This window comes from Micromonospora sp. NPDC048835 (assembly GCF_040649995.1).
GTDB lineage: Bacteria > Actinomycetota > Actinomycetes > Mycobacteriales > Micromonosporaceae > Micromonospora.
Genome location: NZ_JBEZGM010000016.1, coordinates 69,443 through 166,664, shown reverse-complemented (window position 1 = coordinate 166,664; position 97,222 = coordinate 69,443). Strand labels below are relative to the sequence as shown.

The 97,222-nt window shown below is 71.2% G+C and carries 80 protein-coding genes and 3 pseudogenes; 36 read left to right on the top strand and 47 right to left on the bottom strand.

What is annotated here, in order from left to right:
• Positions 1–224: 224 nt before the first annotated feature.
• The 4 genes from AB0C15_RS20680 (at position 225) to AB0C15_RS20665 (ending at position 4,190) form a co-directional block, all read left to right on the top strand.
• On the top strand, positions 225–839 hold the full coding sequence (locus AB0C15_RS20680; RefSeq protein WP_357354218.1) for a dihydrofolate reductase family protein: 615 nt from the start codon (positions 225–227) through the stop codon (positions 837–839).
• A 71-nt stretch (positions 840–910) separates the two neighbouring features.
• A complete protein-coding gene (locus AB0C15_RS20675) occupies positions 911–1,585 on the top strand; it encodes a hypothetical protein (RefSeq protein WP_357354216.1) in 675 nt (224 codons plus the stop codon).
• A 124-nt stretch (positions 1,586–1,709) separates the two neighbouring features.
• Complete coding sequence (locus AB0C15_RS20670; protein WP_357354214.1) at positions 1,710–2,603, top strand: SGNH/GDSL hydrolase family protein; 894 nt, start codon at positions 1,710–1,712, stop codon at positions 2,601–2,603.
• A 120-nt stretch (positions 2,604–2,723) separates the two neighbouring features.
• A complete protein-coding gene (locus AB0C15_RS20665) occupies positions 2,724–4,190 on the top strand; it encodes a protein kinase (RefSeq protein ID WP_357354212.1) in 1,467 nt (488 codons plus the stop codon).
• A 63-nt stretch (positions 4,191–4,253) separates the two neighbouring features.
• Here the strand turns inward: AB0C15_RS20665 and AB0C15_RS20660 are convergent, their stop codons facing one another.
• From AB0C15_RS20660 to AB0C15_RS20650, 3 genes and pseudogenes are all read right to left on the bottom strand, one after another.
• On the bottom strand, positions 4,254–5,279 hold the full coding sequence (locus AB0C15_RS20660) for a glycoside hydrolase family 11 protein (protein WP_357354211.1): 1,026 nt from the start codon (positions 5,277–5,279) through the stop codon (positions 4,254–4,256).
• 379 nt (positions 5,280–5,658) lie between these two features.
• Positions 5,659–6,543, bottom strand: a pseudogene (locus AB0C15_RS20655) (sigma factor).
• Between the two features lie 8 nt (positions 6,544–6,551).
• Positions 6,552–6,935 (bottom strand): YciI family protein, encoded by a 384-nt coding sequence (locus AB0C15_RS20650; RefSeq protein ID WP_357354210.1) that lies wholly within the window; start codon positions 6,933–6,935, stop codon positions 6,552–6,554.
• A 127-nt stretch (positions 6,936–7,062) separates the two neighbouring features.
• Between AB0C15_RS20650 and AB0C15_RS20645 the strand changes: the two genes are divergently transcribed.
• The 7 genes from AB0C15_RS20645 to AB0C15_RS20615 all read left to right on the top strand — a co-directional run bounded on the left by AB0C15_RS20645 (position 7,063) and on the right by AB0C15_RS20615 (position 16,419).
• Positions 7,063–7,518, top strand: a complete 456-nt coding sequence (locus AB0C15_RS20645; protein ID WP_357354232.1) for a Fur family transcriptional regulator — start codon at positions 7,063–7,065, stop codon at positions 7,516–7,518.
• Positions 7,515–9,791, top strand: coding sequence for a catalase/peroxidase HPI (katG, locus tag AB0C15_RS20640; protein WP_357354208.1), 2,277 nt, complete (start codon positions 7,515–7,517; stop codon positions 9,789–9,791). The genes AB0C15_RS20645 and katG overlap by 4 nt, the downstream gene beginning before the upstream one ends.
• 238 nt (positions 9,792–10,029) lie before the next feature.
• Positions 10,030–11,316, top strand: coding sequence for a glycosyltransferase family 4 protein (locus AB0C15_RS20635; RefSeq protein WP_357354206.1), 1,287 nt, complete (start codon positions 10,030–10,032; stop codon positions 11,314–11,316).
• Positions 11,317–11,498: 182 nt separating this feature from the next.
• Positions 11,499–12,956 (top strand): O-antigen ligase family protein, encoded by a 1,458-nt coding sequence (locus tag AB0C15_RS20630; RefSeq protein ID WP_357354203.1) that lies wholly within the window; start codon positions 11,499–11,501, stop codon positions 12,954–12,956.
• A 25-nt stretch (positions 12,957–12,981) separates the two neighbouring features.
• The gene (locus tag AB0C15_RS20625) at positions 12,982–13,983 is read left to right on the top strand and encodes a Wzz/FepE/Etk N-terminal domain-containing protein (protein ID WP_357354202.1); all 1,002 of its coding nucleotides are present in this window, start codon (positions 12,982–12,984) and stop codon (positions 13,981–13,983) included.
• A 31-nt stretch (positions 13,984–14,014) separates the two neighbouring features.
• Positions 14,015–15,571 (top strand): oligosaccharide flippase family protein, encoded by a 1,557-nt coding sequence (locus AB0C15_RS20620; protein WP_357354199.1) that lies wholly within the window; start codon positions 14,015–14,017, stop codon positions 15,569–15,571.
• Positions 15,568–16,419 (top strand): sulfotransferase, encoded by an 852-nt coding sequence (locus AB0C15_RS20615; RefSeq protein ID WP_357354197.1) that lies wholly within the window; start codon positions 15,568–15,570, stop codon positions 16,417–16,419. The genes AB0C15_RS20620 and AB0C15_RS20615 overlap by 4 nt, the downstream gene beginning before the upstream one ends.
• Here AB0C15_RS20615 and AB0C15_RS20610 read toward each other — a convergent pair.
• From AB0C15_RS20610 to AB0C15_RS20600, 3 genes are read right to left on the bottom strand one after another with little or no spacing between them, the layout of a single operon-like run.
• The gene (locus AB0C15_RS20610) at positions 16,416–17,903 is read right to left on the bottom strand and encodes a hypothetical protein (protein ID WP_357354195.1); all 1,488 of its coding nucleotides are present in this window, start codon (positions 17,901–17,903) and stop codon (positions 16,416–16,418) included. The two genes, AB0C15_RS20615 and AB0C15_RS20610, sit on opposite strands and share 4 nt — an antisense overlap.
• Positions 17,900–18,679 carry a sulfotransferase gene (locus AB0C15_RS20605; RefSeq protein WP_357354193.1) on the bottom strand — a complete coding sequence of 260 codons (780 nt, stop codon included), beginning with the start codon at positions 18,677–18,679 and terminating at the stop codon, positions 17,900–17,902. Before AB0C15_RS20605 ends, AB0C15_RS20610 begins: the two co-directional genes overlap by 4 nt.
• Positions 18,672–19,628, bottom strand: a complete 957-nt coding sequence (locus AB0C15_RS20600; protein ID WP_357354191.1) for a hypothetical protein — start codon at positions 19,626–19,628, stop codon at positions 18,672–18,674. Before AB0C15_RS20600 ends, AB0C15_RS20605 begins: the two co-directional genes overlap by 8 nt.
• 260 nt (positions 19,629–19,888) lie before the next feature.
• On the opposite strand from AB0C15_RS20600, the gene AB0C15_RS20595 reads away from it, so the two are divergent.
• The 3 genes from AB0C15_RS20595 to AB0C15_RS20585 are packed head-to-tail and all read left to right on the top strand — an operon-like array spanning position 19,889 to position 23,093.
• Positions 19,889–21,163 carry a glycosyltransferase family 4 protein gene (locus AB0C15_RS20595; RefSeq protein WP_357354190.1) on the top strand — a complete coding sequence of 425 codons (1,275 nt, stop codon included), beginning with the start codon at positions 19,889–19,891 and terminating at the stop codon, positions 21,161–21,163.
• Positions 21,160–22,161: a sulfotransferase gene (locus AB0C15_RS20590; protein WP_357354188.1), complete on the top strand. Its 1,002-nt coding sequence runs from the start codon at positions 21,160–21,162 to the stop codon at positions 22,159–22,161. The genes AB0C15_RS20595 and AB0C15_RS20590 overlap by 4 nt, the downstream gene beginning before the upstream one ends.
• A 2-nt stretch (positions 22,162–22,163) precedes the next feature.
• Complete coding sequence (locus AB0C15_RS20585) at positions 22,164–23,093, top strand: sulfotransferase (RefSeq protein ID WP_357354186.1); 930 nt, start codon at positions 22,164–22,166, stop codon at positions 23,091–23,093.
• Here the strand turns inward: AB0C15_RS20585 and AB0C15_RS20580 are convergent.
• From AB0C15_RS20580 to AB0C15_RS20565, 4 genes are read right to left on the bottom strand one after another with little or no spacing between them, the layout of a single operon-like run.
• Positions 23,072–23,551 (bottom strand): hypothetical protein, encoded by a 480-nt coding sequence (locus AB0C15_RS20580; RefSeq protein WP_357354185.1) that lies wholly within the window; start codon positions 23,549–23,551, stop codon positions 23,072–23,074. The genes AB0C15_RS20585 and AB0C15_RS20580 overlap by 22 nt on opposite strands.
• Entirely contained in the window at positions 23,548–24,840 is a 1,293-nt protein-coding gene (locus AB0C15_RS20575; RefSeq protein WP_357354183.1) for a signal peptidase I, read from the bottom strand. Before AB0C15_RS20575 ends, AB0C15_RS20580 begins: the two co-directional genes overlap by 4 nt.
• Positions 24,841–24,851: 11 nt before the next feature.
• Positions 24,852–25,484: a SipW-dependent-type signal peptide-containing protein gene (locus AB0C15_RS20570; protein ID WP_357354181.1), complete on the bottom strand. Its 633-nt coding sequence runs from the start codon at positions 25,482–25,484 to the stop codon at positions 24,852–24,854.
• A 9-nt stretch (positions 25,485–25,493) separates the two neighbouring features.
• Positions 25,494–26,129, bottom strand: coding sequence for a SipW-dependent-type signal peptide-containing protein (locus tag AB0C15_RS20565; protein WP_357354179.1), 636 nt, complete (start codon positions 26,127–26,129; stop codon positions 25,494–25,496).
• A 215-nt stretch (positions 26,130–26,344) separates the two neighbouring features.
• Between AB0C15_RS20565 and AB0C15_RS20560 the strand changes: the two genes are divergently transcribed.
• From AB0C15_RS20560 to AB0C15_RS20545, 4 genes are all read left to right on the top strand, one after another.
• Positions 26,345–27,022, top strand: a complete 678-nt coding sequence (locus AB0C15_RS20560; RefSeq protein WP_357354177.1) for a hypothetical protein — start codon at positions 26,345–26,347, stop codon at positions 27,020–27,022.
• Positions 27,023–27,197: 175 nt separating this feature from the next.
• Positions 27,198–28,016, top strand: a complete 819-nt coding sequence (locus AB0C15_RS20555; RefSeq protein WP_357354175.1) for a basic amino acid ABC transporter substrate-binding protein — start codon at positions 27,198–27,200, stop codon at positions 28,014–28,016.
• A gap of 101 nt (positions 28,017–28,117) precedes the next feature.
• Positions 28,118–28,912, top strand: a complete 795-nt coding sequence (locus AB0C15_RS20550; protein WP_357354173.1) for an amino acid ABC transporter permease — start codon at positions 28,118–28,120, stop codon at positions 28,910–28,912.
• Between the two features lie 3 nt (positions 28,913–28,915).
• Entirely contained in the window at positions 28,916–29,734 is an 819-nt protein-coding gene (locus AB0C15_RS20545; RefSeq protein ID WP_357354171.1) for an amino acid ABC transporter ATP-binding protein, read from the top strand.
• Here the strand turns inward: AB0C15_RS20545 and AB0C15_RS20540 are convergent.
• Complete coding sequence (locus AB0C15_RS20540; RefSeq protein WP_357354170.1) at positions 29,731–30,174, bottom strand: DUF664 domain-containing protein; 444 nt, start codon at positions 30,172–30,174, stop codon at positions 29,731–29,733. The genes AB0C15_RS20545 and AB0C15_RS20540 overlap by 4 nt on opposite strands.
• Before the next feature lie 275 nt (positions 30,175–30,449).
• Here AB0C15_RS20540 and AB0C15_RS20535 point away from each other — a divergent pair, with 275 nt between their 5' ends.
• From AB0C15_RS20535 to AB0C15_RS20515, 5 genes are all read left to right on the top strand, one after another.
• Positions 30,450–31,454, top strand: a complete 1,005-nt coding sequence (locus AB0C15_RS20535) for a multicopper oxidase domain-containing protein (RefSeq protein ID WP_357354168.1) — start codon at positions 30,450–30,452, stop codon at positions 31,452–31,454.
• A gap of 22 nt (positions 31,455–31,476) precedes the next feature.
• Positions 31,477–35,412 (top strand): ThuA domain-containing protein, encoded by a 3,936-nt coding sequence (locus AB0C15_RS20530; RefSeq protein ID WP_357354166.1) that lies wholly within the window; start codon positions 31,477–31,479, stop codon positions 35,410–35,412.
• Between the two features lie 8 nt (positions 35,413–35,420).
• A complete protein-coding gene (locus AB0C15_RS20525; RefSeq protein ID WP_357354164.1) occupies positions 35,421–36,947 on the top strand; it encodes a plastocyanin/azurin family copper-binding protein in 1,527 nt (508 codons plus the stop codon).
• 32 nt (positions 36,948–36,979) lie between these two features.
• Positions 36,980–37,957: a hypothetical protein gene (locus AB0C15_RS20520; protein ID WP_357354162.1), complete on the top strand. Its 978-nt coding sequence runs from the start codon at positions 36,980–36,982 to the stop codon at positions 37,955–37,957.
• Positions 37,958–38,290: 333 nt separating this feature from the next.
• Positions 38,291–38,752 carry a hypothetical protein gene (locus tag AB0C15_RS20515; protein ID WP_357354160.1) on the top strand — a complete coding sequence of 154 codons (462 nt, stop codon included), beginning with the start codon at positions 38,291–38,293 and terminating at the stop codon, positions 38,750–38,752.
• Between the two features lie 371 nt (positions 38,753–39,123).
• Here the strand turns inward: AB0C15_RS20515 and AB0C15_RS20510 are convergent, their stop codons facing one another.
• Together AB0C15_RS20510 and AB0C15_RS20505 are read right to left on the bottom strand one after the other, a co-directional pair.
• Complete coding sequence (locus AB0C15_RS20510) at positions 39,124–39,702, bottom strand: HD domain-containing protein (RefSeq protein WP_357354159.1); 579 nt, start codon at positions 39,700–39,702, stop codon at positions 39,124–39,126.
• Positions 39,699–39,824: pseudogene (locus tag AB0C15_RS20505) on the bottom strand (transcriptional regulator); the annotation flags it as partial. The gene AB0C15_RS20510 and the pseudogene AB0C15_RS20505, both read right to left, overlap by 4 nt.
• Before the next feature lie 22 nt (positions 39,825–39,846).
• Here AB0C15_RS20505 and AB0C15_RS20500 point away from each other — a divergent pair.
• Positions 39,847–39,957 (top strand): annotated as a pseudogene (locus tag AB0C15_RS20500) (transposase); the annotation flags it as partial.
• A gap of 243 nt (positions 39,958–40,200) precedes the next feature.
• On the opposite strand, the gene AB0C15_RS20495 reads toward AB0C15_RS20500, so the two are convergent.
• Positions 40,201–40,926 carry a TetR family transcriptional regulator gene (locus tag AB0C15_RS20495; protein ID WP_357354230.1) on the bottom strand — a complete coding sequence of 242 codons (726 nt, stop codon included), beginning with the start codon at positions 40,924–40,926 and terminating at the stop codon, positions 40,201–40,203.
• Positions 40,927–41,138: 212 nt separating this feature from the next.
• On the opposite strand from AB0C15_RS20495, the gene AB0C15_RS20490 reads away from it, so the two are divergent.
• Both AB0C15_RS20490 and AB0C15_RS20485 read left to right on the top strand, forming a co-directional pair.
• Complete coding sequence (locus AB0C15_RS20490; RefSeq protein WP_357354157.1) at positions 41,139–42,569, top strand: MFS transporter; 1,431 nt, start codon at positions 41,139–41,141, stop codon at positions 42,567–42,569.
• A gap of 81 nt (positions 42,570–42,650) precedes the next feature.
• The gene (locus AB0C15_RS20485) at positions 42,651–43,808 is read left to right on the top strand and encodes a macrolide family glycosyltransferase (RefSeq protein ID WP_357354155.1); all 1,158 of its coding nucleotides are present in this window, start codon (positions 42,651–42,653) and stop codon (positions 43,806–43,808) included.
• Positions 43,809–43,977: 169 nt separating this feature from the next.
• Here AB0C15_RS20485 and AB0C15_RS20480 read toward each other — a convergent pair whose 3' ends face one another.
• From AB0C15_RS20480 to AB0C15_RS20470, 3 genes are all read right to left on the bottom strand, one after another.
• On the bottom strand, positions 43,978–45,114 hold the full coding sequence (locus AB0C15_RS20480) for a DUF1996 domain-containing protein (protein ID WP_357354153.1): 1,137 nt from the start codon (positions 45,112–45,114) through the stop codon (positions 43,978–43,980).
• A 466-nt stretch (positions 45,115–45,580) separates the two neighbouring features.
• Positions 45,581–46,351, bottom strand: a complete 771-nt coding sequence (locus AB0C15_RS20475) for a Crp/Fnr family transcriptional regulator (RefSeq protein ID WP_357354151.1) — start codon at positions 46,349–46,351, stop codon at positions 45,581–45,583.
• Positions 46,348–46,533 carry a hypothetical protein gene (locus AB0C15_RS20470; protein WP_356980844.1) on the bottom strand — a complete coding sequence of 62 codons (186 nt, stop codon included), beginning with the start codon at positions 46,531–46,533 and terminating at the stop codon, positions 46,348–46,350. Before AB0C15_RS20470 ends, AB0C15_RS20475 begins: the two co-directional genes overlap by 4 nt.
• Positions 46,534–47,126: 593 nt before the next feature.
• Between AB0C15_RS20470 and AB0C15_RS20465 the strand changes: the two genes are divergently transcribed.
• The 3 genes from AB0C15_RS20465 (at position 47,127) to AB0C15_RS20455 (ending at position 49,401) form a co-directional block, all read left to right on the top strand.
• The gene (locus AB0C15_RS20465) at positions 47,127–48,389 is read left to right on the top strand and encodes an Ig-like domain-containing protein (RefSeq protein WP_357354149.1); all 1,263 of its coding nucleotides are present in this window, start codon (positions 47,127–47,129) and stop codon (positions 48,387–48,389) included.
• Between the two features lie 63 nt (positions 48,390–48,452).
• Complete coding sequence (locus AB0C15_RS20460) at positions 48,453–48,908, top strand: hypothetical protein (protein WP_357354147.1); 456 nt, start codon at positions 48,453–48,455, stop codon at positions 48,906–48,908.
• Between the two features lie 109 nt (positions 48,909–49,017).
• A complete protein-coding gene (locus tag AB0C15_RS20455) occupies positions 49,018–49,401 on the top strand; it encodes a MerR family transcriptional regulator (protein WP_357354144.1) in 384 nt (127 codons plus the stop codon).
• 72 nt (positions 49,402–49,473) lie between these two features.
• Here the strand turns inward: AB0C15_RS20455 and AB0C15_RS20450 are convergent, their stop codons facing one another.
• A complete protein-coding gene (locus AB0C15_RS20450) occupies positions 49,474–50,583 on the bottom strand; it encodes an ROK family protein (protein WP_357354143.1) in 1,110 nt (369 codons plus the stop codon).
• Positions 50,584–50,625: 42 nt separating this feature from the next.
• Between AB0C15_RS20450 and AB0C15_RS20445 the strand changes: the two genes are divergently transcribed.
• Complete coding sequence (locus AB0C15_RS20445) at positions 50,626–51,852, top strand: MFS transporter (protein WP_357354141.1); 1,227 nt, start codon at positions 50,626–50,628, stop codon at positions 51,850–51,852.
• A gap of 28 nt (positions 51,853–51,880) precedes the next feature.
• Here AB0C15_RS20445 and AB0C15_RS20440 read toward each other — a convergent pair whose 3' ends face one another.
• Positions 51,881–53,209, bottom strand: a complete 1,329-nt coding sequence (locus tag AB0C15_RS20440; RefSeq protein ID WP_357354139.1) for an alpha/beta hydrolase — start codon at positions 53,207–53,209, stop codon at positions 51,881–51,883.
• 84 nt (positions 53,210–53,293) lie between these two features.
• Positions 53,294–54,673 carry a serine hydrolase domain-containing protein gene (locus AB0C15_RS20435; protein WP_357354137.1) on the bottom strand — a complete coding sequence of 460 codons (1,380 nt, stop codon included), beginning with the start codon at positions 54,671–54,673 and terminating at the stop codon, positions 53,294–53,296.
• Positions 54,674–54,908: 235 nt separating this feature from the next.
• Between AB0C15_RS20435 and AB0C15_RS20430 the strand changes: the two genes are divergently transcribed.
• Entirely contained in the window at positions 54,909–56,285 is a 1,377-nt protein-coding gene (locus AB0C15_RS20430; RefSeq protein WP_357354135.1) for an FAD-dependent monooxygenase, read from the top strand.
• A gap of 47 nt (positions 56,286–56,332) precedes the next feature.
• On the opposite strand, the gene AB0C15_RS20425 is transcribed toward AB0C15_RS20430, so the two are convergent.
• The 6 genes from AB0C15_RS20425 to AB0C15_RS20400 form a co-directional block, all read right to left on the bottom strand.
• Positions 56,333–56,809, bottom strand: coding sequence for a heme-degrading domain-containing protein (locus AB0C15_RS20425; protein WP_357354133.1), 477 nt, complete (start codon positions 56,807–56,809; stop codon positions 56,333–56,335).
• Positions 56,810–56,848: 39 nt separating this feature from the next.
• The gene (locus tag AB0C15_RS20420; protein WP_357354131.1) at positions 56,849–58,294 is read right to left on the bottom strand and encodes an SDR family NAD(P)-dependent oxidoreductase; all 1,446 of its coding nucleotides are present in this window, start codon (positions 58,292–58,294) and stop codon (positions 56,849–56,851) included.
• A gap of 104 nt (positions 58,295–58,398) precedes the next feature.
• Positions 58,399–59,304, bottom strand: a complete 906-nt coding sequence (locus AB0C15_RS20415; RefSeq protein ID WP_357354129.1) for a siderophore-interacting protein — start codon at positions 59,302–59,304, stop codon at positions 58,399–58,401.
• A gap of 27 nt (positions 59,305–59,331) precedes the next feature.
• Positions 59,332–61,431 (bottom strand): iron ABC transporter permease, encoded by a 2,100-nt coding sequence (locus AB0C15_RS20410; RefSeq protein ID WP_357354228.1) that lies wholly within the window; start codon positions 61,429–61,431, stop codon positions 59,332–59,334.
• A gap of 5 nt (positions 61,432–61,436) precedes the next feature.
• Entirely contained in the window at positions 61,437–62,423 is a 987-nt protein-coding gene (locus tag AB0C15_RS20405) for an iron-siderophore ABC transporter substrate-binding protein (RefSeq protein WP_357354127.1), read from the bottom strand.
• Positions 62,424–62,456: 33 nt separating this feature from the next.
• Positions 62,457–63,290, bottom strand: coding sequence for an ABC transporter ATP-binding protein (locus tag AB0C15_RS20400; protein WP_357354125.1), 834 nt, complete (start codon positions 63,288–63,290; stop codon positions 62,457–62,459).
• Between the two features lie 113 nt (positions 63,291–63,403).
• On the opposite strand from AB0C15_RS20400, the gene AB0C15_RS20395 reads away from it, so the two are divergent.
• A complete protein-coding gene (locus AB0C15_RS20395; RefSeq protein ID WP_357354123.1) occupies positions 63,404–66,580 on the top strand; it encodes a BTAD domain-containing putative transcriptional regulator in 3,177 nt (1,058 codons plus the stop codon).
• 41 nt (positions 66,581–66,621) lie between these two features.
• On the opposite strand, the gene AB0C15_RS20390 is transcribed toward AB0C15_RS20395, so the two are convergent.
• The 4 genes from AB0C15_RS20390 to AB0C15_RS20375 all read right to left on the bottom strand — a co-directional run bounded on the left by AB0C15_RS20390 (position 66,622) and on the right by AB0C15_RS20375 (position 71,007).
• Positions 66,622–67,422, bottom strand: coding sequence for a trypsin-like serine protease (locus tag AB0C15_RS20390; protein ID WP_357354121.1), 801 nt, complete (start codon positions 67,420–67,422; stop codon positions 66,622–66,624).
• A 140-nt stretch (positions 67,423–67,562) separates the two neighbouring features.
• Positions 67,563–69,086: a hypothetical protein gene (locus tag AB0C15_RS20385; RefSeq protein ID WP_357354119.1), complete on the bottom strand. Its 1,524-nt coding sequence runs from the start codon at positions 69,084–69,086 to the stop codon at positions 67,563–67,565.
• A gap of 116 nt (positions 69,087–69,202) precedes the next feature.
• Positions 69,203–70,030: an ABC transporter permease gene (locus AB0C15_RS20380; RefSeq protein ID WP_357354117.1), complete on the bottom strand. Its 828-nt coding sequence runs from the start codon at positions 70,028–70,030 to the stop codon at positions 69,203–69,205.
• Positions 70,027–71,007 (bottom strand): ATP-binding cassette domain-containing protein, encoded by a 981-nt coding sequence (locus tag AB0C15_RS20375; protein WP_357354115.1) that lies wholly within the window; start codon positions 71,005–71,007, stop codon positions 70,027–70,029. Before AB0C15_RS20375 ends, AB0C15_RS20380 begins: the two co-directional genes overlap by 4 nt.
• A 269-nt stretch (positions 71,008–71,276) precedes the next feature.
• On the opposite strand from AB0C15_RS20375, the gene AB0C15_RS20370 reads away from it, so the two are divergent.
• The gene (locus AB0C15_RS20370; RefSeq protein WP_357354113.1) at positions 71,277–71,888 is read left to right on the top strand and encodes a dihydrofolate reductase family protein; all 612 of its coding nucleotides are present in this window, start codon (positions 71,277–71,279) and stop codon (positions 71,886–71,888) included.
• 547 nt (positions 71,889–72,435) lie between these two features.
• Here AB0C15_RS20370 and AB0C15_RS20365 read toward each other — a convergent pair.
• The 11 genes from AB0C15_RS20365 to AB0C15_RS20315 form a co-directional block, all read right to left on the bottom strand.
• Positions 72,436–73,239, bottom strand: a complete 804-nt coding sequence (locus AB0C15_RS20365; protein WP_357354111.1) for a class I SAM-dependent methyltransferase — start codon at positions 73,237–73,239, stop codon at positions 72,436–72,438.
• Between the two features lie 6 nt (positions 73,240–73,245).
• Positions 73,246–74,067, bottom strand: a complete 822-nt coding sequence (locus AB0C15_RS20360; protein ID WP_357354109.1) for an ABC transporter ATP-binding protein — start codon at positions 74,065–74,067, stop codon at positions 73,246–73,248.
• Positions 74,067–74,810 carry an ABC transporter ATP-binding protein gene (locus tag AB0C15_RS20355; protein WP_357354107.1) on the bottom strand — a complete coding sequence of 248 codons (744 nt, stop codon included), beginning with the start codon at positions 74,808–74,810 and terminating at the stop codon, positions 74,067–74,069. Before AB0C15_RS20355 ends, AB0C15_RS20360 begins: the two co-directional genes overlap by 1 nt.
• Positions 74,807–75,817, bottom strand: coding sequence for a branched-chain amino acid ABC transporter permease (locus AB0C15_RS20350; RefSeq protein ID WP_357354105.1), 1,011 nt, complete (start codon positions 75,815–75,817; stop codon positions 74,807–74,809). The genes AB0C15_RS20355 and AB0C15_RS20350 overlap by 4 nt, the downstream gene beginning before the upstream one ends.
• The gene (locus AB0C15_RS20345; protein ID WP_357354103.1) at positions 75,814–76,710 is read right to left on the bottom strand and encodes a branched-chain amino acid ABC transporter permease; all 897 of its coding nucleotides are present in this window, start codon (positions 76,708–76,710) and stop codon (positions 75,814–75,816) included. The genes AB0C15_RS20350 and AB0C15_RS20345 overlap by 4 nt, the downstream gene beginning before the upstream one ends.
• Entirely contained in the window at positions 76,707–77,900 is a 1,194-nt protein-coding gene (locus AB0C15_RS20340) for an ABC transporter substrate-binding protein (protein ID WP_357354101.1), read from the bottom strand. The genes AB0C15_RS20345 and AB0C15_RS20340 overlap by 4 nt, the downstream gene beginning before the upstream one ends.
• 54 nt (positions 77,901–77,954) lie before the next feature.
• Complete coding sequence (locus tag AB0C15_RS20335) at positions 77,955–78,359, bottom strand: roadblock/LC7 domain-containing protein (RefSeq protein WP_030490280.1); 405 nt, start codon at positions 78,357–78,359, stop codon at positions 77,955–77,957.
• Positions 78,360–78,375: 16 nt separating this feature from the next.
• On the bottom strand, positions 78,376–80,775 hold the full coding sequence (locus tag AB0C15_RS20330; RefSeq protein ID WP_357354099.1) for a nitrate- and nitrite sensing domain-containing protein: 2,400 nt from the start codon (positions 80,773–80,775) through the stop codon (positions 78,376–78,378).
• Positions 80,776–81,028: 253 nt separating this feature from the next.
• Positions 81,029–81,511, bottom strand: coding sequence for a helix-turn-helix transcriptional regulator (locus AB0C15_RS20325; RefSeq protein ID WP_357354097.1), 483 nt, complete (start codon positions 81,509–81,511; stop codon positions 81,029–81,031).
• A 262-nt stretch (positions 81,512–81,773) separates the two neighbouring features.
• Positions 81,774–83,066, bottom strand: coding sequence for a cytochrome P450 (locus AB0C15_RS20320; protein ID WP_357354095.1), 1,293 nt, complete (start codon positions 83,064–83,066; stop codon positions 81,774–81,776).
• A 513-nt stretch (positions 83,067–83,579) separates the two neighbouring features.
• A complete protein-coding gene (locus tag AB0C15_RS20315; protein ID WP_357354093.1) occupies positions 83,580–85,934 on the bottom strand; it encodes an AbfB domain-containing protein in 2,355 nt (784 codons plus the stop codon).
• Positions 85,935–86,191: 257 nt separating this feature from the next.
• Here AB0C15_RS20315 and AB0C15_RS20310 point away from each other — a divergent pair, with 257 nt between their 5' ends.
• From AB0C15_RS20310 to pdxY, 3 genes are all read left to right on the top strand, one after another.
• Positions 86,192–87,208: a LacI family DNA-binding transcriptional regulator gene (locus AB0C15_RS20310; protein ID WP_357354091.1), complete on the top strand. Its 1,017-nt coding sequence runs from the start codon at positions 86,192–86,194 to the stop codon at positions 87,206–87,208.
• Between the two features lie 151 nt (positions 87,209–87,359).
• Positions 87,360–88,154 carry a serine protease gene (locus AB0C15_RS20305; RefSeq protein WP_357354089.1) on the top strand — a complete coding sequence of 265 codons (795 nt, stop codon included), beginning with the start codon at positions 87,360–87,362 and terminating at the stop codon, positions 88,152–88,154.
• Between the two features lie 173 nt (positions 88,155–88,327).
• The gene (pdxY, locus tag AB0C15_RS20300; RefSeq protein WP_357354086.1) at positions 88,328–89,179 is read left to right on the top strand and encodes a pyridoxal kinase PdxY; all 852 of its coding nucleotides are present in this window, start codon (positions 88,328–88,330) and stop codon (positions 89,177–89,179) included.
• 31 nt (positions 89,180–89,210) lie between these two features.
• Here pdxY and AB0C15_RS20295 read toward each other — a convergent pair whose 3' ends face one another.
• From AB0C15_RS20295 to AB0C15_RS20270, 6 genes are all read right to left on the bottom strand, one after another.
• Positions 89,211–89,543 carry a putative quinol monooxygenase gene (locus AB0C15_RS20295; protein ID WP_357354085.1) on the bottom strand — a complete coding sequence of 111 codons (333 nt, stop codon included), beginning with the start codon at positions 89,541–89,543 and terminating at the stop codon, positions 89,211–89,213.
• A gap of 9 nt (positions 89,544–89,552) precedes the next feature.
• Positions 89,553–92,801: a DUF87 domain-containing protein gene (locus tag AB0C15_RS20290; protein WP_357354083.1), complete on the bottom strand. Its 3,249-nt coding sequence runs from the start codon at positions 92,799–92,801 to the stop codon at positions 89,553–89,555.
• A complete protein-coding gene (locus AB0C15_RS20285) occupies positions 92,798–93,520 on the bottom strand; it encodes a hypothetical protein (RefSeq protein ID WP_357354081.1) in 723 nt (240 codons plus the stop codon). Before AB0C15_RS20285 ends, AB0C15_RS20290 begins: the two co-directional genes overlap by 4 nt.
• A complete protein-coding gene (locus AB0C15_RS20280; RefSeq protein ID WP_357354079.1) occupies positions 93,517–94,617 on the bottom strand; it encodes a DUF559 domain-containing protein in 1,101 nt (366 codons plus the stop codon). Before AB0C15_RS20280 ends, AB0C15_RS20285 begins: the two co-directional genes overlap by 4 nt.
• A 70-nt stretch (positions 94,618–94,687) precedes the next feature.
• Complete coding sequence (locus AB0C15_RS20275; RefSeq protein WP_357354077.1) at positions 94,688–96,106, bottom strand: PQQ-binding-like beta-propeller repeat protein; 1,419 nt, start codon at positions 96,104–96,106, stop codon at positions 94,688–94,690.
• Between the two features lie 61 nt (positions 96,107–96,167).
• Complete coding sequence (locus tag AB0C15_RS20270; protein WP_357354075.1) at positions 96,168–97,127, bottom strand: acetamidase/formamidase family protein; 960 nt, start codon at positions 97,125–97,127, stop codon at positions 96,168–96,170.
• Positions 97,128–97,222 lie beyond the last annotated feature (95 nt).

Here is a 97,222-nt window from a genome sequence, read left to right as displayed (position 1 = left end):
TCCAGCCGGCCGCCGCCCGACCGGGCGGCCCTGCGGCCCCCGCCACTGCTGACCGGGGGGGGGCGTGGGGGCTCCCCCCGCCCCCGCCCGCACACCATGTCCGAGACCTCGGCGACAGAGACGAGGCGCGACATGCGGCGTCGGGGCGGGTCTGTGACGGGTGATTTTGGGATGATGCGCCGGTCGATCCACCGACATCTTCCGAACTCGAAGGGGCCTCCGCGATGGCAAAGGTCATCTCCACGTTGTTCATCTCGGCCGACGGTGTGGCCGAGATCGACCCGGACTGGCACTTCCCGTACTTCGACGAGAACATGGGCCGGGCCGTCACCGAGGACTACGACGCCGCCGACGTGCTGCTCATCGGCCGCGAGACGTATGACAGCTTCGCCGGGGCCTGGCCCGACCGCGAGGCCGCCGGTGGCGAGGACGCCCCGTTCGCCAAGCAGCTCGGCGACGTACGCAAGGTCGTCGTCTCGCGCCAGCCGCTGGAGTTCTCCTGGCGCAACTCGGAGCTGGTCGACGGGGATCTCCTCGACGCCGTCGCCGCGCTCAAGGCCGATGCCGGCGTCCGGGGAATCCTCATCCCCGGGTCGATCTCCGTGGTGCAGCAACTGCTCGCCGCGGGCCTGGTCGACGAGCTGCGCCTGCTGGTGCACCCGGTGGCCGCGCGCAAGGGCCGCAAGCTGTTCGACGAGGGCGACGCGGCGTACCACCTGCGCCTGTTGGCCTCCGAGGCGTTCCCGACGGGCGTCCTCCGCGTGATCTACGCGCCGGGCACGGCGCCGAAGCCGGTCGGCTACGACGACGTCAAGGACCAGGTGCCGGCCGGAAACTAGGCTCGGCTGGCCCGCCACGTCGATCTGTGGTCGCAACGACGGTCGTCGTACGCCCATGTGAAGATCTCGTCGTGACCGAGTGGACGTACAACGATCGCCCCGCGGGTGCCAGGTTCCTCACCGATCGCATCCCCGAGCCGGGCCGCACCGCGATCGACGACGAGCTGTGGGCCTGGGTGGTGCGCGGTGAGGCCGACGCGGACGAGTTCGTCGACTTCTTCGACGACCCCGAGGAGCGCCGTGGCGCCAGTGACGACGAGCTCAGGGCGGCGTACGAGGCGGCGTTGGCGGTTCGGCGGGGGCAGCAGCGCGAGTGGGGTGCGGTGAGCGGCAACCTCACCCGCGCCTTCGTCGAGCTCAACGAGTTGGGGGTGTTGGCCCGGGAAAACTTCAGCTGCTGTGGCACCTGCGCCAGTGCCGAGATCGACGACGAGCGGGACGACTCCCGGCACTGGCACGGGTTCCTCTGGTACCACCAGCAGGACACCGAGTCGCTGCTCGCGAGCGAGGACGGCGAGGTCTACCTCGGTTACGGCGTCTACCCCCCGGCCGACTTCGACGAGGACGCCTACGCGGGCCTGTCCGAGGCCGAGCAGCAGGCCAGCTACCAGGCCGACCTGGAGCGACTGCTGGACGAGGTCGCGTTTCCGGTGCTGCGCAAGCACGGCATGCGGGTGGAGTGGAACCGCAAGCAGTCCCGGCGGATCCGGGTGACCGGCGCCCAGTGGTATGCGTCGCTTGATTGACCACCACCAATCAATCCCACACTCCGGGCCGGCATTTAGTGAGGCTCATCGATATTGACGTGCGGCGTCGGCGGCGACAGGATCTCGGGCACCACCACCCCTGTGATCCCTCCTGGGAGGCGCCATGACCCGTCCCCGCCTGCCCCTCCTGCGGGCAGCCACCCGGTTGGCCGCACTCACCCTCGCGACCGCCGGCGTGCTCTTCACCGTCGCCACACCAGCCAGCGCCGCCGTGCCCACCGGCCGCTACGTCGCGCTCGGTGACTCGTACACCGCAGGTCCGCTGATTCCCAGCCAGGTCGACCTCAACTGCCTGCGGTCAAGCCGCAACTACCCGTCGCTGGTGGCCGCGTCCGCCGGCTCGTCGTCGTTCGCCGACGTGAGCTGCTCCGGTGCCACCACCGACGACATCCTCTACGGCGGCAGCGGCCAGCTGGGCGTGACGCTGCCACCACAGCTCAGCGCGGTCACGTCGAACACGGCGTTGGTGACGGTGCAGATCGGCGGCAACGACATCGGCTTCTCCGGCATCATCGGCGACTGCGCGGAGGCGAGCGTCAGCAGTCCGCTCGGATCGCCCTGCAAGAACCGGTACACCGCCGGAGGTGTCGACCAGTTGCAGGCGCGGATCGTCGCCGCCACGCCGAAGATCACCGCCGTGCTGCAGGCGGTCCGGCAGGCCGCGCCGGGCGCGCGGGTCGTGGTGCTCGGATACCCGGCGATCCTGCCGGACACCGGCTACGGCTGCTGGCCCGTCGTCCCGATCGCCTACCAGGACGTGCCCTACCTGCGTGGCATCGAGAAGTCGCTCAACGCGATGCTGGCCAGCGTCGCGAGCGCCAACGGCGCCACCTACGCCGACGTCTACACCCCGTCGATCGGCCGCGACGCGTGCAAGAGCAGCGGCACCCGGTGGATCGAGGGGCTGGTGCCGCAGAACTCGGCGGCGCCCTTCCACCCCAACGCCCGAGGTGAGCAGGGCATGGCCACCGCCCTGCTGGCCAGACTCGCCAGCTGACTCAGGCCCGCGATCGGTCGCGCTGGCTCCGTCGCAAGCGGCGGGGCCAGCCGACCGGGCTGGCGGCTCAGCCGATCTAGCGGTGCTTGAGATCGAGTCGTCCGGGGTACCGACCCTGTCATGCCGGTTGTGGGGGAAGTCGTCGGAGACCGTTACCGTCTGGTCGAGAGCATCGCCAGCGGTGGGATGGGTGACGTCTGGCGAGCGGTCGACGAAACCCTGGACCGCTGCGTCGCGATCAAGATGTTGCGACCTCGGTTGGTCGACGATCCCGGCTTCGGCGAGCGGTTCCGTCGCGAGGCCCGGGCGATGGCGGCCCTGCGTCACCCGGGTGTCGCGCAGGTCTACGACTACGGTGAGGTGTCCAGGCCCGACGCGTCGGTGCTCGCGTACATCGTCATGGAGTGTGCGCAGGGGCAGCCCTTGTCGGAGCGGATCGCCGAGGTGGGCCGGCTGGGTGTGGCCGAGACGATGTCCATCGCCGCGCAGACCGCCCGTGCGCTCCAGGCCGCCCACGACGCCGGCGTCGTGCACCGGGACGTCAAGCCCGGCAACCTGATCATCGAGCCGGACGGGCACGTCGTACTCGTCGACTTCGGCGTCGCGGTGACCCAGGAGGCGGCGAGTCTGACCGGCACGAACCAGGTCGTCGGCACCGCCCTCTACATGGCTCCCGAACAGGTCACCAGGAGCGAGATCACCCCGGCAATCGACATCTACGCGCTGGGAGCGGTCGTCTACCACTGCCTTGCCGGCCGACCCCCGCACCAGGGCGAGACCGCGGTGGCGGTGGCGCTGCGGCATCTCGAGGAGGAGCCGCCGCCGCTGCCCGCGGACGTTCCGGAGGCGGTCCAGCGGTTGGTCGCCACCGCGATGGCCAAGGAGCCCACCCGCCGCTTCCCGACGGCGGCGAGCATGGCCACCGCGGCCGAACTGCTCGCGGACCCGTCCGACCGGATGACGCGGACGGTGGTCGGAGCGCCGGTGGTCGGAGCGGCGGTGGTTGAAGCGCCGGTCGGGGCGGCGGTCGAGCAGACGGAGGTCCGGCGGACGGTTGGCGGCGGCGCGGCGAGGCGTGCGGGTGGCCCGGTGCCGAAGGTGCTCGCGGTGGTTCTCGGATCGATGGCCGCCGCGGCTGCCGTGCTGGTCTTCGCCGACCCCACCGGGATGATGAAGGGCCCGAACGGGCAACCGTCGTCGCCGCCCGCGGTGTCGCCGACGGGCCCCTCGCAACGCGAGCCCGGCCCCGGCGTCGGCGGCGGCGGAGAGCCGGGTACCCGCGGGTCCGCCGGCCTGCCCGTCCGCGCGCCCGGCTCCCCGACCCCGACAGCCGGTGTGTCGGCGGGGCCGGTCGGCCAGCCGACGCCGACCGGCGAGAGCACCGGGGGTGCGTCCGAGCCGACCTCGTCCGACAGCCCTCCGACGGAGCCGACGGCAGCACCGACGGGTGGGTCGACGCCGGCACCGACCGGGACGGCCTCGGAGGAGCCCGAGGAGGAGCCGGAGGACGGGCCGACGGCGGGGCCGACGAAGAAGCCGTCCTCCGGAGCGCCGGCGGCGCAGGAGACGGCGGCACCGCGGACGTAGCGTCACACCGCGCCACTGGCGTGGCGGCCGGGGCCGCCACGCCAGAGCGAAGTGGGATCGGTGCTAGCTGCTGCTGCAGCTGATCGTCGGCCAGGTCCAGTTGCCGTTGGCCATGACCGTGATCCCGAAGTTGTTGCCGTTGCCGTTCGGTCGCGCGGTGACGGTGCCGCTGCTGCCGCTGACCGAGGCGTTCCAACTGTTCTGGATGCTCTGGCCGCCGTTGAGGCCGAGGCTGACCACCCAGTTGTTGGTGCCGCTGACCGCTACGTTGAGGTTGAACCGGTCACCCCACTGCTGGCCGGCGGAGATCGTCGCGTTGCAGTTGCCGGTCCCCGGGTTGCCGGTGGTGGGCCCGGAGGTCGGGTTGCTGCCGCCGCTGCCCTCGCGGACGGTGATGTCGGAGCTTCCCTGGCTCTGGTAGCCCTCGGTGGCCATGACCTGGTAGCTGTGGTTGCTGCCGAGGTTCAGGCCGGCACGCGCCCAGGCGTCGAAGTGGTTGGCGGTGGTGATGGTGCCACTCGAACGCTTCTGCTGGCGGACGCTCCAGAACTGGTAGAACGTCTGGTTGCCGTCGATCGACGGGGCGTTGACCCGCTGGCTGCGGAGGATGTCGTAGGTGCCGCCGTCGGTGGTGACCGTGCCCATCCGGGTGGCGCCGTTGCTCGGGTTGTAGCTGCCGAAGTTCTCCACCACGTAGTACTCGATCAGTGGGTTGCGCGTCCACCCGTACAGGGCCAGGTAGGTGTTGTTGTTGCCCGGGTTGTAGCTGCCCGAGTAGGTGACCGTGCGACGGTTGCCGGTGGCCCAACCCTTGCCGCCGACCCAGTTGTTGGTGCTCCTGTCCCAACTGCTGGTGTAGCGACCGTCGGCGCGCAGCGTCATGCTGGCGTTGCCGCTGTCCTTCCAGAACGAGAAGTAGTACCCGTTGTGCGTGCCGGTGAGGTTCGACGTGAGGGTCCGGTCGGCCTCGGCGTACGCGTTGGTGGCCGTCATCGTGCCCGCGACGGCCACGACGGCGGCGCATGCGGCGCCGAGGAGCAACCGCATGCGGCCGCGCCCTCTGCGCGTGGTGTGGCTGGTGTCGGTCATGGAACTGTGCCTCCTCGTGACGGCTGGCGGGGGCCAGCGGCGCGGTACGCCTCGGCAGGCTGCCGGTGGTCGACTCGGCCAGGGCGTCGTACCGCTCGGTGGTGGTGGGCCGGTCGTGCTGCACGGCGACCGGAGAAGTGGGTCGTGGTGGCTGGTGCTGACGACAATCGAATACCGTCGATGGCGACCGTATTAACCTGGTCGTCCACTTGTCAACAATTTTCGGAAACAGGGTGGCAACACTGCTGATGCCGCTACTCAGCATCCATCCAGGTCAGTAGTCGATCAGGCTTCCCTGGCTGCACCGCAGGATCTCGACATCGGATCTCGGTCCGAGTGGCGGTCACCGAAACTTCCGGAGACTTTCCGGACCGCGCGGTCAGCGACGCCCGAGGGCGTTGAGTCGGGCGGCCTGGCGGGTCAGGTGGTCACGTTCGGCGAGGTTGGGGGCCTGCCGGGCCGCCTCGGCGTAGAGCCGGGCCGCCGTGGCCAGCTCGCCGGCGCGCTCGTGCAGGTACGCCGCCGCCGCCGCGTACCGGGGCAGCGCCTCGTCCACGGCAGCGAGCGCCGTCAGACCGGCGCGGGGGCCATCGGCCGCGCCGATCGCCACGGCGCGGTTGAGCCGAACGACGGGGTTCCCGGTCAGCCGGGCGAGTTCGTCGTACCACTCCACGATCTGCACCCAGTCGGTCTCGGCGGCGGTCGGCGCGTCCGCGTGCAGTGCCGCGATGGCGGCCTGGGCCTGGAACTCGCCCAGTTGGTCGCGGGCGAGGGCCCCCTGCAGGATCGCGACGCCCTCGGCGATCGACCCGGTGTTCCAGCGGCTGCGGTCCTGCTCGGCGAGGGGCACCAGTACCCCTCGTCGAAGACGAGGTAGAGGACGCGCAGCACGGTGGCGACGTCACCCGGTCGGTCGAAGCGCAGCCCGGAGACGGAGCGTTTCGCCCGGCTGATGCGCTGCGCCACGGTCGCCTCGGGCACCAGATAGGCGTGCGCGATCTGACGGGTGGTCAGCCCACCGACGGCGCGCAGCGTGAGCGCGACCGCCGAGGACGGCGTCAGCGCGGGCGGTGTCGAGGAACCGTCGCCACGCCACGGTGGTCAGCCAGCCCTTCGGGTCCCGTGGCGGGTCGGCCGGCCAGACGCGGACCGCCTCGACCAGGGCGTCCTGCTCGGCATCCTCGGCCGCCGCGAAGTCGATTCCGCGGCGGACGAGGACTCCGAGGACGCTCGGCGTGAGGCTTCGCAGCAGCGTCTCGTCCATCGACGTCGTCACTCCGTGATGGTCGGCGGCTCGCTCAGGAACGGACGCAGCTCCAGCCACTCGTGGATGGGCTTCCCGCCCGCACCGGGTGCGGCCGACAGCTCCCCGGCCAGCTCGACGGCCCGGTCGTAGCTGTCGACGTCGATCACCATCCAGCCCGCGATGAGGTCCTTGGTCTCGGCGAAGGGACCGTCGGTGACCGGTGGGCGGCCCTCGCCGTCGTACCGGACGAACGTCTCCTCCGGGGCGAGCGCCTGACCGTCGACGAACTCGCCGGTCTCCTCGAGTCGGGCCGCGACGTCGCGCATGTACTGCACGTGGGCCGAGATCTCCGCCGGCGTCCACTGGTCCATCGGCACGTCGTTCACCACGGGGACGGAGCCGGTTGGCACTTCTCGACATGGCTGTCCGGTTTTTTTCCTCCGGCAGGTTAACCTCGGGTGAATCGTCCCCTGTTGGGGTACCTCGGGCGGCGCGAAATTTGATTCGTTCCAAAATAGTGAGCTAGTGTTCGTACCCGTGATGTCCGACTTCGAGGCGCAGCTGCGGGCGGTCTCGTTGCGCGTGACCCGGCCCCGGTTGGCGGTGCTCGCGGCGTTGCGCGACCACCCGCACATCGGCACCGACGCGGTGATCAGGCTGGTCCGCTCGGATCATCCCACGGTCTCCCACCAGGCGGTGTACGACGTGCTGCGCGTCCTCACCGATGCCGGTCTGGTGCGGCGCATCCAGCCCGCCGGGGCGACCGCCCGCTACGAGTCCCGGGTCGCCGACAACCACCACCACGTCGTGTGTCGCTCCTGCGGCACCATCGCCGACGTCGACTGCGCCGTCGGCCACGTCCCCTGTCTCACCGCCTCGGGCGACCACGGTTTCGTGGTCGACGAGGCGGAGGTCGTCTACTGGGGCACCTGCCCCGACTGCGCGGCCGACCGCACGCCCCAGAGATCCGCAAGCTCGGAAGGAAGCACATGAGCGACACCCAGGAGAACGGCCCCACCAGTGCGCAGGGCGTGGACCAGAAGGCAGCGGCCGGCTGCCCGGTCGCGCACGACTCGGTGACCGCGCACGGCAGCGAGAGCGAGAACCCGGCGATCGACTCGCCGACCCCGAAGACCGGCGGCCGTCCGCGTACCAACCGGGACTGGTGGCCCAACCAGCTCGACCTCTCGGTGCTGCACGCCCACTCGTCCAAGGGCAACCCGCTGGGCGAGGACTTCAGCTACGCCAAGGAGTTCGCGAAGCTCGACGTCGAGGCCCTCAAGCGCGACATCGTCGAGGTCCTCACCACCTCGCAGGACTGGTGGCCGGCGGACTTCGGCCACTACGGCGGCCTGATGATCCGGATGAGCTGGCACGCCGCCGGCACGTACCGCATCGAGGACGGCCGCGGCGGCGCCGGCGACGGTGGGCAGCGGTTCGCGCCGCTGAACAGCTGGCCGGACAACGCCAACCTGGACAAGGCCCGTCGCCTGCTCTGGCCGGTCAAGCAGAAGTACGGCCAGCAGATCTCCTGGGCCGACCTGCTCGTGCTCGCCGGCAACGTGGCCCTGGAGTCGATGGGCTTCAAGACCTTCGGCTTCGGCTTCGGTCGCGAGGACGTCTGGGAGCCCGAGGAGATCTTCTGGGGTCCGGAGGACACCTGGCTGGGCGACGAGCGCTACGCCTCCGAGAAGGAGATGGCGGCCGGCGTCGGCTCGACCGAGATGGGGCTCATCTACGTCAACCCGGAGGGCCCGCGTGGTAACGCCGACCCGGCCGCGGCGGCGCACTTCATCCGCGAGACCTTCGGCCGGATGGCGATGAACGACGAGGAGACCGTCGCCCTCATCGCCGGTGGTCACACCTTCGGCAAGACCCACGGTGCCGGCGTCGCCGACAACCACGTGGGCGCGGAGCCCGAGGGCGCCCCGCTGGAGGCGCAGGGCCTGGGCTGGCTGAGCACCCACGGCAGCGGTAAGGGCGCCGACACGATCACCAGCGGTCTCGAGGTGACGTGGACCGACGTGCCGACGCAGTGGAGCAACCGCTTCTTCGAGATTCTCTTCGGTTACGAGTGGGAGCTCACCACCAGCCCCGGTGGCGCGAAGCAGTGGGTCGCCAAGGACGCCGAGGCGATCATCCCGGACGCCTTCGACCCGGCGAAGAAGCACCGTCCGACGATGCTCACGACCGACCTGTCGCTGCGGGTCGACCCGGCGTACGAGAAGATCTCCCGCCGCTTCCTGGAGAACCCCGACCAGTTCGCCCTGGCGTTCGCCAAGGCCTGGTACAAGCTGCTGCACCGCGACATGGGCCCGATCGAGCGCTTCCTCGGCCCGTGGGTGGCCGAGCCGCAGCTGTGGCAGGACCCGGTGCCGGCCGTCGACCACGAGCTGGTGGGTGACGCCGACGTCGCCGCCCTCAAGGCGAAGGTGCTGGAGTCCGGCCTCACCGTCGACCAGTTGGTCTCCACCGCCTGGGCCTCGGCCGCGAGCTTCCGGCACACCGACAAGCGCGGCGGCGCCAACGGTGCGCGCATCCGCCTGGAGCCGCAGCGCAGCTGGGAGGTCAACCAGCCCGAGCAGCTGGCCACCGTCCTGACCGCCCTCGAGGGGATCCAGCAGGAGTTCAACGCCGCCGGGGGCGCGAAGATCTCCCTCGCCGACCTGATCGTGCTCGCCGGTTCGGCCGCCGTGGAGAAGGCGGCGCGGGATGCCGGCGTCGAGGTGACCGTGCCGTTCCGGCCGGGCCGCACCGACGCGACCCAGGAACAGACCGACACCGAGTCGTTCCGGGTCATGGAGCCGCGTGCCGACGGTTTCCGCAACTACCTGCGCGTCGGCGAGAAGACCCAGCCGGAGGTGCTGCTCGTCGACCGCGCCTACATGCTCAACCTGACCGCGCCCGAGATGACCGTCCTCATCGGCGGCCTGCGCTCCCTCGGTGCCAACGTCGGAGGCAGCAAGCACGGTGTCCTGACCGACCGGCCGGGTGTGCTCACCAACGACTTCTTCGCGAACCTGCTCTCCCCGGGCACCCGGTGGAGCGCGTCGAAGTCCGACGAGCACGTGTACGAGATCCGCGACCTGGCCACCGATGAGGTGAAGTGGACCGCCACCGCGGTCGACCTCATCTTCGGGTCGAACTCGCAGCTGCGCGCCCTCGCGGAGGTCTACGCCAGCCACGACGCCCGTGCCAAGTTCGTGGCCGACTTCGTGGCCGCGTGGACCAAGGTCATGCAGCTCGACCGGTTCGATCTCGCCTGACGGTAACTGAACGACGAGCCCCGGCCGATCCGCACGCGATCGACCGGGGCTCGTCGCGCTGTGTGCGGCGTTCGACGCGGTACCGACGTCGTCTGGTCACCCCGGTGCCATTCCCTTCGAGGCGAATCCCATGGATGATTTTTCTGTCTCAATGATCGGCTGTAGACGGGCTCATCCATGGCAAGGTGTTGACCTGGCCGGGCGGCGGGCGCGGGCCTAGTCACGCAGGGGAGTCAATGTGGCCCATCCCGACCTGCAGGCCGAGGACGTGGACCAGCACGCGGCAAGCCCTGCGATTCCCCGGCAGCGGGTGGCCCCCACCCGCCCGTCCGGAGCGGGCGTCGCCGACACCGCCTGGCGTCCGCTGCGGATCGCGATGATCGGCCAGAAGGGCATCCCGGCGACCTACGGCGGGATCGAACGGCACGTGGAGGAGATGGCCAGCCGCCTCGCCGGCTACGGCCACGAGGTCACCGTGTACTGCCGCCGCAGCTACGGCGAGACACCCACCGACGGCTACCGGGGCGTACGGCTACGCCAGACCCAGACGATCGCGAGCAAACACCTCGACGCCATCGTGCACGCGGCGACCTCCACAGTGGCGGCGATGGGCGCCAGGCCCGACATCGTGCACTACCACGGGCTCGGGCCGGCCCTGGTCGCTCCGCTTCCGCGCGCTCTGTCCCGGGCGCGCGTGGTGCTGACCGTGCACGGGCTGGACAACCAGCGGGGCAAGTGGGGCCTTGCCGCGCGGGCGGTGCTGGGCAGCGCCCACTGGCTCAGCGGGTACGTCCCGCACCAGCGGGTGGCGGTCTCGCAGGGGCTCGCGGCCCACTACGGCACCCGGTTCGGCAGCCCGACGACCTACATCCCGAACGGGGTGAACCCGCCCCGGGCGGTGCGCACCCGCCAGATTCGGGAGCGGTTCGGGCTGACCCCCGGCGGCTACCTGCTGCTTGTCGGTCGGCTGGTGCCGGAGAAAGCGGCCGACCTGCTGATCCGCGCGTTCCGCCGGACCCGGACCCCGATGCGCCTGGCGATCGTCGGCGGATCGTCGTTCACCGACGACTTCGTGGAGCGGCTGCGCCGCGAGGCCGGCACCGACGACCGGATCGTCTTCACCGGGTTCGCGTACGGTGACCTGCTCGCCGAGCTGTACTCCAGCGCCGCCGGCTTCGTTCAGCCGTCCCGGTTGGAGGGACTGCCGTTGACGTTGCTGGAGGCCGCCGCGTACGGGCTGCCGGTGGTCGCGAGCGACATCGCGCCGCACGTCGAGGTGCTGAGGTCCGACGCGGCCGGAGGGCGGTTGTTCCGCGACGGCGACGAGGACGACCTGGTCCGGGTGCTGACATCGCTGCTTGCCGACCTGCCTCGGGAACGCTCCGGTGCCGTCGCGCTGGGCGAGCGGGTCACCGGCAAATACAGCTGGGACGCCGCCGCTCGCGAGTTGGAACGGCTCTATCTCCACCTGGCGCCGGAGCCGGGCCGGCGGGCCCGGGCACGACCCGTGGCGGACGTCGACTGACCGGGCGGCGCAATCGCCGGGGGAGCGTCGGATCGGCCCCGCGGAGGAGAAAGCAGTCGGCGCAACGGCCCCTTCTGCCGTCCGGGCGACCGGGCTAGATTGAACCGTTCTTGTGCCGGGAGGACATCGGCTGGCCGCGCCCGGCAGCGGCCGGGCAGCGCCGATTCAGTTCAGTGGGATCAGTGGAACAGGACACGCAGCAGATCACCCCGCGTACGACCGGGCGGCTCGACCCGACCCGCCTGCTCACCGGCGGCGCGGCGGTGGCCGCCGCCGTCATCGCGGTGCTCGCGGGTGTCTCGATGGCGGCCGGTGACCGTAGGGGCATGGTGCTGCCGCTCGCGGCGGTGGCCGGGATCGCGGTGGCCGTCCTCGCGCTCACCCGGTTCGCCGGGTACGTGCTGCTGATGCTCGCGGTGCGCTCCTGCGTCGACCTGTTCAAGGTGACCGGCCCGAGCGCCGGCCAGGCCGACTCCGCCGGAGCGGCCCGTGCGGCGGACCCCTCCACGCTGCTCGCGGTGCTGTTCCTCCTCGCCGCCGGGCTCTGGCTGGCCGCCCAGCTCAGCCGGCACGGGCGGCTGCGCGGCTCCCCGCTCGGCTGGGCCATGCTGCTCGTCGGCGCCAGCAGCGTGGTCAGCGCCCTCGGTGCCAGCCGACCGGCGAACAGCCTGCTGGAGGCGTTGCGGATCCTCACCGTGGTGGTGATGTTCGTGGTGCTTGAGCAGCTCATGCCGGACACCGCGGCGATCCGTCGGGTACTGCTCGCCTGCTACGCCTCGCTGGTGCTGGCGCTCGGCTACACAGTCGTCCTGTCGCTGCTCGGCAACCCGCCGGCCGAGGTGAAGGGCGACTTCACCCGAATCAGCGGCACGTTCAGCCAGTCGACCACCTTCGGTCGCTACCTGATGTTCATGGTGATCTTCGGGTTCGCGGTCTACCGGTTCCTGGGCCGTCGACTGCGGGCGTCGCTCGGGGTGCTGCTCGCGCTCTCGCTGCTGTTCCTGCTCCTCACCAACACCCGAAGCGCCCTGCTCGGCGCGGCGATCGGCCTGGTGGTGGTCGCGGCGCTGCATCGCAGCAAGCGGATGCTCGTCACCCTCTGCGTGGTGGCGGTCGCCGGGGTGGCCCTGGTGCCCGCCGTCGGCGAACGCTTCGCCCAACTCGGGACGTCACGCGCGGTCGGCGGAGACCCGACCGGAAACACCCTGGCCTGGCGGATCGGCTACTGGACCGAGATCGTCACGCTCGCCGACCGCAACCCGGTGACCGGCATCGGGCCGAACATGACCCAGCGCGAGACCGACGAGGCGAAGAAGCCGCACAACGACTTCCTGCGGGCGTACGTGGAGACCGGGCTGCTCGGTCTCGGGGCGTACCTGCTGATGCTTGTCGCGGTGCTGCACACCGCGCGGCGCGCGCTGCGCCGGGCGCCCCCGGGCAGCTTCGAACGTGGCGTCGCGGTCGGGTTCGCCGGCTGCGCCGCCGCGTTCGTGGCGGTCAGTGCCGCCTCAAACGTCATTTCCAACGTGGTCACCCTCTGGTACTTCGTCGCGTTCGCCGCGGCGGCCAGCGCGATCGCCCGCCAGCCGGCTCCGAACCCGGTCGGCGAGCAGCCACGACGCACGTCCATCCCGGTTTGACTGAACGACAGCATTGGGGAAAAAGGTGGAGATCGTCGACTACCTGCGGGTCGCCCGGCGGCGGCTCTGGGTACTCGTGGGGGTGCCGGTGCTCGCCACCGGGGCCGCGGCGGCCATCGTCCTGTTCGCGCCTCAGCAGTTCGGCGGGACCGCGTACGTGGCGGCGCCGGCGCTGGTGGGTGGCACGGCCGGAACGCAGTACACCGGCACGCAGGCGGCGAACCAGTTCGTCGCGGCGTTCGGCGCGGCGGTCACCTCGCCCCGGGTCCTCGCCGACGTGGCCGCCGACACCGGGGTGTCGCCCGAGCGGCTGCGCGACGGGCTGGCCATCACCCAGGTCGGTGCGAGCAGCCAACTCGAGGTGACGTACACCGCCGGTGACCGGGCGACCGTCGCGCCGGTGCTGACCGCCACCACCACCCGGGCGTTGGCCTTCCTGTTCTCCTCCCAGGTCGGCATCGCCACCGGCGAGGTCGAGGTGGCCAACGCCGACGTCACCACGACGACCAGGGCGATCGGTGAGTGGGAGAAGACGAACAAGGTCTCCCAGCCGGACCGGATCTACCAGGCCACCCTCGGCGAGCTGACCAGCCTGCGCCAACAGCAGCTCTCCATGCAGGCGGTCGGCAACGGCCGTGGCGTCGACGCGGCGACCGCCGCCATCACCTCCGCCCAGAAGAAGCTCGACGAGCTGGGGCCGAAGCTCCCCGACTACCAGGCCCTGCTGGCCCAGCGGGACGCGGCGACGAACGCCCTGTCCCAGGCGCGGGAGGGGTTGCAGGCGGCACGGGCGCAGGCACAGGCCGCCGACCCGAAGCAGGTGACGAGCATCGGCGAGGCGCACGAGGTCAGCCGGATGACCGAACTGGTGCGTACCGCCCTGCCGGTGGGTGGCGCGGGCCTGCTGCTCGGCGTGCTGCTGGTGGGCGTACTCGAACTGCTCTCCCGGGGTCGTGCCACCGCCCGCCCGGCGCCGGCGGCGGCATCCCCGGCCCCGGCGGAGACCGTGGGCGCGGCACGGTCGTGACCGGCGGGGGACGGGCCGCCGGGTGCGCGAGGTGACCGGACGCGCGCCGGCCGCGCCGGAGGCCGGCGACAAGCAGGTACGCGGCATGGCCCGCGGCGGTGTGCTGAACCTGGCCAGTGCCGTGCTCAGCCAGGTGGCGCTCTTCCTGGTCATGCTGTTGCTGGCCCGGGCCTTGGGGGTGCCCGAGCTGGGCCGGTACGCCCAGGTCTACGCCGTGCTGTCGCTGCTGGGGCTGCTCTCCCTCTCCGGCTTCCGGGCCGGGCTGACCCGGTTCGTGGCGGTGCACCTCGCCGACGACGAGCCGGCCGCCCTCCGGGGCGCGATCCGGCTCGGGCTCGGCATCTCGGCCGGAGCGTCCACAGTGATCGCCGTCGGCCTGGCGGCCGGTGCGCCGTGGCTCGCCGACGCCCTGCACGACCCGCAGCTCACCACCGGGCTGCGGTTGGTGGCGTTGTGCCTGCCCGCCGCCACCGTCTGCGAGGCCGCGCTCGCGGCCACCCGGGGTTGGCGTACCCAACGGGCCTACGCGCTGATCGGCCAGGTCTACGAGCCGGCCGCCCGGCTGGTGCTCACCGCCCTGGCCCTCGCTCTCGGGGCGGGCCTCACCGGCGCGTTCTGGGCGCTGGTGGCGGCGAGTTGGAGCGCCGCCGCGTTCGCCCTCGTGGCGCTCGCCCGGATGGTGCGCCGGGTACCCGCCACCCGACCCGTGTACCGGCCGGGCGAGCTGTTCCGGTTCTCCACCGTCAGTTGGGTCTCCTCGCTGTCGTCCACCGGGCTGATCTGGGTGGACGCGTTGCTGCTCGGCTTCTTCGACTACGGACCCGACGCGATCGGCGTCTACCACGTGGCGACCCGGCTGGTGACGATCGCGGTGTTCGTGCTGGCACCTGTCAACGCCTCGTTCGGCCCGCACCTGGCGCACCTCTACCACCAGGGCCGACTGGACGAGGTGCGCCGGATCTACCGGGTCGCCACCGGTTGGGTGCTGCGGCTGTCGCTGCCGGCCTTCGTGGCGTTGCTGGTCTTCCCGGAGCAGCTGCTGCGCCTCGTCGGCGGGCCGGGTCTGGTCGGCGGCGCGGCGGTGACGGTCGTGCTGGCCCTCGGCCAGCTCGTCAACGCCGCGACCGGGCCGTGCGGAACGCTGCTGAACATGTCCGGCCGGGTCTCGGTCAACATGGCGGACAACCTCGCGGCCCTGGTGCTCAACGTCCTGCTCAACCTCTGGCTCATCCCGGCGTACGGCATCCTCGGCGCGGCGGTGGCCTGGGCGGTGTCGTTGGCGGCGGTGAACGTCGCCCGGGTCTGGCAGGTGCGCGCGCAGGTGCACACCGTCCCGGTGACGGTGGGCATGGTCAAGGGTCTTCTCGCCGCGCTCGTCGCGCTTGGCGTCGGGTTCGGTGTGCGGTGGCTGGTCGAGGGCTGGACCGCGCAGCTCGCGGTCGGCCTGGCCGCGATCGTGGTGGCGTACCTCGCCACGGTGCTCGCCCTCGGGCTCAGCCGGGAGGACGTCATGGTGCTGCGATCGGTGACCGGCCGGGGTGGCCGCCGCCCCGATGCCCCCCGCCCCGCCGCCGGGGTCGGCGCGTGACCGGCGGCGCGCGGCGTCAGGTCACCGACCGGCTGCGTCGGGGGGTCCGCGCGGCGCGGGCCTGGGCACGGGCGGCCCGACCGGGGGCGCCGGGGCCGCTGCCCGACTTCCTGGTGATCGGTGGGCAGCGCTGCGGCACCACGTCGCTGTACCACCACCTCGCGGCGCATCCCCGGGTACGGGTGGCCAGCGGCAAGGAGTTGCAGTACTTCAGCGTCCACCACGCCCGGGGGGTGCGCTGGTACCGGGGGCACTTTCCCCGGCTCGCACCCGGTGAGCGGACGTTCGAGGCGAGCCCCTACTACCTGTTCCACCCGAGCGTGCCGGCCCGGGTCGCGGCGACCCTGCCGCAGGCCCGTTTCGTCGTCCTGCTGCGCGACCCGGTGCAGCGGGCCTACTCGCACTACCTGCACACCCGCTCGTACGGCGTCGAGCCGCTCTCCTTCGCCGACGCGTTGGACGCCGAGGAGGAGCGGCTGGCCCGGGCGGCGCGGCGCGGCCCGGACAGCCCGGCCGCGCACCGGGCGTTGCGCAACCACTCGTACGCGGCCCGGGGTCGCTACGCCGAGCAGCTGGACCGGTGGTTCGCGCACGTCCCCCGGGAGCGGATCCACGTCGCCCGCACCGAGGACCTGCACACCGACCCGGCCGGCACGTACGGCGACATCGTGCGCTTCCTCGGCCTGCCGGCCTTCACCCCGGAGGCGTTCACCCGGCACACCCGCCGGGTCGACCCGGGTGTCTCCGAGCTGACCCCGGCCCTGCGGGAGCGCCTGAGCGAGCAGTTCGCGCCGCACAACGCGCGCCTGGCCGCCCTGTTGGGCTGGCCCGAAACCTGGCCCGACTAGCGGACGGTGGCGAGGATCCGCTCCACCGGCTGGTCCGCGCGGAGCAGCACGGGGACGTCGGTCACCGTCGTGCCGGCACCGGCCGCAGCCAGCGGAGAGCCCACCGCGCCGGAGCGTCCGCCGGGTGTCGCCGGCACGGTCACCGGCGTGTTCGCCGCCGACCAGAGCACAAGCGTGCTCGACCCGCCCCGGACGAACGCGACCCCGGCCAGCCGGTCGGCCACCGAGGCCGGCAGCGGCGTGACGGTGGCGCCCCGGGCCGCGTCGGCGAGGGCGGCAAGCATCCGGCCGGCCTCCCGCTCGGTGCCGTCCGGGTCGAGCAGGCCGTAGCGGACCTCGCTACCGGCCGCGTTGTTCGGGTTGTACGCCAACGGCAACCAACTGACCTCGCCGACCCCGCCGGCGGCGAGCAGGGTGACCGTCTTGACCATCTCCGCTGCCCGGCTGGCCGGGTCACCGTCGCCGTCGCGCCAGAACTGCCCGACCTCCCACGCCTGGATCGGCGTACCCGTCGGTGTGGTGGCACGCAGGTAGTCGAGCAGCGGGGCCACCCCGCTGAAGTGCTCGTAGAAGTGCACCTGCCGGACGTCCAGGGTGCGATCGGCAAGCAGCGACTCGGTCACCGTCAGGAAGCGCAGGCTACGGCTGTTGGTCGCGGTGCCGAGCGCCCTGCGCAGCTGCGCCTCCCCGGTCACCGCCGGGATCTGCTGCCCCCGGGTGCCGACCCGACGCGTGAAGTACGCCTGGTAGGCGGCGACGGCCTCGGGCACCCGACCGGCGCGGACCAGCCGGTCGGCGACCCCCATGCCGTACGCGACGCTGCTGATGCCGGAGTCGACCACCCGCGCCTTCGGGTCGGTCGCGCGGATCGTCTCGGCGGCGGCCCGGACCAGCCGCGCGTACTCCTCGGGGCTGCCCGCCCAGTAGCTCGGTGCGTTGACCTCGTTCTCGATGGCGTACTCCCGCACCCCGTACGGGCCGTAGCGCTGCACCACCGCGCGGACGAAGCGCTGGTACGCGCCGAGGTCGCCGGGCATCGCCGACTCGGTCTTGTTCGCCGTGCCCCGGGTGTAGCGCGCGGTGCCACCGGTCGCCCAGCACACACCGGTGCGGATCTTCAGGTGCAGGGTGATGCCCAGGTCCCGGCTGCGGGCGGCAATCTCGTCCAGCCCGGCCCAGTCCGTCTGCCCCGGGGTCCGTTCGATCTCGCACCAGGAGATCTCCTCGTACGTCGCGGACCCCGAGAGCCGGCGCAGGTACGGCGCGAACTGCTGGTACCGCGACCAGTCCCAGTGTGCGCCGAACGGATTGCCCACCCCGTCGACGGTGCCTGTCGCTGCGGGTGTGCCTGTCGCTCCGGGTGTTGCCGTCGCGGAGGGGGTGGCGGCCGGCGGCGGGTCGTCGTCGCGGCCGGTGCAGCCGACGGTGAGCAGGAGCGTGGCGACGACGACGGCGACCGCGCGGAGCCGCAGCGGGCCGGTCACCGGTAGCCCAGGGCGCGCAGGGTCCGACCGGAGAAGACCCAGAACAGCAGGCGCAGGAACGGGTCGAGTTCGCGTCGGTGGCTGCCCACCCGGGAGCCGTAGATCGGCGCGGTGTCGCCCACCGCCGCTCGTCGCCGCTCGGCCTCGGTGGTGTACTTCTGCGCCACGTCGTGCTGCTTGCTGTCGTAGTCGAGGATGCCGTCCTCCCAGGGCTCGCCGAGGAACTCGAAGAGGGCCCGCATCGTCTTCTCCGGTTCGCTGACCGCCTGCTCGTACCGCAGCTCGTAGTAGCGGTCCGCCGGCAGGGTGGCGCCGACGGCCCGTGCGGTGCGGATGTAGCGCGGCCACTTCACCACGCACTTCACCGCCGACCAGTAGCCGAACCGTTTGCGGTGCGAGACGACCACGTCGCGTCCGTCCCGGATGAGGTGCACGATCTGGGCGTCCGGGAACACCTCGGTGACGAAGTCGAGCGACATCGCGTACAGCGGGGTCTTGTCGGCCCACCGGGTCTTGCCGCGCGCGGCGGCGTAGTCGGCGTGCACGCCGCCGAAGAAGTCCCGGATCCGGCGCAGCCAGTCCTCGCGAGGGAAGCCGAAGCGGGCCAGTCGCTCCCAGTCCCGGCCGACGATCCGCCGCAGGTCCGGCAGGAACCGGGTCTCCGGGCCGCAGCTGATCCGGGAGTGCGAGTCCAGGACGAGGCGCACCATCGTGGTGCCGGACCGCTGGCAGCCGACCAGGAAGATCGGCGCGGTGCGGGTTCCGGTCTCAGTCACTGTCGACCGCCTTCGTCGTCTCGGGTCGGGCGCCGGCCGCGGCGCGGTCCAGTCGGTCGGCCAGCTCGTCGCAGCGAGCCCGGACCCGCCCGTCGATCGGGAGCCGACGGTCGCCCGCGTGCGACGCGCGTGGGGCGATGTGCGCGTGCAGCCGGGGGTGGTACGGGAAGTCGAGGAAGGCGCAGAGCCGTCGGACCTGTGCCGCCGGCTCCGCGACCAGGCTGTCGTAGTGGCAGAGCAGCACGTCGGGCCGCTGGTCCAGGCCGAGCCGGAAGACGAGCGAGTTGCGCACGTGCCAGAACAGCGCCGCACCGCTGTACGGATCCAACCGTTGCGGGTCGTGGGCCCGGACCAGCTCGACGGTGTCGGCGTCGAGGCGCTGCCCCTGCCACCGTCGGCCGATCGTGCCGTCGGCGATCGCCCGCAGCGCCCGCAGGTTGGCGTCGCCGAACTTGGCGACCTCGGAACGGGCCCGGTCGTCGACGTCGCGCCAGACCCACAGGGCGCGCCCTGGTGTCAGCCCCGGCAGGGCCAGCAACTCGTCCACGCGGTGGCTCTCGCAGAGCGGCTTGACCAGGACGTACGCGTGCCGGCTGCGCCGCAGAGTGGCGGTCAGCACCGGGTCCGGGCGGAGCTGGAAACGGTGGAAGAGGGTGCTGTCGTTCTCGTTGCGCACCTCGACCTCTCCGGCGGCGTCCAGGCCCCGGACCAGCATGTTCGTGCCGGAGCGTTGCAGGCCGACCAGATAGACCGGCATCGCCGAGCCGGGCGTCCGGCCGGCCCGTCGTCGCCACCGTCGCTTGGCGAGGGCCGTGCCGATGCGGTCGACCGGGTTGAGACGGTCCTCCTCGATCAGCCGACCGATGCCCTCGGTGCGCGCCCAGCGCAGATGCCGCCGGATCCGCCGCGCGGTGTACGCGAGCGCGGAGACCTCGTCGTCGGCTGCCACGGTCCTCCTCGTCGGGCACCGGCCCGGCCCCGCGCCAGAGCGGGTACGACCGGCGGCAGCCAGGCTATCGGGAGATCACCACGGGAGGCCAGGCTGCGGACCGCACGGGCAGACGAAGATCACCCGTTCAGCCACACCTGCCAAACGTGAACTGGACTCGCCGACCCGCCCTGCATACCGTGGGCCCTGGCCGGGGCGGGCAGACCTCGGTCATCACCTCCGGGCCCGGTTCGCCCGATCGACGTGAGCAGGCCGAGTCGATGCGCGTGCTGCATGTGAACAAGTTCCTCTACCGCCGTGGCGGCGCGGAGGGGTATCTGCTCGACCTCGCCGACCTGCAACGGGCTGCGGGCGACACGGTCGCCTACTTCGGCATGAGCCACCCCGACAACGAATCGCCGCTGCCGTACGCCGCGCTGTTCCCGTCCGAAGTGGAGCTGGAGCCGGCGCCGAGCGGCGTACGGCCCCGCGCGGTGGCCGTCGGCCGGATGCTCTGGTCGCCGACGAGTCGCCGCGGGCTCGCCCAGGCGATCGACGACTTCCGACCGGACGTGCTGCACCTGCACAACATCTACCACCAGCTCTCCCCGTCGGTGCTCGCCGCGGCCCGCGCCGCCGGCGTGCCGTGTGTGCTGACCATGCACGACTACAAGCTCGCCTGCCCGAGCTACCAACTGCTGGACCGAGGCCGCCCCTGCCAGGCGTGCGTCACCGGCGGTCCGCTGCGGGCGGCCCGCCGCCGCTGCAAGGACGGGTCGCTGTCGCGCAGCGGACTGCTCGCCGTCGAGTCCTGGTTGCACCGGCGGTTCGACGCGTACGACCCGGTGCAGCTCTTCGTCAGCCCTAGCGGGTTCCTGGCCGACGTGATGCGCCGCGCCGGCGTCTACCCGGACCGGTTGCGGGTGGTCAACCACTTCGTCGACCTGACCGGCGTCGCGGCGAAACAGACGCCCGGCGGTGGTGTCGTCTACGCCGGCCGGCTGGCGCCGGAGAAGGGCGTCGACGTGCTGATCGAGGCGGCCACCGCGCTGCCGGACGGGGTCGACGTGGACATCGCCGGAGACGGCCCGGCCCGCCCGGCGCTGGAGGCGCTCGCCGCGCGGCAGGCGCCCGGCCGGGTCCGGTTCCACGGCCGTCTCGACAAGCCACGCCTGCACGAGCTGATCCGTTCGGCGGCGGTGGTCGCCGTACCGTCGCGGTGGCACGAGAACCAGCCGATGGCGGTGCTGGAGGCATTCGCCTGCGGTGTGCCGGTGGTCGCCACCGACCTCGGCGGGCTGCCCGAACTCGTCGAGCCGGAGGTCGATGGCCGCATCGTCGTCGCCGATCGGCCCACCGCCCTCGCCGACGCGCTCACCGACATCGTGGCCGACCCCGAGCGGGCGTACCGGATGGGTCGGGCCGGCCGGGCGAAGATCGCCGCCCAGTTCGCTCCGGACCGGCACCTTAACCGGATCCGTGGGCTGTACGCGGAGGCCGCCGGGGCGCTGCCGTCGCGGCGGCGGGCCGCCGCCGGTGGGGGAGCGGCCCGGTGAGCCAGGTGCGGGTGCTCTACCTCGCCGGCAGCGGTCGCAGTGGCAGCACACTGGTGACCACGGTCCTGGGACAGTTGCCGGGCTTCTTCGCCGCCGGCGAGCTGCGCTACCTGTGGCGGCGCGGCATCCTGGAGGACCGGCCGTGCGGCTGTGGTTCCCCGTTGGCCGACTGCCCGCTCTGGGCCCGGGTGCGCGCCGACCTGACCGACGCCGACCCGGCCGGGATCGCCGCCCGGTTGGCCCAGCGGCTGCGGTTACGCGGGCTGCCCGCGCTGCTGCGCCGCAGGCGTCGGGGGCAGCCGCCGGTCGCGGGTCACCCCGACGACAGGCACCTTGCCCGGCTGTACGCCTCGATCGCCGAACACGCCCTGGCCGGCGGGTCGGACGGTGTCATCGTCGACTCCTCCAAGCTGCCGCCCTACGGTGCCCTGCTCGGCAGCCTGCCCGGCATCGACCTGTACGTCCTGCACGTGGTGCGCGACCCGCGTGCGACCGCTTACTCCTGGCGTCGCCGACGTCCCCTGGACGGGCGTGCCGGCGATGAGCTGATGAGCCGCCCACCGGTCGGCAAGGCCGCGTTGCTCTGGCTGGTCTGGAACACCGCGACCGTACGACTGTGGGGCGGCCGCCGGGCACCGGGCCGCTACCTGCGGGTGCGGTACGAGGACTTCGTGGCCGACCCGGCCGGCACCACCGCTCGCATCGCCGGTTTCGTCGGCGCCAGCCCGGACGAGCTTCCGTTCCCGACACCGAGCACGGTGCGGCTCACCCCGACCCACTCGGTGGCCGGCAATCCCTCGCGGCACCGCACCGGACTCGTCGACGTGGTCGCCGACACCGAGTGGCTGACCGGGCTCCCCACCCGCGCGTACGCCGTGGTGACCGGGCTGACCGCCGTGGCCCTGAACCGGTTCGGCTACCCGCTGCGCCGCCCGGCGGCCCGCCTCGGCGCGGACCCGGTCGTCACCCCGTCACCCGCCACCCGGCAGGAAGGCTGAACATGCTCTCACTGGTGGTGGGCACCGGTCGCTGCGGCTCGACCCTGGTCCAGGAGCTGCTCTCCCGGCACCCGGCGGTCGGCTTCGTCTCCGGCCTGGACGACAAACTCGCCCGGCTCAACCCCAAGGGCCGGTTCAACGGGGTGCTCTACCGGCGCTCGGCGCCCCGGCCGGCGGGGATGACCTCGCTGCGACACAGTCGACGGTTGCTGGAGCGGGGTCGACTCCGGGTGGCGCCGTCGGAGGCGTACCGCCTGCTGGACCGGCAGGTACTCGCCGGCTTCTCCCGCCCGTGCCGGGACCTGCTGGCCGAGGACCTGACCCCGTTCGTGGCCCGCCGGCTGCGGGCCTTCTTCGACGAGCGGATCGCCAGGCAGGGCTGTCAGCAGTTGGTGCAGCACGTCACCGGCTGGCCGCGAACCGGGCTACTGCACGCCGCGTACCCGGAGCTGCGGGTGGTCAACGTGGTGCGCGACGGCCGGGCGGTGGCCAACTCGTGGCTCCAGATGGGCTGGTGGGACGGCTGGCGCGGGCCGGACAACTGGATCTACGGCCCGCTCCCGTCCGACCTGCGGGAGGAGTGGTTGGACTCGGGCCGGTCCTTCCCGGTGCTCGCCGCGCTGGGTTGGAAGATGCTGATGGACGCCTTCGCGCAGGCCCGGCTGCGGCATCCGGCCGACATGTGGTTGGACGTGCGCTACGAGGATCTCGTCGAGCAGCCGCGCGAGCAGGTCGGCCGGATGCTCGACTTCCTCGGCCTGGGCTGGTCGTCCGCCTTCGCGAAGGGCTTCTCCCGGTACGACTTCACGGTGGGCCGGGCGGAGGCGTACCGGGACGAACTCAGCCCGGCGCAGCTCGCCGCGATCGAGCGGGTGCTGGAGAAGCCCCTCGCCGAGTGGGGTTACCCGGTCTACGGCACGCTGCACGAATAGATCAGCGCGGTCAGCATGCCGACCGTGCCGGTGACAGCCGTCGACGTCCAGCCGCCGGGGCCGTTCGCCACCAGGCGGAAGGTGCCGGTGCCGATGCTCAGCAACGCCCCGGGGACGGTGACCGAGGTGGCGCTGGCGCCGAGGCTTCCGCCGCCGGTGAAGGCCCCCGACAGCGACCACGTGAACCCGGTGCGGGTCAGGCCGCCGACCGGCAGGGTCCAGGTGAAGGTCGGCGGGGTGGCCAGGCCCGCCGTGCACTGCAGGTTCGTCGGTGGGTTGACCGTGCCGGCCTGCAGGGAGCCGGTCGCGTACTCGGTGTCCGTCCACGCCGCAAGTGTCGACTGTGGTGGTGCGAGCACGACGGTGCAGGCGAGCAGCAGGGCGACGGCGCCCGCCAGCCAGCGCCGCCGACCACGGCGGGTCGGCGTGGCGACCGCCGGTACCCACCGACGGCTCACCGCTGCTCCACCTTCGACCGATGTCGACGGGTGGCGAGGATGAGCAGCAGGCCGGCGAGGAGCACACCGGCACCGGCGAGCACCGGTGTCCACAGGTTGGTTCCGGTACGCGGGAGCGGCCCGACCGTGCCACCCGCCGTTGCCCGGTCGCCGAAACCGGTCGCCGTGAGGATCAGATCCGCCGATCCGGAGGCGGTGGACCGGGCGAGCAGGCTCGCGGTGACGAGAACCCAGCGCTGCTGGTCGGCGCGCATCGAGCTGATCGTGATCGGGTGTGCGGCAAGTCTGGTGGCGGGGCCGTCGGCGAGGACCTGCTCGCCCTGGCCCGTGGGGCAGGCACCCCGCACCCACCGCAGGGCACAGACGGCCACCATGACCTGGAGTCCGGCCGGATCGACGGCGAGGGGGCCCAGCGCCGACAGCGCGATGGTCACCGCCCCGGGCTGCTTCGTGTGGGCCGACACGCCGACCTGCCAGGGCACCGGCTCGTTCGGTGCGAGGTTCGTCATGCGGTCCTGGTCGCCGATCGAGACCAGGGTGAGGTACCGGCTGCGGATGACCTCCTCGGTCGGGTCCGCGCGTGCCTGGCCGGGGGTGGCCAGCACGGCGGCCGTGACGCCCGGCAGGACCGCCACCAGGACGAACATGCGCCGCAGAGTCGAGTCGTCGCGCGCTGTCGCGCCGCTGGCGTGGGTGCCGACGCCGGGGTCCGTTCCAGCCCGGCCGGGCGGCGGCGAGCCCGGTCCCCGGCGCTGCCACGTCCTGCGCCGCCGGGACTGCGGTTCGGTGGTACGTGGCCAGAACGCCCAGGTGACGATCGCGGCGGTCCCGACGGTGATCGCACTCATCGCGTACACGTTCGAGACGGTGCGTACCGCGTAGCCGAGCCTGGGCACCGACCACTCGACGAGCCGCACCTTGTCGACCGCGTACGGCGCGGCGTCGTTGGACTGGTTGGCGTCCCCGCGCAGGGTGAGCAGGCGAGCGGGCCCGCCACCGTTGGCGATGTCGACGACCCGGTGGGTGATCGGTGGCAACGGCGTGCGGTCGACGGTGACGACGTCGCCCACCGCCACCTCGGACGCGGGAACCTCACGCACCACGGCCAGTGAGCCGGCGGGGATGGTCGGGCTCATCGAGCCGGTCTTGAACAGGATGAGGGAGATGTCGAAGAAGAACGCCAGCGGGACGAGGACGACACACACCGTCCCGCCGACGGCGAGCACCGTCAGCGCCAGGTCGCCGACCCGGGCGAGGGCACCGTGCCGTCGACGCACGCGTCCCACCATGTGTAGATCCTTTACGTAGACGTGGCAGTGAATTCCCAGGTGACGGTGCCGGTCGTGCCCTGGTACGCGTTACTGGCGCCGGACTGCACCCGCACCTCGAAGCAGAACCGCAGCTGGGGTGTCGCGCCGCCCGGAACCGTGATGGTGGACGAGACCGGCGAGCCGGGCACCGAGGTGATGGCCGAGTAGCTGGGCCCGACGATCCACGTGGGCGTACCGGTGAACGCGGCGGCGGCACACGTGGTGCTGCTGGTGGCCGTCCGTACCGCCCGGTACTCGAGCGCGGGCAGCAGCGCACCGGAGTTGTTCGTGGAACCCGTCAGCGCCACCGCTCCGCCGACGTTCGTCGTCGCGGTCGTCCGGATGTCCAGGAAGGCGTAGAAGGACACCGAGGGGGACATCGCCGTCGCGTTGAACGCCAACGACGCGGCGTTGACCGCCGGAGTGTGGCTGGCCCAACTGCTGGAGGCGGTCTGCGACTCGGTGCCGAAGACACTGGCGCCGAACGACCCGGTGCCGTACTCGCTGTCGGTCCACGCGGCGAGCGTGGACGTCGTTCCCAGGCCGAGAACGAGTGCGCCGGCGAGTACGGCACGGGTCCGGCGCAGCCGTGGCGTTCCGGCCGGTGTCCGACGGTTGACCACGGCCGCCGCCTATACGGACTCGGCCAGGAGTTGCCAGGTTTCCGTGACCGTCGTGCCCTGCACCAGGGTGGCTCCCGCCGTGACGACGAAGCACAGGTTCACCGGAGCGCCAGGCGTCGTGGGCGGCGTGCCCTGCGTCAGGTTGAACGGCACCGCCCCGGTCACCGAGTTGAGCGCCGTGCCCTGTGCCACGATCCAGGTCGGGGTGGTGGGTGTCGCGCTGCAGTCGGCGAAGGCCGGAACGGTGGCGATGCCGTAGGTGAGGCCGACGAAGCCGGGCGGAGCGGGGGTCGCCGACGCCACCGTGACTGTCGCGTCGTAGGTCGTGGCAGCGGTCAGCCGAACGGCGAAGGGGGCCGCGACCACGTCGCCGGGGCTGATGTCGTCGAAGCCGGTGCTGAAGACCAACGCCGCGGCCGTACCGGCGGTGGGGTGCTCCGCGTAGGTGGTGCCGTTCGTGCTGCCCTCCATGCTGAAGGTGCCCGCGGTGAACGTGCCCGTGGCGTACTCCGAGTCGTTCCAGGCCGCGAGGGTGATCGTCGCGCCGAGGCCGAGGGCGAGCCCACCGGCCATAATGGCTCTGATCTTGCGCCGGCGTCCTCGACCGCTCGATTCGTCCGGTGTCATCCCTGTCGGTTCACTCAACTTGTCCTCCTCGGTGCGACGCTTGTGGCTGTCCTGGGTTGGTGACGGAGGGGCAAGGGACACCCTAGGTACCGAATACGGACAAAAGATCTGAAACAGTTCAAGTAACTATAAAGGGTGCAGTTGACGAGTTGGGTCCGCGGCTCGGCGCTATCGACGGGCGTCGTCACGGGCGGCTAATCTTTGGCCCCACACCATCGATGTGAGGAGATGCGATGGCGCGCCGCACCGGCCGACCCTCTTACCTGTTGGACAAGGCCGGCGGGCGTCCTGGCCGCACAGCGCGGTTCGCGGCAGTCGCGGGTGTGATCGCGCTGGCCACCGCGTTGCTGGGCGGGCTGATCGGCTATCAGGTGGGCCGTCCGGACGCCACCGAGGCGACAATCGCGGACATCAAGGAGGCCGAGGCGAAGCGGGACGCCCAGCAGATCGTGGAGCTGACCGAGACGGCCCGCCGTGTGCGCGACCAGGTCGCCCCGGTCCTGGCCGCCATCAAGACGGAGGCGACCGGCTCAGGTGCGCCGGACGCGGCGAAGGCACGCCAGTGGCAGGACGTGATGCGTCAGGCGGCCGAGCCGTTCGCCGAGCCGCCGTCGGGGACCACCGCGACAAACGTGGCGCGCGGAGGTCTACGCGGAGCGGTACAGCAGGCGTCGCTCGCCGTCGACGCCTACGCGCTGGCCGTCAGCGTCCCGCCCGCGCAGCGTGCGGCCCTGCTGGACGTCACCGCCCGGCAGGCGGCCGAGGCCGCGACGATCTGGTCGGTGGCGGCGACCCAGCTCGACCAGGTCAGCGTCGATGCTGGCCACGGCCACCAACACGTGTTCCTGGACACAGACCCCCACGAGGGGGCCCTCACGCCGGACGGGGCGGCCGAGGGCACCGGCGGCTGAGACCCTTTGCGGCATCTGTGTCGGGTTTGCCGGCTGGGGTGGCGTGCCGGGCCGGGCCGGCGGTCGCCGCGCGATCTGGGGGCGAAGCGCCGGATCGGGTACGGTCGCTTATCGCAAAGTCTATGAACCAGATTGGCTTTCTGTGCAATGGAAGCCGAATCGGAGGGGCACAGCCGTGAGGTTCCCAAGCGCCGTCCGCCAGGCCGGTCTCGTCGTGGCAGTCACCGCCCTCGCCCTGACCGCGGGTTGCGCGAAGAAGGACGACAGTGAGGTCCAGGCGAGCGGCGTCAAGCTGGTCTCGGCGGGCAAGCTGACCGTCTGCACCCACCTGCCGTACCCGCCGTTCCAGTCCAAGGACGCCAGCGGCACGGTGACCGGCTTCGACGTCGAGATCATGGATCTGGTCGCCAAGGAGCTGGGCGTCGAGCAGACGATCATCGACACCCCGTTCGAGGGGATCAAGTCCGGCCAGGACCTCAACACCGGCAAGTGCGACGCGGCCGCCGCCGGCATGACCATCACCGAGGAGCGGAAGAAGGTCATCGACTTCTCCGACCCGTACTTCGACGCCACCCAGGCGATGCTGGTGAAGACCGGCAAGACGTACAAGTCGCTCGACGACCTCAAGGGCCTGAAGCTCGGCGTCCAGGCGGCCACCACGGGTCGCGACTACGCCAAGAAGTTCGAGGCGGAGAAGGGCCTGAAGCTCGTCGAGTTCGAGGACCTCGCCGCCCTGCAGCAGGCCGTCGCCAACGGCCAGGTCGAGGCCGCCATCAACGACCTGCCGGTCTGGACCGAGTACCTGAAGAAGAACCCGGGCGGGTTCGAGGTGGCCGCCGAGTTCGACACCGGCGAGCAGTACGGCTTCCCGGTGAAGAAGGACGCCAACCCGGAGCTGCTCAAGAAGATCAACGAGGTGCTGGCCAAGGCCAGGCAGGACGGCACGTACAACACGATCTACGAGAAGTGGATCGGTAAGCGGCCGAGCGCCTGAGCCGCGGAGCGGCCGAGCGCCTGAGCACCACGTAGTACCGGAGGGCGTGCGTCCCGCGCGCCCTCCGTGTCGGTAACCCTCCGGGAAGGCAACGAGCGAACGTGAAGCTGCGACGCCGCCAGCGGGAGCGGCTGTCCCTCGGGCTCCAGTACCTGGTCTTCATCGCCATCATCGTCACGGTGCTCGTCGCCGCGGACTGGGACAGGTTGGCCGACGCGTTCTTCCGCGTCGACATCATCAAGTCGATGTTCCCGACCATCATCACGGTCGCGCTGCGCAACACCATCCTCTACACGCTCGGCGCGTTCGCCTTCGGCCTCGTGTTCGGCACCATCCTGGCGCTGATGCGGCTGTCCCGGGTGGCGCCGTACCGCTGGGTGGCGACGGCGTACATCGAGCTGTTCCGGGGGCTGCCCGCGCTGCTGGTGCTCTTCCTCGTCGGGTACGGCATCCCGATCGCCTTTCCGGAGCGTGAGATTCCGGGCGGGGTGTTCGGTTCGATCGCGATCGGCCTCGGGTTGACCGCCGCGGCGTACATGGCGGAGACCATCCGGGCCGGCATCCAGGCTGTGCCGAAGGGGCAGATGGAGGCGGCGCGGACCCTCGGCATGTCGCACTTCACCGCCATGCGCACGATCGTCGTCCCGCAGGCGTTCCGGATCGTGATCCCGCCGCTGACGAACGAGCTCATCCTGCTCACCAAGGACTCGTCGCTCGCCTACGTGCTGGGTGTGACGGCGCAGACGATCGAGATCACCAAGTTCGGTCGGGACATGCTCAACGACCGGGTGAACGCGACCCCGCTGCTGGTGGCCGGCCTCGCCTACCTGATCATCACCCTGCCGCTGTCGCAGGTGGTACGACGCCTCGAACTCCGCTACGCCAAGGCCCGGTGACCCATGACGACCACCCCGTCCCGCCCCGCCGTGGAGATCCGCGACCTGCACAAGTCCTTCGGGCCGCTCAAGGTGCTCAAGGGCATCGACTTCGAGGTCGGCCAGGGCGAGGTGGTCTGCGTGATCGGGCCGTCCGGCTCCGGCAAGTCGACCCTGCTGCGCTGCGTCGACCTGCTGGAGCAGCCGACGGCCGGCACGATCTGGGTGAACGGGGTCGAGATGACCGACCCGGACGTCGAGATCGATGCGGTTCGTCGCGGCATCGGCATGGTGTTCCAGTCGTTCAACCTGTTTCCGCACCTGACCGTCCTGAACAACCTCACCATCGCCCAGCGGCGGGTGCTCCGCCGGGGTCGGGCCGAGGCCGAGCGGATCGCGCGGGCCAACCTGGAGCGCGTCGGGCTGACCGACAAGGCCGACGCCTTCCCGGCGCAGCTCTCCGGCGGGCAGCAGCAGCGGGCGGCGATCGCCCGGTCGCTGTCGATGGAGCCGAAGCTGATGCTCTTCGACGAGCCGACCTCCGCGCTCGACCCGGAACTCGTCGGCGACGTGCTCACCGTCATGCGCAAGCTGGCCGAGGACGGCATGACGATGATGGTGGTGACCCACGAGATGGCGTTCGCCCGCGACGTCGCCGACCGGGTGGTCTTCATGGATGATGGCGTGGTGGTCGAGCAGGGGCCGCCGCAGGAGGTGCTGGGCGCGCCGAAGCACGAACGGACCCGCGCGTTCCTCTCCCGGGTCCTCGACCCGACCCACGTCGCGCAGCTCGGTCAGCCCGACCAGTCACCGACCCTGCCCGGCACGCCCGACCAGACCTAGTTGCTGCGTCCGCTGGCATCGATGGCGGCCTGCTCCACCCGCTGGCGGTAGTCCCGCCACCATGATTCGTCGGCGGGGGGCAGATTGTCGTTCCTGTGCAGCAGCCCGGCCGTGCCGTCGATGAGTTCGCGCACGATGTCAGCGTGGCCGGCGTGCCGCTGTGTCTCCGCGATGACGTGGACCACGACGTGGTGCAACGTGACCTCGGCATCGCCCCACCACGGCACGCGGCCCACCTCATCCAGCGCAAGAGCTGCGATGGTGGTGTCGGCGTGGGCGATCGCGCGACGGTACAGTGCGACGATCTCCTCGCGGGTCTCATCCGCGGTCGCCCACATGTCGGCATTGGCCTCTGCTCCCTCGCCGACGTACGGCAGCTCCTGCTCGAACGGGCATCCGGGTGGGATGTCGCGCCGCCCCGGACTATCCGCAGAGCGCATGACCGGCAGGACACGCCCTGGCCGAACCGGGGTCCGGCCGAGCATGTCAGCATCATGTCAATCGACGAACGTCGCAATGTCAAGGTAATCTTTTTGCAATCAGACCTGTACTTTCGTCGATGGATTACATAAGTTGCTGTCATCCATCGAAAGTTCTGAGTCTTCCGAGCGAAGCCCGCGACGAGCCTCACCCTCAGTCGTGCCACCGCCCCCGTGCTCGGCGGTCGATGCACCCTGTCCTCGTCGCGTCTTCGCCCGGTCGGGAACGGAGACCCATGGACGATCACGCTGGTGGCCCTCACCGCCACCTGTCCCGTAGGTCGCTCATCGCCACCGGCGCGCTCGCCGCCGGGGCGTTGGGCGCGTCCGCCCCAACGATCGGCACCGCGTTCGGAGGCAGCCCGGCCCGGGCCGCCGCCGGCGTCACCAAGAAGATCACCATCTACGCCGAACAGTTGCCCGGCAACCTGTTCGGCTACGGCCTGGCACCCGGTCAGGCCACCGTCCCGGGCCCGGTCCTGGAGATGTACGAGGGCGACACGCTGGAGATCACGCTCGTCAACACCACCAACCAGCGGCTGTCCATCCACCCGCACGGGGTGGACTACAGCACCGAATCGGACGGCAGCCCGTTCAACGCCTCGTTCAACAACCCCGGTGAGACGCGGACGTACGTCTGGCGCTCGCACGAGATGGTGGCCGCGGCAGGCCGGCGGTACATGCCGGGCAGCGCCGGCTACTGGCATTACCACGACCACGCGCTCGGCACCGACCACGGCACCGGCGGTGTCGCGAAGGGACTCTACGGTGCGCTGATCGTGCGGCGGCGGGGCGACATCCTGCCGTCAAAGCAGTTCACGGCCGTGTTCCACGACATGATGATCAACAACCGGATGGCCCCGGCCACGCCGATGTTCGAGGCGAACCTGGGCGAGCGTGTCGAGTGGATCGCCATCGGCCACGGCAACCTGTTCCACACCTTTCACCTGCACGCCCACCGCTGGGCGGACAACCGCACCGGAATGTTGGAGGGGCCGAGCGACCCGAGCCTGGTGGTCGACAACAAGGACCTCAATCCCGGCAGCTCCTTCGGTTTCCAGGTGCTGGCCGGGGAGGGCGTCGGACCCGGCGCGTGGATGTACCACTGCCACGTGCAGTCGCACTCCGACGGCGGCATGGCCGGGATCTTCCTGGTGCGCAACGCCGACGGGAGCATGCCGCCGGGCGCCGAGGAGGCGATCCACCGGTTCCAGGGCCACACCCACACGCACGGAAGCTGACCGAACCGAGAGTGGGACGGGCATGACCAGAAACGTAGGACGAACCCTCGCCGCGCTGGCGGCCTTCGCGACGCTGATCCCAGCGACAACGGCGGCCGCGGCCGCACCACGAACGGCCGCCCCACAGGCGGCGCAGCAGCAGAAGACCGCTGTCCTGGTGTTCCACGGCCCGGTGGCCGAACAACAGGACCCGGTTTCTCGCGCGGTGGACACCATCAAACAGCTTGCTGCCGGTCATGACATCGATGTCACGGCCACCACGGACCCGGGTGCGTTCACCGCGGCCGGGCTGTCCGCGTACCGCAGCGTGGTCTTTCTCTCCGCGACGGGCGCCGCGCTCAACCGCGACCAGGAGTCGGCGCTGCAGAGCTACGTCAAGGCCGGCGGTGGCTTCGTCGGCATCGCCGACGCGGCCCGCGCCCAGGTCGACTCCGCCTGGTTCACCGGGCTGATCGGCACCCGCCCGGCCGGCGCCATCCCGGTGGCCGAGCCGGTGGCCCGGGTGACCGCGAGCGGCGAGAACCCGCCGAACGAGACCAAGGAGAAGCTGACCGACGGCGACGCCAACACGAAGTGGCTGGTCCGCACCCCGACCGGCTGGGTGGCGTACGAGTTGGCCGCCGCCAAGCGGGTCACCGGGTACGCGCTCACGTCGGCAAACGACTCCTCCGGCCGCGACCCGAAGGACTGGACCCTGCAGGGCTCCACCGACGGTCAGAGCTGGACCGACCTGGACCGCCGCACCGGGCAGACCTTCCCGGACCGCTTCCAGACCCGCCGGTTCGACATCGCCGCGCCGCAGGAGTTCACCCGCTACCGGCTCAACGTCACCGCGAACAGCGGTGAGCCGCTGGTCCAGCTCGCCGACCTGCGGCTCTTCACCGGCAGCACCACCGCGCCGGAGCCGCCCGCGGTGAACCGCGCGGTGGTGAACATCCTGGACCGCAAGCACCCGGCCACCGCGTCGCTGCCGCTGACCCTCACCCGCTCGGACCGCTGGGACAACTGGGACCCGAACCCGATCGGCGCCGTGCACACCCTCGCTCAGGTCGAGGAACGGCACTACAACGCGGGCGCGGCCGCCAACGGCGCCTTCCACCCGGTGTCCTGGTGCCGGGACTACGACGGCGGCCGGTCGTTCTACACCGGCATGGGCCACACCGAGGGCAGCTACGGCGAGGAGGCGTTCCGCGCTCACCTCGCCGGGGCCCTCAACTGGACCACCGGTCGGGTCCGCGGCGACTGCCAGGCCACCATCGCCGCGAACTACAAGGTGGAGCGACTCACCGCCGCGAACCAGACCGGGCAGCTGGACCAGATCGGCGAGCCGCACGGGCTCACCATCGCCCCCGACGGCACGGTCTTCTACGTCGGCAAAGCGGCCTGCCCGAGCGGCCCGGTCGCCGACTGGACCAACCCGAAGGTCGGCCTGGGCTGCGGCACCATCCACTCCTGGGACCCACGGACCAAGCAGGTCAAGCTGCTCACCACCCTGGAGGTGATGGGCAACCGGGGCAGCGGCTCCGAGCTGGTCAAGAACGAGGAGGGGCTGCTCGGCATCGTGCCGGACCCGGCGTTCGCCGAGAACGGCTGGCTCTACGTCTACTGGATGCCGCACGACTCGGTCGATCGGGAGAAGCGGGTCGGGCAGCGCACCGTCTCCCGGTTCACCTACGACCGGCAGGCGCAGACCGTCGACCAGGCCACCCGTAAGGACCTGTTGCAGTTCCCCGTGCAGATCCACAGTTGCTGCCACGCCGGCGGCGGCATGGCGTTCGACGCGAAGGGCAACCTCTACGTCGGCTCCGGCGACAACAACTCGTCCGAGGGATCGCAGGGTTACTCCGGCAACAACTGGACGCAGGAGTACCAGGGGATCTCGTTCCAGGACGCGCGACGGACGTCCGGCAACACCAACGACCTCGCTGGCAAGATCATCCGAATCCACCCGGAGGCGGACGGCACGTACACCATCCCGGAGGGCAACCTGTTCCCGCCGGGCACCGAGAAGACCCGACCGGAGATCTACGTGATGGGCGTGCGCAACATCGCCCGCCTGCAGGTCGACCCGGTGCACCAGTGGCTGACCGCCGGCTGGGTCGGCCCGGACGCCGCCTCGCCGAGCCCCACCCTCGGCCCGGCGAAGTACGAGACGGCCACCATCATCACCTCGGCCGGCAACCAGGGCTGGCCGTACTGCATGGGCAACCGGCAGCCGTACCGGGACCGCAGCACCACCGACGCGACGGTGCTGACCGGCTGGTACGACTGCGACAACCTGAAGAACACCTCGCCGCGCAACACCGGTCTGGTGGACATCCCCGCGGCCCGGGACAACATGATCTGGTACTCGCCGGACGGCGGCGGCCCGGTGTTCCCGAAGCGCACCGACGGCAGCGGGCTGCCCACCTACGTGGCCGCCGACGCCACCTACACCCAGCCGTACCTGCGCGGCGGCGGTCAGGCCATCATGTCCGGCCCGACGTACCACCGCAGCCTCGTCGACACCGCAAGCGGCGTCGCCTGGCCGGAGCACTGGGACGGCAAGTGGTTCATCGGCGACCAGTCGAACGCGGCCAACCGGGTCGCGGTCACCGTCGACCCGGCCGGCGTGCCGCAGGCCGCCCCACCGGTGTACGCCGAGTCGCTGCGGGCCATCATCCCGGGCGGCAACGGCGACACCCGGTTGCAGAGCTGGATGGACGCCAAGTTCGGCCCGGACGGCGCGCTCTACCTGCTCGACTACGGCGGCGGGTTCTTCAGCCTGCACCCCAACCAGAAGCTGATCCGGATCACCTACACCGGCGGCGCGCCCACCCCGGCGCCGGCGGCGACCTCGGTCGCCGTACAGAACAAGCCGTTGACCATCGCCTTCGACGGTGCCCGCTCCGGGGGCGTCAGCCACCGGTGGGAGTTCGGCGACGGTGCCACGTCGACCGAGGCGAACCCCCGGCACACGTACGCCGCCGTCGGCACCTACACCGCGAAGCTGACCGTCACGTACGCCGACGGTGAGAAGGCGACGGTGCAGAGCACTGTCACGGTAGGCTGCGCGGTGCCGGACGACCGGGCGAACGTGTGGCTCGGCGACACCGACACCGGCGTGCCCAGTCGGACGGTCGGGCAGGGCTGCACGGCCAACGACCTGATCGACGACGAGAGCACCTGGGCCGACCACGACGGTTTCGTCCGGCACGTCAAGACGGTGACCCAGGCGTTGCAGGACGACGACCTGCTCACCGCCCGCGAGTCGGGCACCCTGACCCGGCTGGCCGCCGCGTCCGAGATCGGCCGCACCGGGCACACCGGGTACGAGCCGCTCTTCGACGGCACCGCCGAGTCGCTGCGCGGGTGGCAACAGGCACCGACCGGGTCGTTCGCGATCCAGCCGGACGGCTCGCTGCGGCCAAGCGGTGGCCTGGGCATGCTCTGGCACACCAAGGAACTCGGCGACTTCTCGCTGCGGCTCCAGTTCAAGGACATCGCCCCGGGTACCGGCCGGGCCAACACCGGCGTCTTCATCCGCTTCCCGGACCTGCGCACCCCCTTGGAGCAGCGCCCACCGGGCAGTTGCGGCACTGTCGGCTCGGCCCGGACCTCGACCGCGTGGATGGCCATCTACTGCGGACACGAGATCCAGATCTACGACGGTGACACCGGTGAGCCGCAGAAGACCGGCTCGGTCTACAACTTCGACCCGGTGCCGCTCGCCCAGGCTGGCGTGACACCGAAGAACGAGTGGAACGACTACGAGATCCGCGTCGTCGGGCAGCACTACACGATGATCCGCAACGGCGTGGTGATCAACGAGTTCGACAACACGCCCGGCAAGCAGTCGTCGCGCGCCGGCGACCCACCGACCGACCTGCGGCAGTTCCTGCGCGGCTTCGTCGGTCTGCAGAACCACGGTGACAACGACCTGGCCGAGTTCCGCAACGTCCGCGTACGGGAACTCTAGGAGTGACGATGACCCGACGAATAACGGCAGTGCTGGCGGCGCTCCTGCTCACGGTGACCCCGTGGGTGGCGACGTCCGCCTCCGCCGCCCCCCGAGCCGCGGCACAGGTGCTGACCTGGACCGCCGACGGCGACATCACCCGCTACAAGTCCGCACCCGCCCAGGCGGTGGCCGGCGAGACCACGATCATCTGGGAGAACAGCGAGGCCACCGGCAACACCATCGGGATGCCGCACACGTTGACCTTCGACACCAGCACCGAGGGCTACAACCACGACGTCACAGTCAACATCCTGGCCAGTCCGTTCGACGCCAACAACGGCCGCCACCAGGCGACGGTGACCCTCACCCCGGGCCGGTACCGCTACTTCTGCTCGATCCCCGGCCACAGCCAGATGGTCGGCGAACTGGTCGTCACCGAGGGCGGTGGGGGTGGCGACACCACACCGCCGACGGTGGCCGGCGCGGTCTCCGGTGACCGGGACCCGGACGGCAACTACCTCGGTGCGGCCACGGTGACCGTGACGGCCACCGACGCCGACTCCGGTGTCGAGACCGTCGAATACCAGGTCGACGACACCAGCTTCACCCCGTACACCGAGCCGGTGCGGGTGACCGCCGTCGGCGACCACTCGGTGCAGTTCCGGGCCACCGACACGGCAGGCAACACCAGTGCGGTCGGCTCGGTGTCGTTCCGCATCGTCGAGCCGGGGGAGGAGGACACCACCGCGCCGGTGGTCACGGCCGCGCTGACCGGCGACCGCGACGGCGACGGCAACTACGTGGGTACGGCCACCGCGACGCTGACCGCCACCGACAGCGGCTCCGGCGTCGCCACCATCGAGTACGCCCTCGACGGCGCCGCCTTCACCGCGTACGTGGACCCGATCGTGGTGACCGGGGCCGGGATGCACATGCTGCACTACCGGGCCACCGACGTCGCCGGCAACACCTCGGCCGAGCAGATGTCTCACTTCACCATCGTGTCGCCGCCGGCCGAGGACACCACAGCGCCCACCGTCACGGCCACCGTCGCCGGTGACCGCGACGACGGCGGCGCGTACGTCGGCGGGGCGACGGTCACCGTCACCGCGACCGATGCCGAGTCGGGCGTGGCAAGGATCGAGTACGCGCTCGACTCCGGCGGTTGGACGGCGTACACCGCCGCGGTCGCCGTCCGGACGCCCGGCGCGCACACCCTGCGCTACCGGGCGACCGACACCGCCGGGAACACCTCCACCGAGCAGTCGACCACATTCACCGTCGTGGTCGACGGCACCGACCGCTGCCCCGAGTCGGACACCCGGGCCACCGTGATCGTCGGCGGTGCCGACACCGGTGTGGCGAACGTCGACACCGGCGACGGCTGCACCATCAACGATCTGATCGCCGAAAACGCCGACTACCCCGGTCACGCGGAGTTCGTCAGGCACGTCGAAGCGGTCACCGCCGCGCTCGTGACCGGCGGCACGCTCGACCGGCGGCAGCAGGGCGCCATCGTCCGGGCCGCGGCCCGATCGGACGTCGGCGCATGAGCCCTCGAACCTCACCGACAGGGAGTACAACGATGCCCGGACGTACCGTCGCCAAGCTGGCCACCGTGAGCGCCGTCATCGCGGCCTCGGTGCTGGCCGTGGCACCCTCCGCCCACGCCGACCTGGTCACCCACTGCATCGGCACCGGCGGTGCGGTGACCGTGCCCAACGACCTGCTGGTGCCCGCCGGCGAGTCCTGTGCGCTGACCGGCACCACGATCACCGGCAACGTCACCGTCGCGGCCGGCGGGAACCTGGTGGTGCGCGGTGGCCGGGTCAGCGGCGAGGTCCGCGTCGCCGCCGACGGGTACCTCGACGCGACCGAGACCACTGTCGACGGCCAGGTGGTGCTCGCCGCCGGGGGGTACGGCATCTTCCTGAAGGACGCCCGCACCGGCACCGTGACCGTACGGCCGAAGGGGTCCGCGACCATCGACAGCTTCCTGTTCGCCGAGGGGTCGACGGTCACCGGGAACGTCAGCGTCGGCGCCGGTGAGGTCCGTCTCGACGGCGGCACCCAGGTGCAGCGCAACCTGAGCAGCACCGGCACCTACTACACCGACCTGCACGACTCGTTCGTCGACGGCACGCTGTCGGTGCTCAACAGTGCCACCGGCAGCGTGGTGTGCGGCAGCGCGGTGCAGGGTCGGGCCACCTTCGCCGGCAACGTGGGCGGGGTGCAGCTCGGCCCGAACGGCGCTCTCGACAGCTGCGCCTCCGGCGGTTACTGGGGTGCGGACGTGAGCGTCACCAGCACCACCGGCGGCGTCACCGTCGACGACAACATCATCAACGGCTCGTTGACGGTGACGTCCAACGACCCGGCCGCCCAGGTGGCCACCAACAACCGGATCCGTGGCGGAGTGACCGGTGACCAGGCGGCGGCGACCACCAACCGGTCGGCGCAGGTGGCCGGCGCGGACCGTGCGGAGGCTGGCGACGAGCGGGCCGAGCTTCGGCGTTCGTCGGCGGTGCAGGAGGCCACCGAGGCGGGCACGGCGAAGCTCTAACTGATCGACACAACGGCGGCCGGTCACCCGCAAGGTGACCGGCCGCCGCCGTCGTACGAATATCCGACCCGTCGCGGCGGCGTCTGCGCGCCGCGGGCGAGTAAGTGCCTCCTGTCGTCGGTGAATACCCGCCACGCGGCTCGTGAGCTGACGATCCGGCGCTGCACGCTGTCGACGCCTTGATGGCGGTACCCCGAGGCTTGGACGGCGACTCCATCGAGACGGGGTGATGCCATGGCGCTCGGGAATGGCCGCCATACAATCGCGGTGAGGCGGAGCGCCAGGCCGAGACTCCGGCAGCGTTGTGGGGAAGAGGTCAGGATGTTCGGCAGGATGTTTGACGCGATGATCGGCAGGATCATCGGTTCGACGAACAACCACAGCGATCTGATGGACCAGCTCAGGCCCGACCTGAGTCGGGAATCGCTCGGCGTCGGGCCCGACTTCCCCGGGATCGCCCCGAACCCGCTGATGAGCAGTGACGCGCGGGCTCGCAATGCGGAACTGCGTACGGGGGCGCTTGCGCTCGGCGTTCTCGTCGACTGGCGGGAGGTGAACAGCAACCCTCGCGTGGCCCTGATGTTCGACGTGGAGACCGCCGACGGCATCTCGTTCCGCGGTATCGCGGACGAAGGCCTCACGATCACCGAGCTCACCCGACTCGCCCCAGGGCAGACGATGCCCGTGCGCTACCGGCCGGCCGTCATGGACCACTACGTCGCCCTTGCCCGGGACGCGGACCCCGCCCAGGTGCAGCAACTCTCTGACGAGATCGCGCGCCGCAAGCGCACCTGATCCGAAGCCATTGAGCGTTCTTCGACTGACGTGTGCTGTGGGGACGGGTTCGGATGCCCGCGACAGCGGGTTGAGGTGAGGCTCCCGGTCCGACAGCGATCAACCAAGGAAGATGCCCCCACCGGGAGCCACGTCACTGTGGCGATGGCGCCGTTCGCCACGAGCACGAATCCGCGCGTGTGCCCGGTCGACCGGGTCGACTGCTGTCTTACCTGGCTCCTCGCCCTCATCGATCTCCGGGCCTGCCGCACCCCCTCCGAACTGCGAAATCAGCTTGAAAAGGCTCAGTTGTCGAGTGTCGGCGGCCGTTCGGTCCGGATGGCGTTCGTCTGCCGAGCGTCTTCCACAGTGGAACGCCAAGTGTTGAACGCTTAATGCTGCGGCGGGGGTGTGAGCCAGGCGAGGAGTTGCCCGGTAAGAGCGGCGTCGGCAAGACGGTGGGCGCTGGCGGTCTTTAGAGCGGCTCGTGAGCTGTCGATCCAGCGCTGGACGTTGTCGATGCCCTGATGGCGGTACTCGACGGCTTGGACCAGGCATTCCAGTTTGTCGGCGTCGCGGGCGACGACAGCTTCCAGTGTCTCCCCGGCTTCGTATTCGGCGACGGCGGCGGTGATGACGTCGGCGACGGCTGGGGGACAGGCGGCGACCTGGTCGGCGGTGACCGCGGTGTTGGGTACGGCGGTGAGGTAGCGCTTGGCGTTGTGAGGAATGTCGGTGATCCGGGTTTCCTGGGTGTCGTGCAGGGTGCAGAGCATCGACACTCGGGCCGGGTCGGCGCCCTCCATGGCGGCGAGCATCATCCCGATGAGCGCCGTTCGGAAGGAGTGTTCGGCGATGGACTCGGGTTGTTTGACGCCGGCAAACCACCAGCCGGTCCGGGCGGCGCGTTTGAGGACGCCAGCTTCGAAGATGAAGTTCATCGCTCCGGCGGCTTCCTGGTCGTCGGTCATCTGCCCGTCCCTGTGCCGGTGGGTCCGTCCGCCCGCAGGCGGTAGACGATAGAGGTTAGTTCCTGCCGCGACTGTGCGGAGATCCGGTCACTGTCCAGCAGCGGGACGCTGCGGTCGAGGAGCGCGCCCTAGTACGGCACCGGCCTGCCGGCGAAGTGGGTCACCGCGGACGAGGCATACGGGCAGAACTCGAAGTTCCGGACCTGGTTGCAGCAGCAGGGCATCGGCTACGTCGTCGCCGTGCCCCGCAACGAGCGGATCCCCACCACGACCGGGAACCCCCGCCCGGACGTCTTTGCCGCGAACGCGCCGGCCCTGGCGCGGAAGCGGCGCAGTTGCGGTGACGGCGCCAATGGGCCGCGGCTCTACGACTGGGCCGTGGCCTCCCTGCCCGGCACCGTCGACGGATATGGCCACTGGCTGTTGATTCGGCGCAGCATCACGGATCCCACGGATCTGGCCTACGACCCGTCCACGATCTCGTTGTCCAGCCGAACCTCAGCCACCTCGCCGATCGCATCCGCCGCCACCGCAACTTGGCTGTGCCCGTGGCACGCTGGGTGGAACTGCTGCCGGCAGAGCACTGATCACCTGGGCGAGTTGTTCGGCGTAGTGTTCGACCAGCTCGGGTGAGACTGTGTCGGTGCCGAACAGGCCGCGGGCCAGGTGTGGATAGACCGCGAGCGCGTTGCCAGCGCTTAGGCCGATGAGGATCAGCGCGGCCGGGTCGAAGCGGTCGTCGATCTCACCGGCGCGCTGCCGCTCGCGGAGCGCTTGCACCTCTTGCTGGAGTTGGGCGTTGCGTTCCTGTGCCCCCTCATCATTCTCGTCGGTGTCGTAGAGGCCATCCCAGGCGAGCAGGCGCCCGCCGAATCGAGGGTCGACGCTGGCTCGCACGCCGCGCTTGATTTGCTCCGCGAAGTCCAGATCGTCGGGGATGGTCTCGGCCTCGTAGGCCCGCCAGCGGCGGCCGATCTCCTGGTACAGGCCCCGCTTGCTGTTGAAGTAGTAGGAGATGAGCTGCTGGTTCACACCGGCGCGTTCGGCGATGTCGGTCACGCGGGCACGGTCGAAGCCCTTGGCGGAGAACACCTCTACCGCGGCGTCAAGGATGCGGGCCTTGGTGCGCTCAGCGTCGCGCTGCCGCTCGTGTGGGGCCGGCGATCGCCTGGTCCGCTGCGGCCCGGCCGGCTCCCGGTCTTGGGCGGTATGTCGTGTTGTCACGGTCTGATTATGCCATCCGCCCACGCGCATTAATCAATCGACGAATTGACTATACCATGTCGTGGTATGATACTGACATTCGGGCGTATGATCCGCTGACGCACCCTCCGTGCCGATGGCTTCGGCGCCTCCGCCCGCGAGCCGGGCGATGTGTGCAAAGGAGTGTCATGTCTCGTTTAGGCGACCGAAGCGCCGGGCCCACGGGTGCGGCCGTGGGCCCGGCGGCATATCCGAAGCGGTGGGCCGCCGCCATCGTCATGATGATCGCGGCGCTGTTGGATCTGATCGACGCCTCGATCGTGAACACCGCCCTACCGTCCATCGGCCGTGAACTGCGCGCCTCATCGGCGGAGCTGGAGTGGACGGTGTCCGCGTACATGCTCGGGTTCGCCGCGACGCTGATCATCGCGGGACATCTGGGCGACCGGTTCGGCCGCAAGAGGCTGTTTCTGACCGGCGTGGCCTGCTTCGCCCTGGCGTCCGCGGGCAGCGCCATCGCCTACGACCCGGGCCAGCTCATCGCCGCCCGTGCAGTCCAGGGAGTGGCCGCCGCAGCCCTGCTGCCGCAGGTGCTCGGTTCACTGCGCGCCATGTTCAACGGCTCGGAGCGCGGCAAGGCCTTCGCCCTGTTCGGGGTCGCAGCGGGCGTCGCGAACGCCGCGGGTGTGCTGCTCGGGGGAGTGCTCACGGACTGGGACCTGTTCGGCTGGGGCTGGCGCACCCTCTTCGCCGTGAACATTCCCATCGCCGCAGGAGCATTGCTGCTGGGCGCGAAGTGGATCCCCGCCTCACAGGGACGGGCCGGCGGACGCATCAATGTGGCCGGCAACCTGATCCTCGCGCTATGCCCGGTGGCGATCGTGCTGCCGCTTGTGGAGGGCCGCTCGAACGGCTGGCCGCCATGGGGCTGGATCTGCCTGGGCGGCGGTATCCTGGCCCTTGCCGCCTTGGTGGGCTACGAGTCCTGGCGCCGGATCGAAGGTCCACTGCTGCCCGCCGCGCTCTTCAAGCGGCCAGCTTTCGGCTCGGGTCTGCTGATCCAGCTGATGTTCGGTGCCGGCATGTCCGGCTTCTTCCTGATCTTCACCATCTGGCTGCAGGCCGGCCAAGGCTACACACCCAGCCAGGCTGGCGTGCTGATGGTCGCCATGAGCGCCGGTTCCTTGATCTCCGCTCCCGTCGTCGTCACCTTGGCCGCCATGATCGGCCGCAACGTCCTGGTCATCGGGAACCTGCTGATGGCTGGCGGACTGTTCTGGGTCGAGCGCGCCCTCAACGACGCCATCCCCCGGCACGCCGGCGCCTGGCCGCTGGTGCCCGGCCTGCTCGTCGCCGGCATCGGCCTCAGCTTCGTGGTCGTACCGCTGGTCAACATCGTCCTCACCGCGGTACCCGAGCATCTCGCAGGGGGCGCCTCCGGCATCTTCTCCACCGCTCAGCAGTTCGGCGGCGCCCTGGGCGTTGCCATCATCGGCAATCTCTTCTTCGCCCACGCGAGCCAAAGCCTGACCGGCGCCATCACACACGCGACCCCCTGGGCGATCGGCACTTTCCTCATTTGCGCGGTGCTCTGCCTGGGCCTGCCCGGCAAGAACCCCACCCGCCGCCTCGCCGACAGCCCAAGCGCCCTCGACGCCGTCTGACGCCCGCCCGGATACCGATTCCGCCCGAAATAGGCACTCCGCAGCGGGCGGTTCGGCACCTACTGTGTAAGGAGATCCGTCATGGCCCACATCGCCTTCATGAGCCTCCCCGAGGCCGGTCACCTCAACCCTCTCCTGCCGATCGCGCGGGAACTGGTCGAGCGGGGTCACCGCATCACCTTTCCCGCCGACGACTCAATGGTCGAACGCATCCGACCGACCGGGGCCGAGACCATCTCCTATGAGCCCCGCCCCACCGAGACCATCGTGATCGACGGCATGGACGCCGCCGCACGCGCCACCCTCGCCCTGCTCCAGCAACTAGAGCACGTTCTGCCGCAGATCGAGACGCGATACGCCGACGACCGGCCCGATCTGATTGTCAACGACTGGCTTGCATGGGCCGGCCCGATGCTCGCCGCCAAGTGGCATCTCCCCAGAATCCAGTCCTGGTCCGCCCACGCCGCCAGCGAGGGCTACGACTTCGGGACTTTCATCGTCGGCATGTTCGCCGCCAGCCCCGTCAAAGCCGAGTTCGACACCCTGCTCGACGCCGTCCTCAGCCGGCACGGCATCCCCCCACTCCAGCTGCACGATTTCTACAAACCCGCCGAGTTCAACCTCGTCTACCAGCCCAAGTCCTTCCACGTGCACAACGAAACCTTCGACAATGACCGCTACGCATTCGTCGGCCCCACCCGGATGCCCGCCGCACAGGACTGGACGCCCCCGCGACGTCCGATGGTCCTAGTCTCGCTAGGCACGATCATCAGCCGCCGGGACTTCTTCCACGCCTGCATCCAAGCGTTCACCGACGAGCCGTACCACGTCGTGATGTCCGTAGGCCGCAGCATCAACCCCACCGACCTCGGCCCACTGCCCGCAAACATCGAGGCCCACCAACACATTCCACAACCTGCCGTACTCGCACACGCCGACGCCTTCGTCACCCACACCGGCATGAACTCCACGATGGAAGCTCTGGCAGCGGCCGTGCCGATGGTCGCCATCCCCCACACCCCCGAGGAGCAAACCACCGCCGAACGCGTCGCCGCCCTCGGCCTCGGAACGGTCCTCACTCCCGCCGACGCCACCGCCGAACGTCTGCGCGAAGCCGTCCGCGGCCTGCTCGACGAGCCAACTACCCGGCAGCGACTGCGCGCCATGCAGAACGACCTGCGCACGGCGGGCGGCGCCCTGCACGCCGCCGACACCATCGAGGCCCGCCTACCCCGGTGAGGCAGCCGGTCGCGAGTCGAACTCGATTCGCCTACTGCCGTTTGCAGTACTAGGCGAGGTCCCCGGTCTTCAATTCCGCCCGGTGGCAGAGCCGTCCACCGGAGACCTCGCTACGTTTCGATCACTAACCCGCGACGATCCGCTGGCCAGCTCACATCGACCGACCGCTCTAGAAGTTACCGGCCGAGTTGCACTTCACGCCCTGGTCGAGGCAGTTGCGCACCCGTGCGGCGAGCGCCTCGTCCTTCCACGCGTTGAAGAAGTCCGCGTGCATCGAGAACGACGTGCCGGACGCGAGGGTGATGCCGTCCGTGTTCGCGCTCAACGGGTAGGAGATCACGAAGGACACCGATGGCACGGGCACCGGGTGGCTCTTCGGGCACGCCCCGGTGTGGTCCCCGTTGGCCATGTGCGCCTTGTGGTCGGGGCTGTCCAGGTGCTTGCCGTCCCAGCAGTCCGGGAAGGTGATCTGCCGGACGATGTGCGCGGTCTTGGCGCAGACCGGGAACGTCTTGTCGGCGCTGCGGCCGATCTCTCCACCGATGCCGGCGCACCAGAAGTGGTTGCCCTGCTTGTCCGGGGTGTCGACCTGGTTCTTGGCGTTGCCGGTGATCATTCGCAGGCCGAACGGGAAGGGTTGGGTCCTACTCGGATCCTTCAGGCGGGAACCGTAGTAGACGGTCACCTCCTTCGGGTCCACCACCTTGCCGTTCTGGTACATCGTCGGCACCCAGTAGGCGGACTGGTCGTCAGGCGAGTTGCAGGTGGTGGCCTTCGACGCCCGCAGGGACTCGGCGGTCGAGTTGGCGTCGGTCGACCTGTTGCCCCAGAACGTGTGGTTGTGCGAGCCGCCCACCAGTTTCGGTAGCACGATCGGGTCGTCGCTGTTGTGGTGGCTGGTCGTACAGCCGACGTTGAACTCGGGCACCTTGACCGGGTTTCCGGTCACCAGCTTGGGCTTGCGCGCGAAGAACGCCTTCGTCGCGGCGGCCTGCGCGGCGGCGTCGATGGTGATCCAGCCACCGGAGGCGGTGGGCGGTGCGGCGCTGGTAGCCGGGGTGGACGGCTTGTTCGGCGCGGACGGGGTGGCCGAGGTACCCGGGGCGCTCGGCGTGGCGGACGGGTCGCCCGGGGTCGTGGCCGTCGGAGCGTCCGGGCCGGACGAGCCGATGCCGGTGTCGCTGGACGGGCCGGAGGCGCCCGGTGTTGCCGGTGCCTCCTTGCAGCCGCCGGCGAGCGCCACGCTCACCAGCAGCAGGGCGGTGACGGAACGGCGGTGTCGAGGGGTGGAGCGGAGATTTATCAACGGGGGCACACCTTTCTTCCGAGAGGGAAGAATACGAGCGGACCCCCTGCCCGCTTCCAGTCGGCACGATTAAGTCTCCCTTAAATAGCGCAGCGCGATTGCCTCGTTAGCTCTGCGGAGCCGCTGCGATGTCGGCTCGATCTCAATTTCTTGATTCTTCTCCAAAAACCGTAATCGACGGCTGCGCCGGCACTCCGCATCTCGGCGTGCTCTGCCGCATCCGGTCAGCAGCGGTCGCGGGCCATCCTGAGGAAGGCCGCCCCAACACGATTTTCGTCGAACGTTCGGTGAGCGGCTCTAGGTCGATGCCGGGGCTCGGGTCGGTGGGCGGATCGGCTCGTCGCCTTCCCAGCCCTTCTGTGGTTCAGCGAACGGGGCGGGCCAAGACCGGTTGCTCTGATGCTGCGCCAATCGAGTCAGCCTCTTCCCGCCGGACGTGCCAGCTACTACCGAGACTTCGACGACCTCATTTTTTCTTGGCCGTCAAATCGGAGTCACTCGCGATCAAGGTCAGGAGGTCATGGTCGAGGATGATCACGGAATTTCGCCCGGTATTGACCACGTGAAGTTTTCGAAGCTGTCGAAGGGCGCGTGCGACAGTTTCCCGGGATGCGGCGGTGATGCCAGCGATGTCATTCTGGTTGATGCCATCTAATCGGCTTGTACGATCTGGTTGTCGGAAGCCGAATCTGCGGTCGATGTCTATAAGTGTTTGGGCAACTCGAGCAGCTGCGGAATATGTGCCGTTGGCAAGGCCGACGGTGCGGCTGGCATCGAGACGCGTGAGCGTGTAGCGATGAAGCTCGCGCCCAATGGCAGGCTGCTGATCGATGAGTCGTCGCAGGTCAGCGTGAGGTAGTACTTGAAGGACCGTGTCGCCATCGGTTGTGGCGGTCACTTGGCGCTTACTCTCGAGGAACATCTCGCCGTAGCCCGCAATGTCTCCTGGTCCGCAAAGGTCAACAAGCATCTCGTGTCCGTTGGGTGCTGCAAGCGTCAGCCGCAGTCGTCCTCCACGCACAAGAAACGCGGGCCCGGAGACCTCGCCCTGAAAAAAGAGCCGATGTCCCGAGCGGTACGTCCTCGGGCCCAACGATAGTTGGTCAAGATTGCGCACTTGCTCGGGTGAAAGACGGCTGAGGAATGCCATCGGTGGGCTGAGCTCGGTCAGGTCGAAGCCGCGGCCAGCCACAGTGGCGAGCGTGGGCGCAGAGGTGCTGCGCCCGTCGACGGTCACTGGCCCGCCAAGGCGGTCAGAACCGGCGGGAGGGTCGCAAAGAGCGCGCCCAAGGCTAGAAGCACGGCAACGATGATCCTGCTGCTCCGGCCGCTGAGCTGCGACACGACGTAGCCCGCGAGCACCATAAATGCAATCGCAACAACAACCCCACCCAAGATCAAGCTTGGATCTGTCTTCATGACGTCTCCTTGAACGTCTCACATCGCCGAGTCCGGGACGCGTCCTAGGTGGAGATCCTGAAGGCCCTGGTAGGGGAGCCGACCTGCCACAAGGGACGAAACCTGGTTCCGGGAGCATAGGCCCTCAAGGCGCGGAGCGGTAGACCCAGAACTCGATTCGGATCGACCATCCGGAGAACAAATTTAACAATTATTGCGAGGACGCGAGTGTCTGCGGTGCGAGTTTCGATTCCGTGAGGAGTCCGCTTGTGTGTCAGATGACGCAGAGCCTGGACGGGGGATGGCTGCATACTCTTCACCTAGCTGACGTCCCTGTCTCTCGCCGAGTCCGGGCGCAAGCTGTGGCAGGGCTGGTGGGGGTGGTAGCCCACTGGCCCTGCCTTCGTCATAAGTGGCGACCACACCCACTGGCCTTTGCGCAGGAGGCGACAGTGGCTTGGAAGGCCCATCGAGGCGATGTGCCGCCTTCCGGTCGGCGACGGGTGTCAGTCAGCGGCAGCACCTTTGTTGGGTAGTTTGCGGAAACGGCGCGGGGTGCAGACGACGCGGAGAGAATTGCCGCCACGGAGCACACGGGAGCCGGGGGGCGTTCGATGGGTTTACGAAGGCGGATGGTGCTCGTCGCGGTGGCCGTCGCGGCGACACCGCTGGCCCTCGGTGGATGCACCACCGAGCGGAAGGCCGCCGTACGTTCGGCCGAGCAGGTGGTGCCGTCGCCTGAACTCACCGTCACACCCGCCGATCTCTCCCGCAACGTGCCGCTCAGCGCCGAGGTGGTTCCGCTCGTCTCGGGCGGAAGGATCACCGCCGTCCGCATCGTCGACGAGGCGGGCACGGTGGTCAGGGCGGAGCCACGCGAGGACGGCTCCGCCTGGGTGCCGAGCGCCCCGTTGCGCCCGCAGCACACGTACACCGCGTCGGTGACCGCCAGCGGCGACTCCGGGCGGACCACCACCCGCACCACCAGCTTCACCACCGCGGCGTCGTCGACGAAGCCGCAGGTGAGCAGCACCTTGTACGTCGCCGACAAGCAGACGTACGGCACGGCCATGCCGGTGACCATCGATTTCGATCCGCCCATCGCCAGGGCGGCCCGCGCCGCCGTGCAACGTCGGTTGTTCGTCACGACCAGCCCACCCCAGCCGGGTGCCTGGTCCTGGGTCGACGACGGCAGTCAGGTCTACTACCGGGCCCCCGACTTCTGGCGGCCGGGCACGACGATCAGTGTCCGGGCCGGACTGGAGGGTCTGCCGATCGGCAAGGACCTCGTCGGTGACGCCGACCGCACCGCGACGTTCCGGATCGGACGGCAGGTGGCGATCGAGGTCGACAACGCCACCAAGCAGATGCGGGTGTTGCGCGACGGCAAACTGATTCGGAAGATCCCGGTCAGCCTCGGCAAGCGCAGCACGCCCACGTCCAGCGGCAAGATGGTGATCATGGAGAAGTACCAGTACACCACGTTCGACACGCGCGGCGAGCCGAACGGCGGCTACGTGGTGAACGTCGAGGACGCGCAGCGGCTCACCTGGGGCGGCGAGTTCATCCACGGCGCACCCTGGTCGGTGTCGGATCAGGGACACCGCAACGTTTCGCACGGCTGCACGAACATCTCGCCGGCCAACGCCGACTGGCTGATGGGCGTCACCCAGGTCGGTGACCTGGTCACCGTCACCGGCACCGAGGTCCGGCTCCAGTCGGGCAACGGCTGGACGGCCTGGAACACCAGTTGGGGCCAGTTCATCAGGGGCAGCGCGCTGCCCGTACCCGCGAATCTGCGACCGGCCCCGGCGTCGGCGCCGCCCGCCCGTGCGGTCGCCGGTGGCGTGCCGACGCCGGGGTCGTCCGCCTCCTGAGTGTGAACCACCAGCCGCCCAGCGGGCTCTCGCCGCTGGCGAGGCAGACCTACCCTCTGGGCCATGACGTACGAGCCGATAATGGTTCCCGGCCCGAGGCCCCCCAACCGGACGCTTCGTACGGTCCTGATCGTCGTCGGCGCCCTACTGGCGCTGTGCTGCGTCGTTGGCACCTGCGTCGGCCTCTGGCTCTACCGCTCGGTCAAGGACACCGTCGAACCGGTCCGGGTGGCCGCGACGGCTTACCTCGACGACGTGCAGGCTGGCAACTACGCGGGCGCGTACGGGCGGCTGTGCGACCGGGTGCGCGACACCATGCCGCAGGAGGACTTCGTGCGGATCCAGAGCGCGCAGTTGAAGATCAGCAGTTACGAGATCACCGGCGTGAACGTCAACAACCACAACGGGCGGGTCACCGGGACCGTCCAGGTCGAGGCGGTCCAGGCGGCCACCGGCGCGAGGTTCACCCAGGGGATGGCGCTGGTCAAGGAGAACGACGACTGGCGCGTCTGCCAGTGAGACAGCACACCGTCGCCGCGCAGAGGTCGGCGTGCGAGCTACGGTGGAACCTGACGTTCGCGTGAGGAATAGGCCATGTGGCTGACGTCACCGGCCTGGGGGAGGGTCGATGCGGATCGGGGCACTCGCGACGAAGACCGGGGTGTCGGTACGAGCCCTGCGCTACTACGAGGAGCAGGGCCTCCTGACTGCCGCACGGAGCAGCGGGGGTCAGCGCCACTACCTCGACGACGCGACCGACCGGGTGTATCTGATCCAGATGCTGTACGCCGCCGGCCTGTCCAGCAAGAGCATCCTGGACCTGCTGCCCTGTGTCGACGCGAAGGTCAACACACCGCAGTCGCGTGCCCTGCTGCGCGCCGAACGCGACCGCATCGATCGGCAGATCGCCCAGCTCCGGCAGGCGCGCAAGCGGCTCGACGAGGTCATCGCGCACAGCGAGAGCCCGGCCAGCGGCTGCACCCGGGCGGACGCCGACGCACTCGTGGCGTAGGGGCGCGCCGCCATCGGACCGCTCGGCGATCGGTGGCTGCTCAGCAGGGCGGCGCTCGGCGTGTCGAGCTGCTCAGCCGCCAACGATCACGGAATGGCCCAGCTCCGGGATGCCGTAGTGCTGGTCGAGGACCTGCATGGCGGCGCCTGCGGCGATCACGTCCGCGCCGAGACTGGACAGGACAACCTTCGTGGTCAGCCAGTGCGCGCGTCGGGCGTCCGCCTGGACGGCCTCGGTGACCGCCGCGAGATAGGTCTGCGGGTGCCCGAGCAGGTCCGCGCCCGCCAGCACCACGTGGGCGAGGTCGAGGGTCTGCAGCAGGTTGACGACGCCCACGGCCAGCACCCGGGCGGCGTGGGCGATGTCCCCGGCCTCGGCGGCGTGCTGGTGCACGATCTCCAGGCATCCGTGGCGGCCACAGACGCAGCGGGGCCCGGTCAGGTCGACGACCGTGTGGCCGAACTCGCCCGCGTTGGTGTGCGCCCCCCGGTGGGCCGCGCCGCCAAGCCAGAAGCCCCCGCCGATGCCGGACTCGACCATGATCAGAGCGGCGTCGCCGAACGTCGCGCCGTGCCGCCAGGCCTCCGCCGTGATCCCCGCGGTGACGTCCTTGTCCAGGTGGACGGGGAGGCCCAGGTGTTTCTCGGCGATCTCGCGCAGCGGTACGTCGTGCCAGTGCCGCAGGCCGTGGGCGTCCCGGACCAGGCCGTTGGCGTGGTCGAGGGGGCCGATCATGCCGATGCCCAGCCCGGTGAGCCGACCTCGTAGGTCGCCGGTGCCGGCCATCGTGTCGAGGCCGGCGCTCAGGGCGTCGAGGAGGTGCTCCGGGGTGAAGTCGCGGGGCAGGGGACTGACGGCGGAGTGGTGCACGGTGCCGGCCAGGTCGACCAGGACCAGCCGCAGGGTACGCCGGGCCACGTGGGCGCCGATCGCGAAGCGGCTGTCCGGGACGAGTTCGTAGACGACCGCTGGCTTGCCGATGCCCGGACGTCGGACGCCGGCGGGGCGGATCAGGCCGTCGGCGCTCAGCCGAGCGATGACCTTGGAGACCGCCTGCGGTGTCAGGCCGGTGGCCTCGACCACTGTCGCGCGCTCGAACGTGCGAGCGGTACGCCCCACCGCCATGACCAGAGCTTGGTTGTAGCCGCGCAGGAAGCTGACGTCGGCAGTGACGCGAGTCATCTCACCACCCTATTACGCAACGCTGTTGCTAAAGTTTTTTCGGTGATCGAGTTGAGTAGAGGTCGACGGCTGGCCGCGCTGGCCGCCCTGGCACTTGGTGGCGTCGCGGTCGGCCTGACCGAGTTCGTGGCGATGGGGCTGCTGCCCGACATCGCCCGTAACCTGCTCCCACACGAGTACGCGCGGTCGTCGTCGGACGCGGTCGCCCGCGCCGGCTGGATGATCACCGCGTACGCGCTCGGCGTGGTCGTCGGCGCGCCGTTGATCGCCGCGTTGAGCGCGCGCCTGCCCCGCAAGAAGCTCGTTCTCGGGCTGCTCGTGCTCTTCGCCGTCGGCACTGTCGCATCCGCGGCCGCCCCCACCTTCGACCTGGTGCTGGTGGCCCGGTTCGTGGCGGCGTTGCCGCACGGCGCGTACTTCGGTGCGGCAGGTCTGCTCGCGGCGACCCTGATGGGCCCGGGCAACGAGGCGCGAGGTTTCGCCACCGTGCTCGGCGGCCTGACGGTGAGCAACCTGGTCGGCGTACCACTCATCACCCGGCTCGGGCAGTCGGCCGACTGGCGGGTCGCGTACCTGGTCATCGCGGGCTTCTTCCTGCTCACCCTGCTGGCGGTGCTGGCGGTCGTGCCGGAGGTCGCCGCGGCGGTCGACGGCTCGCCGGCCGCCGAGTTGCGGGCGCTGCGGACCTCGCAGGTCTGGCTGGTCGCGGCGACCGGCGCCATCGGGTTTGCCGGGTTCTTCGCGGTGAACACCTACATCGCCCCGGTCACCACCGACGTCACCGGCCTGACCGCCGCGACGGTGCCGTGGGCGTTGGTCGCGGTGGGCCTCGGGATGACCGTCGGCAACGCCCTGGGCGGCTGGTTGGCCGACCGCGACCTACAGCGCAGCACGGTCATCGGCTTCGTGGCGATGATCGTGAGTATCGCCGTGTTCAGCCTGGTGGCGTCGACGCGTGTCGGCCTGTTCGTGGGCGCGTTCCTGGTCGGTGCGACAAGCCTCTACCTCGGCCCGGTCCTGCAGGCGCGGCTGATCACCGTCGCCCCGGGTGCGCAGCTGATGGGCGCGGCGCTCAACCAGTCGGCCATGAACATCGCGAACAGCCTGGGCGCGGCCCTGGGCAGCGTCGCCATCGCCGCCGGACTCGGCTACCTCGCGCCGGCCCGGGTGGGCGTCGTGCTGGCCGTCGTCGGGTTGATCCTGGGGCTGGTCAGCTTCGCCGTCGGACGCCGCTCACGCGAGCCGGTCCCGGTCTCCGTCTCGGCCTGACAGCGGCCGGGCCGCGTCCGGCACGCGGTCAGAAGTCGTCCACGCTCACCGTCACCCGGTCGGTGCTCGACCGCCAGTTGGGCACGTTGATCACCTCATGGCCGCCGCCGCGCTGGCCCACGGTGATCCGTACCAGGCCGAGACGTGCCGGTGTGGCCGGGATGAAGACGTCCATGCCGGTGATGAAGGTCTGGCTGAAGAACTCCGGCAACGGGGCGGTCAGGTCCGTGACACCATCGCTGCCGTCGTCGAAGGCGAAGATGCCGATCGTCCTCTTGGCGCGCGGCGTGTTCGCCGCGTTCAGGACATCCCGGCCGTTGATCCAGAGGTGGTCGTCGGCGTCGCCCTGGTCGCCCCACCACTCCTTCTGGCGTTGGATCGTCAGCGCCGTGTGCCGGTCGCTGGTGTCGACGAGAGCGCTGAGACCCTCGCCCGGCACGCTTGTCGCCAGGCGTACGAACGAGTCCGAGCGCAGGAACGGCTGGAAGTAGAAGTGGTGCGTGGCGGCGCCGGGGCGCGAGATGGCGAACTCGTAGCGGGCCGTGGCGAGCACCGGAAGTGGACCGAACGAGCCGTCGCCGTCGAGTGACAGCCGGTGCGCGGGCCGGTGCGACAGTCGGCCGCCGGTCAGCGGACTCACCGGGTAGACCTCGAGCGTCGCACCGGTGACGCCGACGTTGCTCGGGAAGAGCACGGCGCGACCGGAGACCCGGGCGGTGCCGAAGAGTTGGGGCACGATCCGCGTCGTGCCCGGCGCACGGCCCTGGAAGAACCGGAAGATCTCGCCGAACGACTCCACCGACGACACGGTCTGGGTGTGCGACTGGTCCGGCAGGTGCACGTTCGTCGCGCCGACGATGGTGCGGGCCGGGTCACCCTCGCCCCAGACGGCGAGCGTGGGCACCCCACCCGGCAGTGTGGTCGCGGTGCGCCCGTCCAGGTTCACGTAGTGGGCGACCCGGGCGGCGCGCTCCGGTGAGCTGGTGAGATAGGCCTGCGTGACGAAGGTGCCCAGCGAGTGCGCGACGAGGTCGACCCGGTCCGCGCCGGTGGCCGCCAGCAGGCGGGAGATCCGTGCGTCGAGCCCCGCGTGCACCTGGGGCAGGATCGCCGCGGTGTTCGGGGAGTCGTACTCGTGCGCTTCGACGATGTCGATCGGGTACCCGTTGCTGGTCAGCCGCCTGGCCTGGGACTCGAACTGGGCCGCCGACCCGGCGCTGCCGTGCACGAAGATCACTGGTCGGTACGTCGGTGTGGCGGCGGCCTCGGCGGCGCGGGACGCGGTGACGGCGGACAGGCCTGCGGCGAGAGCGACTCCGGTCACCACCGAGAGCAACCTGCGGCGGGATGTGTGCATCGGGCCTCCACCTGAGGGACGAAGTATGTGCACTGTCAGCGCAGGTATCGTGTCAGGATGCGGCGCGATGGTCCACCCCTGCGGTCAGGTGACCGCCGCCGCGAGCAGGTCGCCGACGGCGGCCCGGACGGGGTCGGGGTTCGACCAGCTCCAGTTGGGGTGCGCTCGGTTGGTGAGCAGCGCCAGAACGAGTTTGCGGTCCGGTGCGACCAGGAGCGAGGGGCCGGCGAACCCGGTGTGGCCGAAGGTCCGCGCCGAGGCGAGCTTGCCCATGAACCAGCTCTGGTTGAGCACGACGCCGAGGCCGTGTGCCGAGGTCCGGTTGGGCCGCTCGGGGTCGATGGCGGGCTTGCCGGCGTTGTGGTTGCTGAGCATCCGACGCACGGTTGCCGCGGCGAGGATGCGCTTGCCCTGGTAGGTGCCCTCGTTCAGGAGCAGCTGACCGATGACCGCGAGATCCTTCGCCGAGGCGAAGATGCCGGCGTGACCGGCGATGCCGCCGAGGTGGTTGGCGACGTCGTCGTGGACGACGCCACGCAGCAGACCCCGGGACGAGCGGGCGTCGGTGGCGACCAGGCGGGCCGCCTTGGAGCTGGTGGACATCCAACTGCTGGCGTTGAAGCCGGTGTCGGGCAGGCCGAGCGGGCTGGTGAGGTTGGTCCGCAGGGCCTGGTCGAGCCGTTGGCCGGTGACCTTCTCGACGATCTTGCCGGCGACCATGAGCCCGACGCTGGAGTAGCGGAACGTGTCTCCGGGCACGGCGCCGGAGACCAGCGGCGTGGTGAGTACGGCGTTCCAGCGGGCCGCGTTGTCGGGCAGTCCGGTCACCTTGGCGCCGACCGGCAGACCGCTGGTGTGGGTGAGCAGCATCTCGACGGTGACCCGCTCCTTGCCCGTGCCGGTGAAGGCGGGCAGGTAGTCGCGCACCGCGGCGCCGAGGTCGACCTGTCCCTTGTCGACCTGCTGCAACAGCAGGATCGCCGTGTACACCTTGGTGACCGAGGCGAGGTCGAAGATCGAGTCGGGGCGCATCGCGACCCGCTGGCTCGCCGCGAGCAGCTTCGGGCCCGCCCCGTACCGCAGCGCCTCGCCGACCGTGGTGTGCACCGTCATCTCCCCGTCCACCAGCACGAGAGCGACGGCGCCGGGGAAACCCTTGTGCTGGACGGTCTGCGGTGTGGCGGGCAGGTGTCGTCGCAGCAGCGCGGTCACGTCCCGCGCGTAGCTGGCCTGACCTGCCGGTGGGGCGCCGCCGCTCGGGGGGACCGGCGCGCCCGGCGCGGCGGACGGCGACCTGATGGTGCCCGCCGGACCGAAGCCGGTTCGGCTCCCGGCGACGTCCGTGCCGGCCACCGCGTCACCGGCCGTACCGGGGTTCGACGCGTTCCTGTCACCGCAGCCGGCGAGGGCGGAGGTCGCGGCGGCCAGGCCGACCCCGAGCAGAGTACGACGCGCAACGGGCATGCCGGAGATGGTGACAGCCGGGCCGTGGGCGCGCCACCTGACCCGTCCGAACGCCGACCCGGCCCGCCCCATTGGTCAACGGGTGGTCATCTGCCGGACACTGTCGGTCGACGTTCAGGCAGTTGTGCGACGATCGGCGGCATCACGTCGAAGGGCCGTCCGCCGGTCCGTCGACGCGCCCTCCTGGACAGTCACCGGGAAGGGCACACACCTCGTTACCCTCTTGGAGAGCACGATGTCCCTCTCCCCGTCCCGGGTCTTCGCAGAGCTGAACGCGGCTCGACCCCCGGACCGGCCGTCCCCGACGATGGGCACGGCCGTCGTGGTCGGCGGCAGTGTCGCCGGTCTGCTGGCCGCCCGGGTGCTGTCCGACCACGCCGAGACCGTCGTCATCATCGACCGGGACGACCCGCAGGTGACCGGCGCGCGGCCCGGCGTACCCCAGGGGACACAGTTGCACGCGCTGCTGCCCGGCGGCCTCTTCCAGTTGGAGCGGCTGTTTCCCGGCTTCCGCGCGGAGGCGCTGGCGCGCGGAGCGGTCGAGGCGCCGCCCGAAGCCCGGCGCAACTACCTCGACGGACGTCTGAAGGTCGTCGTCCCCGACGACGCGGACAGCCTGGCGGGCAGCCGACCGCTGCTGGAGACGCTGATCCGCCAGCAGGTGCTCCGACTGCCGAACGTCAAGACGATCACCGCGCGCGCGACCGGCCTCGTGTTCGACGGCAGCGCGGTCACCGGGGTCCGCTGCGATGTCGGCGGGGTGCCCGGTGTCGAGCGCGCCGACCTCGTGGTGGACGCGATGGGGCGGTCCAGCAAACTGTCGGACTGGCTGGAGCAGGCCGACTGGGACCGGCCGGCCATCCGGCGGATGGCAGTGCACCTCAACTACGCGACCGCCCTGTTCCGCCGTCCGGCCCTCGACCCGCCCTCGACGGTCGTGCTGGCGCTGAACACCCCGAAGGCGGCGGTGGACGTGGCCGGGGCCGCGTTCTTCGCCATCGAGGACGGTCGGTGGATGGCCATGATGGCCGGTTACGGCAACGACCGCCCGGGGCGCACCGCCCCGGACTTCGTCCGCCGGCTGCGGGAACAGTTCCCACCGGAGTTCGGCGAGGTTGCCGACCAGGAGATGCTCGGCGACGTCCAGACCTACCACCACGCCGACAGCCGGCGGCGGGACTTCCACGAGCTGAAGCGCTTCCCGGCCGGGCTGATCAGCGTCGGAGACGCCGTCGCGTCGTTCAACCCGGTGTACGGGCAGGGCATGACGTCGGCGGCCCTGCACGCGGCCTGCCTGACGACGTACCTCCGGTCCGGACCGGACCTGCGGGCGCCCGCGCGCCACTTCCTCGCGCTACAGAAGGTCGTGGTCGACGCGGCCTGGTCGATCTCGACCTCGGCGGACCTGGCGTTGCCCCACGTCGACGGACCCTACCCACGCGGCTACCGGCTCTCCCGCTGGGCCAGCGGGCAGATCATCGCCGCGACCGTCACGGACGTACCGACCGCGCGGCGGTTCAACGACGTCGTCTCCATGCGCGAGCACCCGCGCTCGTTGACCCGGCCCGGCGTGCTCCTGGGGGCGCTGCGCGCCAACCGGCGCGCGCACTGAGCGGGTGGCCCGGCGGCCTCGACACGAGGCCGCCGGGCAGCCCCGCCCTAGCGGGGGAGCTTGCGAAGGATGTCGACCACGAAACGGTGGTCGTCCAGCTGCGGCAGCCCGGAGACACCGACCCAGCCCACCACGCCGGTGCCGCGCACCCGCAGCGGCACCGCACCTCCGGCCGCCGCGTACCGCGAGGCCGGCAGGCCGAACCGCTCGGCGAGCGTCACCTGCTTGTCCTGGCACAGCCGGGCCATGTAGAGCGAGGAGTGCTCGAAGCGCATCACCACCCGCCCCTTGCGGCGCAGCCACGCGTCGTTGTCCGCGGTCGACCCCGGCAGGCCACAGTGGAACAGCTGCCGCCCCGCCCGCCACACGCCCACCGACACCGGCAGCCGCTGCTCGGTCGCGGCGGTGACGGCGAGCATTCCCAGCTCGTACGCGTCGGTCTCGGACAGACCAGCGAGCTCCAGCTCGGTCTCCTCGCGCAGCAGCTCGTCAAGCGTCGGCCACGACTCACGCTCAGCTGACATGTCTCTTCTCCTCATCGGGCAGGGGCGATCACCGGGTGATCACCAGGCGCAGGGCGCGTAGTCCTTCAGGAAACAGCCGTACAGGTCCTCGCCCTGCTCACCGCGGACGATCGGGTCGTACACCCGGGCCGCGCCGTCGACCAGATCCAGCGGGGCGTGGAAACCCTCGTCGGCCAGCCGCATCTTCGTCGGATGCGGGCGCTCGTCGGTGATCCAGCCGGTGTCCACGCTCGTCATCAGGATGCCGTCGGTGAGCATCTCCTCGGCGCTGGTGCGGGTCAGCATGTTCAGCGCCGCCTTGGCCATGTTGGTGTGCGGGTGCCCCGGCCCCTTGTAGCCGCGGCCGAACTGGCCCTCCATCGCCGACACGTTCACCACGTACTTGCGCCGGGCCGACGCGGCGGCCATCACCGGGCGCAGCCGGCTGACCAGCACGAACGGTGCGGTGACGTTGCACAGTTGCACTTCGAGCAGCTCGACCGGGTCCACCTCCTGCACCCGCTGGACCCAACTGTTGACCGAGTCGAGGTCGGGTACGAGACCCCCGGCGTCGATGGCCGTGGACGCCGCGATCCGCTCCGGCGACGCCGAGCCGCTGGTCAGTGCCAGCGCGGTGAGCGCGTGCGGGGTGAGCCCGGCGGTGAGGCTGCCCGCCGGGGCGCCCTGCCCGGCTGGCTTGGCGAACGTGATCAGCTCCGGCAGTGGGCCGTCCGGAAGTGCCGCGGCCTCGGCGGCGACGAGTTGCGCGTACGCCCCGGGGGACCGGCGGACGGTCTGCGCCGCGTTGTTGATCAGGATGTCCAGGGGGCCCTGGCTGGCGACGTCGTCGGCGAGGGCGATCACCTGGGCGGGGTCACGCAGGTCGATCCCGACGATGCGCAGCCGGTGCAGCCAGTCCGCGCTGTCCGGCATCGCGGCGAAGCGGCGGACCGCGTCGTGCGGGAACCGGGTCGTCACCGTCGTGTGTGCGCCGTCACGCAGCAGCCGCAGCGCGATGTACATCCCGATCTTGGCCCGGCCGCCGGTGAGCAGCGCACGCCGGCCGGTCAGGTCGGTACGGGCGTCGCGGCGCTCCCGGTTCAGCGCGGCACAGGACGGGCAGAGCTGGTGGTAGAACGCGTCCACCTGGCGGTAGCGCTGCTTGCACACGTAGCAGCCGCGCGGGTTGTGCAGGAAGCCGGCCGTCTCGCCCGCAACCGTCGACGCGAGCGGGATGCCCTGCGTCTCGTCGTCGATCCGTCCCGGAGCGCCGGTGGCGGTAGCCTCCGTCACCGCCCGGTCGGCGGCGAGGACGGCGTCCCGCCGCTCCTCGCGTCGCCGCTGCTTGATCACCTTGTAGAGCCGGGCGGTGGCGCGCTGTACCCGCACCACGTCGGGGTGGTCGGGTGGCAGCGCCTCCAGGGCCTCGAAGACGCTGAGGCAAGCCTCCAGCCGGTCTCGGTCAATGCCGTCCTGACCGTTTTCGGTAATGCTGTCCACCGTCATGCGTCGTTGTCTCGTCCCGTATTCCGGGTCGGCTCGCGCCGGCCCGCCCCAAGTCCGACCCGAAACTGTACGCACCACGCGGCCCTCGCCGCACCTCGCCGCAGTCAGGCGGCGTCGGCCTGGCCGAGACGCCAGTAACCCATGAACGCCACCGCCCGCCGGTCCAGCCCCCGCTCGGCGACCAGGTGCCGGCGCAGGGTACGGATGACACCGGCCTCCCCGGCCAGCCACGCGTACAGCGGAACCGAGGCCACCACGTCCGGCACCTCCCACAGGATCTCGGTGTCCACGTCCACGTCCGGTACGGGCTGGGCGGCCCTCGACACGCCGGGAGCCAGCAGTTCCGCCGCAGCGGCGGCGACGGCCGGCACCAGCCGGCTGCCGTGCCCGTCGAGCCCCCGGGGCAGCCACCGGACCTCGACGCCGGGGGGCGTCACGAGCGGCAACACGTCGTCGGCGTCGGGCACCTCCAGCAGGACCACACCCCGGGCGTCGAGCGGGAGTCGTTCGCAGATGCCGGCGATCGCCGGCACCGCCGTCTCGTCCCCGGCCAACAGCAGGGTGTCGGCCGTCGACGCTCGGAACTCGATCCCGCCGTGGTTGCCGTCGTAGCCGGCGTCCGGCCCGACGAGGGCGATCTCGTCGCCGACGCTCGCGCGCCGGGCCCACCGGGTCGCCGGGCCGCTGTCGCCGTGCAGCACGAGGTCGATGTCGACCTCGGCGAGGTGCGGTCGGACCGCCCGCACGGTGTAGGTACGGATCGGGTTGCGCAGGTGGTCCGGTAGGGCCCGCCAGGCCGCGTACCAGTCCGCGCCGCCGGCGAGGTGCACCCCGCGCTCGCCGGGCAGCGGCAGCACCACCTTGATCCGCTGGTCGTAACCGTTGTCGGCGAAGCGGTCGAGGTCGACGCCGGTGAAGGTGACCCGGGTGAACGACGGGCTGAGTCGGCGTACCGCCGCGACGGTGACGTCGAACACGCGCCACGGGGCGATGGGCAGGGTCTGGGTCATGGTGCCTCTCTCGGCTCGGGTCGGCGGCTAGCGGGAGTTGGTCGTCACGGCGCGGGAGCGCCACAGCAGCCAGACGAAGTACGGTGTGCCGATCATGGCGGTGACCAGGCCGGCGGGGACCTGGGCCGGGGCGATGATCGTCCGGCCGAGGGTGTCGGCGATGCTGACCAACGCCGCGCCGAGCAGGGCGGCCACCGGAAGTACCCGGGAGTGCCGTCCGCCCACGAGAGCCCGCGCGGCGTGCGGGGCGACCAGGCCGACGAAGCCGATGACGCCGACGGCCGAGACAGCGGTGGAGGTGAGCAGCGCCGCCGCGCCGAGCGCGATCAGCCGGGTGCGTTCCAGGCGGACGCCCAGCACCCGGGGCGTGTCGTCGTCGAGCGCCAGCAGGTCGAGTTCCCGGCGGGCGGCGACCACTGCCGGGGTGAGCACCAGCAGGGCGATCAGTACCGGCAGCACCTGGGTCGGCGTCCGCCCGTAGGTGGAGCCGGAGAGCCAGGTCAACGCCTTCCCGGTGTTCCACGGGTCGAACGCGACGACCAGGAAGGTGATCACTGCCATGCCGCCCTGCCAGGCGCCGAAGCCGATCAGGACCAGTCGGTCGGAGCTCAGCCCGCCGCGCCAGGCCAGGCCGTAGACCAGGGCGAACGCCAGCATCGCGCCGAGCCCGGCGACGCCGGAGACGGCCCACACCCCGGCCAACGGCACGAAGGTGAGAAGCGAGACGGCCCCGAGCCCGGCACCGGCGGTGATGCCGAGGATGCCGGGTTCGGCAAGCGGGTTGCGGCAGACCGCCTGCACGGTGGTGCCGGCGACCGCGAGCGCCGCGCCGGCCAGGACCGCCGCGGCGACGCGCGGCCACCGCTGGTCCAGCACGAAGGTGTACGCGGGCCCGGTGCTGCCGTTGATCCAGTTGACGACGTCCCCGAGCAGCACCCACGTGTCGCCGAGGAGCATGCCGACCGCCACAGCGGAGATGGTCACGACGGCGGTGATGGCGACGACGCCACGGTGGAAGACGGCGGAGCGGACGGCCGCGTGCCCGCCGGGCGGGCGGCGGGTGGGGCCCGCGTCGCGGTGACGGCGGGCCAGCCAGATGAGGATCGCCGCGCCGAACAGGGTGGTGACCACGCCGGTGGGAATGTCGACCCCGGCCTGCCCGCCCATCACGGCACGGAGCAGCACGTCGGAGCCGAGCACGATGATGACCCCGGCGATGCCGGACAACGGCAGCAGGACGCGGTGCCGGTGCACCCCCGGCACCACGGGGGCGAGCAGCCGGACGATCACCGGGGCGCACAGGCCGACGAAGCCGACCGGGCCGGTGAGGGTGACCGCCGCGGCGGAGAGCAGCACGGCCAGCACCATGACGGTCAGTCGGGTGCGCCGCACGTCGAGGCCGAGCACGGTGGCGGTGTCGTCGCCGAGGGCGAGGATGTCGAGGCGGTGTCCGAGCAGCACGAGCACGAGGGCTGCGCCGACGATCACCGGGGCGAGTTGGGTCAGCGCGGTCAGGTCGCTCTGCACCAGCGAGCCGTTGCCCCAGGCGAACAGACCGATGGTGGCCTGCTCGAACAGGAGCAGCAGCAGGGTGGTCACCGACCCGAGCGCCAGCGCGGTCGCCGAGCCGGCGAGGATCAGCCGGGTGGTGCCGGCCTGCCCACCGGAGGACATCGCCATCACCAGGCCGGCGGCGGCCAGCCCTCCACAGAAGGCGAGGCCGCCGGCGGGCAGCGCCGGCAACGAGATGCCGAACGCGGCGACGGTGACGATCGCCAGGTGGGCGCCCGCGTTGACCGCGAGGGTGTCGGGGGAGGCCAGCGGGTTGCGGGCGATCGACTGCAACGCGGCCCCGGCGAACCCGAGTGCCACGCCGATGGCCAGCCCGGCGAGCAGTCGGGGAAGCCGGGAGGCGATCAGGACGCGGGCCGCCTCGTCGTCGCCGCCGGTCGCGAGCCGCAGCAGGTCGAGGGCCCCGACGTTCGAGGTGCCCTGGGTGAGGTGCACCGCGCCGACCAGAAGCAGCAGCAGGATCGCCGCGACGAAGACCCCGACGACGCGGGGTACGGCCCGGCGCCCGTCCGGAGCCGGCCGGGTGGCCGGCTCCGGGCGTGCGGGTGCGTTCAGCACGCTCACACCGCGTACGTCTTGACGAGTTCGTCGATGTACTGCTTGCCGGAGAGCGGCCCACCGAAGGTCCAGATGCCGTTGGGCATCTTGTGCAGGTTGCCCTTCTGCACGAAGGGCAGCGACTTCCAGATGGCGTTGCTGGCGAGCCCGTCGGCGAACACGTCGTCGCCGTCGGAGGCGTTGTAGAAGAGGTGCACGTTCGGGTCCTTGAGCACGGTCATGCCCTCGACGTCGGTCTGGCCGAGGCCCCACACCTCATCGGTCTTGCCGGTCCAGGCGTTGGTGAGGCCGAGTTGGATGCCGATCTGGGAGACGAGCGCGCCCTTGCCGAACATCCGGATGCTGACGGTGCTGCCCTCCTTCCAGCCGTCGGCGATGGCGAACGGCCGGCCGGCGGCGCCCGCGTCGGCGATCTTCTTCCTGCCGTCGGCGATGGCCGTGTCGAAGTCGGCGAGCAGCTTCTCCGCCTCGGTGGTCTTGCCGACCGCCTTCGCGATCATGGTCAGGTCAGCGCGCATCCGGCCGAGGTTGTCGGTGGCGTCACTGGCCTTGGCGACCACGACGGGGACGAACTTCTCCAGCTGGCTGACGATGGTGCCGCCCCGGTCGTCCTCCATCACGACGAGGTCGGGCTGGAGGGCGACGATCGAGTCGATGCTGGGCTCGCCGCGAGCGCCCACGTCCTTGACGCTCGGGTCGAGCTTCGCCGAGGTGACCCAGGTGCCGTACCCCTTCGGGTCGGCCACACCGACGGGCATGACGCCCAGGCTGACAAGCATCTCGACCTCGCCCCACTCGAGCCCGACGACCTTGGTCGCCGGGGTCTTGAGGGTGATCTCCTTGCCCCGGCTGTCGGTGATGGTGACCGGTCCGCCGGCCGCCGAGGAGGCGGAGGTCTCGGGGGTGGCGGCCTTCTCGGTGGTGCCGCAGGCGCCGAGTGTCAGGGCGGCCACGACGGCGATGAGGGCGGTGAATCGGGTACGGGTCATGACGGTCTTTCTCTGCTGTGGGTGAGGAGTGGTTCAGACCAGGGCGCGGATCGTGTGCCGCCCGACGGGGCGGGTGGTGACCAGTCCGCTGATCGGATCGGTGGTCACCTCGATGCGGATCCCGTAGGTCTCGGTGAGGGCGTTCTCGGTGAACACCTCGGCCGGCGTGCCGGTGGCGCGGACCCGGCCCCGGTGCAGCAGGACGACCTCGTCCGCCACGGCCGCGGCCTGGTTGAGGTCGTGCAGGACGACGCCGACGGCGACGCCGTGATCGTCGGCGAGGTCACGGACCAGATCGAGGATCTCCACCTGGTAGCGCAGGTCGAGGAACGTGGTGGGCTCGTCGAGCAGCAGCACCGGGGTGTCCTGGGCCAGGCAGGTGGCCAGCCACACCCGCTGCAACTCGCCGCCGGAGAGTTCGTCGACCGGACGCTCGGCCATGGTGGCGACGCCGGTGACGTCCATGGCGCGGGCGATGGCGGCGGGACCCTCCGGATCCTCGGTGCGCCAGCGACCCCGGTAAGGGTGGCGGCCGTAGCCGACGACGTCGCGGACGGTGACCCCGCTGGGCACGGGCCGGCTCTGGGCGAGCAGGGTGACCCGCCGGGCGAACTCCCGGGCCGCGAGGCTTGCCGCCGGGACGCCGTCGGCGAGGTGCACCACGCCGGACCCGATCGGGTGCAGCCGGGCCAGGGCCCGCAGCAGAGTGGACTTGCCGCTGCCGTTGGGCCCGACGAGTGCGGTCACGGCCCCGGCGCGAAGGTCGATCACGGCATCATGCACCACCGGTACACCGTGATAGCCCAGACGGAGGTCGACGCCGGACAGGCTGCGGCCCCCGTTGGCCGACGCCAACTCGTTCTGCATGAGGTTAGGCTAACCTAACCAGGTGTCGCCGTGTCAAGCCGGTCGCGAGGCCGTGACCGGCCTCGTCGACCGGCGGTCGTCGGGTCCGTGCGCGCGTGGGGGATGCTGGGTCCGTGCACATCGCGACCCTCGGCCCACTCGCCGTCGACGGCCGGCCCGTTCGGGGCGAGCGGCTTGCGGCGGTGCTCCGCGCGCTCGTGCAGGCGCGCGGGCGGGCGGTCTCGGTGGGTGTGCTCGTGGACGTCGTGTGGGGCGGCGCGCCACCCGACGGAGCGACAGGCGCGGTCCAGGCGCTGGTGTCCCGGATCCGTCGCCTCGGCCTGCCCGTGCTCGCGGTGCCGGGCGGATACCGGCTGCCCGCCGAGGAGATCACCGTCGACGCGGTCCAGGCACGCACGCTCGTCGACCAGGCGCGCACCATGCTCCGGTGCGGCGACGTCGGTGCCGCCCGCGGCGCGGCCGACCAGGCGCGCGCGTTGTTCCCCGAGGTCCCGGATCTCGACACCATCGAGGACACCCGCCTGTTCGCGGATGTCGCCGCCCTGCGCGCGCAGGCGGCGCTCGCCGGCGCGGGCCCTTTCGACGAGGTCGACCTGGGCCGACTCGCCGCGCGTACGCCGCCGGACGAGCCGTCCGCCGCCCTGCTCGTCCGGGTCCTCGCCGCGCAGGGACGGGAGGCCGAAGCGCTGGAGGTGGTCGAGCGGCTGCGCGCCGACCTGGCCGACCGGTACGGCACGGATCCGTCGCCGGTGATCACGACCGTGCACCTGGCGCTGCTGCGGGGTGAACTGACCGCCCCGCCCGACGTGACGCGACTCCGGCCACCGGTGCGGATCACCCTGCCCGCCGCCTGGCGTCGCCCGCTGACCGCCCTCGTCGGTCGGGCCGGGGATGTCGAGGCGGTCACCGGAGCGTTCGCCGAGACGCCCGTCGTGACGATCGTGGCGACCGGCGGTGCGGGCAAGACCCGGCTCGCCGCCGAGGTGGCGCGGCGCACGGCGGCGGCCGGGCAGTCGGTACGCGTGATCGAACTCGCCGGCCTGCGCGCACCCGACGAGGTGCTGCCCACTGTGCTCGCAGCCCTCGGAGGTGCGGACACCTCGTCGACGGGTGGCAACCTCGGCCTGGAACGGCGGGTGCTCAGCCCCGAGGAACGCCTGCGCGCGGTGGCACCCGACCTCGACGGTCTGCTGGTGCTGGACAACTGTGAGCACGTCCTCGACGCGGTGGCCGCCGTCGTGGCGGACCTGGTCGCGGTGGCGTCCCCGGAGGTCGCGGTGCTCGCCACGAGCCGGGCCCCGCTGGGTCTGGCCGGCGAGCTGGTGCACCGGCTGACGGCGCTGCCCGACACCGACGCGCTCGCCGTCCTCGAGTCCCGGGCCCGGGCCGGCGGCGCGGTGCCCACCTGGGACACCGCGCGGGCACTGGCCCTCTGCCACCGGCTCGACAACCTGCCCCTGGCCCTCGAGTTGGCCGCCGCGCGACTGCGACACATGCCGATCGACGACGTGCTCGCCGGGCTCACCGACCGGTTCGCGTTGCTCGACGACGCCCTGCGCGGCCTGCCGGAGCGGCACGCGAGCCTGTGGGCGCTCGTCGACTGGAGCAGGGAACTGCTCGACGAGGACGACCGTGACCTGCTGCAACGGGTCGCGGTCGTTCCTGCGCCCTTCACCGCTGACCTCGCCGCCGCCGTCGCGCAGACCCCGGACGTCCGTCACGGCCTGGCGACACTCGTCGAGCAGTCCCTGCTGACCATGGTCGAGGGGGACGGCCCGCCGCGGTACCGGATGCTGGAAACGGTCCGCGAGTACGGCGAAGCCCGACTCGACGCGGTAGGTGCCCGAGGGGCGGCCATGGCCGGGCTGGTCGGCTGGGCCCGGGAGCAGGCCGTCGCGCTCGCCGGCCGTTTCGTCGGCCCCGGCCAGGTCGAGGCGCTGCACCGCTGCGCCGCCGAGCAGGACAACCTGCTCGCCGCCCTGCGCTGGGCGCTCGCCGAGGACGACGAGCCGGCCACCGTGGACGTCGCGACGGCGCTGTTCCACCTCTGGACGGTGCGGGGCCTGCACCTGGAGGTTCTCGGGTGGGCGCGCGGGATCTTCGGTGTCGACGATCCGGTCCGGCGACGCCGCTCGGCGATCCTGCACGGTGGTGTCGGGCGGCCACTACCCGACGCCGACCGGCTCGCCTGGCTGTGCCTGTTGACCGGGGTGAACTCCGGCATCAGCGGGGAACTCCGGCTTGCCGTGCTCGCCCGGCGGGCACTTCGGACGCTGCTCGCCGAGCGGCCCGACGAGGTGTCGTCCCGGTTGACCGCGCTCGCGTCGGCGCTGCCCGAGTTCGACGCCTCCGACGCGGATCGCAGCATGAAGGCCGCCAACGAGTTGGTCGCGCACCCGCACCCGCACGTGCAGGCACTCGGCCTGTTCGCCCGCGCCGCGGCCCGCGAGAACGGCGGCATGCCCGAGGCGTCGGTCGTCGACGCCGAGCAGGCGTACCACCGTTTCGAGGTGGCCGGTGACCACTGGGGCATGGCGATGGCGGCGGGTGCCGTCGGGCAGTTCCTCGATCCCAGCGGCGACACCGGGTCGGCCGAGTGGCTGGCGCGCAGCGTCCGCCACATGGAGATGATCGGGGCCACCCAGGACGCCCGGTCGATCCGGGTACGGCTGGACGTGCAGCTCGCCCGGACCGGTGACGGGGAGGCCGAACGACGGCTCGCGGAGACGGCTGCCCCGGGTGACGGAGAGGCGGTGGACGCCGCGGTCGCCTGCCTCGGGTTGGCCCACCTGGCCTGGCAGCGGCACCAGTACGACGAGGCCCGCGGGTACGGCGCCCGGGTGATCCGGGTCCTGAGCGGCTGGACGAGCCCGCAGCCGCAGCCGCAGGCCATGCTGCGCGTCGCGGTGGCCGTCCTGAGACTCAGGGTGGCGCAGGCGCGGCCGGTGCCGGGGGAGAACCCCGACGCGTACGCGGTTGCCCTGTTGACGCTCGCCCGCGACGACGCGCTCTCCTCGAAGGACCTGCCGATCATCGGGGCGTGGGCGCAGGGCGGTGCCGAACTCGCGGCGTACCGCGGTGACGACGAGACCGCGCGGGAACTGTTCGCGCTCGGGAGCCGGGTCGGCACCCACGTCGGGATGTTCTTCCCACCCGGCGACGCCGAACGACTCGACGCCGCCCTCGGTGACGAGGAGCGGCGCGAGTCGTTGCTTGTCGCGTGGCGCGGGCGGCCGGTCGCCGCAGCCGCCGGCCGGATCCGCGAGCTGATGGACGACCTGCTGCTCTAAGGGCTTCGGCCGCAGCCCGGCCAGTTCTTATGAAACAGGCATCAGAGGCGCTCAGCTCTGACCGGCGTGAGGTTGACCGGAATCGCCGGCCCGCTGCGCTCGCTCACGACCCGAGGCTGGGCGGCTGACGTCGAGGTCGTGGCGCTACTCGCGGCGAACACCGGCAGCCAGGCCCCGAACCGGGACAGGACGTTCTCGATGGGGTTGAAACACATCCTCCCGTTCCTCGAGGCGACCACGATCCCGATCGCCATGACCCCGTTGGCGTCCTGCCGCCAGACCGGCCCACCGCTGTCGCCACCGGCCGCCGGCACGGTGGAGCACAGGAGATAGTCGCGCATACCGTCGTCGTAGGTCAGCACCTGCCAGCTCGTCACGGCGCCTTCGGTCCACCCGGTGGTCCGACCCATCTTGCCGATGACGAAGCCCTGGGAGAGGGCGCTGTTGCGGTAGTAGCCGGTGACCCGCCCGTTGCCTGGCGACCGGCCCGTCAACGGGTCGACAACGATCTGCTGGGCGTCGTTCCCCGAGTCGAGCTGGACCAACGCTCCGTCGAAGCTGTTGTCGCCGTAGTAGTCGCCGACGTTGTCGTTCCTGATCGCGTATCCGAAGCGGGCGTCGGTGCCGTAGACGATGCGCTGAGCCGCTGGCGGTAGACCGGCGATGCCGAAACAGTGCCCAGCGGTGGCGATGAACATGCCGGACTCGCCCCGGACGGCGTAACCGCCGGTGCAGTAGCTGTTGAGGTTGTTCTTCTTTCCGAGGAACATCGGGTGCCCCGGCTTGAACATGTAACCGGCCGCGACCGCCGGTGACGCCGTCGAGGCCAGCAGCAGTGCCATGACCGCAATGGACGAGGTGATGAGTCGACGTAACACGTGGACCTCCAGAGGGTGGAACGAAGTGGTGACCGATGTCGGGTTGGCGCGTCCTCCGTCCTGTGCACGGGAGCCGTGGAGAGTTCCGGACGTCCAGCTGTCCCTCAGGACCAACGGGTGCCGCCCGCTCGGGACGTGAGTCGCGGCGTCGGTGCCGCCGTCAGCGCCGCCTCGATCGCGCCGATGAGGATCTGCTCCGCTCCGTCGGGAGATGTCGCGGTCGGTTTCCCTCTGAGGTGCCCCAACCAGCCGTAGACCGTCATCGAGCCGCCGGCGATGCCCGGGAAGTCGCTGTCGATCCCGCCGGCGTACGTCGAAGATCGCCGCGGCAGTTCGTCACTGGGCAGGTACGCGGGTACCTCGTTCGCGTAGCCGGCGAACAGCAGCCGGCTCGACGTGCCGTGTCGGGCCCGGAAGTAGACGGCGTATCCGGAGACGATCTCGCCGCCGGCCAACAGCAGTTGGAGATCCGGGTTCCCGCTGAACCGCCAGGACTGCACGGGCACCGGGATCGACGTCGCGAACGTGCCGGCCTCGATCTGCGAGATCATCTGTCGCGCGTGCCGCCGGTGGTAACCCGGCAGGCCCGTGTTCGCCGCCCGAGCGGTGTAACAGGCGCTCACCCGCCGGAGATTGTCAGCGGTCGGCGTCACGTCCAGCGGCAGGCTCACTTCCCGGTAGTGGGTCGTCGTCGGACCAGCGACCGGCCGACCCGGCCGCAGCGCGGCTGTCGTGACGGCCTGCGCGAGTTCGGTGCCCCGCAGCTCCCGCTGGGCCCAGCCCCGCCCGCCGACGGGGTCCTGGTCACCGGCCGGCCCGAGGAGGAACTGGGCGAACGCCCCGGTCGCCTGCTCGATCCGGGCGGCCGCGTCCCCCGGGTAGTCCGGGTCGAACATGGTCTGGGACCCGGCTGTGACCGGGTGGCACCCGTAGCTGAACAGCACGGCCCGGGGTTCGCCACCCGGCGTACGAGCCGTCAGGACAGGCACGTCCGCTTCGACGTACGGCAGCCCTTCCCGGTTGTAGGAGAAGTGCTGGCTGACGACCTGGTAGTCGAGGGTGCACGCGGTGCGCGGGCCGGCGAGGGTGGCACCGACCAGGTGCGCGATCCGCGCGGCCAACTGGTCGCTGTAGGCGCGCACCTCGGCCTGCTGGGCCGAGGTCATCGCGTAGGCGATGAACGGGTCCAGTTTGTCGGTGAGCACGGGGCCGTTGTGCGTGTGGGTGGCCGTGAGCGCGAAGTTCTCCGACGCCACGCCGAGGCTGAGCACCTGGCTGCGGATCGCCCGGTGCAGGCCACGAGCGAAGCCGAGGACGTCGGCGGTGACGATGACATGGGGCACGCCCGCGGACCAGAGGATCGTGCACCGCGCGAACAGCGCGGCGGCGGTCCCGGTCGACCTGCGCGGCACGTCCACCCCGTAACCGGCCAGGAAGGCGCCTGCCGTCGGGGTGATGTCGACCCTCCCGACGGACAGCTCGGTGCCGGCCGTCGCCCCGCGCGCGGAGCTGCCGACGAGGCTCTGGCCCGCGAGCGATGCGGCGACGACCGCGCCACCGGTGAGCAGGCTTCGACGTGCCACGGTCGGTCGGCGGTCACTCGGTGTGTGGCCCTCGACCGACTGCACCCGTAACTCCCCCATGGTGGGGAAATCATGTCGTACACAATTAAGTTGGTCAATAGCTGCGGACCGACGCTCGGCCACGGCGCCGGCCCCTTCGGGTGCCGACGCCGTGACCGGGGTCAGATCTTCTTGCGGTACGCGCGCAGCGCCAGCGGCATGAACAGCACCACGAAACCGGCGCACCAGGCGAGTGTCCACCACACGTGCGAGCCCAGCGGGGTGCCGAGGAACAGGCCGCGTACCGACGCCACCAGGTGGGTCATCGGGTTGACGTCCACGAACGCCCGCATCCAGCCGGGCAGGGTGTCGGCGCCGACGAACACGTTCGACGCGAAGCTCAGCGGCATGATCAGCGCGAACATGACGCCCTGCACGGCACCCGCGGTGCGCACCTTCATCGACACCAGCACCGGTAGCCAGCTCAGGCAGAGCGCGAACAGCACCGCGAGCAGACACCCGGCGATCGCCCGGAACAGGTCGGTCTCGATCCGGAAACCCATCACGTAGCCGATGGCGAGGGTCGACACGGTGACGATGACGTACCGCACGACGTCGCCGAGGACCGCGCCGACAAGTGGCGCGGAGCGGGGGATCGGCAGGGATCGGAACCTGTCGAAGATGCCCTTGGAGATGTCGGTGTTGAGGTTGACACCGATCGCGATGGCACCTGTCGCGATCGTCTGCGCCAGGATCCCGGGCAGCAGGAACTGCAGGTAGTCGTGGGTCGACCCGGCGACCGCGCCGCCGAAGACGTACACGAAGATGACGAGGAACAGCACCGGCTGCAACGTGACGTCGATGAGCGCCTCGGGCGTACGCCAGGTCTTGATGAGGCTGCGTCTGGCGAGCGCCAACGAGTGCCGGACCAGCCGGAACGGTCGTGGGTGCGCGGTGATCGTCGACAGCGCCTTGTTCCGGGTGGGTGGTGCGTCGGTAAGTGTGCTCATGCCGCGACCTCCGTGGGGCGGGTGGTGTCGTCAACGGATGCCGTCCGCCCGGTGAGGGTGAAGAACACCTCGTCGAGGCTCGGCAGGTGCAGGGAGAGTTCGGTGACCGCGATGCCGGCCGCGGCGAGGCGCGCGACGCTCTCGGTCAGCGCGGTGTCGTCGCTGACCGGCACCGCGAGGACGCCCTTGCGGATCTCGTCGGCCTGCGCGCCGGAGCCGACCTGGGTCAGGATCTCCGCGGTCCGGGGCAGGTGCGCCGGGTCGGACGGCCGGACCTCCAGGGTCTGCCCGCCGACCACCCGCTTGAGCCCGTCGGGCGTGTCGTGCGCGATCACCCGTCCGTGGTCGATCACCGTGATCGCGTCGGCGAGCGCGTCGGCCTCCTCCAGATACTGCGTGGTGAGCAGCACCGTCGAGCCGTTGCCGACAAGCGAACGGACCACGTCCCACATGTCCTCGCGCTTGGCCGGGTCGAGCCCGGTCGTCGGTTCGTCCAGGAAGATCACGTCGGGCGAGCCGACGAGGCTGGCGGCCAGGTCGAGCCGTCGCCGCATGCCGCCGGAGTAGGTCTTGGCGGGCCGGTTCGCGGCGTCGGTCAGGTCGAACCAGTCGAGCAGCTCGGCGGCCCGTCGCCGCGCGCCGGCGCGCCCCAGCTCCAGCAGGGTGCCGAACAGCTCCAGGTTCTGCCGCCCGGTCAGGTCCTCGTCGACCGAGGCGTACTGGCCGGTCAGCCCGATGCTCTGCCGAACGCGCTCGGCGTCCCGCACCACGTCGAAACCGCCGATCCGGGCGGTTCCACCGTCCGGGGTCAGCAGGGTGGAGAGGATGCGTACGGCGGTGGTCTTGCCCGCGCCGTTGGGGCCGAGGACCCCGAGCACGGTCCCACGAGGTACGGCGAGGTCCACGCCCTGCAGCGCCCTCGTCTTCCCAAACGTCTTCACGAGGCCCTCGGCCTCGATCACCAGGTCGGCTGTCATGCGTCAAGTCTGCGCGGCCCGGCTGACACCGCACTGACACGTCACCGACACCGGCTGACACGACCGCCGCGCCCACCCGAGCGGCGCACGCGAGGGCGGGGCCGGTCCACTGGATGAGCAGGAAACTGGACCTTACCGCCGGACCGGTGCGGACTTACTGTTCCCGCACGGCGTGTGCGGCGGCGCAGACCCGCCCGCGCGGCGTGTGCGGCGGCGCAGACCCGCCCGCGCGGCACCACCACCCCGGAGTGCACGACGAGGAGGACCCGATGGGCCGCACGGTGTTGAGCATGAGCGTGTCGGTGGACGGCTTCGCCGCCGGACCGGACGTGAGCGCCGAACAACCGATGGGCAGAGACGGCGAGCGGCTGCACGAGTGGCTGTTCCGCAGTGACGGGGACCGCGCCGTCGCGGCCGACGGGGTCACCCCGGTCGGAGTCGACGCCGCGCAGGTACGGGAGCGACATGCGACGACAGGTGCCGTGGTGCTCGGCAGACGGACCTTCGACGTCGGCGTGGACCTGTGGCAGGACACTCCGTTCCCGGTGCCGTGCTTCGTGGTGACGCACGAGCCACGCGACCCGATGACGATGAAGAGCGACGTCTTCACGTTCGTCGACGACGGTCTCCAGAGCGCACTGCGCCAAGCGCGACACGCGGCGGGCGACCGGGACGTCCTCATCATGGGCGGCCCCACCCTGGGAGGACAGTTCGTCAGGGCCGGGCTGGTCGACGAGATCCACATCCAACTCGTGCCGGTGCTCCTTGGTGCGGGGACGCGCCTCTTCGACCACCTCGGCACCGACCACGTCGACCTCGAACGAACCGCGGTGATCGAATCACCACACGTCACGCACCTGCGGTTCAACGTCCGGAAGTGACCACGTGACGGTGGTCGACCCGCGCAGCGGTGAAACAAAGGCGCTCGTGGAAGCGCGCGCACCGCTGACACGGGCGCCCGGGTGATCCGCGCGACCACGTCGACGAAGCCCGCGCCCGGCACGCCCCTGCGCACCGCCGCTGTCTGCCACACCACCTCGTGGATCATGGAGTTGTGGTGGGTGACAAAGGCGCTGAATGGCGCTAACTCCGGCACCACAACTCCATGATCCACGAAGTCGGCCGGTCCGCATGCCGCGATCTTGCACTTTCTGTCCCGACATAGCGGCCATTCCACGCGTATCGCCAGCCGAAAGTGCAAGATCGGCGGGGCGGGGCGGGGCGGGGTGGCGCGGGTGGGGTGGCGCGGGTGGGGTGGGGTGGGTGGGGGATCGGGGGGCTGGGCGTGGGTCGGCCGGGCTCCCCGTGGGGGAGCCCGGCCGGTGCGGTCGGTGCCTCCGTAGAGCTGTCCGGAGCGCAGCGGGGGGGAGGGCTGCGGCGGGAGAGGTACGGGCGACGCGACCGCGCTCCGCGCGGTGGTCCACCTGCTCAGCTCGGAAGGCGGCCCCGCGTGGAGACGAAGTGGTACGACATGACAGCGAACCGCGGGTCGTTGAGCAGTCGCCGGAAGGCGGTCAGTTGGTGTGGTGACAGCCCCGCGGCCAGCAGGTCCGGTTCCAACTGGCGGGAGTTGGTCTCGTAGAGCGACGTTCCGGTCGACCCGCCGGCCCAACTCTGCGAGTGGGTGATGGTGTCCAGGTCGGTCAGACCGGCGAGGGCCATCTCGGTGTGCACGTCCTGCGCCCAGCCCAGGTCGGCGCCGTGGTCCTCCAGGACGCCCATCATGGCGTCCATGACCCGCGCGAAGAGCTTCGCGGCGTCGTCGGTGGGTGCGGTCAGCACCCGTTGCGGCGCGGTGCAGTCGAACTCCTCGACCACCAACCACCCGCCGGGCGCGAGCGCACCGGTGAGCGTACGCAGGACGCGTCGCCGATCGGGAAGGTGCAGCAACACCAGCCGGGCGTGGATCAGGTCGAACGCGTCCCCGGGCGGCGCTTCGGTGCGGACGTCGTGGCGGCGTACGTGCAGGTTGCGCTCGGCCACGAGGTGTGTGGGGTCGATGTCGGTGGCCACCACGTGACCGTCGTCGCCGACCGCTCGGGCGATCCGCCGGGCCATCGAGCCGCCACCGGCCCCGACCTCCCAGCAGGTGGCGCCCGGTTCCAGCACCGGGCGGGCCAGGCGACGCGTGGTGATCGGGTCCAGGAAGGACTCCAGCGCGTGCATCTGGGGAACGGCGTCCGGTGCGCCGTTGTCGAACGTGTACGTGTCGTCGCTGGTAGCGGTTGTCATCGGTGTCTACCTCTCCGAGAAGGGTCGGGTGACTCGAGAAGGGTCGGATGGCGTGGGGGTGTCGGCCCAGAGCCGAGGGGTCGACCGGTTGGCCGGCGGCGGTGGCGCGACGGCGGCGACGCTCACCATCGCCGCCAGCGGGGCCGGGTCACGGCGGGCCTCAGCGGTCGGCCGGTCGTAGACCACCCGGCCGTACTCCAGCACCGCCACCCGGTCCGCGACCTCGATCGCGTGTTGGAGTTGCTGCTCCACGAGCAGCACCGTCAGGCCGTCGGCGGCGAGGCCGTTGACCAGTTCGCGGACCCGCGCCGCGAGATCGGGCGAGAGGCCCTCACAGGGTTCGTCGAGCAGCAGCACCCGGGGTTGGCCGAGCAGCGCGCGGGCTATCGCCAGCATCTGCTGCTCGCCGCCGGAGAGTTCGCAACCACGGTGCCGCAACCGCACCGCCAACCTTGGCAGCAGGTCGAGCGTCCGGGCGACCGTCCAGCCCTCGCCGCCGCCGGAGGCGGGAGCCCGCCACGGTGCGGCCGCCAGGTGCAGGTGTTCGGCCACGGTCAACCGGGAGAAGACCCGTCGGCCCTGCGGGACCAGGCCGACCCCGGACTGGGCGATGCGGTGCGGCTGTCGGCCGGCGACGTGCACGCCGCCGATCTCGACGCGACCGCTCGACGCTCGGACCAGCCCGGCGATGGTGTGCACGAGCGTGCTCTTGCCCGCCCCGTTGCGGCCCACCACGGCCTGGATGCTGCCCGGGCGTACCCGCAGACTGACCTCGTGCAGGACGGTTCCTCCGGCGTAACCGGCGCAGAGACGATCCACAGTGAGCATCAGGCCACCCCGTCGGCGTAGGCCTGCCGCACCAGCGGCGAGGTCCGAATCTCGTCCGGCGTACCGGCTGCCAGGGTCCGACCGTCGCGTAGCACCGTGACCATGTCGGAGAGGGCGTACACCAGGTCCAGGCGGTGTTCGACGAGCAGCACGGCGACCGCCCTGGGTAGTGCGTGGAGCACCTCGACGAGCCGGCCCACCTCGACGGCGGAGAGCCCGGCCGCCGGTTCGTCGAGGAGGAGCAGTCGGGGGCGACCGGCCAGGGCCATCGCGATCTCCAGCTGCCGCCGCTGGCCGTGCGCGAGGTGCCCGGCGGGCACCGCCGCGACGGCGGTGAGCCCCATCTGTTCCAGCAGCGGACCCGCCAGGTCCTGCCCGGTACGTCGACGTTCGCCCGGCCACCACCGCCGACGGGGAATCACCCGAGGCAGTGCGGCCACCACGACGTTCTCCGTCGCGGTGAGCGTCGGAAAGACCGCCGGGCGCTGGTGGATGCGGTTGATGCCCCGCCGCGCCCGGGCCGCCGGCCCGAGCCGACCGACGTCGCGCCCGACGAACCGCACGGTGCCGCGCTGCGCTGTCGTGGCGCCGCCGAGCACGTTGAGCAGGGTCGTCTTGCCGGCCCCGTTCGGGCCGATCAACGCGTGCCGCTGGCCGTCGTGGATGCACAGGTCCACGCCGTCGAGCGCGGCGAGCGAGCCGTACCGCACGCTGATCCCCTGGGCGTCGAGCAGGCCGGTCATCGGCGCAACTCCGGGACGCCCGCCTGTTCGGCAACGACGGGCTGGTGTGCTGGGGCCTCCGGCGGACGCCGCCGCCCCCGGGCCCGGGTCACGCCGGTGGGCAGCAGGTAGACCGTCGCCACGAACAGCGCGCCGAGCACCAACGGCGCATGGCCGGGCAGCACCCCGAACAGCCAGTCCCGGGCGGCGATGACCAACGCCGCACCCACCAGGGCGCCGCCCACCGAGGCGGTGCCACCGATGACCACACCCAGCAACAGCAGGGCGGACGTGTCGAAGCCGAAGTCGGCGGGGGAGATGTACTGCTGGGCGACGACCAGCAGCGACCCGGCGGCACCGGCTATCGCCCCGGCGGCGATGTGCGCGCCGGACACGTGTAGCGCCACCCGGTGACCGCTGGCCCGCAGCCGCGTCTCGTCGTCGCGGCCGGCACGCAGCACCAGCCCGGCCCGGGTCCGCAGCAGCACGAGCACCGCGCCGACCAGGGTGGCCCCGACGACCAGGGCGTACAGGTAGCGGGCCTGGTCACTGGCCAGCGCCGGGAGCCCCCAGAACGGGCGGACCGCGGGAATGCCGGCCAGCCCGTCCGTGCCCCCGGTCACCGACCGCCACCGCCCCAGCACGGTGACGACGAGTTCGCCGATGGCCAGGGTGATCATCAGGACGATCACCCCTCGGGCGTGCACGACGAGCGGCACGGTGAGCGCGGCCAGCAGCGCCCCGGCGGCCGCCGCGACGAGGACCTGCACGACACCGACGTCGGAGATCCGGCTGCCGACCACCGCGCAGGCGTAGGCGCCTGCCGCGTACGGTGCGGTCTGCCCCAGGGTGGGCATGCCGGCGACGCCGGTGAGCAGGGCCACACTCACCCCGACCAGGGCCAGCGCCAGCGTCCGGGCGAGGATCGCCGTGGTGTAGTCGTCGACCACCCACGGCGCCACGACCAGGCCGGCCAGGACGAGCGCCGCGACGCCGCCCCGCGCCCACCGGATCACCTCGCCGGTCATGTCGTCCGCCATCTGCCGGCCAGGCCGCGTGCCCGCACGGCGAGCACGGCCGCCATCGCGGCGAACAGCAGGAACGGCGCGGCCGACGGCAGCAGCGCCACGCCAAGCGTCTGGATCTCACCGATCGCGAGCGCGGCCAGCAGGGTGCCCGCCATGGAACCGAGGCCACCGAGGACGACGACCACCAGGGAGAGCAGCAGCACGGTGTCGGCGGTGTCCGTGCCGGGGCCGATGATGGGTGCGCCGAGGACCCCGGCCGCGCCGGCCAGCGCGCCGGCCGCGGCGAGCACCCCGGCCCGGATCCGCGCCGGGCTCACGCCCAGGCAGGCGACCATCTCCGGGTCGTCGACGGCCGCCCGGACCAGCATCCCTGCCCTGGTGCGTCGCACCACCAGGTAGAGTGCGGCGGCGAGCACCGCGGCGACGACGATGAACACCAGACGGTACGCGGCGTAGCGGTGGCCGGCGACCACCACCGACCCCTCCAGGGCGGCGGGCACCTGCACCTGCGGGTCGTCCGGCCCGAATCCGGCGACGAGCAGGCTACCGCCGGCCAGCGCCACACCGAAGGTCAGCAGCGCCTGCCTCAGGTGGTTACCGGCGGGGACCGGGGTGAGCAGGCCGGCCAGGAGCACCCCCGCCGCCGCGGCGGCAAACACACCGACCGCCAGCGCCACGGCCAGGCTCACCCAACCGCCGTCGAGCAGTGCGGCGGCGGTGTACCCGCCGATCGCGTAGAGCAGGCCGTGCGCCAGGTTGAGGATGTTGGCGACGCCGAAACAGAAGACCAGACCCGACGCGGCGACGAACACCAGCAGCCCGTAGGCGACTCCGTCCAACGCCGGGATCAGGTACGGGTCGATCCGGTTCGTGCCGGCCGCCACCGCTATCACCGGCCGACGGTCGCGAGGTCACCCACGACGGTGTTGGACAGTGCACGGCCGTCCTGGCGGACCTGCCGCAGGTACCACTTCTGCACCGGGGAGTGCGTGGTGGTGGAGAACTGCCAGGTGCCGCGCGGGCTGGCGATCTGGCCGAGTTGACTGATCGCGGTGTTGATGGCCTCAGGGGTCGGGTCGCTCCCGGCGGCGCCGATCGCCCGGTCCAGGACCGCCGCCGCGTCGTACGAGGCGAGCGCGTACGTCGTCGGCGAGCCGTCGTGCTTGGCCTTCCACGCGGCCACGAAGGCGCGGTTCTCCGCGTTGTCGAGGTCGGGCGAGTAGTTGAGCACCGAGTAGATGTCCCGGGCCGCCTCGCCCTGCGCGTTGAGCACACCGCCCTCGGTGAGGAACCCGGCCGCGTACAGCGGGACGTCCTTGATCTCGGACTGCGCGTACTGCTTGACGAAGTCGACGGCGGCGCTACCGGCGTAGAAGGTGTAGACGGCAGCCGCGCCCGAGGCCTTGATGCGGGCGAAGTACGGAAGGAAGTTGGTGGTGGTCGGGAACGGCGTGAAGGTCGTCTTGCCGTCGGCGTTCGCGAGTTTCCCGCCGATCTTGCCGAACGTGTCGGTGAAGCCGCGCAGCTCGTCCCAACCGCCCTGGTAGTCCGGGCCGATCGCGTACACGGAGCCCTGCACGTTGTCGCGGACGTGCTGGGCGATCGCCGCACCGGGCTCGTCGGAGAGGTACGACGTGTGCCAGACCCGGGAGACGTCCTTGAGCTCCGGTCGGCCGTTGGAGCCGACAAGTGGCACCTTCGTCTCGGCGAGCAGGGGGGTGACCCCGGCGACCGAGCCGCCACCGACGATGCCGGTGAGCGCGGACACCCGGTCCTGCTTGAGCAGCTTGGTCGCCGCCGGCACGGCGGTCTGGGCACCGTTGCCCTCGTCGGCGACGACGAGGTCGACCTTCCGACCGCCGAGCTTGCCGTCGTGGGTTTCCAGGTAGAGCTGGAAGCCGTCCCGGATCTCCGTACCGACCGCCTGGTACGTCCCGGACAGCGACGCGAGCAGGCCGATCTTTATCGTGCCGCCGGCGCTCGGGCCGGCGGCGTCGTCACCGCAGGCCGTGCCGGTGATCAGCACGGTGGCGAGCAGCGCGGCGGTGAGGGCACGGCTGCGCCACGGCTTGGTGAGAGGCATGACTGACTCCAGAGGAAAGGGGAAGAGGTTTCCGGCGTGGGGGCGCCGGGGTGGTCAGCGACTGCGGGCGAGCGCCGCCCGCGCAGCGGGGGTCAGCGCGTCCCCGATGCGGTTGGCCAGCTCGGTCATTTCGTAGGACACCTTGCCCACGTCGCACTCGGGGGCGGCGAGCACCAGCAGCGAGGCGCCGTCGTTGAAGGCCATCGAGAACATGAATCCGCCCTCGAGCTGCGTGACGTTGGAGATCACCGCGCCGGCGTCGAAGAAGGCCGCCGCCCCCCGCAGCAGGCTGACCAGCCCGCTACCCGTGGCGGCCAACTGGTCGGCCCGGTCCGGTGGCAGGTCGCGGGTGGCGGCCACCATCAGGCCGTCGCTGGAGATGGCGATCGCGTGGCTGACCTCGGTCGCGCGCGCGGCGAAGTTGTCCAGCAGCCAGCCGAGATCCTGTTGGTCAGTCACGTGCTCTCCTGTCGCGTCATTTGTTGCCGAGGTTGATCGGGGTGCGCCGTCGGTTCGCCACGCCCCGCGCGTACGCGGCCATTGCCGTCGCCACCTGCGTCGGATCGCGGTACTCGGACCGCTGCTGCTGCTGCGGCACTGTCACACCGCCGGGCACGAGGTGCCGTTGCGGCTGCCGTTTGGGCAGGCCGGAGTCGGTGGTCGTGGCGACCTCGGGGGTGTGCGCCTGGGCGGCCGTCCGCCAGGCGTCGTCGGCGGGGCTGGACCACTGCTGGCCGTTCTGGCCGTTCTGGCCGTCGACGACGTCGCTCTGGAACCAGTGGTTGACCTGTTCGAAGATGAGAAGCTCCTCGGTGGGCGCGTCACCTCGGTCCGGAGGTGGGGGAGTCGGTCGGAAGACCGGCGCCGCCGGCAGCGTCCGTTCGGCCGGAGGGCGTCCGGCGGTGGGCTCGGGGCGCGGCTGGTACGGCGGCGGCGGGGTGGCCGTGCGCGCCGCGCGTCGCGACAGCCGGCCGGGTGCGAGCAGGTACTCCTCCGGCGGCAGCGACCGGATGATCGCCGCCGGCAGTGTCGCCTCGGCGAGGATGCCGCGGCGGGGGCCGCGTCGCAGTTGCACGGTCACGCCCAGTCGCGCTGCGAGCTGACCCACGACGACCAACCCCATCGCCCGTACGGCTGCCACGTCGATGGCCGGCGGGCGGGCCAGCAACTCGTTGAGCTGCTGCATCCGCTGCGGGGACAACCCCACACCCTCGTCGCTGATCTGGACGATGACGCGGTCACCCAGGCTCCGGCCGCTCACCCAGGTCTCACTGCCCGGCGGCGAGTACGTCGTGGCGTTGTCCATGAGCTCGGCGAGGAGGTGCACGACCTCGTCGACGGTCTTGGCGGCCACCGCGACGTCGCCGTCGATCATGCCGAGCCGGACCCGTGCGTAGTGCTCGATCTGGGACAGCGCCGCCTGGAGCACCTGCTGCAGGGGGATGTCGCGCTGGCGTACGCGGCCCACGCCGACGCCGCCGAGCACCAGCAGGCTGGCGTTGATCCGGCCCATCCGGGTCGCCAGGTTGTCGAGTGTGTACAGCTGGTCGAGCCGGTCGGGGTCGGTCTCGTCCCGCTCGACCAGGTCGACCTGGGCCAGCACCGCGTCGACCAGACGCTGTTCGCGGCGGCTCAGGTGGATGAAGATGTCAGCGGTGTTGGCGCGCATGACGGCCTGTTCGGCGGCGGTCCGCACGGCGGCCTGGTGCACGGCGCTGAATGCCTGACCCAGCTCGCCGATCTCGTCGTCGCTTGACGGTTCGAGCGCGGCACTCGACTGTTCGTGGGCCAGTTTCTGCGGGTCGACGGTGGCGCTGCCGGGCTGTTGGAGTTGGGCCACCACGGCGGGGAGCTGTTCGAAGGCCACGGCGTTGGCCGCGTCCCGGAGGCGGCGCAGCCGCCGGGTGATCTGCCGTGCGACGGCCCAGGTGACCAGCGCGGTCAGCACCAGGGCCAGCAGGACGCCTGCCGCCTCGGCCACGGCCCGGCGGCGCTGGTCGGCGTGCGCGGCCCGAACGTCGTCGCGGACCGCGTCGTCGACCCGGGCGCGCAGGTCGGCCAGCCGGGCGGCGCGTGTCTGGGTGGTGGACACCCACGCGTCGGTGTCGAGTTGCAGTTGCGACCCCGGCTGGGCCCGGGACACCTCGTCCTGCATCCGTTGCAGGGCGAGAGCCTCCTTGCCGGTGCCGGCCTGCTCCCACCAGAGGCTCCACTCCGTCGGGGCCAGGGCCAGGAACGACAGGCTCGACTCGGTGTAGCTGGTGCGGGCCGCGGTGATGTCCTGCTGCGTGGCCGGCGTCAGCTCGCCGCCGGCGACGGCGCGCAGCACGGCCACCTGCTGCTGACCGATGGCCTCGGCGGTCTTCGACAGCGCCGCGGAGGCCCGGATCCCGTCGGCGAGTGCGGCGTCCACGACGCCGTGCGAGACGTTTTCCCGGAAGGTGATGAGGTCGGCGATCGCGATGCGGTAGCTGAAGGTCATCGCCGACACCGACGCGTGCGTGGCGGTGCGTACCTGCGTGCGCAGCGGCGCGAGGCCGTCCAGAGCCGCGTCGATGCGCCGCAGGAGAGCCGGGTTGCCGTCGTTGTCGGCGGGCAGCCGGTCGCGCTGCGCGCGGTAGCGGACGACGGCCTCGTCGGTGGCGGCCATCTCCGTGCCGAAGGCGTCCTGCTGCTCGGGTCGGGCGTAGGTGAGCAGGTCGGCGGCGGCGATGCGTTCGCGTTGCAGCCGGTACGCCAGGTCGCCGGCCTCGGCGCCGACCTGCGCCAGGATCTGCAGGTCGCTGGCGCGGACCGTCCGGCGTGCGCTCTCGGTCAGTGCGAGACCGGCGAAGCCGATCACGGCGACCAGCGGGGCCGCGACGATGAGGCGCATCCGGCCGGCAATCTTCCAAGCGCGTCGGCGCGTCGGGTAGGGTCTGGCCGCGTGGGACCGGGTGCTCGACGCCAAGATTGACTCCCACGACTCGTCGATGACGGTCTATCCGCACCTTGCCGAATGCAAGTCCCATTCGGCCGGAAGCCGCGCTCGTAGACCAGACCTGGCCGTGGTACAAACTGCCCGTACCAGCATCTGTACCCAACGTCAGCGGCCGGTGACGCCGTGGGGTCGTGCCGGACCCGACGGGTCAGCGCTGGTGGTCGACCGGTCCGGCCGACGGGTGCCGCCGCTCCGGATCGTCCGGCTCGGCTGGGCCGTTGAGCACCTGGCCGATCAGCTCACGCAGCTCGTCGATCGCGTCCACCACGGCGCCCGGGTCTCGCGCGTCCCGCCGCCCACGCTGACGCGGCACCTGCCGATCCAGTCGAGCCGGTTCCGGAGCGCGGGGGCCCCGTCGGCCGTCGGCCGCCGCCTGCTCCGCCGCGACCTGCGGCCAGAGCGCGGCGAGCCGGCCGCCGGTGCCGAGCACATCGTCGCAGCGCAGCGCGAACTCGTGACTGCCGAACCGGCGGCCCGACTCGACCGCGGCGACCGTCTCCCGGCTGAACCGCACCAGATCCGCAAGCGCTCGCTGGGTCAGACCCCGTTGGACGCGACAGTTGCGCAACTCCCATCGGAACCGCTGACTGGCCGCAGAGTGCGCCGAGCTCGACGAGGACGTGTGCTCCATGCGCTCACCTTCGTGGAACGGACATTCAGCAGCGGACGCCAGATTGAGATTGGCCGATGAGACAAACATTCACAGAGGGCAATTCTTAACCCAGGACGCGTTGGGTGTGAAGACGTCTGCCGGCATGGATCGTCGGGCAAAGCGCGAAAGGTGCGGGCCAGAGGTGTTGCGGCAGCGAGCGGCACCGGGTGCAGCGGGGCTCTGCCGCTCCACCCGACGCCGGACCCGTCCGCAGGTCAGCACCGTCGGCGCGTACCCGGCATCAGGCGGCGTGTGCTTCGACCGTCGCTCCCACCCGGGTCGCCGGCAGGTCGGCCGACTCCTGGGTGTCGATTATCGCGAGCAGTGTGTGGTGCGCACGAAACGCGACATTGGGTTTGTACGAGCGATGTTGTTCCGGTGACAGCCGTAGGCCGGGAATGGTGTCGGCGAGCCGGCTGAGCGCGATTCCGGCCTCCAGTCGCGCCAGTCCCGCACCGATGCAGAAATGTGGACCGTGGCCGAACGACAGGTGGTTGCCCGCGTCGGACCGGTGGGGGTCGAACCGGTCCGGGTCGTGGAAGGCCGCCGCGTCCCGGTTCGCCGCTCCGATCAACAGCAGGCAGCGCGCCCCGGCGGGGATCGTCACCGCTCCCAGGGTCACGTCCCGGGTGGTCACCCGGAGCCAGCCGTCGATGGCCGGTGCGAACCGCAGCGTCTCACCCACGAAGGCCGGGACGAGCCCGGCGTCCGCGGTGATCGCCGACCAGCGCTGGGGATTGGAGAGGGCCTGGTCGAGGGCGTGCGCCAGCAACCCGGCGGTGGTCTCGTGGCCCGCCACCAGCAGGTTGAAGGCCAGGCTCGCCACCTCGGGCACCGTCAGCACGGTGTCGTCGTCGTCCCGGTAGTCGAGGGCGCGACTGATGAAGTCGTCGCCCCGGTGTCCGCTGTCCACCCGTTGGCGGACCAGGTCTTCACAGTAGTGCCAGAACTCGAGCAGACCCTGCGCCAGGCGTACCTGCTCGGCCGGGTCCGGCTGCCCCCAGATGAGGGCGATCTGGCCGTCGGCCCAACTCCTGATCCGCCCGATGTCGGCGTCGGGCACACCGAGGATGTCCAGGACCACCAGCAGGGGCAGTTCGGTCGCGAACTCCGGGATCAGGTCGACCTGCTCGCCCTGTCGGGCGGCAAGACGGGACACCAGCTGGTCGACCCGGCGTCTGACGATCGCGCCGTACTCGGCCTCGACCCGCTCGGCGGTGTTGGCGAAGGTCGCCCGTAGGGCCCGACGGGTGCGCGGGTGCGCCGGTGGGTCGGCGGCGACAGTCGTGGGTGGCGCGTCGATCTGCATGAGCACGTTCAGCGCCGGCGGGCACACCTCGTAGACCGGGGCGAGGGTGAGCGCGTTGGCGAATGTCGCGGCGTCGGCCAGGGCCCGCCGGACGTGCCCGTGCCTGCTGATCAACCACAGGTCCAGATCCTCGGCGTAGTGCACCCCGTCAGCATCGTCGAGAATGCGTCGCCACCTGCTTGCCGGGTCGGTGAGATAGACCCCGGTGAACGGATTGAACCGCATGGAAAGCCTCCTGATGCACGCGGCGCGAAACCGGCAGCGCCCCCATTTGGCGATCCACTTCAGCCGGGCCGATAATGCGCGCAGCTGCCTCTGGCTCTTTACGGTGCGCTGGCCGGTCGCACAAGTCAAGATTGGTTCTCGTCTATTTATTGGTCGGCATAATTGCGGGTTGCAACAGACGAGTGAGCCCGGCCAGATGCAAGTTGCGGCTCGGTCCTTGCCGTGGCGTCGATCCAGTCCGACGGTGGAATCGACTCGCCGCTTCGCCTCATGACCGGGGAAACGACCCCCGGGACGACGAGTGACGCCGCAGTCCGCTCACCGACGGCGGCGCAAGGACCCCGCGCTGACGGGAGCGGCCAGCCCCGGCGAGCCTGAGCCGGAACCCCCGCGCCGCCCGTCCAGGCATTGCGGGGGTTCCGGCTCAGGGCAGCCTTTGCTCTGCACCCGCGGGTGCGACGCCGGAACCCCCGCGCCTCACCGTGTCGGGACGGCCGGTTCAGCGCACAGTGGTCAGGGCGCCCACGGGGCGGCGATGGTCCAGGTGCTGTCGGCGGTCCACGACGTCGGCGCGTTGTACGCGTCGCCGCCGGCGCCGTTGCTGAGCCAGACCTCCGCGTTGTAGTGCCGCAGATACCGGCCGCGGAAGTTGTACGACTCCAGCGAGACGCCGGTGCCCGTCAACCCGGTACGGGCGCACCAGGTGGCGTCGGCGCGCAGCAGCGCGGAGCCGTCGTCGGGCGAGTTGCGGACCCGGGAGTTCTGGTGGCGCAGGTACTGCCCGGGGAAGTTGACCGACTCGAACGAGTAGCAACCGGTTCCGGCCAGCCCGGGCCGGACGGTGTACGTGGCGTCGGCCTTGAGCAGGCTGGAACTCGCGGCGTCGACCACCTCGGTGTAGGCCAGGCTGTCCTGGTGGCGGAGGTAGCGGTTGGTGTAGCCGGGCGTGGTCACCCGCAGCGACCGGCGGGTGTTGGTCGGCAGGGTGACCGGCGCCGAACTGCCGATGGCCTTCGAGGCGTTTACCAGGGCGGTGTTCGCGGCGCGGACCCGCGACTGGTCCATCTTGACCACCTGCCGGTCGTAGGTGAGGAAGCCGTTCAGTTCCCCCTCCAGGTCGGTGATCTCGGTGTAGATCGAGGCGCTGAGCCCCTTGCCGATCATCAGGTTCTGGGTGCCCTGCACCAGCCCCACGTACCTGTCGGTGAGGGCGCTCGAACTGGACTGCCACTCGTACGCGAAGAAGCTGCCGCTCGGGCTGTACTCGTGGCCCGGCGTGTGCAGGCCCAGACCGCCGAACTCACCGAGCACCGCGATCCGGCTGCTCGACGGCACGGGCGAGTCGGGTCCGAGGTAGACGTGCCAGTCGTCGATGTCGCCGTTGCCGGGGTCGCCGAGGGACTGGCAGCAGTTGTGGCCGCTGTGCGGGTTGACCAGGCGGGTCGGGTCCTGGTTCTTGATGTTCTGCGCGACCCGCCGGGTGTCGGCGAGGGACCGCTCGCCCCAGCCCTCGTTGTAGGGCGTGTACGCGATCACCGCCGGTGAGCTGCGATGCTCGTCGACGATCTCGCGCGCCTCCGCCTCGAACTGCGCCTGCTGGGCGTCGGTGGGGTCGACGTTCTGCGCGGTCAGCGACGGGATGTCCTGCCAGACGAGCAGGCCGAGCCGGTCGGCGTGGTAGAACCAGCGCTGCGGCTCGACCTTGATGTGTTTGCGCACCATGTTGAAGCCCAGGTCCTTGTGCTTCTGCAGGTCGAAGGCGAGGGCGGCGTCGGTCGGCGCGGTGTAGAGCCCGTCCGGCCAGAAGCCCTGGTCGAGGGTGCCGACCTGGAACACGAACTGGCCGTTGAGCTTGGGGCGGAGCACACCGTTGACCAGGCCGGTGGTGATCTCCCGCATGCCGAAGTAGTGCGTGGTCCGGTCCACGGTGGCGCCTGCTGCGCTGCGCAGGGTCACCCGCAGGTTGTAGAGGAACGGGTCGTCGGGCGACCAGCGCCGGGCGTTGGGTACCGGCACGCTGAAGTCGGTGAAGCCGCCGGTGGCGGAGCCGACCACGGTGCCGCCGTTCAGCGCCTCGGCGAACACGCTGTGGCCGCTCACGTCGCCGCGGGTGAAGACCCGGACCCGCAGGGTGTTGTTGCCCAGGTTGGGGTAGACGTCGACGCTGCTGATCGAGGCGGCGGGCACCGGCTCCATCCACACTGTCTGCCAGATGCCGGAGCTGGGGGTGTAGAAGATCCCGCTGGGTGTCTTGGTCTGCTTCCCGATGGCGGGCAGGCTGCCGTTCTGCCGGGTGTCGGTGGGGTCCCAGACCTTCACGACGATCTCGTTCGTCCCGGCGGTGAGCTGGGGGGTCACGTCGAAGCTGAAGGCGTCGTAGCCGCCGGTGTGCGCGCCGACCCGGACCCCGTTGACCCAGACGGTGCTCTGCCAGTCGACGGCGCCGAAGTGCAGCAGGGTCCGCCGACCCGACCAGTTCGCCGGGATGGTGACGGTGCGTCGGTAGAACAGGTAGTTGCGGTTGTCGTTGGCGGCGCGTTGGATGCCGGACAGGGCGCTCTCCACCGGGAAGGGCACGTTGACCCGCTCGGGCAGATTGGTGCCGAACTGCGGGGCGTCGTCGGTCGTCGACTGGCGTAGCTGCCACTCGCCGTTGAGGTTGAGCCAGTCCGGCCGCGTCATCTGGGGTCGCGGGTATTCCGGCAACGGGGTGCCGGTCAGGGCCTGGCTGGTCCAGGGCGTGGTCAGTGGTGGCGTCTTGGCCGGTGCGGCGTACGCCGGTGCGGCGGGCGCGGTGAGGACGCCGGCGACCAGGGTGAGGATGAGCAGCAGTGGCAGGGCGGGGCGGATGGGGACGTGACGTGTCATGCCGTCTCCGAGGGGCGAGTCGCCGCGGGCGGTGCGGTCAGGCCCGAAGCGCGTGGGTGGTGGGCATCGGGTGGTCATTGACGGGGGACGGGCGTCAGTGACGGATGTCGGTGGGATTTCCACCCGACGGCGGTGCGCGGGATATTGACATCCATCAGCGCCTGTATAACGTTATAGAGCCGCGCCTGCCGCTCCGTCAATGCTTGTTCGTCAATGCCCCGGTCGACCCGCCGGTCGAATTCCGCGAAAGGTTGGGGATGGGCGTCAACCTGAAGGACATCGCCAAGCGCGCCGGCGTCTCGCTGGCCACGGTCTCCAATGTGGTGAACGGCTACCGGCCGGTGGGGGAGCGGACCCGGCAGCGGGTGCAGCAGGCGATCGACGAACTCGGCTACAGCCCCAACCTCGGCGCCCGGCACCTGCGCCGGGGTCGCACCGGCCTGATCGCCCTGGCCGTCCCGGAGCTGACCAACCCCTACTTCGCCGAACTCGCCGAGATCGCCATCGCCGAGGCCGCCGCGCTCGGCTACACGCTCGTCATGGAGAACACCGCCGCCGACCGGGAGGTGGAGCTGGCACTCCTCGACGGCTCCCGGCAGCGCGTCATCGACGGCCTGATCCTCAGCCCGGTGCGCGTCGGCCGGGCGGAGGTGCTGGCCCGGACCGACGGCAGCCCACTCGTGCTGATCGGAGAGGGTGTCTACGACGTACCGCACGACCACATCGCCATCGACAACGTGGCCGCCAGCCACGCGGCGATCCGGCACCTCGTGGCGATCGGCCGCCGCCGGATTGCGTTCATCGGCGCCACCCCTGGCGGCGATCGGCACTCGGCCCACCTGCGGGTCCGGGGTTACCGGGAGGCCCTGACGGCCGCCGGTCTGCCGTACCGACAGCGGTTGGTCGCCGGCACCGAGGCGTTCGGTCGTCTCGACGGCAAGCGGGCCATGCGGGACCTGCTCGCCCTCGGTGACCCTCCGGACGCGGTGTTCGGTTACAACGACCTGATCGCCATCGGGGCGCTCCGGGCGCTGGCCGAGGCCGGTCACCGGGTGCCCGAGGACGTCGCGGTGGTCGGGATCGACGACATCGAGGAGGGGCGGTTCAGTGCCCCGACCCTCACCACGATCGCCCCGGACAAGAGGGAGATCGGCCGTCTCGCGGTGCGCCGCCTCGTCGCCCGCATCGAGGGCACGGAGGTCGCGGGACCGCTGACCGTGCAGACGCCGTTCCGGCTGGTCCGCCGGGAGAGCACCGGCACCCCGGGCGGCTGACCCCCGGTCGCCCGCCCGCCGGGCGAGATCCATAACGCCGGTGGTACGACCCAGAGGGGATGACCCGCGAGATCCATTGTGCTCAATATGATGACCGCTATCTCGACTGCGGTGCGCTCACGAGGCGTGCCATCCTGATGCGGAGGAATGCATGGTTCGCTGGCGTACCCTCACTGGCCTGCTGGCCACCGCGTTGGCCGCGGTGACCGCGGCCAGCCTGACCCTCACCGCGCCGGCCGCCGCGGCCGACAGTCCCATCACGCCGAACGTCGTCGGTGGCACCCGCGCCGCTCAGGGCGAGTTCCCCTTCATGGTGCGTCTCTCGATGGGCTGCGGTGGGGCGCTCTACAGCCCCCGGCTGGTGCTCACCGCGGCACACTGCGTCGGTGCGACCGGCACCAACACCAGCATCACCGCGACGCTCGGGTCGGTCGACCTCCAGTCGTCCAGCCGGATCACCGTCCGGTCCAACTACGTCTACCGTGCGCCCGGCTACAACGGCGCCGGCCGGGACTGGGCGCTGATCCGGTTGGCCAGCCCCGTCACCGGCCTGAGCACGCTCCCGATCACCACCACGACCGCGTACGACAGCGGCACCTTCACCGTCGCCGGCTGGGGGGCGGCGCGCGAGGGCGGCGGCCAGCAGCGGTACCTGCTCAAGGCGACGGTCCCGTTCGTCAGCGACTCCACCTGCAACGCCAACTACGGCGGGGACCTCATCCCGGCCCAGGAGATCTGCGCCGGCTACGCCAGCGGCGGCACGGACACCTGCCAGGGTGACTCGGGCGGCCCGATGTTCCGCCGCGACGGCAGCAACGCCTGGATCCAGGTCGGCATCGTCAGCTGGGGCAACGGTTGCGCCCGGCCCAACTACCCGGGTGTCTACACCCAGGTCAGCTACTTCGCCTCGTCGATCGCCTCGGCCGCGGCGAGCCTCGGCGGCTGACCGTACGACCGATCGGGCGGCCCGGACGACACGGTCTCGGGCCGCCCGCTCGTGCCGCCCGAGCGGTCCGGGCCGCCGGGCCGCCGGGCCGCGACGGTGGGCGGCGAGTGGGGCACCCGACAGATTCGGCGGCCCACTCCTGCCGTGTCGGCCGCAGCGGCGATGATGGGCCGGTGAAGATCCTGTCCATCCAGTCGTCGGTCGCCTACGGTCACGTCGGCAACTCCGCGGCGGCCTTTCCCCTGCAACGCCTGGGGCACGAGGTCTGGCCGGTCCTGACCGTGCACTTCTCCAACCACACCGGGTACGGCGCGTGGCGGGGCCCGCTGCTCCCCGCGGCGGACGTGGCGGAGGTGATCGCGGGCATCGGGGACCGGGGGGTGCTCGGCAGCGCCGACGCCGTGCTCTCCGGCTACCAGGGCGACCCGGCCATGGGCGCGGTGATCCTGGACGCGGTGGCGACCGTGAAGGCGGCCAACCCGGCCGCGGTGTACTGCTGCGACCCGGTGATGGGCGACGCCGGTCGGGGCATGTTCGTCCGGCCGGGCATTCCGGAGTACCTGCGGGACACCGTGGTGCCCCGCGCCGACATCATCACGCCGAACCACTTCGAGCTGGACTTCCTCGCCGGCCGCACGACGAACTCGCTGGCCGAGGTGCTCGACGCGGTCGACGTGGTACGAGCGACCGGGCCACGGCACGTCCTGGTGACGAGCGTGCTCCACGGCGACCTGCCGCCGGACTCGCTGGAGGTGGTGGCGGTCTCCGACGAGGGTGCCTGGGCGGTGACCACGCCGTTGCTGCCGATCAACCCGAACGGTGGGGGCGACGTCACCGCGGCGCTGTACCTGGCGCACCTGTCGACGACCGGGTCACCCGCGACGGCGCTTGAACGCACCATCGCCTCCGTCTACGCCGTCCTCGAGGCGACCCTCGCGGCGGGCACCCGGGAGATCCAGCTGATCGCGGCGCAGGACGTGATCGCCGACCCGCCGGCCCGGTTCACCGCCCGCCGGCTGCGCTGACGGCGGGCGGCGCGAGCGCGGCCGGCGGCGGTCAGCGGCCCTCGGGGACGGCCATCTCGCCGAGCAGCGACCAGTCGTCCTGCGGCACGGTGGCGTTCACGATCCGCGGCGTCTCGGCCAGGTGCGGCGGCAGGGTCTCCTGGGCCGCCCGGAAGTGGGCGGACTGGACGTGGGCCGCGCCGGCCTGGTCGTCGCGGAACGCCTCGACCAGCACGTACTCGGTCGGGTCGTCCAGGCTGCGGGACCAGTCGAACCAGAGGCAGCCCGGCTCGGCCCGGGTCGCCTCGGTGAACTCGGCGGCGATCTGCGGCCACCGGTCGGCGTGCTCGGCCAGGACCCGGAACTTGGCGGTAATGAAGATCATGGCCTCAGGCTACCCAGCCGGGCGGGCGCGGGCGACGACCTCCTCGGGGGTCAACGGCGCCTTCGGGTGGTGGGTCAGGCACAGCGGGGTGCGGACCTTGACGAACGAGAACCCCTCCCCGGCGGCGTAGAACTCACCGCTGTTGAGCAGGCCGATGTCCGGCAACCGCCCGCCCTTGGCCTCGGCGAGCTGCCGGGCCGCGTCGATCTGCGCCGGCGCGTTGAGCAACCCGAAGAACTGCGTCGTGGCGTTGCCGGAGATCTGGTTGTGCAGACCCTTCGGTGCCTGGGTGGCGAAGACCAGCCCGAGCCCGTACTTGCGGGCCTGCGCGGCCAGCGCGATCGAGCTGGCGGTGCAGGCGGTGGTGCCGGTCGACGGCGCGAGGGTCTGCGCCTCGTCCATCACGAACAGCCCACCCAATGGTCGGTCACCGGCGGGGTGCCGCTTGATCCACGCGAACAGCGCCATCTGCAACTGGTTGACGAAGCTCTGCTTCTCCTGGTCCGAGGTGAGACCGACGAAGCTGACCACCGACACCCGGGCCCGCCGCCCCGGCGACGGCGTCAGCAGCAGCCCCGGGTCGGCCGGCGCGCCGACCCCGCCGAAGAGCGGATCGGTGACCATCGCCGCCTTGAGCGCCTCGGCCAGCTCCTCGGCGAGCTTGCCGGCGCGGGCCAGCCGGCTGACCCCGTCGGGCAGGTCCGCGAGGAACTCGGTGAAGCCGGGCAGGCCCACCATCCCACTGCGCGCGTACGCCTGGAGGGCCTCGGTGAGGACGGCCTTGCCCTGCTGGGCGAGCCTGCTCGACCTGTCGACGCTGGCCCGGGGCGCGAGCGCCTCCACGGCGGACCGGACGGCCTGGTCGAACTCGTCGGGCCAGTCCCGCAGGGAGGTGAAGTCGGGCAGCGGCTGAAAGCTCAACGGCCGACCGGCGGTGACCCGTGGCGTCCACACCACCACCTCGGTGTGTGCGAGGTAGTCGGCTGCCCGTTCGGCGTCGCCGGGGCCCCAACCGCTCGGCGGCTCGGGCCAGGCGTCGCCGAGCCGGGCGAGGTCGTTGTTGGGGTCGAGCACGATCGCGGAGACCCCCTCGCGGGCGCACTCCTCGACAAGTCGACGGATGAGCACGGTCTTGCCCGAGCCGGACCCGGCGAACACGACGGCGTGGCGGCGCAGCGACTCCAACGGCACCTCGAACGGGTCACCGCCGTCGACCGTGCACCCCAGCCCGACGGCCCGACCGTCGGCGTCGACCGGCTGCCCGGCCGGCTCGACGGGTAGGGCCCCGGCAGCGGCACCGCTCGACGCGCCATCGGGAACGGCGGCGACCGGCACGGTCGTCGGTTCGGATCCTGGGTCGCCCGACGGTGGTTCGCCGTCGTCGGGGGGCGTCGGCGCCGCGCCGCCCCGCGTCCCGTCCGGCCCGGGCAGGACCGCGCGGAACAGCTCGGTCCCGCTTGCCGGACGACGGGCCACCAGCCACTCCTGCAGGGCCGTGGACGGCTCGGTCGCCATCACCCGCAGCGCCGCGAAGACCCGCAGGTCCGCCTCCGACACGGCGCGCCGCAACCCGCCGGCCGCGTCGAAGCCGGCCAACACCTCGGTCGTACGCTTCCCGGTCGGCCACGGGCGGTTGCGCAGCAGGACCAGTCGCCGTTGGGGCAGGTCCCGGTCCAGCCCGGCCATGGTGCAGGCGGCCTTGACCCGGGCGGTGACGGCGACGGCGTTCGGGTGTGTGATGGCCCGGAAGCACCAGTGCGCCTCGTTCTCGGTGGCCTCGTCGAGCACCTCGATGAGCCGCCCGTGCAGCGCGGGTTTGCGCCCGGGCGGCGGGTCGTACTTGTAGGTGGCGCCGGTCGGGGCCTGCTCGGCGATCCAGGCGGCCAGGCCCGCGGCGAGCAGCGGCGGCAGGTGTTCGTCCTCGCCCGCCGGGTCGAGGGCGGCCGACACGTCCGCGGCCTCGACCAGTTCGGTGAAGCGGGCGTCCAACTCGTGCAGGCGGCGCTCGTCCGTCGCCGGCTCGGCGCCGACGGCACGGGCGGTGTCGACGGTGGGAGTGGAGTCGGCGCCGTCGATGAGCCGGTCCAGCTCGACCACCTCGTCGCGGTCACGGCACCAGGCGATGTGCCGGTCCACCCGGCGGAGCAGGGCGCGCGGCGTCAGCGCGGGAGCGTCGGCGAAGGCCGCGGGGGCGATCGGCCAGGTGGGGTGCGGCGGTCCGAAGTACATCCCCGCGTACGCGGTGGCGAGACGCTTCGCCACGATCGCCTGCCCGATCTCCGGGGTGGGGATCCGGTCCGGCAGGGTCGACGTCCGGAAGCGGTCGGCGACCGGGGTGGGCGCGGCGCGGGTCATCAGCACCCAGGTGTCCGGCAGGCAGGAGACCACGACCAGGGTGCGGCGGGTGATGTCGCGAAGCTTGAGCAGGCCGTCGGCGATCGGGCCGAGCATTCTGGCCTGGCCGTCCTCCAGCCCCTGATGCTGGTTGAGCAGTGAGGTGCTGGTCTGGGCGAACAGCGTGTCGAGCTGGTCCACGGCGATCACCGTGGGGTCCAGGGTCAGCGCCATCAACCGGGAGACGTCCTGCACGACCTGTTGCGGGGTGCGGATGGCGGGGCTCAACCCCCAGGCCGCCCGCGCGGCCGGGTCGCCCGGTTCGGAGATCAGGTGGGCGTAACCGACGTCCTGTGCCTCGAAGTCGACGGCACCGTGCAGGACGAGCGCCCGGGCGGTGTCCTGGGCGTCCCGCCCGACCTCCCGATCGCGTTCGCGCAGCGCCCAGATGAACGTGTCGAGGTGCCCCCTGGTCACCGGTCGGGCCCCGGCGACCGCGTCGCGGACCTCCATCGGCAGACCGAGCTGGGGGGTGAGTCGCCGCAGGAAGGTCTTCAGCTGGGTGCCCCAGCCGACGTGCGGTCGGCCCATCCCCTCCACCAAAGCCAGGGCCACGCTCTCCCAGAACGTCTTGCCACTGACCATGTCGACAAGGAAGAAGTAGCCGCCGTCGCGCTGGATCCGTTCGCGGACCGCGCCGAGCAGGTGCGTCTTGCCGGCCCCTGCGCGGCCCTGCATGGCCACGCCGAGCGGCATGCTCGTGTCGTCGGTGCGGGCCCGCGCCACACCGCGCAGGATCTCCGCGGCCACCTTCTCGTGCAGCTCAGGTACGTTGTGCCGGCTGGGTCGCCAGACGTCGTCCGGGGTGACCGCCGGGTTGAGACTCACCGCCTCCAGCGCGCTCCGCTGGTCCTCGGAGATCATGCCGGGCCGATCGCCAGAGCGTGGTTGTCCTCGTTGCCGATGCGGACAGCCGCGGCCCGGTCCCGGGCGGTAAGCGACTTGGTGTTCGCCACCGGGATGATGCGGACGTCCTCCTGACCGACCATCGTCCGCAGCGCCGCGTCCAGGGCGGCCCGGTCGGTGTCGGCGAGCCGGTCCCGGACGTCGGCGAGGCCGACCCAGGCGCCCGGCGCGGTGGCCAGGTCCCGGTACGTCGAACGGACCAGCGCCTGCACCTCCACCGCGGACACGGGTGCCGCCGGTGCCGTCGCCACCTCCGCCGCGGACGCGGATGCCGCCGGTGCTGCGCGCGGAGGCTCGCTGGCCGCCACCGCCGCCCCGGTCTGCTTGAAGAAGTCACCGTGGCTGACCCGGAGCCGGTCCAGCGAACGGTGCAGGTTGGACAGGACGACGAACAGTGACCGGGTGGTCGAGCCGCCCTGCTTCGGCGGCGGGGAGGTGTGCAACTGGCGGGCCACCCGCCAGCCCTCCTCGGTCAGCTCGTGGGCGAACGGCCGGTGCGTCCGATCGGTGTCCACCAGGCCCAGGTCGACGAGCTTCGCGTTGTCCTTGCCGGTGAGCGTGAAACCGGCCAGATCCTTCAGCTCGACGTTGGTGACTCGACGCGCCTCGACCATCAGCACCACGAGGGCGTTGATCTGGTTCGGTGTCAGGTGCGGGACGTCCGCCGGGCTCGTCATGATGTCTCATCTCCGTCGGGGTGCGTGCCGCCCGTGCGTCGCCGGGCCAGCAGCCGACGGATCCCGTCGACCACCGCCGGCGCGTCGGTGAGCACCTGCTCGTTGGTGAAGCGGAGCACGTCCAGCCCGAGGAGTTGCAGCTGCACGTCTCTCCGCCGATCGTTGGCGAAAGCGATTCGCCCACGATGCTCCGGGCCGTCCACCTCGACCGCAAGACCCTCTGCGGGCCAAAACAGATCCAGTCGGTACGCCTCGCCCAGGAGGTGCCACTCGTAGGTCTGGTTCCACCGCCGGCCCCGCGCCCAGTCGTGCGGTCGCAGCGCGCGCTCCAACGCCTGCTCGGCGGCGCTGTCACCACGTGGCACGCCGGCGATCGGCGGCCAGGCCAACACCGTCGACAGCCGTTCACCATTCGTCGGCACCCCGTCGACCGCGCCGGCCAGCCCGGCGAATCGCGGCGGCAGCTCGATCGGCACCGACCGAACCCGGTCGGCGTGGCGCAGGGGCCCGCCGACCAGCCACACCGTGAAGCCACCGTGCCGCACGAGCCACTCGGCGGCGGCCACAAGCGTCCGCTCGGCGTCCGCGGCCAGGTCGGGCAGGGCCACGACGAGGACGCAGCTCTCCCGGTCGTACGCCTCGGCGATCACCCGGGCCAGCCCGGCGGCGCGTACTCCCGGGGCGAAACGGGACCGGCCGGTGCGGTGGCGTGGACCGCGCAGCCCACGCTCGGCGAGGTCGGCGAGGAACGGGCCGAAGTGTCGGGAGGTGGCGGCGGTACGGGCCGCGAGGGCGCGCACCGCGGCCACGCCGAGGGTGCCCTGGCCGTCGAACCGGTCGGCATCTGCCAGCCAGCGGGGGTACATCGCGAGGGCCGCGGTGTCCAGTTGGTCGAGCAGGGCGTCCACGAGGTCACCGAGAGGCCCGACCACAGTGGGCCGGTAGTGCACGATCGCGGGTGCGGCCTGGGGCAACGGGTCGAACGCCACCCGCAGCAGCTCCGGGTCGACGCCGGGCAGGTGACTCACCCGCCGCGTCGGTACGGCGGCCCACCAGGCCCGGTCGGCGTCGCCGTCGGCCCGGACGGGGTGCGCCATGCCGGCACCCTACGGCACCGGCGGGCGCGACCCGGAACCGCCCGGTGACGCAGGGTGCTGCGCGGGCTGCTCAGCGCAGCCGGCGGATGTCGCCGTACGCGCGGTAGTAACCACCGCGGCTGGACTCGCGCACCTCGGTCACCAGATAGCGGGCGCCCGGCTCGCGAATCCCCTTGGGGAACTGCACCGACCAGTCGTGCCGGTAGCCGTCGGAGAGCACCTGCACCCGCAGCCGCCCCCGGTCGTCGAGGCACTGCACCACGACCCCGCCGACCGCGTCGCTCGTCACCTCGACGAGCGTCGGCTCCACCGGCCGGGGCGCCTGGCGCGGTGCCTTGATGTCGCGGACCTCGGGGACGTCGCCGGCCTGTGCCGCGCGGATCGCCGGCTCGCTCGCGTCGATGCAGGCCAGGTGACCGCCGGTGGTGACGACGTAGAGCCGGTCGTCGTGGTACTGCATGGAGTACGCCGAGCCGCAGCCGGTGCCGAGCTTCCACAGCCGGGTGCCCGCCGCGTCGAAGCAGTAGATCGAGGACTGGCTGTCACCGGCGAAGACGTACCGGCCGCCCTCGGCGGTGGCGCAGGAGAAGACCGGGGCGTCGCAGCGGTAGGTGCGCTCGAGGTCACCCGACTTGGACAGCCGCACCACCTCGCGGGTGCTCGTCCCGGCGAACACGCTGCCGTGCTCCTGCCAGCCGAAGAGCACCGAGCCGGTCGTGGTGTGCCACAACTCGCTGCCGGTGCGCCACTCGTAGCCGGTCACGCCCTGCGAGTGGCCGTGGTAGATGGCGTCGTCGTCGCACCGCACCATCCAGGCCGACCGCCCGCGCCCGGGGCGTCGCCACAGGAACTCGTCCTCGTGGTCGACGGCGGTGATGCCGCCGTCGGCGTCGGAGACGCCGAGCACGCCGTCGTGGATGTCCAGCCAGTAGATGTCGATCTCGGGGGCGATCGCGTAGGCCACCCGGGGCACCTTGCCGGACAGGTCATAGACGTTGCCGTCGTCGCAGCCGGCGTAGATCCAGGCGTCGTCGGCAACGATGCACTTGACCCCGTCGGGGAGGCGGACCTGGCTGCGCACCCGGGCGTCGTGGTCGAGCGTGGTGATGACGCCGTGCTCGTTGCCGACCATGCAGTGCTGCCCGTCGACGAAGATGCCGAAGGCGGGGGCGCCGGAGTCGTAGCGCCAGAGCACCGGGGCGGTGCGGGCGGTGGAGCGGGTGCTGACGATCTGCCGCCGCGACACGGTGCGCTTCTGGCGGACACCGGGCACCGCCGGCGCGTAACCCTTACGGACCTTCTCCCCGATCTTCTTCGCCGCGGCGGCCCGGGCCCGGGCGTTGTCCGGGTAGGCGGTTGCCTTGACCTGCCCCTGGTCGCCGATCCGGCCGTAGCGCACCGTCAGTGTGGCGTTGTCGACGAGGACCTCGTAGAACTTGTGCGCACCGTCCACTTCGGACAGTTCGAGGTAGGTCGTCTCCTGGGACATGGGGGCCTCCGAGGGTCAGCGGGCGGCGCGATCCGGCCGGCGCGGCGACAGTGACCACACGCTAGCGACGCCCTCCGACAGAACCGGCGTCCGGCCAGCGCAGCGCGTCGTCACGGAGCACCGCGTGCGCGCCGACGCTCTGGTTGACGATCTGCGTCACCCGTACGTCGACCGCGATGCTCGCCAGCGCCGCCGCGTCCGAACGGCTGAGACCGTGCAGCCGCTGCATCAGGGTCAGCATCGCGTCCAGGGCGGTGAACGTGGCGTCGTCGAGGGAGGCGCCGACGCCCAGGGTCAGCCACGCGTCGGAGGTACGGGCCACCGGGCCGGTGACCGGGAAGTCGTCGCGTACGTCGACGGTCAACGTCACCTCGTCCATCGGGCACTCGATCGCGGTGCCGCCGACCTCGCCGTCGCCCTGTGCGGCGTGTCCGTCCCCGACCGAGAACAGCGCGCCGTCCACCGGGATCGGCAGCAGCAGGGTGCTGCCGGCGGTGAGGTCCCGGCAGTCCAGGTTGCCGCCCCAGGGGCGCGGTGGGGTCGTCGAGTGCAGCCCCGGCTCCGCGGGCGGCATGCCGAGCACTCCCATGAAGGGCCGCAGCGGAACCGTGTGGCCGTGCTGGTTGCGGCCGGTCATCGTCGCCGGGTCCAGTGCCCAGGCGTGCACCACCTGGTGGTCCTGCACGCCGTAGTGCTTGTTCAACTCGCTCGGCCAGCCGCCGGCAACCGTGGTCCCCCAGGTGCCCGGCACGATCGTGTCGATGCGTACCGCGAGGGTCTGACCAGCGCGCGCACCGCGGACCGCGATCGGACCGATCAAGGCGTGTCCGTGGTCGGGCCGGTGTTGCGCGACCCGGGGCCGGTTCCGGGTCGGCCCGCCAGGGTACGGGCCGGCGGACCACCAGCAGTCCAGGGTGCGCGAGGTGACGGTGTCACCGGGGTCGATGGTGAGCACGGGCGGGAGGTCGGGGGAGAAGTGGCCGTGCAGGGTGTCATCCCCCGGGATGAGGGTGTGTCGCATCAGTGCAGGCTAGTGGCAACCGGCCCGCGCGGTGGGCCGCCGGGTGCGCGGTGGGTGCCGGGCGCACCCCCCCCCCCCCAATAGGACCCCCCCGC

Coding starts and splice junctions, on each gene's coding strand:
- AB0C15_RS20680 (WP_357354218.1), top strand. CDS start 225: ATGGCAAAGGTCATCTCCACGTTGTTCATCTCGGCCGACGGTGTGGCC.
- AB0C15_RS20670 (WP_357354214.1), top strand. CDS start 1,710: ATGACCCGTCCCCGCCTGCCCCTCCTGCGGGCAGCCACCCGGTTGGCC.
- AB0C15_RS20665 (WP_357354212.1), top strand. CDS start 2,724: ATGCCGGTTGTGGGGGAAGTCGTCGGAGACCGTTACCGTCTGGTCGAG.
- AB0C15_RS20660 (WP_357354211.1), bottom strand. CDS start 5,279: ATGACCGACACCAGCCACACCACGCGCAGAGGGCGCGGCCGCATGCGG.
- katG (WP_357354208.1), top strand. CDS start 7,515: ATGAGCGACACCCAGGAGAACGGCCCCACCAGTGCGCAGGGCGTGGAC.
- AB0C15_RS20595 (WP_357354190.1), top strand. CDS start 19,889: ATGCGCGTGCTGCATGTGAACAAGTTCCTCTACCGCCGTGGCGGCGCG.
- AB0C15_RS20585 (WP_357354186.1), top strand. CDS start 22,164: ATGCTCTCACTGGTGGTGGGCACCGGTCGCTGCGGCTCGACCCTGGTC.
- AB0C15_RS20575 (WP_357354183.1), bottom strand. CDS start 24,840: ATGGTGGGACGCGTGCGTCGACGGCACGGTGCCCTCGCCCGGGTCGGC.
- AB0C15_RS20560 (WP_357354177.1), top strand. CDS start 26,345: ATGGCGCGCCGCACCGGCCGACCCTCTTACCTGTTGGACAAGGCCGGC.
- AB0C15_RS20545 (WP_357354171.1), top strand. CDS start 28,916: ATGACGACCACCCCGTCCCGCCCCGCCGTGGAGATCCGCGACCTGCAC.
- AB0C15_RS20540 (WP_357354170.1), bottom strand. CDS start 30,174: ATGCGCTCTGCGGATAGTCCGGGGCGGCGCGACATCCCACCCGGATGC.
- AB0C15_RS20535 (WP_357354168.1), top strand. CDS start 30,450: ATGGACGATCACGCTGGTGGCCCTCACCGCCACCTGTCCCGTAGGTCG.
- AB0C15_RS20530 (WP_357354166.1), top strand. CDS start 31,477: ATGACCAGAAACGTAGGACGAACCCTCGCCGCGCTGGCGGCCTTCGCG.
- AB0C15_RS20525 (WP_357354164.1), top strand. CDS start 35,421: ATGACCCGACGAATAACGGCAGTGCTGGCGGCGCTCCTGCTCACGGTG.
- AB0C15_RS20520 (WP_357354162.1), top strand. CDS start 36,980: ATGCCCGGACGTACCGTCGCCAAGCTGGCCACCGTGAGCGCCGTCATC.
- AB0C15_RS20515 (WP_357354160.1), top strand. CDS start 38,291: ATGTTTGACGCGATGATCGGCAGGATCATCGGTTCGACGAACAACCAC.
- AB0C15_RS20510 (WP_357354159.1), bottom strand. CDS start 39,702: ATGACCGACGACCAGGAAGCCGCCGGAGCGATGAACTTCATCTTCGAA.
- AB0C15_RS20485 (WP_357354155.1), top strand. CDS start 42,651: ATGGCCCACATCGCCTTCATGAGCCTCCCCGAGGCCGGTCACCTCAAC.
- AB0C15_RS20470 (WP_356980844.1), bottom strand. CDS start 46,533: ATGAAGACAGATCCAAGCTTGATCTTGGGTGGGGTTGTTGTTGCGATT.
- AB0C15_RS20465 (WP_357354149.1), top strand. CDS start 47,127: ATGGGTTTACGAAGGCGGATGGTGCTCGTCGCGGTGGCCGTCGCGGCG.
- AB0C15_RS20460 (WP_357354147.1), top strand. CDS start 48,453: ATGACGTACGAGCCGATAATGGTTCCCGGCCCGAGGCCCCCCAACCGG.
- AB0C15_RS20455 (WP_357354144.1), top strand. CDS start 49,018: ATGCGGATCGGGGCACTCGCGACGAAGACCGGGGTGTCGGTACGAGCC.
- AB0C15_RS20450 (WP_357354143.1), bottom strand. CDS start 50,583: ATGACTCGCGTCACTGCCGACGTCAGCTTCCTGCGCGGCTACAACCAA.
- AB0C15_RS20440 (WP_357354139.1), bottom strand. CDS start 53,209: ATGCACACATCCCGCCGCAGGTTGCTCTCGGTGGTGACCGGAGTCGCT.
- AB0C15_RS20435 (WP_357354137.1), bottom strand. CDS start 54,673: ATGCCCGTTGCGCGTCGTACTCTGCTCGGGGTCGGCCTGGCCGCCGCG.
- AB0C15_RS20430 (WP_357354135.1), top strand. CDS start 54,909: ATGTCCCTCTCCCCGTCCCGGGTCTTCGCAGAGCTGAACGCGGCTCGA.
- AB0C15_RS20425 (WP_357354133.1), bottom strand. CDS start 56,809: ATGTCAGCTGAGCGTGAGTCGTGGCCGACGCTTGACGAGCTGCTGCGC.
- AB0C15_RS20420 (WP_357354131.1), bottom strand. CDS start 58,294: ATGACGGTGGACAGCATTACCGAAAACGGTCAGGACGGCATTGACCGA.
- AB0C15_RS20415 (WP_357354129.1), bottom strand. CDS start 59,304: ATGACCCAGACCCTGCCCATCGCCCCGTGGCGCGTGTTCGACGTCACC.
- AB0C15_RS20405 (WP_357354127.1), bottom strand. CDS start 62,423: ATGACCCGTACCCGATTCACCGCCCTCATCGCCGTCGTGGCCGCCCTG.
- AB0C15_RS20400 (WP_357354125.1), bottom strand. CDS start 63,290: ATGCAGAACGAGTTGGCGTCGGCCAACGGGGGCCGCAGCCTGTCCGGC.
- AB0C15_RS20390 (WP_357354121.1), bottom strand. CDS start 67,422: ATGGCACTGCTGCTGGCCTCGACGGCGTCACCGGCGGTCGCGGCCGGT.
- AB0C15_RS20380 (WP_357354117.1), bottom strand. CDS start 70,030: ATGAGCACACTTACCGACGCACCACCCACCCGGAACAAGGCGCTGTCG.
- AB0C15_RS20375 (WP_357354115.1), bottom strand. CDS start 71,007: ATGACAGCCGACCTGGTGATCGAGGCCGAGGGCCTCGTGAAGACGTTT.
- AB0C15_RS20370 (WP_357354113.1), top strand. CDS start 71,277: ATGGGCCGCACGGTGTTGAGCATGAGCGTGTCGGTGGACGGCTTCGCC.
- AB0C15_RS20365 (WP_357354111.1), bottom strand. CDS start 73,239: ATGACAACCGCTACCAGCGACGACACGTACACGTTCGACAACGGCGCA.
- AB0C15_RS20360 (WP_357354109.1), bottom strand. CDS start 74,067: ATGCTCACTGTGGATCGTCTCTGCGCCGGTTACGCCGGAGGAACCGTC.
- AB0C15_RS20355 (WP_357354107.1), bottom strand. CDS start 74,810: ATGACCGGCCTGCTCGACGCCCAGGGGATCAGCGTGCGGTACGGCTCG.
- AB0C15_RS20350 (WP_357354105.1), bottom strand. CDS start 75,817: ATGACCGGCGAGGTGATCCGGTGGGCGCGGGGCGGCGTCGCGGCGCTC.
- AB0C15_RS20340 (WP_357354101.1), bottom strand. CDS start 77,900: ATGCCTCTCACCAAGCCGTGGCGCAGCCGTGCCCTCACCGCCGCGCTG.
- AB0C15_RS20330 (WP_357354099.1), bottom strand. CDS start 80,775: ATGCGCCTCATCGTCGCGGCCCCGCTGGTCGCCGTGATCGGCTTCGCC.
- AB0C15_RS20325 (WP_357354097.1), bottom strand. CDS start 81,511: ATGGAGCACACGTCCTCGTCGAGCTCGGCGCACTCTGCGGCCAGTCAG.
- AB0C15_RS20320 (WP_357354095.1), bottom strand. CDS start 83,066: ATGCGGTTCAATCCGTTCACCGGGGTCTATCTCACCGACCCGGCAAGC.
- AB0C15_RS20315 (WP_357354093.1), bottom strand. CDS start 85,934: ATGACACGTCACGTCCCCATCCGCCCCGCCCTGCCACTGCTGCTCATC.
- AB0C15_RS20310 (WP_357354091.1), top strand. CDS start 86,192: ATGGGCGTCAACCTGAAGGACATCGCCAAGCGCGCCGGCGTCTCGCTG.
- AB0C15_RS20305 (WP_357354089.1), top strand. CDS start 87,360: ATGGTTCGCTGGCGTACCCTCACTGGCCTGCTGGCCACCGCGTTGGCC.
- AB0C15_RS20295 (WP_357354085.1), bottom strand. CDS start 89,543: ATGATCTTCATTACCGCCAAGTTCCGGGTCCTGGCCGAGCACGCCGAC.
- AB0C15_RS20290 (WP_357354083.1), bottom strand. CDS start 92,801: ATGATCTCCGAGGACCAGCGGAGCGCGCTGGAGGCGGTGAGTCTCAAC.
- AB0C15_RS20285 (WP_357354081.1), bottom strand. CDS start 93,520: ATGACGAGCCCGGCGGACGTCCCGCACCTGACACCGAACCAGATCAAC.
- AB0C15_RS20280 (WP_357354079.1), bottom strand. CDS start 94,617: ATGGCGCACCCCGTCCGGGCCGACGGCGACGCCGACCGGGCCTGGTGG.
- AB0C15_RS20275 (WP_357354077.1), bottom strand. CDS start 96,106: ATGTCCCAGGAGACGACCTACCTCGAACTGTCCGAAGTGGACGGTGCG.
- AB0C15_RS20270 (WP_357354075.1), bottom strand. CDS start 97,127: ATGCGACACACCCTCATCCCGGGGGATGACACCCTGCACGGCCACTTC.